The 115,343-nt window shown below is 58.0% G+C and carries 90 protein-coding genes and 2 tRNA genes (1 of these 92 only partly in view); 37 read left to right on the forward strand and 55 right to left on the reverse strand.

Annotated elements, in window-relative coordinates; translation table 11 throughout:
* Together VH599_02170 and VH599_02175 are read right to left on the reverse strand one after the other, a co-directional pair.
* Nucleotides 1–206, reverse strand: the 5' end (the start) of a protein-coding gene (locus VH599_02170) for a carboxyl transferase domain-containing protein (GenBank protein ID HEY7347098.1). The gene continues 1,402 nt to the left of window position 1, outside the view; the window shows 206 of its 1,608 coding nt (coding positions 1–206); its start codon is at nt 204–206; the stop codon falls past the left edge of the window.
* Between the two features lie 2 nt (nt 207–208).
* On the reverse strand, nt 209–997 hold the full coding sequence (locus VH599_02175) for a BON domain-containing protein (protein HEY7347099.1): 789 nt from the start codon (nt 995–997) through the stop codon (nt 209–211).
* A gap of 295 nt (nt 998–1,292) precedes the next feature.
* Here VH599_02175 and VH599_02180 point away from each other — a divergent pair, with 295 nt between their 5' ends.
* Nucleotides 1,293–1,751, forward strand: coding sequence for a hypothetical protein (locus VH599_02180; protein HEY7347100.1), 459 nt, complete (start codon nt 1,293–1,295; stop codon nt 1,749–1,751).
* Between the two features lie 32 nt (nt 1,752–1,783).
* On the opposite strand, the gene VH599_02185 is transcribed toward VH599_02180, so the two are convergent.
* The 14 genes from VH599_02185 to VH599_02250 form a co-directional block, all read right to left on the reverse strand.
* Complete coding sequence (locus tag VH599_02185) at nt 1,784–3,052, reverse strand: site-2 protease family protein (GenBank protein ID HEY7347101.1); 1,269 nt, start codon at nt 3,050–3,052, stop codon at nt 1,784–1,786.
* A 196-nt stretch (nt 3,053–3,248) separates the two neighbouring features.
* A complete protein-coding gene (locus VH599_02190) occupies nt 3,249–4,979 on the reverse strand; it encodes a hypothetical protein (GenBank protein HEY7347102.1) in 1,731 nt (576 codons plus the stop codon).
* A gap of 108 nt (nt 4,980–5,087) precedes the next feature.
* Nucleotides 5,088–6,818 carry a DUF4388 domain-containing protein gene (locus VH599_02195; protein HEY7347103.1) on the reverse strand — a complete coding sequence of 577 codons (1,731 nt, stop codon included), beginning with the start codon at nt 6,816–6,818 and terminating at the stop codon, nt 5,088–5,090.
* 113 nt (nt 6,819–6,931) lie between these two features.
* A complete protein-coding gene (locus VH599_02200; protein HEY7347104.1) occupies nt 6,932–7,702 on the reverse strand; it encodes a prepilin peptidase in 771 nt (256 codons plus the stop codon).
* A 281-nt stretch (nt 7,703–7,983) separates the two neighbouring features.
* On the reverse strand, nt 7,984–8,667 hold the full coding sequence (locus tag VH599_02205; protein HEY7347105.1) for a 50S ribosomal protein L25: 684 nt from the start codon (nt 8,665–8,667) through the stop codon (nt 7,984–7,986).
* 27 nt (nt 8,668–8,694) lie between these two features.
* A complete protein-coding gene (locus VH599_02210) occupies nt 8,695–8,973 on the reverse strand; it encodes a YggT family protein (GenBank protein HEY7347106.1) in 279 nt (92 codons plus the stop codon).
* 35 nt (nt 8,974–9,008) lie between these two features.
* Nucleotides 9,009–9,503 carry a DUF6391 domain-containing protein gene (locus tag VH599_02215; protein ID HEY7347107.1) on the reverse strand — a complete coding sequence of 165 codons (495 nt, stop codon included), beginning with the start codon at nt 9,501–9,503 and terminating at the stop codon, nt 9,009–9,011.
* Nucleotides 9,504–9,641: 138 nt separating this feature from the next.
* The gene (locus VH599_02220; protein HEY7347108.1) at nt 9,642–10,343 is read right to left on the reverse strand and encodes a YggS family pyridoxal phosphate-dependent enzyme; all 702 of its coding nucleotides are present in this window, start codon (nt 10,341–10,343) and stop codon (nt 9,642–9,644) included.
* Between the two features lie 6 nt (nt 10,344–10,349).
* Nucleotides 10,350–11,180, reverse strand: a complete 831-nt coding sequence (pgeF, locus tag VH599_02225; protein HEY7347109.1) for a peptidoglycan editing factor PgeF — start codon at nt 11,178–11,180, stop codon at nt 10,350–10,352.
* 70 nt (nt 11,181–11,250) lie between these two features.
* The gene (locus tag VH599_02230) at nt 11,251–13,653 is read right to left on the reverse strand and encodes an alpha-amylase family protein (protein ID HEY7347110.1); all 2,403 of its coding nucleotides are present in this window, start codon (nt 13,651–13,653) and stop codon (nt 11,251–11,253) included.
* A 62-nt stretch (nt 13,654–13,715) separates the two neighbouring features.
* Nucleotides 13,716–14,294 (reverse strand): hypoxanthine phosphoribosyltransferase, encoded by a 579-nt coding sequence (gene hpt / locus VH599_02235; protein ID HEY7347111.1) that lies wholly within the window; start codon nt 14,292–14,294, stop codon nt 13,716–13,718.
* A gap of 35 nt (nt 14,295–14,329) precedes the next feature.
* Entirely contained in the window at nt 14,330–15,796 is a 1,467-nt protein-coding gene (gene tilS / locus VH599_02240; GenBank protein HEY7347112.1) for a tRNA lysidine(34) synthetase TilS, read from the reverse strand.
* Between the two features lie 267 nt (nt 15,797–16,063).
* Nucleotides 16,064–18,847, reverse strand: a complete 2,784-nt coding sequence (gene ppdK / locus VH599_02245; GenBank protein HEY7347113.1) for a pyruvate, phosphate dikinase — start codon at nt 18,845–18,847, stop codon at nt 16,064–16,066.
* A gap of 187 nt (nt 18,848–19,034) precedes the next feature.
* On the reverse strand, nt 19,035–19,424 hold the full coding sequence (locus VH599_02250; protein ID HEY7347114.1) for a HEPN domain-containing protein: 390 nt from the start codon (nt 19,422–19,424) through the stop codon (nt 19,035–19,037).
* A gap of 1,103 nt (nt 19,425–20,527) precedes the next feature.
* Between VH599_02250 and VH599_02255 the strand changes: the two genes are divergently transcribed.
* From VH599_02255 to VH599_02265, 3 genes are all read left to right on the forward strand, one after another.
* The gene (locus tag VH599_02255; protein ID HEY7347115.1) at nt 20,528–22,375 is read left to right on the forward strand and encodes a PrsW family glutamic-type intramembrane protease; all 1,848 of its coding nucleotides are present in this window, start codon (nt 20,528–20,530) and stop codon (nt 22,373–22,375) included.
* A gap of 289 nt (nt 22,376–22,664) precedes the next feature.
* Nucleotides 22,665–23,480, forward strand: a complete 816-nt coding sequence (locus VH599_02260) for a hypothetical protein (protein HEY7347116.1) — start codon at nt 22,665–22,667, stop codon at nt 23,478–23,480.
* Nucleotides 23,481–23,572: 92 nt separating this feature from the next.
* Nucleotides 23,573–24,211: a class F sortase gene (locus VH599_02265; GenBank protein HEY7347117.1), complete on the forward strand. Its 639-nt coding sequence runs from the start codon at nt 23,573–23,575 to the stop codon at nt 24,209–24,211.
* 103 nt (nt 24,212–24,314) lie between these two features.
* Here VH599_02265 and VH599_02270 read toward each other — a convergent pair whose 3' ends face one another.
* On the reverse strand, nt 24,315–25,478 hold the full coding sequence (locus tag VH599_02270; GenBank protein HEY7347118.1) for an acyl-CoA dehydrogenase family protein: 1,164 nt from the start codon (nt 25,476–25,478) through the stop codon (nt 24,315–24,317).
* A gap of 193 nt (nt 25,479–25,671) precedes the next feature.
* On the opposite strand from VH599_02270, the gene VH599_02275 reads away from it, so the two are divergent.
* The 3 genes from VH599_02275 to menC are packed head-to-tail and all read left to right on the forward strand — an operon-like array spanning nt 25,672 to nt 28,902.
* Nucleotides 25,672–26,883 (forward strand): D-alanine--D-alanine ligase family protein, encoded by a 1,212-nt coding sequence (locus VH599_02275; GenBank protein ID HEY7347119.1) that lies wholly within the window; start codon nt 25,672–25,674, stop codon nt 26,881–26,883.
* Between the two features lie 12 nt (nt 26,884–26,895).
* On the forward strand, nt 26,896–27,780 hold the full coding sequence (locus VH599_02280) for a hypothetical protein (GenBank protein HEY7347120.1): 885 nt from the start codon (nt 26,896–26,898) through the stop codon (nt 27,778–27,780).
* Nucleotides 27,781–27,789: 9 nt separating this feature from the next.
* Nucleotides 27,790–28,902 carry an o-succinylbenzoate synthase gene (gene menC, locus VH599_02285; protein HEY7347121.1) on the forward strand — a complete coding sequence of 371 codons (1,113 nt, stop codon included), beginning with the start codon at nt 27,790–27,792 and terminating at the stop codon, nt 28,900–28,902.
* On the opposite strand, the gene murF is transcribed toward menC, so the two are convergent.
* Both murF and VH599_02295 read right to left on the reverse strand, forming a co-directional pair.
* Nucleotides 28,903–30,594: a UDP-N-acetylmuramoyl-tripeptide--D-alanyl-D-alanine ligase gene (murF, locus tag VH599_02290; protein ID HEY7347122.1), complete on the reverse strand. Its 1,692-nt coding sequence runs from the start codon at nt 30,592–30,594 to the stop codon at nt 28,903–28,905.
* 13 nt (nt 30,595–30,607) lie between these two features.
* On the reverse strand, nt 30,608–31,444 hold the full coding sequence (locus tag VH599_02295) for an alpha/beta hydrolase (GenBank protein ID HEY7347123.1): 837 nt from the start codon (nt 31,442–31,444) through the stop codon (nt 30,608–30,610).
* Nucleotides 31,445–31,737: 293 nt separating this feature from the next.
* On the opposite strand from VH599_02295, the gene VH599_02300 reads away from it, so the two are divergent.
* Nucleotides 31,738–31,809 (forward strand) — tRNA-Val (locus VH599_02300).
* 8 nt (nt 31,810–31,817) lie between these two features.
* Here VH599_02300 and VH599_02305 read toward each other — a convergent pair.
* Nucleotides 31,818–31,961 (reverse strand): hypothetical protein, encoded by a 144-nt coding sequence (locus tag VH599_02305; protein HEY7347124.1) that lies wholly within the window; start codon nt 31,959–31,961, stop codon nt 31,818–31,820.
* A gap of 214 nt (nt 31,962–32,175) precedes the next feature.
* On the opposite strand from VH599_02305, the gene VH599_02310 reads away from it, so the two are divergent.
* Both VH599_02310 and VH599_02315 read left to right on the forward strand, forming a co-directional pair.
* Nucleotides 32,176–32,251 (forward strand) — tRNA-Phe (locus VH599_02310).
* Nucleotides 32,252–32,523: 272 nt separating this feature from the next.
* Nucleotides 32,524–34,836, forward strand: coding sequence for an ATP-binding protein (locus VH599_02315; GenBank protein HEY7347125.1), 2,313 nt, complete (start codon nt 32,524–32,526; stop codon nt 34,834–34,836).
* A 75-nt stretch (nt 34,837–34,911) separates the two neighbouring features.
* Here the strand turns inward: VH599_02315 and VH599_02320 are convergent, their stop codons facing one another.
* Entirely contained in the window at nt 34,912–35,316 is a 405-nt protein-coding gene (locus VH599_02320) for a VOC family protein (GenBank protein HEY7347126.1), read from the reverse strand.
* A 318-nt stretch (nt 35,317–35,634) separates the two neighbouring features.
* Here VH599_02320 and VH599_02325 point away from each other — a divergent pair, with 318 nt between their 5' ends.
* Together VH599_02325 and VH599_02330 are read left to right on the forward strand one after the other, a co-directional pair.
* Nucleotides 35,635–37,566, forward strand: coding sequence for a HAMP domain-containing sensor histidine kinase (locus tag VH599_02325; GenBank protein ID HEY7347127.1), 1,932 nt, complete (start codon nt 35,635–35,637; stop codon nt 37,564–37,566).
* 23 nt (nt 37,567–37,589) lie between these two features.
* A complete protein-coding gene (locus VH599_02330; GenBank protein ID HEY7347128.1) occupies nt 37,590–40,781 on the forward strand; it encodes a PAS domain S-box protein in 3,192 nt (1,063 codons plus the stop codon).
* A 101-nt stretch (nt 40,782–40,882) separates the two neighbouring features.
* Here VH599_02330 and VH599_02335 read toward each other — a convergent pair whose 3' ends face one another.
* Together VH599_02335 and VH599_02340 are read right to left on the reverse strand one after the other, a co-directional pair.
* Entirely contained in the window at nt 40,883–42,487 is a 1,605-nt protein-coding gene (locus VH599_02335; protein ID HEY7347129.1) for a HAMP domain-containing sensor histidine kinase, read from the reverse strand.
* 43 nt (nt 42,488–42,530) lie between these two features.
* Entirely contained in the window at nt 42,531–43,205 is a 675-nt protein-coding gene (locus tag VH599_02340; GenBank protein HEY7347130.1) for a response regulator transcription factor, read from the reverse strand.
* A 432-nt stretch (nt 43,206–43,637) separates the two neighbouring features.
* Between VH599_02340 and VH599_02345 the strand changes: the two genes are divergently transcribed.
* On the forward strand, nt 43,638–45,119 hold the full coding sequence (locus VH599_02345; GenBank protein HEY7347131.1) for a DUF4118 domain-containing protein: 1,482 nt from the start codon (nt 43,638–43,640) through the stop codon (nt 45,117–45,119).
* Nucleotides 45,120–45,232: 113 nt separating this feature from the next.
* Nucleotides 45,233–47,068, forward strand: a complete 1,836-nt coding sequence (locus VH599_02350) for a cation:proton antiporter (protein ID HEY7347132.1) — start codon at nt 45,233–45,235, stop codon at nt 47,066–47,068.
* A 50-nt stretch (nt 47,069–47,118) separates the two neighbouring features.
* On the opposite strand, the gene VH599_02355 is transcribed toward VH599_02350, so the two are convergent.
* Entirely contained in the window at nt 47,119–47,694 is a 576-nt protein-coding gene (locus VH599_02355) for an NUDIX domain-containing protein (GenBank protein HEY7347133.1), read from the reverse strand.
* 287 nt (nt 47,695–47,981) lie between these two features.
* Between VH599_02355 and VH599_02360 the strand changes: the two genes are divergently transcribed.
* The 3 genes from VH599_02360 (at nt 47,982) to VH599_02370 (ending at nt 51,933) form a co-directional block, all read left to right on the forward strand.
* Nucleotides 47,982–48,992, forward strand: a complete 1,011-nt coding sequence (locus VH599_02360; GenBank protein HEY7347134.1) for a Crp/Fnr family transcriptional regulator — start codon at nt 47,982–47,984, stop codon at nt 48,990–48,992.
* A 429-nt stretch (nt 48,993–49,421) separates the two neighbouring features.
* Nucleotides 49,422–50,435 (forward strand): Crp/Fnr family transcriptional regulator, encoded by a 1,014-nt coding sequence (locus tag VH599_02365; protein HEY7347135.1) that lies wholly within the window; start codon nt 49,422–49,424, stop codon nt 50,433–50,435.
* Nucleotides 50,436–50,745: 310 nt separating this feature from the next.
* Nucleotides 50,746–51,933 carry a glycoside hydrolase family 5 protein gene (locus VH599_02370; GenBank protein ID HEY7347136.1) on the forward strand — a complete coding sequence of 396 codons (1,188 nt, stop codon included), beginning with the start codon at nt 50,746–50,748 and terminating at the stop codon, nt 51,931–51,933.
* Between the two features lie 154 nt (nt 51,934–52,087).
* Here the strand turns inward: VH599_02370 and VH599_02375 are convergent, their stop codons facing one another.
* The 9 genes from VH599_02375 to VH599_02415 all read right to left on the reverse strand — a co-directional run bounded on the left by VH599_02375 (nt 52,088) and on the right by VH599_02415 (nt 65,401).
* The gene (locus VH599_02375) at nt 52,088–54,982 is read right to left on the reverse strand and encodes a Tn3 family transposase (protein ID HEY7347137.1); all 2,895 of its coding nucleotides are present in this window, start codon (nt 54,980–54,982) and stop codon (nt 52,088–52,090) included.
* Nucleotides 54,979–56,325 carry a glycosyltransferase gene (locus tag VH599_02380; protein HEY7347138.1) on the reverse strand — a complete coding sequence of 449 codons (1,347 nt, stop codon included), beginning with the start codon at nt 56,323–56,325 and terminating at the stop codon, nt 54,979–54,981. Before VH599_02380 ends, VH599_02375 begins: the two co-directional genes overlap by 4 nt.
* A 49-nt stretch (nt 56,326–56,374) precedes the next feature.
* Nucleotides 56,375–56,848 (reverse strand): hypothetical protein, encoded by a 474-nt coding sequence (locus VH599_02385; GenBank protein ID HEY7347139.1) that lies wholly within the window; start codon nt 56,846–56,848, stop codon nt 56,375–56,377.
* A gap of 138 nt (nt 56,849–56,986) precedes the next feature.
* Nucleotides 56,987–58,522 carry a PQQ-binding-like beta-propeller repeat protein gene (locus VH599_02390; GenBank protein HEY7347140.1) on the reverse strand — a complete coding sequence of 512 codons (1,536 nt, stop codon included), beginning with the start codon at nt 58,520–58,522 and terminating at the stop codon, nt 56,987–56,989.
* A gap of 41 nt (nt 58,523–58,563) precedes the next feature.
* On the reverse strand, nt 58,564–59,211 hold the full coding sequence (locus VH599_02395; GenBank protein ID HEY7347141.1) for a response regulator transcription factor: 648 nt from the start codon (nt 59,209–59,211) through the stop codon (nt 58,564–58,566).
* Between the two features lie 307 nt (nt 59,212–59,518).
* Nucleotides 59,519–59,968 carry a hypothetical protein gene (locus tag VH599_02400; protein HEY7347142.1) on the reverse strand — a complete coding sequence of 150 codons (450 nt, stop codon included), beginning with the start codon at nt 59,966–59,968 and terminating at the stop codon, nt 59,519–59,521.
* Between the two features lie 215 nt (nt 59,969–60,183).
* Nucleotides 60,184–62,235, reverse strand: coding sequence for a PP2C family serine/threonine-protein phosphatase (locus tag VH599_02405; GenBank protein HEY7347143.1), 2,052 nt, complete (start codon nt 62,233–62,235; stop codon nt 60,184–60,186).
* Between the two features lie 73 nt (nt 62,236–62,308).
* A complete protein-coding gene (locus tag VH599_02410; GenBank protein HEY7347144.1) occupies nt 62,309–63,673 on the reverse strand; it encodes a hypothetical protein in 1,365 nt (454 codons plus the stop codon).
* Nucleotides 63,674–63,718: 45 nt separating this feature from the next.
* On the reverse strand, nt 63,719–65,401 hold the full coding sequence (locus tag VH599_02415; GenBank protein ID HEY7347145.1) for a glycosyltransferase family 39 protein: 1,683 nt from the start codon (nt 65,399–65,401) through the stop codon (nt 63,719–63,721).
* Nucleotides 65,402–65,814: 413 nt separating this feature from the next.
* Between VH599_02415 and VH599_02420 the strand changes: the two genes are divergently transcribed.
* From VH599_02420 to VH599_02465, 10 genes are all read left to right on the forward strand, one after another.
* Nucleotides 65,815–66,912 carry a LacI family DNA-binding transcriptional regulator gene (locus tag VH599_02420; protein ID HEY7347146.1) on the forward strand — a complete coding sequence of 366 codons (1,098 nt, stop codon included), beginning with the start codon at nt 65,815–65,817 and terminating at the stop codon, nt 66,910–66,912.
* Between the two features lie 192 nt (nt 66,913–67,104).
* A complete protein-coding gene (locus VH599_02425) occupies nt 67,105–68,772 on the forward strand; it encodes an ABC transporter substrate-binding protein (GenBank protein ID HEY7347147.1) in 1,668 nt (555 codons plus the stop codon).
* A gap of 90 nt (nt 68,773–68,862) precedes the next feature.
* The gene (locus tag VH599_02430) at nt 68,863–69,846 is read left to right on the forward strand and encodes an ABC transporter permease (protein HEY7347148.1); all 984 of its coding nucleotides are present in this window, start codon (nt 68,863–68,865) and stop codon (nt 69,844–69,846) included.
* A 7-nt stretch (nt 69,847–69,853) separates the two neighbouring features.
* Entirely contained in the window at nt 69,854–70,813 is a 960-nt protein-coding gene (locus tag VH599_02435) for an ABC transporter permease (protein HEY7347149.1), read from the forward strand.
* A gap of 50 nt (nt 70,814–70,863) precedes the next feature.
* The gene (locus VH599_02440) at nt 70,864–71,994 is read left to right on the forward strand and encodes an ABC transporter ATP-binding protein (GenBank protein HEY7347150.1); all 1,131 of its coding nucleotides are present in this window, start codon (nt 70,864–70,866) and stop codon (nt 71,992–71,994) included.
* Nucleotides 71,969–73,111, forward strand: coding sequence for an ABC transporter ATP-binding protein (locus VH599_02445; GenBank protein ID HEY7347151.1), 1,143 nt, complete (start codon nt 71,969–71,971; stop codon nt 73,109–73,111). Before VH599_02440 ends, VH599_02445 begins: the two co-directional genes overlap by 26 nt.
* Nucleotides 73,108–74,559, forward strand: a complete 1,452-nt coding sequence (locus VH599_02450; GenBank protein ID HEY7347152.1) for a GH1 family beta-glucosidase — start codon at nt 73,108–73,110, stop codon at nt 74,557–74,559. The genes VH599_02445 and VH599_02450 overlap by 4 nt, the downstream gene beginning before the upstream one ends.
* A gap of 131 nt (nt 74,560–74,690) precedes the next feature.
* A complete protein-coding gene (locus VH599_02455) occupies nt 74,691–77,873 on the forward strand; it encodes an alpha-mannosidase (GenBank protein HEY7347153.1) in 3,183 nt (1,060 codons plus the stop codon).
* Nucleotides 77,874–78,154: 281 nt separating this feature from the next.
* On the forward strand, nt 78,155–78,931 hold the full coding sequence (locus VH599_02460) for a DUF4097 family beta strand repeat-containing protein (GenBank protein HEY7347154.1): 777 nt from the start codon (nt 78,155–78,157) through the stop codon (nt 78,929–78,931).
* Nucleotides 78,932–79,009: 78 nt separating this feature from the next.
* The gene (locus tag VH599_02465; protein HEY7347155.1) at nt 79,010–80,245 is read left to right on the forward strand and encodes a glycoside hydrolase family 5 protein; all 1,236 of its coding nucleotides are present in this window, start codon (nt 79,010–79,012) and stop codon (nt 80,243–80,245) included.
* Here VH599_02465 and VH599_02470 read toward each other — a convergent pair.
* A complete protein-coding gene (locus VH599_02470; GenBank protein ID HEY7347156.1) occupies nt 80,194–80,670 on the reverse strand; it encodes a response regulator in 477 nt (158 codons plus the stop codon). The two genes, VH599_02465 and VH599_02470, sit on opposite strands and share 52 nt — an antisense overlap.
* Nucleotides 80,671–80,947: 277 nt before the next feature.
* Between VH599_02470 and VH599_02475 the strand changes: the two genes are divergently transcribed.
* On the forward strand, nt 80,948–81,517 hold the full coding sequence (locus VH599_02475) for a GtrA family protein (protein HEY7347157.1): 570 nt from the start codon (nt 80,948–80,950) through the stop codon (nt 81,515–81,517).
* 27 nt (nt 81,518–81,544) lie between these two features.
* Nucleotides 81,545–82,768, forward strand: a complete 1,224-nt coding sequence (locus VH599_02480) for a protein phosphatase 2C domain-containing protein (protein HEY7347158.1) — start codon at nt 81,545–81,547, stop codon at nt 82,766–82,768.
* Between the two features lie 74 nt (nt 82,769–82,842).
* Here the strand turns inward: VH599_02480 and VH599_02485 are convergent, their stop codons facing one another.
* Both VH599_02485 and VH599_02490 read right to left on the reverse strand, forming a co-directional pair.
* Complete coding sequence (locus VH599_02485) at nt 82,843–84,114, reverse strand: PAS domain-containing sensor histidine kinase (protein HEY7347159.1); 1,272 nt, start codon at nt 84,112–84,114, stop codon at nt 82,843–82,845.
* A 122-nt stretch (nt 84,115–84,236) separates the two neighbouring features.
* Nucleotides 84,237–85,466: a glycoside hydrolase family 5 protein gene (locus VH599_02490; protein HEY7347160.1), complete on the reverse strand. Its 1,230-nt coding sequence runs from the start codon at nt 85,464–85,466 to the stop codon at nt 84,237–84,239.
* Nucleotides 85,467–85,792: 326 nt separating this feature from the next.
* On the opposite strand from VH599_02490, the gene VH599_02495 reads away from it, so the two are divergent.
* Nucleotides 85,793–86,770: an LLM class F420-dependent oxidoreductase gene (locus VH599_02495; protein ID HEY7347161.1), complete on the forward strand. Its 978-nt coding sequence runs from the start codon at nt 85,793–85,795 to the stop codon at nt 86,768–86,770.
* A 28-nt stretch (nt 86,771–86,798) separates the two neighbouring features.
* Here VH599_02495 and VH599_02500 read toward each other — a convergent pair whose 3' ends face one another.
* The 5 genes from VH599_02500 to VH599_02520 form a co-directional block, all read right to left on the reverse strand.
* The gene (locus VH599_02500; protein ID HEY7347162.1) at nt 86,799–87,521 is read right to left on the reverse strand and encodes an ABC transporter ATP-binding protein; all 723 of its coding nucleotides are present in this window, start codon (nt 87,519–87,521) and stop codon (nt 86,799–86,801) included.
* A gap of 21 nt (nt 87,522–87,542) precedes the next feature.
* Complete coding sequence (locus VH599_02505; protein HEY7347163.1) at nt 87,543–88,325, reverse strand: hypothetical protein; 783 nt, start codon at nt 88,323–88,325, stop codon at nt 87,543–87,545.
* Nucleotides 88,322–88,903: a sigma-70 family RNA polymerase sigma factor gene (locus VH599_02510; GenBank protein HEY7347164.1), complete on the reverse strand. Its 582-nt coding sequence runs from the start codon at nt 88,901–88,903 to the stop codon at nt 88,322–88,324. Before VH599_02510 ends, VH599_02505 begins: the two co-directional genes overlap by 4 nt.
* A 24-nt stretch (nt 88,904–88,927) precedes the next feature.
* Nucleotides 88,928–91,669 carry an FtsX-like permease family protein gene (locus tag VH599_02515; GenBank protein HEY7347165.1) on the reverse strand — a complete coding sequence of 914 codons (2,742 nt, stop codon included), beginning with the start codon at nt 91,667–91,669 and terminating at the stop codon, nt 88,928–88,930.
* 141 nt (nt 91,670–91,810) lie between these two features.
* Nucleotides 91,811–92,665 carry a sulfurtransferase gene (locus VH599_02520; protein HEY7347166.1) on the reverse strand — a complete coding sequence of 285 codons (855 nt, stop codon included), beginning with the start codon at nt 92,663–92,665 and terminating at the stop codon, nt 91,811–91,813.
* A 171-nt stretch (nt 92,666–92,836) separates the two neighbouring features.
* Between VH599_02520 and VH599_02525 the strand changes: the two genes are divergently transcribed.
* Nucleotides 92,837–93,892 (forward strand): C39 family peptidase, encoded by a 1,056-nt coding sequence (locus tag VH599_02525; GenBank protein HEY7347167.1) that lies wholly within the window; start codon nt 92,837–92,839, stop codon nt 93,890–93,892.
* A 97-nt stretch (nt 93,893–93,989) separates the two neighbouring features.
* On the opposite strand, the gene VH599_02530 is transcribed toward VH599_02525, so the two are convergent.
* The 4 genes from VH599_02530 to VH599_02545 form a co-directional block, all read right to left on the reverse strand.
* Nucleotides 93,990–94,949 (reverse strand): ABC transporter permease subunit, encoded by a 960-nt coding sequence (locus VH599_02530; protein ID HEY7347168.1) that lies wholly within the window; start codon nt 94,947–94,949, stop codon nt 93,990–93,992.
* A complete protein-coding gene (locus VH599_02535; GenBank protein HEY7347169.1) occupies nt 94,946–95,869 on the reverse strand; it encodes a sugar ABC transporter permease in 924 nt (307 codons plus the stop codon). The genes VH599_02530 and VH599_02535 overlap by 4 nt, the downstream gene beginning before the upstream one ends.
* A gap of 131 nt (nt 95,870–96,000) precedes the next feature.
* On the reverse strand, nt 96,001–97,251 hold the full coding sequence (locus tag VH599_02540) for an extracellular solute-binding protein (GenBank protein HEY7347170.1): 1,251 nt from the start codon (nt 97,249–97,251) through the stop codon (nt 96,001–96,003).
* 82 nt (nt 97,252–97,333) lie between these two features.
* Nucleotides 97,334–97,819 carry a MarR family transcriptional regulator gene (locus VH599_02545; GenBank protein ID HEY7347171.1) on the reverse strand — a complete coding sequence of 162 codons (486 nt, stop codon included), beginning with the start codon at nt 97,817–97,819 and terminating at the stop codon, nt 97,334–97,336.
* Between the two features lie 180 nt (nt 97,820–97,999).
* On the opposite strand from VH599_02545, the gene malZ reads away from it, so the two are divergent.
* Nucleotides 98,000–99,898: a maltodextrin glucosidase gene (gene malZ / locus VH599_02550; protein HEY7347172.1), complete on the forward strand. Its 1,899-nt coding sequence runs from the start codon at nt 98,000–98,002 to the stop codon at nt 99,896–99,898.
* Nucleotides 99,899–100,097: 199 nt separating this feature from the next.
* On the opposite strand, the gene VH599_02555 is transcribed toward malZ, so the two are convergent.
* From VH599_02555 to VH599_02575, 5 genes are read right to left on the reverse strand one after another with little or no spacing between them, the layout of a single operon-like run.
* Nucleotides 100,098–101,294 carry a Gfo/Idh/MocA family oxidoreductase gene (locus tag VH599_02555; GenBank protein ID HEY7347173.1) on the reverse strand — a complete coding sequence of 399 codons (1,197 nt, stop codon included), beginning with the start codon at nt 101,292–101,294 and terminating at the stop codon, nt 100,098–100,100.
* A gap of 45 nt (nt 101,295–101,339) precedes the next feature.
* Nucleotides 101,340–102,092, reverse strand: coding sequence for a sugar phosphate isomerase/epimerase (locus tag VH599_02560; GenBank protein ID HEY7347174.1), 753 nt, complete (start codon nt 102,090–102,092; stop codon nt 101,340–101,342).
* A 57-nt stretch (nt 102,093–102,149) separates the two neighbouring features.
* On the reverse strand, nt 102,150–103,316 hold the full coding sequence (locus VH599_02565) for a Gfo/Idh/MocA family oxidoreductase (protein HEY7347175.1): 1,167 nt from the start codon (nt 103,314–103,316) through the stop codon (nt 102,150–102,152).
* Nucleotides 103,317–103,347: 31 nt separating this feature from the next.
* Entirely contained in the window at nt 103,348–104,625 is a 1,278-nt protein-coding gene (locus VH599_02570) for an MFS transporter (protein ID HEY7347176.1), read from the reverse strand.
* A gap of 7 nt (nt 104,626–104,632) precedes the next feature.
* Nucleotides 104,633–105,472 (reverse strand): arsinothricin resistance N-acetyltransferase ArsN1 family A, encoded by an 840-nt coding sequence (locus tag VH599_02575; GenBank protein ID HEY7347177.1) that lies wholly within the window; start codon nt 105,470–105,472, stop codon nt 104,633–104,635.
* A gap of 410 nt (nt 105,473–105,882) precedes the next feature.
* Between VH599_02575 and VH599_02580 the strand changes: the two genes are divergently transcribed.
* Nucleotides 105,883–106,881: a sugar phosphate isomerase/epimerase family protein gene (locus VH599_02580; protein HEY7347178.1), complete on the forward strand. Its 999-nt coding sequence runs from the start codon at nt 105,883–105,885 to the stop codon at nt 106,879–106,881.
* 215 nt (nt 106,882–107,096) lie between these two features.
* Here VH599_02580 and VH599_02585 read toward each other — a convergent pair whose 3' ends face one another.
* Both VH599_02585 and VH599_02590 read right to left on the reverse strand, forming a co-directional pair.
* Nucleotides 107,097–108,233: an ArgE/DapE family deacylase gene (locus tag VH599_02585; protein ID HEY7347179.1), complete on the reverse strand. Its 1,137-nt coding sequence runs from the start codon at nt 108,231–108,233 to the stop codon at nt 107,097–107,099.
* Between the two features lie 17 nt (nt 108,234–108,250).
* Nucleotides 108,251–108,739, reverse strand: coding sequence for a heme-degrading domain-containing protein (locus VH599_02590; protein ID HEY7347180.1), 489 nt, complete (start codon nt 108,737–108,739; stop codon nt 108,251–108,253).
* Nucleotides 108,740–109,239: 500 nt separating this feature from the next.
* Between VH599_02590 and VH599_02595 the strand changes: the two genes are divergently transcribed.
* The gene (locus tag VH599_02595; GenBank protein HEY7347181.1) at nt 109,240–109,947 is read left to right on the forward strand and encodes a hypothetical protein; all 708 of its coding nucleotides are present in this window, start codon (nt 109,240–109,242) and stop codon (nt 109,945–109,947) included.
* Between the two features lie 130 nt (nt 109,948–110,077).
* Here the strand turns inward: VH599_02595 and VH599_02600 are convergent, their stop codons facing one another.
* Nucleotides 110,078–110,842: a PspA/IM30 family protein gene (locus VH599_02600; GenBank protein HEY7347182.1), complete on the reverse strand. Its 765-nt coding sequence runs from the start codon at nt 110,840–110,842 to the stop codon at nt 110,078–110,080.
* A gap of 166 nt (nt 110,843–111,008) precedes the next feature.
* On the opposite strand from VH599_02600, the gene VH599_02605 reads away from it, so the two are divergent.
* Nucleotides 111,009–111,995 (forward strand): MBL fold metallo-hydrolase, encoded by a 987-nt coding sequence (locus VH599_02605; GenBank protein ID HEY7347183.1) that lies wholly within the window; start codon nt 111,009–111,011, stop codon nt 111,993–111,995.
* A gap of 13 nt (nt 111,996–112,008) precedes the next feature.
* Here VH599_02605 and VH599_02610 read toward each other — a convergent pair whose 3' ends face one another.
* Entirely contained in the window at nt 112,009–113,259 is a 1,251-nt protein-coding gene (locus tag VH599_02610) for a GNAT family N-acetyltransferase (protein HEY7347184.1), read from the reverse strand.
* 59 nt (nt 113,260–113,318) lie between these two features.
* On the reverse strand, nt 113,319–114,005 hold the full coding sequence (locus VH599_02615; protein ID HEY7347185.1) for an SOS response-associated peptidase: 687 nt from the start codon (nt 114,003–114,005) through the stop codon (nt 113,319–113,321).
* 229 nt (nt 114,006–114,234) lie between these two features.
* On the opposite strand from VH599_02615, the gene VH599_02620 reads away from it, so the two are divergent.
* Complete coding sequence (locus VH599_02620; GenBank protein HEY7347186.1) at nt 114,235–114,456, forward strand: hypothetical protein; 222 nt, start codon at nt 114,235–114,237, stop codon at nt 114,454–114,456.
* Nucleotides 114,457–114,477: 21 nt separating this feature from the next.
* A complete protein-coding gene (locus VH599_02625) occupies nt 114,478–115,245 on the forward strand; it encodes a 3-hydroxyacyl-CoA dehydrogenase (GenBank protein ID HEY7347187.1) in 768 nt (255 codons plus the stop codon).
* Nucleotides 115,246–115,343 lie beyond the last annotated feature (98 nt).

The following is a 115,343-nucleotide window of genomic DNA, read 5'->3' on the forward strand; positions in this document are numbered from 1 at the left end:
GGCGTCTGGGGGTCGCAGAGCAGCGCAATCCGTTCGCGCGGCAGCAGCTTCTTGCGCTTGCGATGCCTCACAACAGCGGCATCCCCGCCGCCCTGCTCCACCAGCCGCGTGCGTTCACGCAGTTCGCGCGCCAGCGCCTCAAAGTGGGCCACGTTTTCCCGATATTCGGCACTCTGCGTATCAACATGCGATTCAAGTACAGCCATAGCTAGTCGCCTTCCACGCGCAGCGTATCCTCAATCCCGACCACACCAGGCACGTGCCAGATGTCCTGCTTGGCGGAATTGCGCAGCCGCGCCATCGGCAACCGCCCGCTCAGATAGGCAACCCCATCTTTCACCTCGATGCCCAGCCAGGAAAGATAGGGCTGAAGCGCAGGGTTCTCATTCAGGATCGCCCAGATACGCTCGCGGACCTGCCAATCATTCAGATACTCCACGCTGCTCGCCACCTGCGCCGGAAATGCGCTCAACACCAGTTCCCCATCCCCAGCGGCCATCGCCCAGGCTGGCGACAGCACCAGGCGTCGTCCGGCCACCGCCACCAGTGGCGCCAGCGGATCAGTTGGGCGCTCAACCTCTGCTTCAGGATGGGCGCGCACGCGCACCACCAGGCCATCGGCAAGGCCAGTCCTGGCAGCAACGGTCAGCCCCTCCAGGTTGCCCACTCGATAACGCGCCTTCTCATGATGTTCATCGGTACAAAATACCTGCATTTTGGCGCGCAATTCTACACAGCCCTCCCTCTTGGCTGGTTCAAGTGGCGCATCTGCCGAAAGGGGGGTAATATCCTCTTTTTTACTCAACAGATTCTTGCGAAACCGTACAGCCGCTGTCACCTGCGCACTCTGCGGCCACAGCCAGAGGCGCGTGATCTCAGCGCGCACACCGCTAAGTCGATCACGATACGGCGCGGGCATCCCCAGAACATGCTCGGCTCTGAAAAGCTTGCCTGGCTGAAGCAGCACCCGCGCATATTCGCTGACCTGTCTATCCACCTTTACCCCTCCTGCCTGCTGCGATGAAGGTATGAGCGTAGTCAAAGAAATCACCTCTTCGAGGAATGGTCACCCTATATCTTTGATAGATAGGGAAAGCGCCTTCCATCCTGCACACGCCGACACAAACGCGCAGAGCAGGGTCCGACAGTTCTATTCTACGCTTTCTCTGCCCCGGAAAGCAATGTTCTCCCCTCCTGGTTTGCTGGCAAACGCTCTTTCCAGTTTCCCGAAGTTGAGATAGAATGAAGCAGTAAGAGAAGATGGGCAGCGTTATTTCAAGGGAGGTGAAGGGATGAGGAAAAACACCTGGCTCAAAGAGCATCGTTGGCTGCTGGGTGGGCTGCTTCTTGCCTGTCTCGCGCTGGCAATCGTCCTTATCATCTGGGCAGTCGGAGCGCACCAGTATCAGCTTGCCCTGGCACACTACAACGCGACCTACCCACCACCCAAGCAAGCGGTTGACGTGCTTATCCCAAATCCCCCACCTCCCATAGACACTTCAGCCCCTGGCGCGTGGGGCTGGCCTGGCTGGACCATTCGGACACTCGCCGTTTTCCTGCCCGCTTTGCTTGGACTCTTCCTGCATTGGCGTGAACACCGCCCGCCCTATATGCGCATTCATAAAAAGCACCTGGACCACGCCACAAACAAACTTGCTGAAGCCATCGGCGTGAACCAGGAACTACCAGAAGGGGTTTTTGACGCTTACAGCAAGCTGCGCGAATTGGAAAAGCGGCGCCCGCCTGTCTGATCTCTTCTCAGATATGCTTCTCATCTCAGACTTTATGGGCCAAATCGTTCGTAATGATCGGGCGCATCAGGGGGCGCGGCGGGCGGGAACACAGGTGGCGTCGGCAGCGAATACGGTGGTTCTGGCGGCGCGCCAGCCTGCCTGCGCCGCATCAGCGGAAAGACACGGGCCATGCGCAGCATCTCTGCCTGCGAGACCACACCCAGGAAGCGATCCCCTTCCATCACCAGTACACTCCCTGCCGAATTTGCCGCCATGCGATCAAATGCCTCCTGCGCCGGAACGTGCGCATCAACCACATAGTCTGGCCCAAGAGGAGCCATCACATCGCTGGCCCGCTGGTACTCCCCATGTTTCCTGAGCGCCTGCTGCGCCAGCGCGCGCGTCACCACCCCTGCAAGCTTCTCACCCACGCGAACCGGATAGAGGCTGGCATCGTAGCGCCCGTAATATTCCTGCATCAAGAGTTCCAGACTGAGCTGCCCCGGTACCACTGGCGCGCCGGGTCGCACAAACTGCCCAACCTCATAACCTTGCAGCGCCTCGCGCACTGCCACCTGATTTGAGCCAGCTCGCGCCGCATTCAGCAGGAACAAGCCAAGCAGCAGCCACCAGATACCCATCCAATCCTGGTTAATCAGAGTGTATACCCCTAGAAACAGGAAGAGATAGGCTATGATTCGGCTCAGCCAGACAGCCACGCGCGTTGCCAGGCTATAATTATGGCTAACGCCCCAGATAAAGGCGCGCACGGCCCGCCCGCCATCCAGGGGAAAGCCGGGGATCATATTAAACAGAAACAAAAAGATGTTTTCCAGCGAGAGCCAGAATAATACGGCGGTTGCCGCAGAAACGCTGGACAAGAAATCAAGATGAAAATACGCCCGCACCAACACAATGCCGCCGGAGGCCAGGCACAGCGCCCCACACACCACGCCAATCACCAGGCTCGCCAGTGGCCCGGCCAGCGCCATCCAAAACTCCACCCAGGGATTGCGCGGCTCTCCCTCAAGCTGCGCCGCGCCGCCCAGAATGAAGAGCGCGATCCCCTTCACCTTTAGCCCATTCGTAATCGCCACCAGCGAATGCGCCAGTTCGTGCAGCAAGACCGAGACGAAAAAAAGCAGGATCGTCAGTGCCGCCAGAAGCATCGCCACATACGAATTTACCCCAGGGAGCAGGGGCTTAAAAAAGTTCTGCGTGACAGCATAAACGAAGATAACAAAGATCAAAATCCATGAAAAATCAATACGAATGGGGATACCAAACAGCCGGGCTATACGAATGGTTGGGCCAATCACTTGCTGCCCTCCTCACGCTCTGCTGAACACGCCGACGGCGCTTTGTACCCAGAGCATGATGTCGGCCAGCGCCGCTTTCTCAAGTGGCCCAGCCTCTGCGCGTAGAATCAAAGCGGTCTACCTCTGCGACTCAGTATCATCCAGCGCAGCATCACTGTCAAGCAGCAGCCAGTCTCAGACCAGCGCGCACACAACGTCACTTTACCCCGATCAAGAGCCGCACCAACTCAAGCACATCCTGGCTGATAGCCTCGCCGCTCTTAATATCTTGCAAGGCTGCCAGCAGCAGCGGCAAAGGCGTCGTCAGCAGAATCGCAGTGGTACGCCGCTCCACCGAGAAAGGCGCTTCCGGCGTTTCCCTGATCTCACCCATCGTTGTCTGATAATACTCGATCCAGCCCAGGTGATACTGAAGTTCGTGTAAATCTCCTCCAGCTTCTCCTTTCAGCGGCAAACGAGTGATCTCCTCTTCAGCCAGTCGCCGCGCAGAGCGCAGTTTCCTGAGATGCTTCAGGCGCCAATGATCTACCCCATAGCGATAGGGCAAATCAATAAACAACAGATAGGGGAGCAAAAAGGAGAATAAATACAGCACGGTCGAAACCGTCAGATGGAATGACCCAAACTGTAGCACCGTATAGTGCTGCAAGGTAAAGACCTGGCGTAAGATGATACTCACCGTCAGTGCACCGGCAATCTCAAAGGGGAGCAAGATCAACGAGAAGCGTAGGGGATAGCGGCGGGCCGGAATGTCCCAGTCTCGATGTCCAGCCAGATCGCGCGAAAGCAGCGTCTGGCTATACAGCACAAACGGCAGAAAAAAGAGATACGAAAGCGGGAGAATCAGCACCAGCAGCAAGCTCAACTGCCCTAAAGAATCGAGCAGCGCCTGACTGGCATTTCCTGGCGTTGCCAGGACGCTTCGTAACACGCCTAATATTGCGGCGGCTGCAAACCAGATCAGCGGCGCTGCCCCCAGGACCAGAGCAGACCATATCTCCAGCAAGCGCCGCATGCGGCGTCGCTGGGCTGCTGTAGGCACCACACTGACCCCATCATCAGTGAACGTCACCCGCTGGCGGGGCGCGAGCGCATAGCCGATCACCGCCAGCATGGGGGCCGATGCGCCACCAACCAGGCGCACAATATAATAACCTATCGCCAATACCAGGGCCAGCACAACCGCAGTCGTCAGCGGCGAAATCCCTTCCATGAAGGGGATACCCACCAGATAGACCAGAAAGACCAGGCTTGTTACGCCAATCGTCGCCCAGCGCAGCAGGCTGAGCGCCCAGAGTTCAAAAGATCGCAGCGCCGTCAGGCCATAGTAACCATGCATCCGAAAGAGGCCCTGGCCGGAGGTATGCGCGTCTCCCTGCCGATCCAGCGTCTGCTCCCAGGTGCTGATCGCCTGGCGATAGAACTTCGCGCGGCTCCGCCAGGAATAGGGGGGGCGTGGCGCAGACGCGCCTTTCGCCTGAAGCGCAGCCAGCGCCTCAGCGCAGCGTTGTTTACGTTCCTGAAGCCACTGATGCAGTTTCGTAATTTCCAGTTGATAGCCTGGCCCATTGACCACCTCAGTCAAACGCTCCTCCGCCAGCGCCTCCCAGGCGCCATCCATCACCGTCATATAGGCCCGCATCGCCTGGCGCACCGGGGTCTCATAATGCCCCGTCAATCCGGCGCGTTCAATATCATCAAGCGTCTCCAGAAAGAGCGGCGTCAGGCGATCAACGTCGGCGTGCAGCTTTTCGCTGTTCACATCAATCTGCAACTCGGCAGATTTTTTTGGTGGCATCAACCGCTCGCTCATCGCCGGTGTTGTAGGGGGGCTGGCAGGCGCAGAAGCTGTAGTCGGGTGTGGAGGATTATGCTCCTGATGGGTGCGCCCACCGTTTGGGGGTTCAGTAGGAGAAGGAGCAGGCACTGTCAACCTCCTGAATGGATGAGGGCAACGCATCAAACGATCAGCCATTTTCTGGCATTCTAGCGCGCCTCAGCTATAAAATCAAGAGGTCACTTTCGGCAATTCTACCTAAAGCCTTTGGAGGAGTGCAGCTTCGTTATTGCGCATCCTGACCCGACAGAGGCCAGGATTTCCTGATCGCTCCAGCACCGCCACATGAAAGACTCCCTTTTCTGCGCGGCCTAGACGGCGCAGCACCACTGAATGGGTGTTGCCGGTAATAATCGTATCTTCCAGATCACCCCACCCACCCATCAACAGCGTTCGCAAACTGGATTGCATCACATTCGCCATATGATAAGCAGGGCTGCCAAGGTCTTGATCCTGGCCGCGCTGCGCGTGATATTCCGCCAGCAGCGCCCCATCCGCGCGGATCAACGCCGTAGCAATACAGGCTGCCCCAACCTGCTCAGCAAATGTATGTAATACCTGGCGCAAGTGCTGTATCCTCTCGACGCTCCCTGTGGCCGAAGAGGGCGCTGCCAGGCCACTCGAAGCAGGCAGTGCGCCTACGGATGCAGACGTAGAAGATGACGGAGCAGAGAGCGCCGCTAATGTGTCGTTCTGCCTGGCAGATGCCCCATCAAGCAGGCGAGAGGAGGCTTGTGGCCCCGTCGGCGGTTCAACCAGCCGCGCCTCAGCCGCGTTATCCACCGATCTGTTAGTATCAGTGGATGCCCTTTCTGCGCTGCTGTTATTTCCAAATCCACCGTATGCCAGTTGCTCCAGAATGGAGAGGCTCGACATCTTGGGTTCACCTGGGGGCGCCGTTGGAACTGGGGGCGCGGGCGCTGTAGCAGGAACTGAGAGAGCCGGAGCGGCAGGCGCAGGCTTTATGGCTTGCTTTATCCCTGGCTCAGCTTCCCGCTGCGACTCTCGCGGGTGAGATTCATGTTTAGCTCCATAATCCCGCAAGCCTCCCTGCACGCTGGGCAGTGGAACCGTCGGCGGCTCACCCCCAGGCTCATCCGACGGGCGAGCGGCAGCCTGGCTCCCATTGGCAAGCGAGGGAAGTACAAACTTCCCATGAAGCGCAGAGAAGGGAACTATTGGTTCGGGAATATGAATATCCATCTCTTCCTGCAAGAGCGACGACGAGAGGGGTTGAGTTGAAGGAGGCTGAGGCGGCGCCAGCGGCTCCGTCTGCGCAGAATAAAAGGATGACGAAGGCCGACCTGGCCCCGCAGGAGGCGCTGCGCCAGAAACAGGTGGAATGATAGTCGTTGATTGAGCAGAAAATGCCTCCGACGCTGCATGAATCTGCTGTACCCACGACGGTGCCTGCTCATCCTCTGGCAGCGGTTCCTCTGGCTCCGGCGGTGATGGATTGACCAGGCGTGGCCGACTATTGGAACCATTGAAGCGGTCATGGGATGCCAGGGGCGCCGCTGATAACGGCGGTGATAGCTGAGATAAAGGAGCAGGTTGGATAGGTCGGCTGCGGTTATCACTTCCTGACGCTTGTGGCTCGTAATGATTGCCGTGCGTATCCCGGTATTCCACCGCCTGCATCACCAACCGGGCAAGCGGTTGGTTCACGTTACGCTCTCTGCGCCCATCCCAGGCATGTTCCTCGATGCTTCCGGTATGTTGAGCAGCCAGGGCTATAAATGCCTCTTCCCCACGCAGCGTCCCAAACTCAGCCCACAAAAGTTCTCCCTGAGAGAAGCGAAGAACCCCCAGACTCTGCGAGCCTGCGCGCACTACCAGTGAGAGATCTCGGCGCGCCATCTGAATGACCTGCGCCAGATCAAGCAGGTCGAATGAATCAAGGTTGGCAGATAAACCAGGCTGATGCACGTATTGACGCACTCCTCATATAGACATCGCTTGGTCAATGAACGCCGGGCAAGGTCTGCTCGCTCATTGCGCCAGAGTGTACCATGTTCAGCTTGCTCGCACAAGTGCTTTTTTCACCACAACAGCGGGGCCAGAAACAGCGCCAGATAGGCTCCCAGGCTTAATCCTGTGCCTAGAGGAATCATCGTCTGCCAATCTGCCTTTCGGGCGATCAGCAGCAGCATTCCTGCTGCCGCGCTCGCCAGGCAGCCATACATAAGGGCTTGAAAAATCTGCGGCCAGCCAATCAGCAAGCCCACCAGTGCCGCCAGCTTCACATCGCCCAAGCCCAGCGCGTCGGCATGATAGGCCAGATACGCCACCAGATAGAGACAGCCAAACAGGACGCCCGCGATTACAGCGCCTATCAGCATAAACACGAGGACGCGATGATTGACTAACAGACCAAGCGCCAGCAGCGCCGCCATTGATGGATAAGTCACTATATCCAGGATCAGGTGATGTTCAAGATCGATCACAAAAATGAGCAGCAGCGTCAGCGTCACCGCACCATACAAAGCAAATCGCGCTTCGGCTGATAACGTTTCGAGGTGGTCTGTCTCGACACGCCACAGAATGAGCAAAAGCGTCGTGGGCGCTGCCAGGTCCATCCAGAAATGCCGACGAGGCAAGCCCTCGCCGCATTGCGGGCATCGTCCCCGCAGCAGCAGAAAACCGATCACAGGAGCATAACGCCACGCGGGCGGCGCAGCCCCGCACTTCTGGCAACTCCCCAGCCGCCACCGCCACTGCTCGCGCGGCAGCACATCCGCCAGCAGATTAACCAGCACCGCGCCGACCACTCCCCCTGCCAGGGCTATCCCCACTCCCCAAAGAGCCAGCATGGTTGATTCTCCCGTCGTCTCATTACCAGTGTGCTTTCTCGATTGCTTCTCCTCATAGCTGCGCCATAGTATAGCATCAGGGAACCGCCTCAGGAGTTTAAGCACGACTTTTGGGCTACAGCGCCAGGCAGAAAAGACGAAAGAAGAAAGAAGGCACAGAAATAGGCAAGCAGCATAAAAAGCGGGACTGGCTTCGTCCAGCCAGTCCCGCTCAAGCACAGACTCAAGCACGCAAGGAACACGCTATGTTCACGTTATGTTATGGCTCGCGCTATAAAATACTATTCAGAAGTTTCTCCAGGTTCCGCGGCCTCTGCTTCAGCCGCAGGAGCCGCCGCTGCCTCCTCCGCTGCTGCCGCTGCCGTCGCTGCCTCTTCCGCCAGCACCGCGCGCGGCGCCACGACCTTGACAACTGGCTCATCCGTATCACTGAGCAGCTTCACGCCGCGAGGCAGGGTAACGTCGCGCACATAGAGGGTATCCTCAATCTTTTCCAGATTGCTAATATCCAGTTCAAGCGCCTCAGGTATATCCCCTGGTAGACTCTCGACTTCCAACGTATCCAGAATATGGAGCAGAACGCCCTTCTCCACTGTCACCGCCGGAGCTGTGCCATTCAGCGTCACCGGGACACGCAAGGTCACAGGCTCATTCATCGCCACGCGCAAGAAATCAACATGCAAGATTTTTCCAGAGCGTGGGCTGCGCGAGACATGACGCATCAAGGCATTGAACACCTCGCCCTTCCCCTTGCCTTTGCCACCATCCAGATGCAGATCGATCACGCGGGTGGCGTGGTGGCCTGCCAGAAAACGATCCAACGTATAGAGGTCCACCTGCAACGGCTGCGAGGGTTGACGCCGACCATAAAGGTTCGCGGGGATAACTCCCTTGCGCCGCAATTGCTTTACTTTCTTCCCAAGTGTCGTGCGTAACTCCACTTGTAACGTTGTTTTACCAGCCAAAACAAGCTCCTTTCAATCAAAGCAGCACTACCACCCAGGGGGCAGCGCCTGGGTCAGTAAAACGCCCATGATACTCAGCGCGGCCCAGGCGAAAAGCCATGATACATCAAAAAACCCCACTGGGGGAATACGCTTGCGAATCGGCGCAATAACAGGCTCTGTGCAGCGCACCAGAAACAGCATGATCGGATTGCTCTCGCTGAGGCGAATCCACGACAGAATCATGCGCACGAACATCAAAGCAATTAAGCAACCAAAGAATAGATTGATCACCACATGCAGAATATTATGTTGGAGCAGAAACATGTCTTCCTCCCCGGATCGCCAAGCGGGCAGTGCGCTTATCCCTGAGCGGTTTGCACCTCAACGGTGGACAGGCCAAAGTACGAGCGTCGTCTAATGTCACTGATACGCACGCCGCGCAGGTCAGGCAGCGTGGTCACATGCCGCTGAACCACCGCGCCAAACGGGCGGGCAAACACCATCGCGCCCAATACCCCCGCCGCTGCCGAGAGCAGCCGGGTTCGCGGGCGCATCAGCGTCAGGGCTAGCAGCCAGCTTACTATCGTCAACGAAAGACCTACGGCAACATTCGTCCCACAGTTCGGATGAATCGCCAGTTCTGCTTCACCCGCCTGGAGCCGCTCCAATGCTTCAGCAGCAGCCCCGCGAACTTTATCCAGATCGACTGTACCAAAAATGACAAAACCTTGTGGGCTGGATCGGGCGCTGACCCGTAGATTAGCGATCTTCCTCGTTAGAATCGTGACCGTCGCATGCTCCAGCGCGTGATTCTGGCGAATCCGCCGACCAAAGAACAAATCGCCTACGTTCATTGTCTGCTCCCCTCTCCCGGAGAAGGATCAATCAGGCTGCCGCGCCTTAGAATGCCTCACACAACCGACGGGTGGCCCCACCCCTGCCGCCTGGAAGGACGGCGCTACAACCCCGCCCCTGCTCGTGCGGAGGTTGTGTTAGGCGCCCTTAGCGGGCCGTTCGCCAAAGAGAGCGCGGCCAACGCGAACCATCGTCGCCCCTTCCTCAATCGCCACCAGAAAATCATTGCTCATCCCCATCGAAAGCGCATCCCACGAGCCGCGCGGAAAACGTTCGCGCAGATCATCCCGCAGTTCCCGCAGCCGCCGAAAGACGGGCCGCGCCTCTTCTGGCTGGGTCGTATAGGGCGCAATCGTCATCAGCCCCAGCACGCGCAGATGCGGCAAAAGCAGCGCCTCAGCCGCCAGCAGAGGAAGCTCCGTAGGGCTTATCCCCTCTTTGGAGGCTTCGCCAGACACATTCACCTGCAACAAGACGGAAACCATTCGCTCGCGCGCCGCAGCGCCGCGCTCCAACGCCTCCGCCAGATGCAGGCTATCCACGCTCTGAATCAGATCAAACAATTCCACAGCCCGCGCCACTTTATTTGTCTGAAGATGGCCGATCAAATGCCAGCGAATCAGCGGGTACTGCAACTCCCTGATCTTGGCGCGCGCCTCTTGCACGCGGTTCTCGCCAAACACTTTCAGGCCCACCTCATACGCCAGAGCAATACGTTCAACAGGGACCGTCTTGGTCACAGCGATAATCGTCACATCATCCGCGCTGCGCCCGCTGCGCGTCGCAGCTTGCGCTACTTGCAAGCGCACCTCTCGAATGCGCTCTACCAGATCGTCCATCGTTCGCTAGCCCACATTAAGACCCGCCAACACCGCAAAACGCCCGGTCTTGCCGTGTTCGCGTCGGTGCGAAAAAAACAGGTCCGTGCGGCACGCCGTACAAAAAGGCATGATCTCGATATGTTCTGGAGCTACCCCAGCCGCCAGCAACTGCTGCCGGTTGGTCTCCTTCAAGTCCAACATCCAGCGATCAGAGCGTCCATCTGCATGCGGCTGAAGCGCCGCCGATTGCCTGAGTTCAGCCGAACGCTCGAACGCCTCTAACACATCTGGCCCAACCTCATAGCAGCAAGGGCCAATGGCCGGAGCCAGGCCCACCAGCAGATCGGTAGGCCGTGAGCCAAAACGCTCGGCCAGCGCCCGCACAGTCTGACCAGCGATGCCAAGAGACGTGCCGCGCCAACCAGCGTGAGTGAGAGCGGCCACACGCCGCACCGGATCGAAATACAAAACAGGCAAACAATCCGCAAACGAGATGAGGAGAAATACTCCCGGCTCCCTCGTCACCAGGGCATCGGCTCGCCGACGAAACCCCGGATCGCCAAGCTGGTCGTGGTCAAGCTTCCACTCCGCGCCAACCTCAATGACCTCATCACCATGCACAATCCACGAAGTCGCTATCGGCCAATCAGGCCGCCCCAGCGCCTGGGAAAGCAAGCGCCGATTCGCATACACTGTCGGGCGCTCATCGCCAACACTTAAACCCGTATTCAGACTTTCATAGGGCGCGGCGCTCAGGCCACCCTGACGAGAGAAGACCGCGTGCGCCATAGCCGGATATTGGGAGAAATGGTCAAACTGAAAATAGGTACTGGCTCCTTGCTGCTGCTCAATCACGCGCGCCTATAAACCTCCGCGAAAAGTGTCACCCCCACTCTCCCTTCCATGTGCTATTGTAGCATACGATTCACGCGGGCATCATATGCAGCGCCAGCACATCATCCGCCGCCAGCAGCAGATTGAGTTTCCCAGCGCCGCTGCACTCAGCACGCGAATGCTTATAGCTATATAGTGTCTCCACGCGAACATCCGTCAACCCTTCCAGCGTCAGCTTCAACTCGCCACGCTGTTCGCCCAGCCGATTCAGCAGAAAGAGCAGCCAGCTTCCATCAGGCAAGCGCCTCCGCACAGTCTCAATCTCCAGATCGCTCCCTGCCTGGCGCTGAACCCCGGCGGCATCCATCAATTCCACCACAAAGCGGCGCAGCCCGGCACGTTCTTCAGGCGTCAGCCGATAGTAAACTGACGTGGCATACGCCCCGCCCGGGATTGTCCCCAGCACTGTACTGGTCCCCCGTCCCACCTCCACACGATAGCCCGCCACCCGCGACCCGGAGCGCAGGACGACCTGGTCTGGCGGAACACCAATTACTCGGCCTTCCAGAATGCCATTCGCGCTATCGATCAAGTACATTCCACCCTGTTGTGCCAGACCGAAAAAGCGGATCAGCCGATAATCGCCACGCACCGCCGCGCCGCCCGCCGAGGTCAGCCGCGCGCCGGGTAACTTGATCGCCTGGCCTACCAACAGCGGTTCGGCCAGATCGCTTAGGTGCATCGCGGTAGGCATCACGCGCGCCAGCCTCCGCCGATTCAGCAGGCGGTAACGAATCCCCCAGCCGTTCAGCAGCCCCAGCAGCATTTTTCCTGCCCCCAGCCACTGCGCGCTCTGCACAGTATAGGGATAGAGCACCCCGGCATCCGCCAACCACCGTCCATAAGCATCTCTGTAAATCGGGCCTGGCAGCGTGATAAGCTGCCCGCCCTGTTCCACATAGCGGCGCAGCTTCGCCAGGCTCTCCTCGTCAAGATAGCCCTTGGTCGGCAAGATGGCAACCCGACAGGTCGCCAATTGCTCATCCGGCGCCTGCTCCAGATCAAAGAAGCGCGGCTGATAGCCTGCGCTCAGCAACAGATCATAGAAGCCAAACGACCCCAGCGTCGCAAAAAACGGCAGCGGCCTCTGGACGCCCCACCTCGGCAGATACTCGTCTTTAGTCAAACGGCTGTAGGGCTGATAGTGCAGATAGGCGATAGCATCGCTGCTCTCGGTTGATTGCAATATCATTTGCTCGTGCTGGGCAAGAAACTGCTGCACGCCGCGCACCGCCTCATAGCGCGGCTGCTCGCGGCCCTCTTCATCCAGCAGCGTCTGAAAGTGATAGGGCGCGCCTTCCGGGTCTTTGCCATCATGGGCAATATACATGGCATAGCCGCGCGTGCCATGCGCCGCGCAGCCCAGCACCGCCTGCACCGTCGCCTCATGAGCAATCCGCGCCCGCATATCCCACCAGCCCGTCCCCAACTCCAGACAAGCAGACGGTCGCTCAGGCGTGGCATAGGCGCTAAAAAGCGCCGGGCCACGCGACGAGAGAAAAGGGAAATCAGCGGTTGCCATGGAGTTGGTACTTTTGGTGTAGAGATCAAAGCCGTAGACATCAGCGACCTTCGACTTACTGCCTGGATGAGACGGGCTGCGATAGGTTGTCGGCTCATTGATCACCAACGGCACTGGCACGCCAAGCTCCCCGGCAATCTTGCGCAGATACTTCAGATAGCTGACCAGCCAGTCTTCAAGAAAACGCTGCCAATCGATAGCCTCGCCGCGCCCCCATTTGCCGCGCGGGGGGAGAATCTGCCCAAAGGCGCGAAAGTTCGTACCCCAGGCAGCATTCAGGTCTTCAATCTCGCCGTAGGTATCGTGCAGAAAGATGCGATAGCGCCCCACTGTATCGGGGTTAAAATCAAACTTGCCCAGCGAGGCTCCATACATCAGGCCGGTTTCGTTATCAAGCTGGAAGCTGATGACGGGAGCGTCGAAATAGGCTCGCAGCGCCTCCACCACCGCCGCGTACCAGTGTTCCACTTTTGCCAGATAGGTTGCTTGCATCACCGCAAAGTTGAAGTAATGATCCCCGCGAATCAGCCGCCCATCGGGGCCGCGCATCACCGTATCAGGATACTTTTCACCTAACCAGCGTGGATGACCAAAGCCGCGATACTCAGCATAAATATACGGCCCAGGCCGCGCCATCAGCGGCAGCCCACTTTCGCGGCACGCCTCCAGAAAAGCCACAAGGTTCCGCTGCGGATGTGTTTGACCGTGAAAATCGAGCGCGCCTTCTTCCGGCTCGTGCCAGACCCAGGGAATATAGCTGGAGACAGCGTTAAAGCCTGCCGCCTTCAGCTTCTCCAACCCTGGCCGCCAGAGATCAGACCGAATACGAAAATACTGAAACTCGCCTGCTCGCCAAAACCAGGGCTGCCCATCCAGCAAGAAGACGCCGCCCTGCGCGCTTAACCGAGCCATACTGATTCCGCCATTCAACTAAGATGATCGAGATGAGAGCAAAAAGAAGAACCAGGAACGCTTCATCGTCCTTTACCCGAAGTATCAGCGCCGTCTATAGGCGCCTGATACACCTCTGGTTTGAGAACTCCAATGTAGGGCAGGTTCCGGTAATGCTGCGCATAATCAAGCCCATAGCCCACCACAAAGCGATCAGCGACCTGAAAACCAATATAATGCGGGGTAACGACTTTCGCGCGTTCCTTCACCTTATCAATCAGCGTGCAAACCCGCAGGCTGGCCGGGTTCCTCGTGCGCAGCACCTCCAGCAAATAGTGCAGCGTCAAGCCGCTGTCAACAATATCATCTACGAGCAGCACATGCTTGCCAGCGATAGGTTCTTCCAGGTCTTTCACAATACGGACCACTCCGCTCGACTCGGTGGCGCTGCCATAACTGGAAGTGACCATAAAATCCATCTCCAGCGGCAAATCAATCGCCCGCGCCAGATCGGCTACAAACATCAGCGCGCCCTTCAAGACACAGAGCAGCAGCAGCGGCGCTCGCCCCTTATAGTCGTGGCTGATATGCTGTCCCAACTCTGCCACCTTTTGCTGCAATTGCTGCTGGGTAATGATGACTTCTTCAATGTCGTTATGCACATATCCTCCTTCTTAATTCGATACCTGATTCGATGCTACAAAACAGCTTCCAATTCCAACGCCAGCACACGCCGCGTCGTCGGCGTCAGCTTCACCACATCGGCAACCTGATAGCCAGCCACCCAGAGGATACGATCATCAGCCCCACACACCAGCGGCAGCGCATCGCGCTCGGGGCGGGGGATTTTCGCGTCCACCATTACATCTTGCAGCTTCTTCTCACTGCGCAGGCCCAGCGTGCGAAAGCGATCACCGGCCCGCCGCGTGCGCACGTAGAGCGGTTGATACGCCTCTACCGCATCCAGGTCCATATACCCCCAGCGCCGCCCAGGCTCGCCACGCTCGTAGCCTGGTGGCGGACTGTTCTGCCCATCCAACACATGCCCTCGTACCAACCAGCGCGTGCCAGGCAATCTCGCTTCGCCTGGCACAGAGAATAGTACGCGCTCTTGATACTGCGGCAGCGCGCCAGAGGCTGTACTCTTGCGTGCAAGCTCTGATACATACCCCAGGGTGAACCGCTTATATACACGGCGCAGCCGCAGCCCGCCAGGCAGATGAAGCGCGCCAGAACCAGATGAGCCAAGCAGCAGGGCATCGCTCGCCTCCACATGGCGGTAGCCCAGACGAGCTTCGCCGCCCGAAATCCGCCATCCCGCGCGCAGCAGCAAGCGCCGACGCAGCGCCAGTGGCAAAAGCCGATAGGCTTCCACATCCCCTTCCAGGCAAGACACCTGCTCACTGACAATAACATCAGGCCAGCAGGCGTCAACCTGCGCCTCGATATAGGCATTCTCCTCTGCCAGCACTACAGCGTTGCGCAGCAGTGTCTCACGCAGATTCGGGTTATAGCGTTCCAGCACCGGCAGCAGATCGTGGCGGATACGATTGCGCAGGAAACGACGGTCCTGGTTGCTGGCATCCTCACGAGACGCGAGGCGATGCTGTTCGCAATAGCGGAGAATCTCCGCGCGGCGGATACGCAGCAGCGGGCGGATAATATCGCCCTCCAGCGCGCGCATCCCGGCCAGGCCCGCCAGCCCACTCCCCCGCAGCCAGTGCATCACCAGCGTTTCCACCTGATCATCAGCATGGTGGGCGACGGCAATCCGCGCCGCGCCAACATCAGCAGCAATCCGGCGCAGAAACGCATAGCGCGCGCGCCGGGCAGCGTCTTCCAGCGAGCGATGGGTCTTTTGTGCCTGTGCCTGAACATCCTCTCGCCCAGGCGTGAAGGGTAAGCCCCACTGCCTGGCGAGATCAGCCACAAATGCCGCGTCGGCTCGGCCAGCTTCGCCGCGCAGCCCATGATCGAGATGGGCCACATGTACCCTGATACCGGCATAAGGGCCTACAGGTCCACAGAGGTTCTTCAGAACATGCAGCAGGCAAACGGAATCTGGCCCACCTGATACCCCTACGACCACCACGCCGCCGTCGGGAAACAGGTGCTGCTCGTCAATAGCGGTTTGCACTCCCGCTAGCAAACTGGAATCAGTCAACGCATGCGCCATGAGTTTTATGGGCTTGAGGTATGGTATGAGGATGACGCCAGCAACAATTATGCCTTATAATAGCAGGCGGCCTGGCATTTGTCAATCTCCAATAGACCATTTAGCAGACGATCTAAAAAGTCGCGCCTCCAACCGAATCTTTCATACCATAATGAGAGACGGGGATAGCTTCCTGCTCTCAGGAGAACCATCCCCATCTTTCATTATCGCATATTATCTTGCGTTCAGGCGAACCCTGGCGGCATTTCGAGGGGCTTACTTATCGCGCTCGCTCTTCGCCAGCGCAGCCTGCGCCGCCGCCAGCCGCGCCACCGGCACGCGGAACGGTGAGCAGCTTACATAATCCAACCCCACCTCATGGCAGAAAGCCACGCTGTCCGGGTCGCCGCCATGCTCGCCACAGATGCCCACTTCCAGGTGGTCATTCACCGCGCGCCCCTCGTCTACCGCAATGTCTATCAGGCGGCCTACACCATCGCGGTCCAATGTCTGGAAGGGATTGGTCGGCAAAATCTTCACCGGCTGATCCAGCCCAGGCTCTTCCAAACCCTCTACATACTTCAGCAAGAACTTACCCTCGGCATCGTCGCGGCTCATGCCAAAGGTCGTTTGGGTCAGGTCGTTTGTGCCAAAGCTGAAGAAATCGGCCACTTTGGCGATCTGGCCGGCGGTCAGCGCCGCGCGCGGTAGCTCGATCATCGTCCCAAACTTATAGGCGATCTGCTGCCCGGCCCCAGACTCCCGCGCAACCGCCTGGGCCTCTGCCTCAAGCTGGCGGCGCACCTCGCGCAGTTCGTTCACATGCCCCACCAGCGGGATCATGATCTTCGGCTGAAGCTTCAGCCCCTCTTTTGCCAGCGCCGCGCAGGCTTCCAGAATCGCCCGCGTCTGCATGATGTTAATCTCAGGGAAGAGCAGGCCCAACCGACAGCCGCGCAAGCCGAGCATCGGGTTCGCTTCGCGCATGCTGGCAACGGCATCCAGCAACTTGCGCTTGTGTGCCAGTTCCTGCTTATCACCGTTGGTGGCCTCCAGGCGCGTCACCTCAACCAGCAATTCCTCGTAGGATGGCAAGAACTCGTGCAGCGGCGGGTCAATCAGGCGAATGACCACCGGATAGCCTTCGCCGGTCCTGGGATTGACCATCGCGCGGAAGATGCCGATAAAGTCCTCGCGCTGGAAGGGCAGCAGTTTATCCAGCGCCTTCTGGCGCTCCTCCTTGCTGGAGGCCAGGATCATCTGCTGCACAACGGGCAGGCGCTCCTGCTCCATAAACATATGTTCAGTCCGACACAGGCCGATGCCTTCCGCGCCAAACTCCACTGAGCGCGCGGCGTCGCGGGGGTAATCAGCGTTCGCCCAGACGCCCAGGCGGCGGAACTTGTCAGTCCAGCCCAGCAGTTCTTGCAGGTCTTTCTCTTCCTTGAAATTGGCTTCCACAGTTGGAATAGTGCCCTTGAAGACCTCGCCGGAAGTCCCATCAATCGAAATATCATCACCCTCGTGAACAACGGTATCCGTCCCGCGCACGCGGCACTGGCGCTGCTCATAATCCACCGCCAGCGCATCGCAGCCCACCACCGCAGGCAGCCCCAGGCCACGCGCCACCACCGCCGCATGGCTGCCTGTGCCGCCCCGGCTCGTCAGAATGCCCTTGGAAACCAGCATGCCATGCACATCATCCGGGCTGGTCTCCTGGCGCACCAGAATCACACGCTGCCCGGCTTTGCCCAACTCCTCGGCGCGGTCAGCGTCAAAGATCGCCTTACCATAGGCCGCGCCCGGCGAAGCGTTCACCCCTTTGGCGAGCATACGCCCTTCGCCGCGCACCTTCTCCTGCGCCTTCGGGTCAAAGCGCGGCAGCAAAAGCTGCACCACATGGTTAGGCTCGACCCGCTTTACCGCCTCTTCTTCGGCGATGATGCCCTCGCGCACCATGTCCACCGCCGTCTTCACCGCCGAAGCGCCTGTGCGCTTGGCTGAGCGCGTCTGGAGCATATAGAGCCGCCCGCGCTCAATCGTGAACTCCAGGTCTTGCACATCTTTGTAATGGCGCTCCAACCGCTCGGCAATTTCGTGGAACTGCTGATAGACCTGGGGCATCTCCTCTTGCAGATGCTCAACCGGCGACGTATTGCGTATTCCCGCCACGACATCTTCGCCCTGCGCGTTCACCAGATAGGAGCCATACAGCATCTTCTCGCCGGTACTGGGGTCACGAGTGAAGGCCACGCCAGTGCCGCTCTGGTCGCCCATGTTGCCGAAAACCATCGTCTGCACATTGACCGCCGTGCCCAGATCATGCGGAATCTTGTTGAAGTTGCGGTAGTCAATCGCGCGCTTATTGTTCCACGAGGAGAAAACGGCTTCAATCGCCTTCTTCAGTTGCTCGTAGACATCGGTTGGGAAGGGTTCTTTGCTCTGCTGCTCTGCCAGATGCTTGAAATCCTGGGTCATCTGCTTAAGCGCATTGGCCGGAATATCGGCATCCGTAGCCGCGCCAGTCTTCTCTTTGTACTGCTCGATCAGATGCTCGAACGGTTCGGCTCTTAGCCCCAGCACGATCTTGCTGAACATCTGCACAAAGCGGCGATAGGCGTCATAGGCAAACCGCTCATCGCCAGAGAGCGCAATAATCCCCTGCACCGTCTCATCGTTCAGGCCAAGATTCAACACTGTGTCCATCATGCCTGGCATTGAAAACTTCGCGCCCGAACGCACCGAAACGAGTAGGGGATTCTCACGATCCCCAAAGCCCTTGCCGGTCTGCTCTTCCACGTAACGCAGCGCCGCGATGGCCTGGTCCCACATCCCCGGCGGGAACTGCCCGCCCTCCGTGTAGTACTGGTTACAAGCCTCAGTCGTAATCGTAAAGCCAGGCGGAACAGGCAGACCAGCATTGGTCATTTCTGCTACTCCGGCGCCTTTGCCGCCCAGCAGATCGCGCATCTTTGCGTTGCCTTCACTAAATAGATAGACCCACTTGTGCGGCGACTGACGCACCGCCTCCTCAAATGTCGCGTAGGTAGTCTGCGCCACAGGTTCCTCCCTTATCTGGAGACGCTTTGTCTCCTGTTGTTATGCTGGATACGGCAACGATCTAAGCAATCCAGCAGTGGTCCGGCTAGGATACGTGTGCTGGCCTTGGGCTGCACGAAATAGACTCTCTGGAAATAGACCCTCTGAAACTAGACTCTCTGAAAATATGCTCTCAGAGAGTCTGTTTTCAGGGAGCTTCAACGACAACACTTCGCGCCCAGCGCAGCACACGCCTGGCTCGCTGCATCAAGACATGGGCTTCTTCGGCGCTGATGGTCTGGTCGGCTTCTTCCGGGGGGGTCTCGGCATAGTAGGCTTCAGGATGATAGGGCGAAAGCGCCGCAGCGTCCTCCAGAATCTCCGCAGGAGCGTCTACGGCTGCGCCCAGAGCGCGCAGATCATGGTCGTACATGATACGACGCCCCTCGCGCCGCACGCTGACCGCCTGGAAGGATTTCTCTGCTACCTGATTGCATATGTCGGCACAGGCAAAATGCCGCCCAATCGCCAATTCCAGCCCAGCCGAAGCCATATCCTGGGCCGCCTCCGCAAAGATGCTCAGGGCTTCCTCGTTCATCAGCTTCTATCGTTTCTTATGAGCAGTTCAGAACAGGGGTATGATAGCCCGATGGGAGGGAAAGTGTCAACAGGACACAAAGCCAGGGTTCTCCCAAATCTGAGGTGTTGGCAAGCGAGGCGTGTTACTGGTAGCGCCGCCTCCCTTCGGAGAGGGCCGCTTGCCTCGGCTGGGCCTGCGGCCTGGACCGCTTGCGGGAACTGGGTTCCCGCACTCTCCCTCGCTGCGCTCGGTCGCGCGGTCCAGCCTCGGCAGTCTCGCTCCCGTTGGTCGCTCGCGCGTCCCTTCTTGGCGGCCAGCGTTGGCCTGCTGGTCCGCTGGCCTGGCGGGCGAACGCGCGCCAGGGCGCAGCGTTGGCCGCCTGGAAGGCGGCGCTACAAGTGACCCCCGATAATTGGTGGAACCCAAAGCCAGAGGCGAGAAAGGAAGGCTCCCCTTCTCGCCTCTGGCAAAGGAAAATTATGAAGAAAACCGTGACGCGCTCCAGCAACGCACTACAACGCAATGCGCTACAAGGGACGCACTTAGCAAGACTACTGTACTACAGGGACGCCCTACACAACCAGCCTACGGAAACGCGCTCAGGAATCTACACTAGCAGGTATACATCCTACGATTCCACGCTACCATTACGCACTGATCAAATCCGCGCTACAACCACGCGCTTCAGGAACGCGCTACGAAGCTGAGCTACAGAACCGCACTACACATTCTTCTCTTTCATCTTGATTAACGGGTGATCTTCAGGTCAGTAACGCCAACTAAACGATCTTCGTCCACAAAAGAGGCAGGCGAGAGGCTGTACAGAACGGCAGAGATTACCGTATACTTAGGGTATAGCCAGGTCAGCAATAGCAGCCCAGTGGCTCCAGCCCAACACTTTGAGCAGAGGTTCTGGCGCCTTCCCCAACGCTTCACGGTCTGGTGGCCCTGACTATGCAATAAAGGTTCTTCTTTAGGATGCTTTAGGATGCGCTCAAAAGCAGCCAGGTGCGCCCGTCACTGGCATAATGCACAGGTTTCTGTTATAGTTGCAGGGGCATAAAAAGGGCCATGTTTCCATCAAAATACTTATGATATAGCTTCTCTTGCAGGGATTCGGTATGAGTTCGAGTTATGGTGTGCTGCGTGTGGTCCATGCCGAGGATGACGCCCGTAAGCGATCTGAAGCCAGCACAGAAAACACTGGATTAGGCGCCTGGGACTTGCCCGGTTATACAGGGAACGCGGCCAGTCTGCCAGACCCGCTTTATCTTCTCGCCGAATCCAGCACCAGCATTGGTCGTGGGCTGAATAATCATGTGGTCTTGATGGACCCCACTGTTTCGCGCGAACATGCCCGGCTCACCTGGCGTAATGGTACCTGGCTGATCGAAAATCTCAGCACACACAATCTGCTGCATGTGGATAAAGTCAATGTTCCTTCTGGTAACTCAAGAGAGATAGAGCCTGGCGCGATGCTGCTGCTGGGCCAGACAACACTGCAACTCCTGGCCCCGCGTACCGAGCAGCCCTCAAAACAGGCCAGGATGGATGAAAAGACAGCGCCATCTGCCGCGCTCCAACCATCTGAACCCTTCGCCTCAGAACACCAGCTTTTACCAAAGGTAAGCGCCAGGCATATGGATGAAGCTGTGCTGGCAATGGTTGCTAGAGGTGAGAAGAAATCCGGTGGACTCTTGAGCATGAGTCCGGGTGTCACCCTTCAATTTGCTGTGCGCCAGCGGTTCGACAGGGGTAGATTCTGGGCGTTGGGTACCGCTGCCGCTGTGTTATTTGGCTTTCTTTTCTTCATCGGCTGCGCGTATCTCACCTTCCTCAGAAACGCGCAGTTGAGCGCACAGGTCATCTCGCAAGGAGGGCTGCCCAACGTCCTGGCCGCTATAACTATTCCCGTCGTGCCGGCGCTGGGCATTGTCCTGCTTGTCAACATCATTGATCGCTATGAGCGGGAACCCTGGCTGCTTCGCTTAGGCGCATTCCTCTGGGGCGCTTTGATCGCCATCCCCCCGGCGCTTTTGATCGAGCATACCATTGTTGATGGCATTGCAACCATTCACTTCGGCTGGCTTTCGCGCACTGCCGCCGAAGTGATGAATTCGTTTCTACTGGGAGCCAACGCTGGCGTCACCGAAGAAGTCGTCAAGGGGGCCGGTCTGATCATCTTACTGATCGCCTTGCGCGATGAATTCGATAACGTGACCGACGGCATCATCTACGGCGCTCTCATCGGCGCTGGCTTCGCTATGGTGGAGAACTTCGTCTATTTCGCTCAGGACTCCAAACAATCGCTGCTTTTCCTGATTATTGGCCGCATCGTCCTCGGCTGGTTGGGGCATTCTACCTTTACGGCGTGCCTGGGGGCCGGGCTAGGGTACGCGCGCCAGACCAGGATCCCCTGGCAAAAATGGGCCATGCCCTTACTGGGTTTTGGAGTTGGCGTCCTGCTCCATACCCTCTTTGACTTCGTTGATTTCCAGGCCAGTGCTGCCATCCACGACGCGCCTAGCTCAGATCTGGTCGCAACGGTTGCCCTCATTGCTATCATTGCTGACTATATCCCGCCTTTTATCGCCCAGGGCGCTCTGCTCTATCTGCTGATGCGCTCACTCAACCACGAAGCCACTGTCGTCCGTGAATACCTGGCCGATGAGGTCATTCGTGGAACCATCACCCCGGATGAGTATCTCCTTCTCCAACGCTCATTCCGGCGTACCCGACTGGAACGGTTTTATTTCTTCAAGCGTGGCTGGCGCTCCTGGCTGACGGCCAAGGCGCTCTATCAGACCCAGATCGGCCTGGCGTTCCGCAAGTGGCACGTCAGTATGGGCGATAAGCCTAAAATCGGACGCAGGCAACCCGAAGACGCCTATCGAGAACGCATCAAGCGCCTGCGCGAAGATTTGATTGAGCAATCCCTTCCAACTGCCCTGCGGGCCTTCAGTAAATAGCCCATCCTGGCTACACTCGTCATCACCAGCATAGCGCGCTCTTGCCCGCTTGAATCGCCGTTTCGCCTCAGTAGAGCCTTTTTCTCCACTACAGCCAGAGGCTGTGCCGCAGGCGAGGCATCTTGACAACGACACGGGGCTGCGGCTATAGTAGCGACACCGCCGAGTTATCCAGGCCACGCGACAAACGAGCGCCCGATGTGTCTATGATGCAGCTATCAGGAACCGATAGCTCCGGCGGCGCAGCAGCCTCGCTATCGCATCACCAGAGCCGAGGAGAACCAGCCCCATGCGTGATTCGCAGCGCGAACCCGGAGCCTATCCCAGACGCAATCCCTCACGACCCATGTCTAACCAGCCCGCAGCCCGCAGCGCGAAACCCGATCCTGCGGGTCAACCCAGACCATCCGCGCGGCGCGCTGGCATGCCGGGGTCTGGTCAAGCGCCGCGCTCTCGCCCTTTCATCAATCCCAACGATCCCCCGCCAGGCCGCCCACGACTCCCCTCAGCCCAGGAAACCAGAGAAGCGCATTTCGAGCGCACCGAGCGCCTGCGCGCGCTGCGCCAGGATTTCCTCGACCACGCCCAGACTAGGGTCAAGCCCCAAAAGCCACGTAACGTCTGGCTCGCCGTCGCGCTCACTGGTGTCTTGCTGGTCCTCTGTATTGTCGGGGCCATTGCTTTCTTCCAACTGCGGCCAACACTCTTTAGCGATGGCGGGCAGATCGTCGCTACTCAATTCATGGACGCTATGAAGCAAAAAGAGTATAAAGCCGCCTATGCTCACTGCGCGAGCAATGTACAGGAAGCCTTTGAGGACCACAGCGGGGCGCTTTCCCAAGATGACTTTATTCAGCAGGCGCAAGCAGCCGATCAGGTAGGGATTATCACCAACTATACTCCGGCAGGCTCAACCTCCATTGATGCCAATCATAAACAATTCACCTTCAGCGTGACACGCAGCAAACAGCAGGCAGTAACCATCACCATCGGCGTCACCAAAGGCGATGACGGCTCGTGGAAAGTGAGCAGCATTGATGGCGCGCTCTTTCCCAGCTCCGACAACACTCCGCCTGACAATACAGACGCGACGCCAACGCCTTAGAGGAACCTGACGCCATTGGCACGCAATATGCCAGAAGAAGAATGCGCCATGGGTGCGCATGTGATACTCTATCTTCTTGGATGCTTGCGTGAATGTCTATGAAGTCGCCAGGGTTCTTGCTTTCTATCGCTCAACGCGTTCTGATGATCTACGGGCTGTTCTGCGCTCTGCTCACGCTCGCATCTTGCGGGCTGAACCTCTTTGCAGGTGGGGCAGCAAACCAGACCGCGCATCCGAACAGCGCCCCCAACCAGCCGAACAGGATACGCATCGCCCGGCTGGGGGTAGATTCGCCGATTATGCCCGTTGGCGAAGACCATTATGGAGCTATGGCTGCGCCCGGCGCCGGGCATCCGGCCAGCGACCCTATTTGGAACACCGCCTTCTGGTGGGAGCGTGGAGCGGCTCCCGGACAGCCAGGTAACGCCGTTCTGGCTGGTCATGTTGATCGGAGTGATGGCAGCCACGCCATCTTCTGGAATCTGCGCCAGATGCAGCCCGGCGACCACATCAGCATCACCAACCAGGCAGGGCAAACGTTCACCTTCCGGGTCACGAGCATTGAATCGTTCGACAATCCCGATGGCGGCCCCACCGACCCGGTAATTCAGCGGGTCTTTGGCCCCGCCCCCACCGCCAATCTCAACTTGATTAGCTGCTATGGCGCGTGGGTTGGCACCGAGTTTAATAGACGGCTTGTCGTCTTCTCCACCCTGATCACCGATGCGTAACCGTCTTCGTTGAAGTATGAGGGGCTGCTGGCGCTGTTCGCTGGCGGCTATACGCATCCGCATCGCCTACCCCTGCCCATGAAGCAGCCCAGATTTCCAGAGCCTACCGCCAGTTGAGCATATCCTCCGCCACCGCGCGAGCGATGATGAGCCGCTGCACCTGGCTGGTACCCTCGACAATCGTCAACTGCCGGGCATCACGATAGAAGCGCTCTGTCGCCGACTCCTGCATATACCCGATGCCGCCCATAATCTGGAGCGCCTTGTCCGCCGCCTCAACCGCTGTCTCCGTCGCAAAGCATTTTGCCATCGAAAGCCAGTGCGCGTGGTGCTTATCGGCTTTGCCCTCGTCAACCAGCGTGGCCGCCTGATAGGTCAACAGCCGCGACGCCTCGATACGCATCGCCACATCGGCAATCATCATCTGAATCGCCTGATGCTCAATCACCGGCTGGCCGAACGTATGGCGCTGCTTAGCGTACTCGATGGCATACTGAATCGCCCCTTCAGCCGTCCCCAGGCCACGCGCCGCCACAATAGGCCGCACCGAGTTCAGGTTCCACATAATCAGCTTGAACCCGTTGTTCTCCTGCCCCACGATCTGTGACGCGGGTACACGCGCATCCTCGAAGATTAACTCGCAGGTCGGCACGCCATGCACGCCCATCTTGCGATCAGACTTGCCCACGCGGAAGCCCGGCGTATCGCGGTCCACAATAAAGACGCTGAAGCCCTTCGAACCAGCCTTCACATCGGTCTTCGTGGCGACCAGAAAGAAATCGGCCACGCTCGCGCCGGAAATATAATGCTTCGTCCCGTTCAGAATATACTCATCGCCGCGCCGCTCAGCCCGTGTCTGGATATTCGCCGAATCGGAGCCAGCCCCCGGCTCTGTCAGCCCAAATGCGCCGCGTAGTTCACCCAGCGCCGTCCCCTGGCAGTATTTCTGCTTCTGCTCTTCAGTCCCATACTTGAGAATCGCCGAGGTCGAAAGCCTGGTCAGCAGCAGTATCAGCGAACAGGAGTTATCAACCTTGGCAACCTCTTCCACCGCCAGCCCCAGCCCCATCGTACCCGCGCCGCTGCCACCGTACTGCTCTGGGAATGTCAGGCCCAGCAAGCCAGCCTCTTTATAGACCTGAAAAATATCTTCGGGGTACTCACCCGTCTCATCAAGTTCAGCGGCGCGCGGCGCAATCACCTCATGGGCGATCCGCTTCGCCGTATCGCGGATCAGTTGTTGCTCTTCGGTCAGGCGAAAATCCATCGGTTACTCCTTATAGTCCTGCGGGGACTGCCCTCGCCAGCGAGGGGTAGTGCTGCCGCTATTATACCGCATCAGCCTTCCTCCGGCCATGCGCCGCGCCGTCGCGCCATTTGACGCCTGACGCCCATCCTGCTATACTGCGGACGCCAGAATAAGAGAAAAAGCTCTACAGAATGCTATAGAGGGGTCTTTGATGAAGCAAGGAAAAGTTCGCGTGGGTGTCGTCTTTGGCAGCCGATCAGTGGAGCATGAAGTCTCGGTCATCACCGGCCAGCAGGTCATCGCCGCGCTGGATAAAAGCCGCTATGACATTATCCCTATCTATATCACCAAAACTGGCGCCTGGTATACGGGAGACAAGTTGCTGGACGTTGCCAACTTTAAGGACGATACAGCGGTGCTGGTCGGCTGCGATCCCGTGTATCTCACGCCCGACCCAACTGTTGGCGGCCTGGTCGTGCGCCGCGAAGAAAAGGGCGGCCTCTTCAAGCGGGCGCGCGATCCCGAAGTCTTGTCGCTAGATGTTCTCTTCCCCACCATTCACGGTACCTACGGCGAAGACGGCACCCTTCAAGGACTCTTTGAACTGGCAGGCATCCCCTACGTTGGCTCTGGCGTCCTGGGTTCAGCCGTCGGCATGGATAAGATTCTTATGAAGTCTGTCTTCAGGGATTATGGGCTGCCCGTCGTCAAATACTACGCTGCCACGCGCCGCGCCTGGGAGAACACCCCCAACGAGACGCTCAACGCCATTGAGCAGGCGCTGGGCTATCCTGTCTTCGTCAAGCCCGCCAATCTCGGCTCCAGCGTCGGCATCTCTCAAGCGCAGAACCGCGAGGAACTGAGCCAGGCGCTGGAAGTGGCCGCGCATTATGATCGTCGGCTCTTGATCGAAGCCGCTGTGCAAAACGCCATCGAAATCAACTGCGCCGTCCTGGGCTTTCAGGAGCTTCAGGCGTCCGTCTGCGAACAGCCTTTCGCCTTGAAAGACTTCCTCAGCTATGAAGATAAATATATGCGCGGCGGCAAGAACAGCGGCATGAAGGGCCTGGCCCGCCAGATTCCCGCGCCTATCTCCGACGAACTGACGGGGCGCGTCCAGCAGCTTGCCATCCAATCCTTTGAGATGCTCGATTGCCGGGGCGTGGCGCGCATTGACTTTCTGCTGGATACCAGAACCGAAACGCTCTATATCAATGAAATCAATACCCTGCCCGGCTCCATCTCCTTCTATCTTTGGGAGCCGCTGGGCATGAACATCAGCGCCCTGGTAGATAAGTTGATTCAACTAGCTTTCGAGGCCCATCAAGAGCGCCAGCGCACCACCTATTCAGTTGACTCGCCCTTGCTGGCGCGCATGGGCGCGACTGGCAGTAAAACGCCTGCCACCGCGTCACAGGCATAAAGGAGGCGTCGTGTGGCAAGGGGCGGATTCACCATCAGGCGCCTTGAGGCCGATAAGGACTACAAAGCGGCAGAAGAGGTTCAGCGGCGAGCCTGGGGTCTCAGTGACCTGGACATCGCGCCGCTCCACATCCTGCTGACCATCCACAAAAGCGGCGGGCTGGTCCTGGGAGCCTTTGACGAGCAGACTGATACGCTGCTGGGCTTCCTGCTCGGCTTCTATGGTCGCGGCGAAGATGGCCGCTGGAAGCATTGCTCGCATATGATGGGTGTCTTGCCCGAAGCGCGAGATCGCGGCATCGGCCAGGCGCTCAAGCTGGAACAGCGGCGGCTCATCCTGGCCGAGAACCTGGACCACATCACCTGGACGTTTGACCCGCTTGAAGCCCGCAATGCCACGCTCAACTTCACCAGGCTAGGCGTCATCTGCAACCACTATATCCGCAACATCTACGGCGATACCCTGGGCGAACTCAACGCTGGCCTGCCCACTGACCGCCTCTCCGTTGATTGGTGGATTCGCAGCGCGCGGGTGCAGGCGCATGTAGACCCGACGCAAAGCGCATCGCCACAGCAGGCGTCAATCGCTTTGCTGGCCCAGGCGGCTCCAGTTGTAAGCGTTACCCACCGCCCTGATGGCCTGGTGGTTCCAGAAGAACATGATCTGACCGTCCATCAGCCAACGCTGGCGCTGGAGATCCCCAGCGACTTTCAAGCCCTCAAAGCCGCCGACAGCGCCCTGGCGCTGCGCTGGCGTCTTACAACGCAAGCCCTCTTCGAGCATTACTTTGAGGCTGGCTACACCGCCACCGAATGCGTCTTCGACCAAAGAGGCAGCTATCGGCGCAGCGTCTATATCCTCGAAACCGGCTTCGAGGCGCATGCACAAGGAGAATGAGGCCCACCCATGCCCACGATCACATTAGAAGCCGTTGAATTGATTCACGCGCGGCTGCCTCTGGTCAGCCCCTTCGAGACCAGCTTCGGACGCACCGATCAGCGTGAACTCATTCTTATCAAAGCCTTCGCCGAAGGGCTGGTAGGCTATGGCGAGTCAGTGCCGCTGGCCTTCTACAGCTATGAGACCATTCAGACCGCCTGGCACATCCTGCGCGACTACGCCGTTCCAGCCCTGCTGCGCGAACCCCTCAGCGCCCCCCAGGAGGCTGCTGAACGGATGCGCTTTGTGCGCGGTCACCCGATGGCGCGGGCTGGTCTGGAACTGGCCTGCTGGGATCTCTTTGCCAGGACGCAGAACATCTCACTGAGAGAACTGCTGGGCGGTGTGCGCGAGCGCGTGCCGGTGGGTGTCAGCATCGGCATCCAACCCACAATAGACGGGCTGGTCAAGGTCGTGGGCCAGCATGTCGCCTCTGGCTATCAGCGCATCAAAATCAAGATCAAGCCCGGCTACGACTTCGAGCCGCTGAGCGCCGTTCGTCAGGCGTTCCCAACCATTAAGATGATGGCCGACGCCAATTCCGCCTATCAGCTGGAGGACGCGCCCACGCTGAAAAAGCTGGACGCGCTCAACCTGATGATGATCGAGCAGCCGCTCGATTACGACGACATCTTCGACCACGCCCAGCTTCAGCGCCAACTCACCACGCCCATCTGCCTCGATGAGAGTATTCACAGCTTCCAGCACGCGCGCCACGCCCTGGAAATGGACAGCGGGCACATCATCAACATGAAGGTGGGGCGCGTCGGCGGCTACACGGAGGCAAAAGCCATTCACGATCTCTGCCTCAGCCGCAGCATTCCCGTCTGGTGCGGCGGTATGCTTGAATCGGGCGTTGGCCGCGCACATAACCTGGCGATCAGCAGCCTGCCCGGCTTCACCCTGCCCGGCGATGTCTCCGCTAGCGAACGCTACTATCACGAAGACATCGTAGACCCGCCTGCCGTTCTGGAATCTGATGGCACGATCAAGGTTCCACAGCATGGGCCAGGCATCGGCGTCACGCTGCGCGAGGACGTGCTGGCACGCTACACGCTGGCAACAGAACGGATGATATAGCTACTCTTCGTTATAGGTATCCGGTAGATCATTAGAGAAGAGAACCACTGCGCCGGGGGCAACCAGGCTCTTCATCCGCTCTGTTGCCTCGGTCAGCGAGCCGACGACAAAAAGCTGCTGCTCAGGGAAGCCCGCATCGCGCAGCCCGCGCGCAATCGGCTCTGTTCGCTTGCGGCCAACCAGGATCGCCACATCGCAGGCGCCTGCCGCGTGCTGGCCGAAGCGATAATTCTCCTCGGCTTCAATCGGTCCTAGCTCCACCATCCCTGGCGTCACCAGGATACGCTTGCCGTCGTTGAACTGCGCCAGCGTATCCAGCGCAGTGCGCACGCCCTCCGGGTTGGCGTTATAGGCATCATCAATCACCGTCACGCCACCTGCCCCTGCAATCAGTTGCAGGCGATGCTCCACCGGCTCAACCTCTTCCACCGCTCGCGCAATCTCCCCCAGGCGCATCCCACACTCCAGCGCCGCCGTCACCGCCGCCAGAATGTTGGAGACATTATGTTTCCCAAGCAGCTTGCTACGAAAAGCTGCGCGTTCCTCGCCCTGCGCGCCGCGATACGTTACGGTGAACGTCAGTCCTTGCCGCGTGATCTGCGCATCGCTGGCAATCACCTGGGCATCAGTATTCGTCGGCTCAAGGCCATACGAAAGCACCCGCACTCGCCCCTCATTCCGCATCTGCTGCATCAACTGCTGGCAATAGGGATTATCGCCGTTATAGATAGCGGGCGCGCCAGACGGCAGCGCCTCCATCAGTTCGTTCTTGCCGCGCATCACGTTTTCGATACTGCCAAAGCGTTCCAGGTGCTGCGGGCCAACCGCCGTGATAATCCCTAGCTCTGGATGCGCCAGGCGGCAGAGTTCGGCAATCTCGCCGCGCGTGTACGCGCCCATCTCCACAATAAATATCTCATGCTCCGGCAGCAGATCAGTATTTATCACGCGACAGACACCCATCGGTGTATTGAAGCTGCCCGGCGTCGCCAGCGTCTTATAGCGCGCCGAAAGGATGGTCTTGAGGATATGCTTGGTGCTGGTCTTGCCATAACTGCCAGTAATGCCAATAACCCTGGGGTGAATCCGCGCCAGCTTCGCCTTCGCCTGGCGCAGATAATACTGGCGCACCTGCGCCTCCACCGGAAACATCACCACATTTGCCAGGATGATCGCCAGGGCGATCACGCCGCGTTCAGTCAAGATGCCCATTCCCAGCGTAAAGGCCGCCCCCCAGGCAAACGTCAGGGACACAGGCTGCAATCCTATGGACGGCTGAAAGGCAAACCAGAGGCCAGCGCCTAATCCAGCCGCCAGCGCCAGCGAGATCACGATAGCCGTACTCAGCAGCCGTTTGGCACGCGCCGTATAGACCAGCGGCTTCTTCGCCTGTACTGCTTCGATGCGCAGCGCCAGCCCAACCGGCAGCGCCGCCGAAAGCACTGCCAGCGCCACAAACGCCCAGAACTGCGGGAACAGCGCCCAGGCTAGCAGCCAGAGCATAACCAGCGCCAGGCAAGTCAGCGCGTGGCAAGCATCAACGAATCGCGTCGGCGCAGCCCGCGCCCAGCGCCAGAAGCGCCCGTTCTGATATTCTTCAATTTGATGGATATTGAGCAGGCGCGTCAGTTGGCGCGCCACGTAGACCTGCCAGAGCAGCGCCAGCAGCAGCCCAGCCAGCAACAACAGCATACCGATCCTCAACTCATGACGATAAGAAACTGGAGATCACCGCGCAGAACTGCGGGAAGCAATCAAGATAGGAGAAATGCCCCGCGCCCTTCAAGACGACCAGCCCGGCGTCGGGAATCTCCTGCTCCATGATCTTGCCGTCGCTAACCGGTGTATCCTGATCGTTTTCGCCCCAGATCAGCAGCGCGGGCGCTTTGATAGATTTCAACACTGGGCGCAGGTCTTCGTTGACCAGTTTAATAAAAGTCCCCTGCATCACTCCTGGAGACACATTCCCATAATCCTCAGACCCCAGCAACTTCATCAACCGCTTGCGCAGCGCGGGCTGGTAGCGCCGGATGCCGGGCAGCGCAATCACTCGCTTGGCGACTTTATAGAAATAGACGCGCCGATAATAGCGAAAATTGCGCGGCGCGCGAATGCCTGCGCTGTCTACCAGAATTAGCCGCTTTACCCGCTCCGGGTGTTGCGCCGCCAACGTCAGCGAGACCCGCCCGCCATGTGAATGCCCGATGAAGGTCGCCCTGGGAATCTGTAAAGCATTCAGCCAATCCAGCGTTAGCTGCACATATTCGGCAACACTCCAGGGGACCGACGGCTGATCGCTGCCGCCGCAGCCAGGAAAATCGAGCGCATAGACGGCATAGTTGGGAGCCAGATACTCATAGATAGGCAGGACCGTCTGAATGGAACAGCCCCATCCATGCAGCAGCACGACGGCCTCTTTCGCAGGCGTTGGCTTACTCGCCTGTGCCTGCTGCGGCTGCTCCACCGATGGCTGTGGGGCCGCTGCATTGGAGCAATACGCGATCTTCAGATGTTGTAGCTCGATAGTCTTCAGCGCATCCACAACGTTGATTCCCTGGTGGTCTATAGCGTCTATGGTTCTAGCAAAAATGAGGTGTTGGCAAGCGAGGCATGGTACTTGTAGCGCCGCCTTCCAGGCGGCCACCGCTGCGCCAGGGCGAGCGTTTGCCCTGCGGGCCAACACACCAGCAGGCCAGCGTTGAGCCGCCAGGATGGCGGCGCTACAAGTGGCAACTCCCGATAATTGGTGGAACCGCGTCTATAAGAGCCATTGCGCCCGCAGAGGAAATATGCTACACTTCCTCTGGCATCAGCAGCCCGCTGAATAGTTTTTTTGGGCGGCTAGCTCAGTGGCAGAGCATCTGTTTTACACACAGAGGGTCACAGGTTCAAATCCTGTGCCGCCCACCCGGCCATCACTCCGCGCTATTGGCTTCCTCGCCTGCATTCTCACCAGCAGCCGCCGCGCCGCTAAGCTGCTTGTGGTTACGCCACTCAAAAATGACTAACCCCAGGGTCAACAGCACCGCGCCAGGCACAAAGACCCAGAAGACATTCATGGTATCTATCCTTTCAGCATGTCACCATCTGGCGAGAGAAGAGATCACTCACCAGCATTGTATCATCTCTCTCCAGACTGAAGCGAAAGCGCCGAGGGTATCAAGCCAGGAGTTTTTGCCACAAACTGAGAAATCTGGCCCCAATAGCCTTGCGCCCGCGCTCAAGGATATGGTATACTCTCCCTTGCAGTTTCGTTTCTCTTCTCTAGAACCTGCCAAGGTAGCTCAGTTGGTAGAGCACAGCACTGAAAATGCTGGTGTCGTCGGTTCGATTCCGACCCTTGGCACCACAGACACACCGAGCGCCTCACGAACTACTTGAACCGCCGCGTGAGGCGCTTTTGTTTTTCTCTCTATTGCTTGCTCCAGGCGTTGCTTTCAGCAACGTTAGCTGTCACCTTCTGTCGCGCAGCCACGCTGTTGTTGGATGGGGTGGGACTTTTGTATAATTTTTGTGTCCAGAACCGCATATAGGGCCTCTTCCGCTCCTTCTCTTACCTAACCCGTCATGGATGCGCAATGTGGATCGGGGCTGCACAGTGTAGACAGGAAGGGTAGCATAATGAACGCCGATTCGGGCCAGCCGCCCTATCCTCTCAATGGCGGCGCAAGGCCAGCCAATAATGAGGCAGAGATGCCCACCGATCTTCAGCCAGAAATGACGGAGGGAGCGAACGGCTGCTTGAAACGTCTGCGACGGTGGGCGCGAGTATCCTGGCTGGCGACGTGGCGCTGGTTCGCCACGAACTCCTTCGCCCCCGATTGGATGCCCAGGCCATTACGCCATCCTATCGTGAGTTATCTGCTCTCAATACTGCTGCCCATCGCCGTCGCCGCAGTAGAGGTACTTCTTGCCGAACGCTACCCGGAATTTACCCTTCAGCGCCTGCCGTTTGTCCTGGTAGTCGTGGTGATGGCGCTCTATTGGGGGTTAGGTCCGAGCCTGGTGGCGGGCTGCCTGGGTACATTTCTCATGTACTATGCTGTGCTGATCCCCCACTTCACCTGGGTGTTTGAAACCGCAGAAGATATTGCGGGAGTGTTTCTGCTCCTGCTTGTGTGCCTTGCTGTTGCGAACATCGCCAGTCGGAGAGAGATAGCGCGGCGCAAAGCTAAAGAACTGGCCGTTTCTCTTGGGCGGGAGCAGGCCAGAAGCGAATTGCAGCACCAGCGCCTGCGCGCGGTGCTGGACGTGCTTCCTACCGGCGTTGGCATTGCCGACGCGCAGGGGCGCATTCTTGAATTGAACGCGGCCTTCAAGGTGATCTGGGGCCAGGAGTCTCCAATGGTGACGGAACTGGTTCGCTATGACCTCTATAAAGGCTGGCGACCCGATACAGGAGAACCGATTTCCGCCGATGAATGGGCGCTGGCCCGCGCACTGAGGAGGGGTGAGGTCTATATCGGCGAGGAAGCGGAGATCGAAACCTTTGATGGGCAGCGCAAAGTGGTGCTCAACTCTGCCGCGCCCATCCGAGATGAGTCGGGAGCCATTGCCGGAGGGGTTGTAGCCATCGTAGACATCACGGAGCGCAAGCGCCTTGAACAGCATACCCAGGAAGCACTGGGCGCGTTACTGAAAATGGCGGAAACGCTTGTAGTGAGAGAGGGCGCCGTCACGGAGCAGGCGCTGCCACAGGGTATGCTGAGCGGCATGGTGCGGCGATTGGCAGAGTTAACGCGCAGCCTCCTGGGCTGCCAGCGCGTGAGCATCTTGTCATTAGAGCCAGGGACAGAGATCATTCATGTAATAATGACAGTGGGCCTCTCGTGGGAACAGGAGCAGCAATGGCTGACCAGCCTGCCACAAGGAATACGGCTGAGCGAGAGGGTCCAGCCTGAGTCAGCTGCTCGCTTGCGAGCAGGCGAAACAGTGCTGCTCGATCTGACGCATCCCTCTTGGGGCAGCCTGGCGAACCCCCTTGGAACACGCGCCCTTCTTCTGGCGCCAATGCTCTTAGGTGAGCAACTCGTGGGCTACCTATCGCTCGATCATGGGGATGCCGACCACGAGTATACTCCCCAGGAGCTTGTGCTGGCCGGGGCGGTGGCAAAACTTGCCGCGCTGGTGATTGAGCGGGAACGCCTGCTGCGTGAACGCGCGGATGCGCAGGCCAATATGCTGGCATTACGCGAGGCCAACCGACTCATGGATGAGTTTCTGGGTATCGCCAGCCACGAACTCAGGACACCACTCACTACCATCAAACTCCATTTCCAACTGGCCCAGCGCCGTATTAGTATGTTGCGCTCCCACGAGCCAGGCTCAGCCAGAGCGTTAGCAAGAGAGCTTGAGCAGCTTCAGGAGTTGTTCAAGCGCGGCCATATCCAGGCAGATCGGCTAGATCGCCTGGTAAACGATCTGCTGGATGTCTCGCGTATCCAGGCGGGCAGGCTGGAACTGCGCGAAGCGCCAGCCGACCTGGCAGAAATTACCCGCGAAGCCATTGAAGAGCAACTCCAGCTTGCGCCCAGTCGGATTGTCCACTTCCAGGCATCTCCTGAGCGGGGCGTGATTGTTTCCGTTGATGCGTTTCGTATCAGGCAGGTTTTGACAAATTACCTGACCAACGCGCTCAAATACTCCAGAGAAAGCCAGCCTGTGACGGTTAGATTGCAGGCAGATGGGCAGCAGGTGCGCGTCTGGGTGCATGATGAGGGGCCAGGGATCCCGCTCCAGGAGCAGGCGCACATCTGGGAGCGATTTCATCGCGTGCCGGGGATTGAGGTGCAAAGTGGCTCAGGTATCGGCTTAGGGCTTGGGCTGCATATCAGCCGGACGATTATCGAGTGGCACGGCGGGCAGGTGGGCCTGGAAAGCGCCCCCGGCGCGGGCGCTACCTTCTGGTTCTCGCTGCCGCTCTCTTCCTCTTAATCAGCAGGCAATCTGTATAAAAGGGAAAGCGCCAGTGCATGGCAGCAGCGAGAGCCGCGTTGCCCTGGGCAGAAGCTAACCACGCTCCCAGGCAAAGAACTCCAACAAATGACCATCGGGGTCTTCCACAAAGACCTGCGTGACCCCATCTCCCCTGGCCTGTGGCCCTCCGACAATTTCAATCCCATGAGCCGCGAGGTGGGCGAGGCACGCACCCAGATCAGCTACCTCGAAGGCCAGATGATGTCCCCGGCCTGTGCGCGCTGCATCACGCGGCACCCCAAAGCCAGAGGGGGCCGAGGTATCATGGGCATCAATCAAGTGTATCTGGAACCCCGCCCCCTGAAACCAGAGGCCCCCAAACGTGAAAGTACTTGGGCGCGGTATCTCTTTCAATCCCAGCATGGTTCCATAGAACCATTGCGACCGCTCGATATTTTTGACGATCAGCGTGCTGTGGTCCAATGTCAATAGTTGCATCCTTTTCCTCCCTTCTCGCTCGTTTGCAAGCTGTTGCTCCATCCCTGTTCACCAGGAGCATGATAGCACAAAACTATCTAACACCTTGCATTTATTGTTCGATATGGCTGTGTATTGCCAGCATCCTGTCGATTTATTATATAGTAGGCAGCCGTCTATCAAGTGATTGCTGTGTTTATCTATTCTTGACATTACAACTCCAAAGTGCTATAGTGCGCAACATATCTGCGGAGATGCAAGGGGTAGGTTCCCCTACCAGCCGTCTGTCGTCCTACGACTCCTCAGTCTTCACTCTGATCCCCTAGTAGGGAGCCTCTTATGACGTGTAAGAGCTGCCGAGCGAGGTCATCTGACCAGGCATACTGGCAGTCCAGCGATCCACTGCTCGTCACCTTACACTCAGGTTTCGTGAAGCCTCTCGGACGTGACACGCTCCTGCTCAGCGCCTTTCTAATCGTTGGCCTGCTGATAGCGTATCAACTGGGAGTAACGATACTCCAACCCTCCTGGAAAGGCCCTGCCACCGACTGGCTTCGTGCCTTCCTGGCCTGGCCGGGGCTGCTGGCGGTGATACTCACCAGCTTCTGGCTCACTCGCACGCGCCAACCTGAGTCGCTCGCATGGTGGATGCTCAGCGCCGGTTTTTTGGCCTATGCGATAGCACAGACGCTGTGGGGGATTTTCAATCAAGTGGTCTCCCCCAACAGGACTCCTGTCCCCTCGTGGCCGGATCTCTTTTATCTTCTCCAGTATCCGTGTTTCTTCCTGGCGCTCACTCTGTTGCCTCGCACGCTTCCCTGGGGCCAGTCAGCACTGGCCCGTGTGAAAGTGGTTCTGGATTGTCTGCTCGTGATGGCAGCCGCTGCTGCCTTTTCCTGGGCTTTCCTCATGGCGCCGCTCTACGGAAAAAGTGCGCAATCGCTGCTTGGCAGGATCACCAATCTGGCATACCCAATCGGGGATCTTGGAGTGCTGTTTGGTCTGGTATTGATGATTGCTTATCGCCGCCCAGTTGAACGCAGCGTGCTGATACTTCTCATAGGGGCTATCACCTTCCTGGCGTTTGCAGATTCCTGGTATCTTACCAGTAACCTCCATGCAAGCTTCCTCAGTGGGGAGGTTCCTGATCTGTTCTGGATGGGGTGCTATTTGCTCTTTCCCCTGGCCGGGCTGGCTCAGCTTCGACTGGCACAGCGCAAGGTCGTTGCACAGAAGGAGGGGAAATCGCCTGCACATCTGAACGCCCCCCCACGAGAGGGGGCGTTCATCGGCAGTGTTCGTTTTCTGTTCCCCTTTATGGCGGCGTTGCTGGCTGGTGGAGTGCTTGTGGTCCAGGCCACCGTGGAGCCAAGTAGCCCGAACAGCCCATACATCGCCTTCGCAGTGACTTTCTGCGTGCTCCTCCTCGTAATCATGCGCCAGGAACTCACCTTCCTCGAAGGCGAACGCTGGCGCCGCGAACGAGAAGTGGCCCAGGTCAACGAACTAGCGGCGCTCCAGGAGGCCAATAGGCAGATGGACACTTTCCTGGGAATGGCAAGCCACGAACTCAAAACGCCGCTCGCCAGCATGAAGCTTGGGCTGCAACTGCAAGCGCGGCGCTTCCAGCGCCAGGTCCAACGCGATACAGAGGCGCTGACCGAGTTCGAGCCAATCATAGAGGGCTTTGTTCGCGTCGAACATCAGGAGCAGCGCCTGGAGCGGCTGGTGGATGACCTGTTGGATGTTTCACGCATCCAGGCAGGCAAGTTGGAACTACGCTCAGAATGGGCTGATCTTGTGACCATCGCCCGCGAGGCGGTTGAGGAGCAGCGCCAGGCCGCGCCGACCCGTACCCTGCTTCTCCAGCTTCCGGCTGAACAGCCGGTACCGGTAGACGCCGACGCGGATCGGATTGGGCAGGTAGTGACCAACTATGTGACCAACGCCTTGAAATACTCGCCCGATGATCGCCCCGTCGAAGCAGGCATCAACGTGGAGGGCCAACAGGCATGTGTGTGGGTACGCGATGAGGGGCCGGGATTACCACCAGAGGAACACGAGCGTGTCTGGCAGCGATTCCATCGAGTCAAGGGTATTGAGATTCAGAGCGGCACAGGCATTGGGTTAGGACTGGGGTTATATCTCTGCCACGCGATTATCGAGCAGCATCAGGGGCGCGTAGGCGTGCAGAGCGCGCCGGGCCAAGGTTCTACATTCTGGTTCACGTTGCCGCTGGCATCCCAGCAGAACAAACAGAGGGCCGGATGATGCTTGTCGGACAGGAGCCATCTATGCAGGAAGAGCATCTTCCCTCCAACAATCAATCGAAAATCAGTACCACACACTGCACTGATGAGGCCCGGCGCGGCCCCGTTTCCGCGCGGGAGACGCCCGCCGCGCCAGATAAAAATAGGCTCTCGCGCTACCGCAAGGCCGAAAAATCCTGGCTTCCACTGCTTCGCTGGCTTCAAGTGAACAGCTTCTCGCCACGTTGGCTGCCGAGACCACTGCGCCATTCGGCTGCCAGGTATCTCGGCACGCTGCTGATCGAGGCGGTTGCTGTCTTTGGGAGCTTCCTCCTTATCCGCTGGTGTCCAGAATTTGCTTTTAAGGGCTTGCTGCCGGTGCTGACAGTGATACTGATAGCTCTGAGTTGGGGGGCTGTGCCTGGTCTGCTTGCTACGTTGTGGGGCGCTTTGCTGCTTGATTTCTTCATCTTGCCACCAGTGGTCTCCTGGAACTCTGGGGGGGGTAATGATCTGGTTAGCTTGCTCTTGTTCCTGCTGGTTGGGTTCATCATCAGCCTGGTTGCGGGGCAGAGCAGTTGGGCACGCCGTCGAGCCGAAGAAATGACTGGCTCGCTCAGAGAGGAGCAAGCCAGAACCGAACGGGAACGCCTCCGCCTGCGAACGCTGCTGGATGTCCTTCCGGCTCCGGTAGGAATGGTAGACGCTCAGGGGCGATTCCTGGAAAGAACCCCCGCGTGCAAGGCGCTCTGGGGTGAAGCAGCGCCAGCACCCCAGGAGATCGCCGACTATGCATCTGCGAAAGCCTGGTGGCCCGACAGCGGGAAGCCGCTGGCCGTCCAGGAGTGGGCGCTGGCTCGCGCACTGAGCAAGGGCGAGATCGTAACCAACAAAGAGGTAGCGATTGAAACCTTTGATGGACAGCGCAAAGTCATCCTGGACTCGGCCACCCCTATCCGCGATGAAACTGGAGCGATTATGGGCGCGGCAGGCATTCTTCAGGACATTACCGAGCACAAGCGCCTGGAGGAAGCGTTGCGCCAGGCTGAACGGGAAGCGGCAGCACGTGCCAGTCAGCTTGAAGCCGTTTTCGAGGCGATGGCCGATGCGGTTCTCGTCTTCGACAGCAAGGCACGGATCTTTCAGCGCAATGCCGCTGACCGCCAGATGTTTGTATTCGACTCTGAGCCAGAGACACTAGATGAACGCAGATCACTCATACGGCTCCGTGATGAAAATGGGCAACCACTTTCCGATGAGCGCCTGGTGACGCTCCATAATCTCCAAGAGGGGGTAATGAAGCGCCCAGCGCCCTATGTCATGGTTCGCACCACCAGGGGTGAGGATACGATGCTCGACGTGACCGCAGAGCCAATACGCGATGCGGAGGGACGCCTTATGGGTGGTGTGATGGTTCTACGCGATGTCACCGAGCCACGTCGGTTGGAGCGCGAAGTGGCCCGGCGCGCGAGTGAACTGGAAGTGATCTTCGAGACCATCGTTGATGGTATCTTCGTCTATGACACTGAGGGGCGGATCATGCGCACCAACTCGGCTGGCCGCCGTCTGCTCAATCTCGATGATCATCCTGAGTATCGCTCTATGCCGCTGCTTGAGCGCATTTCACACTATCATGTTTGCTATGAGCATAATGAGCATCTGTCACAAGAACGCTGGCCGCTTGCGCGCATGCTGCGCGGAGAGGTTCTTAGCGATCCAAACGCGGTTGATGTCAGCTATCAGATGCTGGATGGGCGCAACGTCGAGGGAAGCATTACCGGCGCGCCGCTGCGCGATGCTGACGGATGCATCATGGGCGCTGTCATGGTCCTGCGCGACCTGACCGAGCGACAGAGGCTGGAACGGCGCACTCAAGACGCGCTTCAGGCGCTGCTGGCGATGGCCGAGGCGCTTGTCCAGGCGCCTGATGAGCTTGCTTCCCCGGAACTGAGAATCGGATCGCCAGCCAGTCTGGCCGCTCATCGGTTGGCAGAATTGGCGAGCAATCTGTTGGAGTGTTCCAGTGTGAGCATCTCCACACTGGACCTGGAACATGGCGTCTCACAGCCATTGGCAGTGCTGGGGCTTTCGCCCGAACAGGAGCGACGCTGGTGGGCCGGAGAGCGCCGCTGCGCGCGCTGGATGGATGGCGCTCACACAGAGGTGCTCGCTCGCTTGCAACAGGGGGAGACGCTGGCGCTGGATATGACCAACCCGCTCCTGTGTGACGAGTCGAACCCATTCGATACTCAGTTCTTCCTTGCTGTTCCCATGCGTATCGGCGAACGGCTAGTCGGCCTCCTGATTCTTAACCCCAGGGGCGAGCCGCCTCGCTACACTGCCCAGCAGATCGCCCTGGCGGAAGCGACGGCCAAACTGGGGGCGCTGGTGATCGAGCGAGAACGCCTGCTGCGCGAGCGCGAGGCGGCAAAGGCGGGAGAACTGGCGCTGCTCCAGGCCAACCAGCAGATGGATGCCTTCCTGGGTATGGCAAGTCATGAACTTAAGACACCGTTGACGACCATCATCCTTGGCCTTCAGTGGGGCCAGCGTCACCTCCAGAGGATATTGCGCGAAGAACTCGCCGCAAGAAGCGCAAACGATGGAACGGGCAAAAAATGGGCGACTTTGGATGAACACCTCGCCCGCACAAGCCGCCAGGCTACCCGGCTGGACCGGCTGGTCAATGATCTCCTGGATGTCTCACGCATCCAGGGGGACAAATTGGCCTTCCATCTGGAATCTGCCGATCTGGCGATTATTCTCCGCGAGGTTGTCCAGGAGCAGCGTCAGGCCAACCCGCAGCGTTCCATTCAGGTATATCTGCCAGCGAATCAGAGCATGCCAATCTACGCAGACGCCGGACGCATCGAGCAGGTCGTGACAAATTATCTTACCAACGCGCTGAAATATTCCACCGAAGACGAACCTGTCGAGATCGGCGCAGCGCGCGAGGGAAGCCGTATGCGCCTCTGGGTACGAGATCACGGGCCAGGTATTCCCCTGGCCGAGCAGGAACACATCTGGGAGCGTTTCCATCGCACGCCGGGGGTCGAGGTACGCAGCGGCTCCGGTGTGGGCCTGGGATTAGGGCTATATATCAGCCGGGCTATCATCGAGCGCCATCATGGGCAGGTCGGCGTTGAGAGTCTTCCCTGCGAGGGCGCTACTTTCTGGTTTACGCTGCCGCTCTCTTTTCTCAAGGAAGACAGACCAGCAGACGAGAAGAATGGCTGACACCAACTCAGATTGAATATTCCGCAGCGCCTTCCAGGCGGTCAACGGCAGCCGCCTGGAAGGCGCTGCACGCGGCAGCCCCTCGCACGCAACAGAATGGGCTATGCCAGTGGAAGCCATATACTAAAGGTACTCCCCTGCCCAGGGGCGCTCTCAACGGTGATATGGCCGCCCAGTTGCTCCATCAGCTTCTGCGCGATGGAAAGGCCCAATCCTGTCCCATGCCGATCACGCACCGGGTCTGCCCGGTAGAAACGCTCGAAGATATGTGGCAGATCTGCTGGTTCGATTCCGATACCAGTATCACGCACCCCTAACACAGCCTGCCCATCTACTCGTTCCAGAGAGACGGTTACACGGCCTCTGCCCGGCTCATCGCTGGCAGGCGTATATTTGATAGCGTTATCGAGCAAAATGAGTATGACGCGGCGCAGCGCCTCCTCCTCCCCACGCACCCGCGTCGGCTCGATGCGGCCCACCTCTAGATGAAGCTGCGAACCCTCGGCGTTTAGCCGTCGGCGCAACTGGCGTACAAGCTGCAACAGCGCATGATCTAATTCCACTGGAGACGCTTGCGCAAGCGGTGGCAGTTCCTGCCCTGTGGCTTCAGATGGCGTGCCTGGCTGATCTGTGCTGGTATCGGCGCGCGCCAGAAGCAAGAGATCGTCAACCAGCCGCGCCAGCCGCAGTGTTTCTGTATAAGCATCAGCGAGCATAATACGACGCTCGTCGGGGGGTACTTCCTCCAGGTGTCGCTGCAAAAACGCCAGGTTGCCCTGCACTGTGGTGAGCGGAGCGCGTAATTCATGGGAAGCGTCGGCCACAAAACGCTGCTGGGTCTGGCTCGCCCGTTCCAGAGCCGCCAGCATCTCATTCAGCGTCTCCACCACCTGAGCCAGTTCGTCCTTCCCCCCAGAGCGAGGCACCCGCTGGCTCAGTGTCCCCAGCCGATGACCATCAGCAGTAGAGGCAACAATGGCTCGCGCGGTGGCGCCAATCTCACCCAGCGGGCGAAGCACACGTGCTGCAATCAGCCAGCCTCCTGCCAGCGCCCCCACCAGGATCGCCAGGCCACCAAGCAGCAGCAGCCTCCAAAGCAGATCAAAGGTTTTATCAACATCACTGAGAGATTTCGTGATCAGCAGCGCCCCAATCACTGGCCCTGAGCCGACAGGCGCTCCATCAGCATCTACCCCGCCACTCGGCCCATCACCGCTGCCTCCAGGGGAAGCGGCGTCTGGCGCACGAACGGGAACGACCTCAACCCGGATATGCTCTCCATTGGCCTGGGCGTCATACCAGCTTACCTGACCATCCAGCGCCGCCTGGATCGCGCCGGGATCAGCCGGGATCATCAGCGCGGCCCTGCTGCTCGACAAATAGCGAACCCCTCCCTGAGCGTCCTGAACCTCGACAATCACTCCAGGGTTATGGTAAATATCCACGATATTGAGCGTAAGTTGATCAGGCCAGTACGGCGGGGTGGGCAATAACTCCCGGCGCAGGTTCACCGTTGCCAGCCGGGCTTCTGCCCGCAGGGCGTTATCAACGCTTTGCCGGTTGGCATCCGCCGTGAGCAGCAGGATGAGCACGCTAAACACGGCGAGGGCAACCGTCAGCAGCGTCCCATACCACAGCGCCAGACGCAGGCGCAGGGAATGGCGGGGGGCGCTCTGGTCTCCAGGCACCTGTCTTCGCTTCCTCATCCGTGAAACTCCTCGACACTTGCGCCCGTCTCCCTACTTGCTCTTACTCTTTGAAGACATACCCAACTCCGCGAATGGTATGGATCAGTCGTGGCTCACCTTCAGACTCCAGCTTGGCGCGTAAATAGCCAACATAGACTTCCAGGATATTTGATGATCCCTCGAAATCAAGCCCCCAGATTCGGTCCATGATAATCTCGCGGGTCAGCACCTGGCGGGGACGGCGTAAAAAGAGAAACAGCAGCTCATATTCAGTAGGTGAAAGTTCGATCTCACGTGCGCCTCGGTGGGCCAGGCGAGTGCCGGTATCGAGTTCGACATCCGCATACCGCAGCACTTCATGTCGTTCTGCCTGGCTGCGCCGCAAGAGTGCTTTCACGCGCGCCACTAACTCTTCGGGCGCAAAGGGCTTGACCAGATAATCATCAGCCCCGACTGTCAACCCTTCGACCCGATTCGCCACCGCATCGCGGGCAGTCAGCATCAAGATAGGCACATTATCTCCTGCTTCTCGTAACCGCCGGGCCACCTCCAGTCCATCCAATCCTGGCAGCAAAATATCGAGAACGATGAGATCGGGTGGCCGTTCCAGCGTGCGGTCCAGGGCTTCATGACCACTGGTAGCAATGGCGACACTATACCCCTCATAGGCAAAAATGCGGCGTACTAAATCGGTAATGCGGGGATCATCGTCTACCACAAGCAAATGCGCTTTCATATACTGCCTATCCTGACTCAAAAGGGTACTTCACTTTCCATCAAACAATGTACCACCGGCATGTGAAGCGATGCTGAAACGCCCCTGAACTGAAGCTGAGAAACGGCACAGATCGGGGCGTCTGCCGCCTGCTGTCTCAGGTCTGATTCAGAAAAGCTTCAGCCTCATCTCACTTTGCACTGCTACACTACTCTGTGGTGGCTGATAGCCATCTGAATGGCTCGTTCCGTTCTCGGTAGTCTGGCGCGCTTCGGGCCATCAAGCACCCAGTTGATAAATAGCGTGGGGGCGATAATGAGTAGGAAGCACAAACACCAGGAAGGTATAACGCGGATACGTTCCCTGTGGCCTGGATACAGGCGGGCCATCCAACGCTGGCTTCTGGCGAACACGTTTGCGCCCTCCTGGTTGCCCAGAACGTGGCGCCCTCCCATGATAGGCTATCTGGTAGCAATCGCTCTGCAAGCAATTGTCGCTACTACCACCCTCCTGCTGCTGCAAACCTTTCCCACCTTCGCGTTTTCCGGTGTGCTGGAGGTGTTGGTCGTCGCTTTCGTAGCCTTGAACTGGGGGGCTGGCCCCAGCCTGATCGCAACCCTGGTAGGCGCGCTTCTTTTGGAGTTTGTGATCTTGCCGCCCCGTTTTACCTGGAACCTGACCGATGCTCAGCAAGTTGTCGAAACGCTCCTGTTCTTATTCGCCGGATTGATTATTAGTGTGGTTGCCAGCCAAAGCCAGCGGGCGCGGAAGAACGCCGAAGAGCTGACCATCTCATTGGCGGTCGAGCGGGCGCACTTGAACGCGATCATCGAGGCAATCCCGGATGTTGTCGCTATCTACGATCATCAAGGAACCATTATACGGCTCAACCACGCAGGGCAGCAGATGGTCAGCCTCACTGGCAGCAGCGCGACACAGGCGCCAGCCCTGCCAAATGACGCAGGGGCCGCCAGCGGTGAGGAGCAGTTCCCACTCGCTCTCTTTCCTCTTGAGCGAGTGCTGGAAGGTGAGACGCTGGAGGCTATTGAAGTGCAGACCTCCACTGCTCTAGGGGAGGAACGCTTTGTGTCGGTAAGTGCTGCTCCCCTGCGAGAACGACAAGGCCAGGGAGCCGGGGCTGTGAGCATCATGCGCGATATTACCACCCTCCGCCGGAATGAGCAGGCGGTACGTGAAGCCAACCGACAGATGAGCGACTTCCTTAGTCTCGCCAGCCATGAACTTCGCACACCTTTGACCGGCATCACCGGCCACCTTCAGCTAGCCCAGCGTCGCCTGGAGCGCCTCATTTCCAGTGAAGAGAGGCCCAAGACAATACACACCAGAGAAGAAACCAGCCGATTCGCGCTGATTCAGGAGCCACTTCAGCGGGCAGAACAGCAGGCCAGGCTCATGAACCGGCTGGTAGGCGACCTGTTGGATGCCTCGCGCATCCAGGCCGACCGACTCACGCTTCATCTCACCCTTTGTAATCTGACCACCATTGTTCAGCAGACAGTAGAAGAGCAGCAATACTCCTGGCCGAATCGCACCATTGCGCTCCACCTGCCGGATAATGCGCAGGCGCCGCTCCTGGCAGATGTCGACCGCATCGGGCAGGTGGTGACGAACTACCTGACCAATGCGCTCAAATATTCTCCAGAGGATAAGCGGGTCGAAGTGTGTCTCCGATTGGAGGGCCACCAGGCGCGAGTGCTGGTGCGCGACTACGGACCGGGATTGCCCGCCTCTGAGCAAGAGCGCATCTGGGAGCGATTTCATCGCGCGCCGGGGGTTGAAGTGCAGAGCGGCTCTGGAGTGGGTTGGGCCTGGGCTTGCACATCAGCCGCATCATTATCGAGCGGCATCAGGGGCAGGTTGGCGTTGAAAGCCTGCCAGGATACGGGGCTACTTTCTGGTTTACCCTCCCGCTGATCACGCCAGAACAACGGCTCCACAGCATATAATATACTGAGAGAACGTTGAGAACCCCCTCGGCTGAGGAAATGATCGTTACCAGGTGAAGAAGACGAGGAGGATCAACAGCCTTGCACACCCTACCCTTGCTGTTGCAGATGACAGTCGCCTTAAGCGCAGCCTTCTGCGGTGGGCTGATCGCTCGTCGCTTCGGGCTGCCTCCCATCGTGGGCTATCTGCTCGCAGGGGTCGTCATTGGTCCCTTTACCCCTGGATTCATCGGTGATGTCGAAACAATCAACGAGTTGGCCGAACTTGGGGTGATCTTCCTCCTGTTTGGGGTTGGACTTCATTTCTCGCTGCGTGATCTGTGGGCCGTCAGAAAAATTGCGATCCCTGGAGCTCTTGGGCAAATGGCCCTCGCCACCGCGGTGGGGTTCGCCCTGACACGAGCCTGGGGATGGTCTGGTGCTTCCGGCGTGGTGCTGGGGCTGGCTATTTCTATCGCCAGTACGGTTGTCCTCTTGCGTGGCCTGATGGACCAGGGATTGCTCAATACCCGACATGGGCAGGCTGCCGTAGGGTTGTCGGTATTCCAAGACCTGGCGACGGTGCTGATCCTGGTCTTGCTGCCGGTGTTGTCTCCAATCGGCCAGGGAAGCCTGTGGCAAACGACTGGCTTCGCCCTGCTAAAAGCAGGCATCTTTGCCGGGATTATGCTCCTCGTTGGAGCGCGCGTACTCCCCTGGCTCCTCTTGCGGATCGCGCATACCCGCTCGCGTGAATTATTTGTTGTAGCGGTGGTCGTGATCGCTCTGGGGATCGCGCTGGGAGCAGCAGACCTCTTTGGTATCTCCCTGGCGCTGGGCGCTTTCCTGGCAGGTGTGGTCATCAGTGAATCGGCAATCAGCCATCAGGTAGGCGCTCAGATGCTGCCATTTCGGGATACCTTTGCCGTCCTCTTCTTTGTCTCCGTCGGCATGCTCGTGAATCCAGGCTATCTGGTCTCCCACAGCGAACAAGTTCTCGCACTGACCGCGCTGATTGTCCTGGGCAAGCCGCTCCTGACAATCCTCCTGGGATTTCTGATACCCGTCTCAGCGCGAACGCTGCTGGTGGTGTCTGCCGGGCTGAGCCAGATCGGAGAGTTCTCCTTTATTATCGGGCAGGCGGCGGTTGCATTAGGTCTGCTCACTCTGGAGCAATATTCCTTGATTCTGACAGGGGCGCTCCTGTCCATCCTGGTCAATCCATTCCTGTTCAGGGCAATATCCCCAACAGAAGCTCTGCTGCGTCGGTGGCCCTGGCTGTGGAAGCGCCTGGATCGACAGGGGCCGACACCACCGCCGCCCAGCGAAGCCCTCAGCAATCATGTAGTGGTCGTAGGCTATGGAAGGGTCGGCCAGCATGTGGTCACGGTCCTGAAGCATCTGACAATCCCACAACTGGTGGTAGAGATGGATGTAGACCGGGTGAAAAAACTGGAGCAGGAGGACATTCCTACCTTGTTGGGTGATGCGGCGAACTCTGAAGTGCTTACGCATGCCCGATTGGAGCGCGCTCGCGCCCTGGTGGTCACGGTACCGGAGGAAGCCGCCGCAGAACTGATCGTGGCGACAGCACACGATCTCGCGCCCACGACACCCATCATCGCTCGCGCCTCGACACAGGTGGGGGTAAGCCGCCTGGCCGAGCTTGGAGCGCAGCAGGTCATCCATCCTGAACTGGAAGGAGGTCTGGAGATCGTTCGCCAGGCGCTGATTCGTCTCGGTTTCCCAGAACAAGAAGTGGACCAATACGCAGAAGCAGTTCGGCGGGATCGGTACGAGACGGGAATTGATACCACGACTGAACAACAGGCTTTGGAACAGCTCCTAAATGCTGTTTCGGGCGCAAAGAAGACTTTCGTGGTTGATGAGAAAGAGGAAGATGATAACATCACCCACTCTTCAAGACGCGCGCGCTGATAGTTTCCAATTTTGAGCAAACGATTGGTTGATTGGTACAGGCTGCGTTTTCAGCCAGCGCCTCCGACTGGGCTTACCTCTCCATACACCTGCATACATCGTAAACACACGTCCGCTTCATCCCCCAGCAGCGCCGTCACCTCCTCCGGCGCGACGTAGCGGAGTTCATCTATTTCAATGCCGTCTTCGCGTGGCGTGCCAGGTAATGCCGCTCGGTAGTAGAGCGTTAACTGATGGGTTCTTGGATGCTTCTCTGCGGAAAGGACTGGCCCCACCTGGACCAATACGCCCAACTCCTCATGTAGTTCGCGCTCCAGCCCTGCGGCTGGCTGCTCGCCGGAACCAATAAGCCCGCCAGGGAGTCCCCAGGGACGTGCCCGATAGGTATGATGCGCCAGCAGCACCCGCCCCCGACCATCCACAATCACCGCGCAGGCTCCCATCGTCACCTTGGGCGCAGCAATGCGTACAGCCAGATCCTGACACCAGGTTGGCAGCATCCGCCAGGTGTGATAGAATGCACGTCTCGCCCACACCTCCAGCCTGCACCCCGCCCGGCGCTGGTCTAACTCACGGATTCCAGGTTGGACCGCAAGCGGTTCTCGCAACCGTTGCTGCGAGTTCATTGATGTATTTGTTTCCTGCGCCATATTGCCTTCCAATTGGGACATTCATCCCCGAAACCTCAATGCTCATCAGCATTCTTCCAGTTGCTAGAGATATACCATAGCCCCCTACAAAGTTCTGTAGGAACTACTACCTAATTTCTCCTGGGCCAGCACCCGTCATTCTTTGTAGCGCCCACCACAGATAACGCAGCGCCGCGCGTGGTATCCCCTAAGACAAGACGGATAGTCGTTGCGCTTGGGTGGTTGTTCAGAGCCTCTAAGGGAACCTACGAAGGAGGCGTTCAATGCGTTTAGAGGTCTACCTCCCTCTCCAGTATTCTGACCAGTCAGAAGTGTTGGATCTCATCAAACGGGCCGAGCAGATCCCTGGGCTACAGGTGACTATCAGGTCTATTGGGTCTGGCGATCTTCGTAGCTTCTTCGTGGGAGCCGTACCCATCTATCTATTAGATGGACAACTTCTTGCCGCCGGGTATCCTCCACCTGAGTCCTTCCTGGCAGCCCTGCGCCAACGCGCCCAGGCGCCATCGTCGGCGTGGCTCCTCCCTGCGGGTTCTGCGTGGTCTCCCCAGGATAGCCCACACGCGGCAGCCTCGGCCTCAGACCAGGGAACGTCTCCCGTTCTCCTGCTGCTGGACGTGTTTCGTGATCTGACTCAGGAGGAACTGGCAGCCCTGAGTCCCACCCTACGCCTGAAACGCTATGCGAAGGGCCAGTGCGTCTACTGGCAAGGAGACGTTGCAGACACGATGTTCCTGCTGCGGCAGGGACGGATCGAACTCCATCACCTGACCCGACATGGGAAGCGGTTGAAGTTAGGAGTCATGCGGCCTGGCATGTTTTTTGGAGAGGTATGTGTCCTGGGCGAGAGTATTCGTTACGCCACCGCTGAAGTGGTCGAAACGTCTCAGGTAGCCATTATCGAGCGGGCCGAGGTTGTACGGCTCATTCGTGAAGAACCAGACTTTGCGCTCTATCTCGTGAAAGCACTCAGTCGGCGCTTGCAGTTGAGTGAAATGCGCATGGTAACTCTGGCCTATTATGATGTCTCGACTCGCCTGGCCGCCGAACTCTTACAGGTGAGCCAGGAGGAACAAGCGACGCTGCTGCCCATCACCCATCAGGAATTGGCAGACCGCAGCGGCCTGCTGCGAGAAACCGTGACAAAAACGCTCGACGCATTTCAGGAGGAAGGGCTGGTTGAACTCCACCGTGGACAGGTTCGCTTGCGAGATGTGCGGGGGCTGAGAACCTTGCTCGAACCACTGGATACCGAGAACATCCTCCAGGGCTAACCCGTTGACAAGAACGTCCTGAACTCTGCACAGCATGACATTATTCCTCTCTGGCAAGCTATCGCAGCACGCAGCTATCGGGCGTCATCTAGCAGCCAGCCGATTGGTTCAAGCATGCGCTGGAGATAGAGAGTTCAAGAAGCCATTCGTTTGCGTATGCAGACCCACATATCACTGTACAGTGGCGGTAGTTGCGTAGCAATGGCTACAGAACGTATCCGAACTACTGGTTATTGTTAGAGGAGTCAATATCCCGACATCTGTATCTTAGAACCCTGCCAGGATTCATAAGATAGTAGAGCGCCTGGAATGTCTGGAATATCTTTGGAATGTCTCATGCAGTATTTTTATGTAGCTCTATATGTCATTTTGCGCGCCCTTGGGAACCAGAATAGCTCCCGTCCTTCTAGAAAAGGGGATAGCTAGCACATGCGCCTGGAGATCTATAGTAGTAGCCAGAACAATGATTATCAGGAATCACTCCTCATCGCCGAGCAAGCGAGCCTGATTCCTGATCTTGATGTCGCTATTATTACAGTTGATGAGAGCGAGCAGCATTCGGCTCCCGTTCAAGAGTCGCCTTCGTACTTGCTTGATAGCCAGGTGATTTCGATGGAGCGGTCCTCCTGGGAAGGGTTCCTCAAACATCTCCGCTGGCAGGCGAGAGCAAATCTTGATGGGGATAGTTCACCGCATCGCTCGCAATTGCCACCCCCTCAGAAGCCAGCTTCATCCACCCCACACAGTTCATCGTTGCTCTCGATGGATCTTTTCTCCGATCTAAAGGAAGAGAGTATCGTTTCAATATACCGGCGCATGCCGCAGCGGAAATATGCGAAGGGGCAGCTTATCTACTTGCAAGATGAGCCATCTCAAGGGTTGTTTCTGCTGAGACAGGGCCGGGTGCAAGTCTATCGTTTGACTTCCAATGGCAAGCGATTAGAACTGGCAACGATCCATGCCGGGACGTTCTTCGGTGAAGTGCCACTATTGGGAGAGGCATTGCATCATGCCTCAGCCGAAGCAGGCGAAGACGCTATCGTTGGCATATTCAGTCGCCCACATCTGGAGCAGGTCATCCGCGAATGGCCGGTGGTTGGTCTACGCTTGATTGATGAACTCAGCCGACGCATAGACCTCGACGCATTCCGTCTCGAAGAATTCGCGTACCAGAGCGCACCCGCGCGCCTGGCAACAGCCCTCTTACGTTTGCGTCAGGAAAGTGGGGATCAAGTCATCACCATGACCCATCAAGAACTCGGCGACGTGACCGGCTTGCTGCGTGAAACGGTCACGAAGATGCTCAACGAATTCCGTGTCGCCGGGCTGGTGGAATTGCACCGGGGCCGCATTCTTCTGAGCGATGTCACTGGCCTTCAACGGTTGCTCAAAGAGTATGACCTGGTTGGCTCACGCCAGTTAACCAGGCTGGCGGCTAGTTGACACTCCTCCGGGCGTAACCGCCTGACCCTCAACCCACATATTCAGAAAGCGGCGCCACCTGGCAGGTGGCGCCGCTGCTGCGTCTCCATCTCCGTCGCACTCCCTCCTGCCACTCCTCATCTCCTGCTAAACAATGCCTCAGCAGCCTCGGCAACGCTTTCGCAGGCCCATCCTCGTTAGAAAAATAACGTCAATAAAGAACTTTTCCAATGCTTGACTTTGCGGCGCTCATGCATATACTGTCCTGGACATACATCAGGTTGTCATTGAGAGGGCAGAACCTGCTATTCCACTAGAGAGAGAGGGGTTAATGCCTCGTTCCCGCATTGTCAGCGGAGGGATTCTCTTAACTATCCTGGTAAGTTTTATCGTAGGGTGCAGCAACCCCTCAGCGAGTCTCCAGAAGCTCAGTTCCACTCCTGGTATGATCCAGGGACCATTACATACCAGTCATGGACAACTGATTGATGCCACGGGACGCGTAGTCCATCTCACCGGAGTAAATTGGTTTGGTTTTGAGACTGGTACCTTTGCGCCGCATGGCCTGCAAGTTCGCAATTGGCGTGATATGCTCGCTCAAATCGCCCATGCAGGCTTCAATACCATTCGCCTGCCCTACAGCAACCAGCTTTTCGACTCAACAAGCGTGCCTGAAGGGATTGATTATAAGCTGAACCCCGATCTCGTCGGCTTGAAAGGCGTGTCCCTGATGGATAAGTTCATCCAGGGCGCCGGGCAACTCGGACTGAAGATCATCCTCGATCAGCATCGGCCTAACGCGCAGGCGCAATCAAATCTCTGGTATACCGATCATCTGCCCGAATCTCGCTGGATCGGCGATTGGACGATGCTGGCGAAGCGTTATCAGGGCAATTCGACGGTTATTGGCGCCGACTTACATAACGAACCGCATGGGCAGGCAACCTGGGGCGATGGCAACCTAGCCACCGACTGGCGGCTCGCGGCAGAGCGGGCAGGCAATGCCATTCTGGCGGTCAACCCCGACTGGCTCATTCTCGTTGAGGGCATCGAAGCCTATCAAGGCGACTATTATTGGTGGGGAGGAAACCTTGAGGGCGCAGCCAAATATCCTGTGCGGCTCTCTCACCCCGACAAACTGGTCTATTCTGCCCATGACTACGGGCCAGAGGTCTGGCAGCAAACCTGGTTCCAGGCAAAGGACTTTCCCTACAACCTGCCCGCGCTTTGGAAGAAGCACTGGGCCTATCTCCAGCAGCAGGGGCAAACTCCGGTATTGCTGGGCGAATTTGGGGGCCAGTCTGTAGGGCTGAATCCAGAGGGTATCTGGATGCGCGCCCTTGTAGAGTTCTTGAAAGTGAACGGGATCAACTACACCTACTGGTCCTGGAATCCAGATTCGGGAGATACCGGCGGCTTGTTGAAGCCAGATTGGAAAACGCTTGACTCAGCCAAGATGGACATCCTCTCGGCCTATCAATGGCCGCTCCCAGGTGACTTCCATCCCCCAGGCTCATAAGCTCCCTGAGCAAACCGTTCTATAGGCATATGGTTAACTGAGGCCCTGGGCTAGACGCCCCTCAGCGCCAACGTCATCTGGCTGGCAAGCGGAGCCGAGAAACCCTGGCTCCGCTTGCCAGCCATCTGTAGATAGCTTCCCCGCCGATGCGTCCTTATGTACTCTGGCAACACTCAGGACCAGCTCTATTTCCTTGCGCTGTGTCGCTGATTACCCTATCGAAAAGATACTCCCCAACCAGATGAAGATGCTCCCACATAATCGGATGGAGATATTGCCACATATCCTCTGGCACAGGCTGACCACGCCTGGCAGATTCCTGAGCAGCGACTTCAAGATAGCGAGTATTCCATACAATGATCGCGTTGATGACCAGGCTTAACGCCAGGATGCGCCTGAACTGCGCTGCGGAGTCTCGATCACTCACGCGCCCCTGTTGGCCGAAAAAAATCGCCCGTGCCAGGGCATCAACCGATATACATCTATGCTGTCCTGCCAGCACTCTTTGACGCAGGGAAGCGTCTACAATAAAGTTCAGGATATAACGTGTCCTGGCAATACGGCCTACTTCCTGAAGCGACTGGCGCAGCGTATTTCCCTCATCCATATTCTGTAGCTTCGGGATGAGAAGAGAAGGGCGGATCAATCGGTCTTTTAATGACGCGGCAACCCGGTTCATTGTCTCCCATTGGGTAATAATCAACGGATCGCGGGTGGCATATAGCAAAAGGGGATCGAGTATCCCGTAGGAGGCTCCCTCTTGCGCTCGAATCATTATCTGGTCGGGCAGGTCATCCAGGGGCAGCGCCAGGCGATACCCCAGTAACTCGAAGAGACCATAGAGAAGATCGGTGCAGCCAGGGGTATCAGTAGCATGTTCCTGAATAGGGAGCAAATCCTGATAAACAAGGCCATCCAGAGTATAAGGCGCTTCCTGCGCCAGAGGACTCACAAGACCTATCCAATACTGGATCGCCTGATCAGAAACATGGCTATAGATGTTCACTTTTCGACCCAACGCATCGCCAGATGCGCGATAGCGCGCATACGGGCCTGAGACAAGCCGCGCAAATTCGCTCGCATTTGACGAAGAAACAGCGCCAGAGCCAAAAGCTCTGGTCAGGGGCAGGCTTTGATGAAAGGCAATCAAGACCTGGATGGCCTGTTGCAGCGTCTCTTCACGGAGGTACCAATCATAGACCCGTACAAGCTGACCATGTGGAATACCGGAGGCAGCGGCCATTGCTGTTAGTCCAATATTCGTAGCCTCAGCTACCAGCACCGCCAGAAGCGTAGATCGAATCGTTTCCTGATGCCTGGGGGTAGGCTCTCGTCTGGTGGTCAGGTGATCAAAAGCCGAGGTAAATCCAGTCCAGCTATCAACCTCTAAGAGAAGCTGGGGCAGACCAACCCTTGGCAACAAGGCCGTCAGTGAGCGGCGCATCGAAGCAGCGCCTGCGGGCGTCTGGAGGCGGTCCTGGGCGGTACGTATGAGTCGGCCATCTTTTATCTGAATGGAGGGATGATCCAACAAGAGTCCGGCTGCTCTGGTCGCCAGGGCATCTAGCTCCGTTCTGGCTTGCGCCAGGTAATCCTCTCCATTGTGTGGTAAGCCACTGGTCACGAACCAGGATATGCGCTCCTGACGCCATTCAGTGGGCGTATAGAGACCAGCAGACCAAGGGGCATAGTTACGACTTCCTTCTACCGAAAGTTCTCCAGATCGCAGTGCCTGGCGGACCTGGTAGAGCAGGCAAAGTTCCCAGGCGCGCCTATCTATGCCATTGGGGCCAACTACTGCCCTCATCCAGCGTTCCGGCACAAAGCCAAGCGGAGCATCTTTCGGCGCTTTTTTGCGATGCTCACGATCCATCGTATGCAAAGTCTCCAGTCCTGCCAGCACAGGACTATATGCGCCCGGCGAGCTAAAGCGCAGCATTTGCAGCAGCACGCGCGCAGGTTCTCGTACCTGGCTAAATCGCTGTTTGAGCAAAGCAAAAAGGCCCTCGACTTCATTCTCATCAAGGGACCGACTTCGGCTTACAAGCGTGCTCACCTGCTCACGAGAGACTTGCTGAAAGATACGATCTCGCACCCGATGCGTGGGAACCTGGGGATCAAGGAGAACCTGCGTAATACCGCGAAACAAGCGCGCGCTCGTGAGGTTAGCCTGAACCTGCTCCATTTGAGCCTCTCTTAGCTCAGCATTGGCCCGCGCAAACAAACGCCCTATCAGGGTATCGAACATCTCGACAATCACATCGGTGATCTCTGGGCCGCGCACGGTCAGGAAAGCCAGAAGCAGTGCGTACCGTTTGGCAGGTGGATAGCGTCGAAGGGCCTGAGCAGAAAGACGCCTTACAATAGCTGCCCATTGCCAGAGGCGCGGAGGTTGAATGCCTATCCAATCAATGGTGTCGGGGAGGGCTGCCCGAACCACCTCAAGCCGACGCCCTTCATCGCGGATCGCCTCAGTTGAGGCCGCATGTGGAGGAGTCACAAGCGTCGCCAGAATACTCCTTCCCTGGCATGTTCGGCAGAGTCCATCCAATTGATCTCGCTGCGCCTGGGTCAGTTGATGTGCAAGGTTCTGAAAGAGGGTCTCCTCGGTTTCACGGCGTACTTGATACACGATTCTCTGGATAACAGTCTTTGCAGCAGGCCGGAATATCTGCTGACTGGCTAGCCAGCCATAAGCTGCTTTGATGAGTTCAGTAGTATTGGCGGTTTGCAGAACCTGCGCAGCGAGGAAGGATCGCAGCAGCCCCGTATCTTCAGCAGTAAACGAGCGCAGGCGCAGATAGTCCTGCACCGCCTTCATATCTGTATTGTGGAGTACAGGGCAATTTTTGTATTGAATGACCGTCTCTGGTTGAATACCCAACTGGGCGCCGATGCAGGCGATAAGCGCTTCTGGCAGCAATGCAGGATGCGCAGCCGCTATCGGGTCGGTACGCGCCCAGATAAGCAGTAAGGCGCGCTCCAGCCGCTGGAGGTCGTTATGTACAGCATTCACCAGGGTGAGATCGCAGGAACTCAACCTTATCACGTCGCCCCTCGCTTCTGGGAGGGCATGTCAAGCGTTGATAGCCCCTGCCTGTGAGCGCCTACATGTTGAGTCTTCTCCCAGTTGTTGATGCCTCTTAACTGGCGCAGCGTAGCGCGCAGGGAAGCGTAGGAGAGAATCCATTGGTAAGGCAGATAGGCAAGAGCCATCACCACTGGTGTTTTCCAGGAAGGTTTCAGTTTGTGAGCATCGGTGAACTCATAGAGTCCGATGACTGAAAGAACGAAATGAGCTATAAGCAGATAAAAAGGCAGGTCCAGAATAATGGCAACACCGGCAGGTGTCTTGATGGTGAACATCATGATCAGCGAGGCAAGCACATACAGCCCCAGGAGCGCCTGAGCAGATGGGAAGGCAAGGGTATAGAATGCCAGCAGACGCTGACCAAAAGTAGGCAGATGTTTCCATTCCCCCTTTATCAAAGTCTGCAAGAAACCCTGGCTCCAGCGCGTCCGCTGGCGAATGAACTGCTCCAGGGTCGGGGGCGTCTCCTCGCGTGTGACATAGCGATCATCATAGACAACACGCACCGGCTCTTTGAGGCAGCTAATGCGAATACCTATATCAGCATCTTCGGTCAGGTTATATTCATCCCACCCACCTACGCGATTCAGTATGGCGCGGGTAAAAAATACCGTATTGCCACCAAGGGTAATGGACCCTCTGCGCGCATGATAATGCAGACGACTTTTAAACCAGAAGAAATACTCCAGCACGTTCAATGTAGAATACCAGCTTGACTGGAAATTCATGAGTTGCACGCCACATTGGATAACCGGGACATGCTCCTGTAACATCAGGGTGTTCACAATGTTAAAGATGTCCGGGTGGATGTCGTCCTCAGCGTCGAAGATCGTCACGACCTCATTGTGCGTGTTTCGCAAGCCCACATTCAATCCATGCGGCTTGTTGATAGGGCGATCATTGTAACTCACCCCACGCACGGTATGTATTCCCGCTGCCTGTAACTGGTTAATCTTCTGCTGAGCTTGCTTAATTGTTCCCACATCATCCGCCGAGCAGATAACAACTACTTCCAGCAGTGACAGCGGATAATGAGCACTTACCACCCGCTCGATAGTTGTCTGGATAACATCTTCCTCATGCCGGGCAGGCAGCATGACAGTAAAGGTTGTGCGCGGTGGGAGAAAGCGTGATGGTACCTGTCCCTTCTGGTGAGCCTCCCGTTGATCCCAGGTATACAGCATGAGATAGAGAGTATAGACAGACTGAAGGATGAGCAGAACAGATATAATAAGTGAGCCAGGAATGACAACACTGACCCACAAGTTTGCAGCAGGGAGAGAGGCCAAAACAACATTCATCGCAGCTTACCCCAGGTCCAGAAAAGATATATGGCACTATTCCAGTTCTTTACTTTGTCTTATCGCCTGGAAGATCAAGGTTCTGCACATCCTCAACACAGCCATCGGACTGTGTTCGCACAATGTAAATCCTCTCAGCCTGCCAACCATCAGGCCGCTGTGCAGTAACCAGATAGACGCGCATTTCACCTCCTTTGGCTTGCGGGTGGGCGCTAAGAAACTCCGTCGTGAAGGTGATGCCCTGGCCGACATCAAACGCGCTCTGCTCGGACGCCTGCTGACGAAGTTCTTCTATTGAGAGACGCGCCTGAAGTGTTGGACAAAGCTGATGCCACCCCAGCGCCCCGTCTCGTGTGACAACTGATTTCATAAAGAGATCAGCGCGAGTGGGAGGCACGCTATGAGCCGCGCCCGAAGAAGCAGCAGCAGCGAAAGCACCCGCGCCTAACAGCACAACCAGACCAGCCAGGAGCATCAGGGACACCAATGGCCTACGCAGTACCCTCGCTTCCACTCTCTTCATGATGGCTCCTCGAAGGCTGCGCCAGGCCATTCATTGTTCCCTTCTGATACCTTTTTGTTCCCGCATTCTAGTTTTATCGCTCCCGGAATTTTTTTTCTGTGTTTTCTACTACAAACCTTTCGGGTTTCTGCTCCCATCTCATGGAAGGCTATAAGCCATGAGCTTTGCGCTTTCATCTGTACAGTAGAGGCGGCTGCCTACTACAATAGGGCTTTCCCAATGGACGCCGCTGATGCTGCCGCCAGAGGCTGCGGCGGCGCTGCCCCACAGGCGATGGCCGGTACGCGGATCGAGAGCCACCACTTCTGTGTTCATGGTTTCCACAAAGAGGATGGCTCCTGCTATAACCGGCGAGGTTGCCCCCACGCCCACCGTCCAGGCCACGCGCAACCGGGAAACGCCTGAAGAAGAGGTAAATACCTGATAGCCACTGATCGCGCAATTGTTGCTGACAAAGACCCACAGGTTGCCGCCAATCTGGTCACTCCAGACAGCAGGCTGCGTCAAGACCGGACAATGATCTGGTGCGAACAACGTTTGCAGTTCGCCGCCAATATGCCCTTTACCACCTTGCCCACTCAAATCCTGCCGGTTCAACAGACGCAGCAGCCCCTCTTTATCTGCCTGTATCGCCAGATAAGGCGTCTTGCTACCTGTTATTTCAGGCAGCAGCACTGGCGCGGAACTGCCCAGATCAAGATCCTGCATAGAAAGCGAATCTGTCTCCGCAGGGGTATACGAATCCAGGATTTGCGTCCCATCTCCGGTCAATTCCAGTACACTCTCTCCCCATGCGTCGCCGCCTCGGTTGGCAGTATAGGGTCCGTTGCTTGTTGCGACAAAAATATGTCCTGTAACCGGATCAACATTCACGCCTCCACGCGCCCAGATGCCTGCGCCGTTCTCAGCGCATTCGCCAGGCTTGAGCAAATGGGTTCGAGCTGAACACAGGCTATTAAAAACATGACGTGTCCCCTGCGGTAGATCGATGACCACGACATGACCCTGATACGGAGGAGCGTCACCACCAAAGCTTGCGGTAGTGACATAGAGCCTGTTATTGGCAATATTGAGCGCAGAAGACACTTTCTCGCTTTTTGGCATGGTCGTAACGATTACCGGCCATCCAGCCCCACGCACCTCCTGCCCGGTAGCCGCCTGGTATTTATGCACCTTGCCATCCAGCCCGTAGCTGTAAATCACCAGCCGGGAAAGATCGGCCACTGGCGATGCGGTAGTGATCTTGTTGGGATCTGTACTCGTAGAGGCCGTCGCCCAAAGCTGAAGCCCTGTTGCCGCATCAATTGCCAGCAGCCTTCCATCTCTCGTGGTGAGGTAAAGTACATCGTGGCGCGTGCCGTCGGGCAGCGGTACGGAAGGAACCAGGATAGGGGCTGAATCAGCGACCTGGGGAAGCGCAACAGCCCATAGGCGATGCATCCGCCCCACATTCGCCGCCGTAATAGCGGTTTCGGCGGAATTGACCTCACTGCGAGCAGCATCAAACCCAAAAGTAGTCCAGGCGCTCCCGCAAGCAGGCGTATCTAAAAAAGCGGGTGGCAGCCACCCAAGACGGTTAGGGCAGGGCTGTGCGGCAGGATCATCACAGCCAACCATTCCAATGACCGCTGCGGCGAGAAACCCGATCCCCATGAGGCGCAGTGCGCTTCGCATTCTGGAGGTCCGTTGTGGTCTTGCTCTACTCATAGCCCTGGTCAGGAATCCTTAACCAGATTATGCTGTAAGGCCAGAATGACTGCCTCGGTTCGGTTCGATGCCCCCAACTTGGCGCGGATGCTGCCCACATGATATTTGACAGTCGTCGTGCTAAGCACGAGCCGCTCGGCAATTTGCTGGTTGGATAACCCTTCCGCCAGAAGGTTCAAAACCTCAATTTCCCTCTCTGTCAGGTCGTGGCCCAATTTAGGCCCGACCCTTACTGTCCGAGCTAACGCCTGACCCGCTGCTGGAGCCAGGGTCGGCTCCCCACGAGTGGCTAACCGAATAGCCTGGGCTAACTCAGCAAGGGTTACATCTTTGAGCAAATAACCGATGGCTCCTGCCTGGAGAGCCTGCTGCACCAGATTGCCCTCCTGAAAGTTGGTTAAAGCAAGCACCCGAATGCCTGGGAACGATGCGCTAAAAGCGCGCAGGGCATCAATGCCTCCCATACCAGGCATCACTAAATCCATCAGAATAACATCCGGTTGGATCTCAGAAGCCAGACCCAATGCCTCTTCCCCGCTGCTCGCTTCTCCGACCACCTCTATATCCTCAAAAGCCAGTAAGGAAGTCTTGATACCATTCCGGGCGATGGTGTGATCGTCAACGATCATGAGCCGAATTGGGCTGGTTTCAGTCATGGAAAGGCTCTTCTCCCTATGTCATCCTTCCAAATGACCGCGACTTGAGCGCCGTGACCCGATTGGCTCATTCCTAGAAGAGATGTATTGAGGGGGTGTTGCACTCTTTTCCCTATCCACGCCACGCGGTTTGCCAGATGCCAGAATGAAATGGCAAGCCTTGCTACACCTTACATACCTTACTGCTGCGGCAAAGTATGAACCCTGGTGCTGCAAGTTGTGAACCAACAAGTGCCATGAAAGGGTGGTTCTTTAGTTGATTGGAGGCGCTGCTTTCTATGCGCATGCGCTCCAACCTGATCCTCATTTACTGGGGTGGTGTGGCTGATTGGTAGCTATCGCTTCCTCCAGTCGGCAAATCCTCCTGAACCACGTTTGTAAATAGGAACGGGTAAGCAGTATCCTCTCGCTCCCTGTTTAGACCGATGAGCAGATGCTGCGGAGCAGGCGTAATTGGAGATTGGACAAGAGCCTGGACGAAATCCTGAATCCAGAGCGGCTCGATGAGCGCCAGGACCATAGGTTTCACCTTAATTTTGCCGCCCAGGTTTTTTGACACGACCGCCGCGGCCTTTACTTTGATACGCTTTGCCGCGTTCAGAGCCTTCAGTTCCTCAAGCGCCTCATGAGCTTGAGGATCATCATCAAACACAAGCCTGAGAAGCGTCATGCGCTCATGTGGCTGGCTCGCCATGTATGCCTCCTTAGCTACAACGCTCATCCCTGCGCATCTGACGGTGCGGCTCACCGTCGCCATCAACGCTCAATTTATCCAATGCTTCGAGGGCGCGAGAACCCCCTTTACTCTCTACCCTATCCCAAACCATATGTTCTAACCCCTCTCAAGATAGGCATCTTAGAGGAGAGTTTTTCACTCTCCAAAATGTGGATACAAGACTAGCCAAAAGATAGTCATCCCTTTTTCTGACTGGACTCTGGCAAGAGAAGCAATTTTCCAGACAAGCTGCCTGTTCAACAAAGAAGCGGCAGGGTTCTGGCTTTCAGCGGAAAAGCCTTGCAGAAAAACCTGAAAATATGAGGGCGTGATAGAGAAGTAGAACCAGCAGCGATGCTATCAATCCCCGATTGCTTAGGGGAGGGCGCATACTCTGTTAGCTTCATGACGATGGCGGTGATATGATCGAGGCCGCCGTGTGCCTTTGCCTGTCCAATCAGCTTATTGCTCGCCAGTGTTACATCCGAGTGCTGGCGCATTATCATTTCAAGGTCTGCATCAGAAAGTATCTCCCAAAGTCCGTCTGAGCAGAGAAGCAGTTGATCATCTGCGCCAATAGGCAGCCGAAAAGAATCAACCTGTACATCTGGATGCTGACCCAGGCTTCGGTACACCCGGCTTCGGCTCAGACCTGTGCAAACATCATCACATTGCATCTTTCCTGCGGCAACACGCATTTCAGCAATTGAATGGTCAGTCGTCACACGACGCAGGGAAACGTGGGAAAGCAGCAAATAGGCGCGGCAATTACCGACGTTGCAGATAGTTGCCTCATGGCAAGAAACCAGTGCTGCCGTCACGCTGCATCGGGCAGTAGAGCTTTCCCGTTGATTTCGCCAATAGAGCAGTTGGTTGGCGCCCTGGAGTGTGCTTTCCAAATGAGCAGACAAGTCTTCGCACGGAATATCTTCTTGAAGAAGACGAGGCGCTAGAGACCGAAAGATCGTGTCAATAGTCCTACGGCCCGCGCTCTGTCCATCGGCGAAGCGCCCTACACTATCAGCAAGGACCAGCAACGCAAACGGTTGAGGCTGTCCCTGCGCCCTTCGGGTACCCGTCACAGCCAGAAAACCATCTTCTTGCTCTCGGTCAGCCCGTATATATCCGCGATCTGTCCTTGAACTGACTTGTATTCCCGGTGTTGGGAGCCTGTGTTGGTTCTTTTTGAGCCAACGGCTAAACTCTGCCACCGAACCACGCGCCATGTTGTGGCGGTTGAGCGCCGCTGATCGCCTGGACCACCACTTCACAAGCCTCAGCCTGGGGAAACGCTCGGCTATCGAGAGCATCAGAACCAGGGCTATACACAGGATAAGCCAGACGACCAGAAGCCCCAGCACAATGGCGGTGGGATCAATGGTGAAAACGCGAAAGGCGTCCCCCGGATGCTCCTGCGCAGAAGCAGGAAATGGAAAAGGGGTACCACTGCCCCCGTTGACTGCCAACTCCCCAGTATCTGCAAAGCTGGCGTGCCCTGGTGATCGGGTAAGGAATGGAGCAACCTGCGCTCCTGGTTGCGGGGGTATGACGGTGAATTTTACGGACACGACCAATCCCGTTAACGTTCCCACAAAGAGCAGCGTATTGTCTCCGGTCAGATCGCCAACGTCCCATGCCTGATTCATCGCAAACTGGCCGCTGTTGTCTGCTCGCGCCTGAGCAACTGGCGTGGTGTGTTGATCGTTGAGATAGACCTGTACAGGTTCGTTCGGAGCAAAAGCCTGCCCACGGAAGCCCAGCAGATCATGTGGGTGCGGCGCATAGTTGTCCAGAACCACCCAGGGGGTGAAAGCCTGAAGTGTAATATCCACAATGACAGGCTCGCTGCATTGCGGGTCCATAAAATACAGGTGATAGACACCTGGGGAGACCAGCGGAATATGCGCGCGGCCCGCCAGGTTGCCCCCGGTATTGGTATGAACCGTCGTCAGCAGTGTGCCTTTCTGGCCTGTGGGATCGTTTTTCTGGTTGCCCAGGCGCACATCAATCTCTTCGTTGGGTTGAAAGTTCATACCCGTAAAGCCAACATCATGGATAGGATGGAAACTATAGCTATCCAGGCCAACCAGCGGAGGCGGCTTCTCGCTCTCGGAGCAGGGACAGCCAGGGCTACATTGATCGTTTCCGGCGCTGGGAGACGGCTGCGCAGTGGGCGTCCGGGCAGAAGGATGCGCTACACTCTGGTGGCTGGCCCCCACCTGGGCAGGGCCGAAACAGCCAGCGAGCAGAGTAGCAGCCACCAGGACCAAAGCGCAGCAGCGAGCTATTTGCGTGGCCGTATGCTCCATAGAGAACCTCCATCAGTAGACAGATATACAGTATTCTTTCAGCTATACGTTCTGGCCTGGAGCCAGAAAGGCATCACTTTCCATCAAGTGGGCAGGTAAAGGGCGGTTGTGGCTGAACCTCTACAGGCGTATCGGCAGGCGCCACGGTGATCGTGGCTACAGCCGTACCTCCACTTTTGCTGCCCGTCAGAGTGAACGCCAATTTACCCTTCTGGACATTACTGGGAATAGTATAAGAACCTGCCGCTCCGACGTTGCCGTGCCCATCAACCTGGAAACAACTGATCATCTTCTCTGGATTGCCTGTGTAGACATGGACGACCTCATTCCGCGCAAAACCTTTGGCATAGAAACTGATCGTCGTTCCAGGGCTTCCTCCGTAGGTGCTTGGCTGGACAACCGGGTTATAGGGGGCAACCGTAAAAGCGACTGAGGCTGGCGCCCGGCTTTGGCTTCCCATGAAGAGGAGCGTCTGTTTTCCTTTCAAGCCAAACGGGATCAGGAAGCCTGGCGCATTGGCGAAGGTTCCTTGCGCATTCGTCTGCACAATGGCGAGTGGTTGCCCAACAGCGCGATTGACAAAGACCAGCACTGTCTCATTGGGGCCAAAGCCTTTTCCCGAATAGCTCAAAACGTTATCCGCCCTGATCGAGTAACTGGAGAGTTTCACCGTCGGGTACAGCTTCAACATGAAGAAGGTATTTGTAACCGGCGTTTGGCTCTTTACCCCCATGAAGATAAAGTAGTTATTTCCCTCCGCGCCGAAGGGAACCTGGAGCGGCGCCTGGCCTATGCCCCCGCCTTCGTCGGTCGTAAGTGTAGCGATGGGATCGGTTGACATACTGTCCCAGTAGACATTGACCTTCTCATGGGGCGCAAAACCTTTGGCAGTGACTTTTAGCGTATCGCCAACCTTCCCAACCAGGGAACTCAGCTTCACGGTGGCAATGCTCCCGTTCTGAATGAAGCCCATAGATTGCGCAATCTTATCGCTGTTGCGCTGATGAGCCTGGATGATGAAGTTCCCGAAAGGTTGTGAAGCGGGCAGCGTAATCGCTACATTGCTAAAAGAGCCTGTCGCGTCTGTTTGTATGGAGTTAATGACCTTCCCTGGATCGTTTGCCTTCTGCTTAATTCGGAAATCTATGAAGACCTTGGGGTCAAACTCGCTGCCAAGGACGTTGATGACGGATCCCTGGTGAACCACTCCTGGTGTGAACAGGATAAACGGCGTATTGTTGCCGCCAGCCGGCCCCCCGGTAGGCACAATCGGAGTAGACGTGGGAATCTGTCCAGGGGCAGAAGGGGTAGCAGCACTGGTGCCGGTGGTATCCACTGCTGTGCCTGAAGGGCTGAAAGATCGCAGAAAGATACTGGATACTAAAGCAACGAGCAAAAGGATAACCACCCCCCAGAGCAAGACCTTGCGACGGCTCATAGAACTCCCCTTTCTACTGGACTGATATAGCTACCCGGATACCGATTACTTTTCCACTTGATAAATCTGGAGTTCGATGCCTCCTCGTGGCATATCCCAGATACGTTGGGAATGTTGGAGGGCCTCCAAAATATAGTTCTCGCCGCCATCCCCGTTGTTAAGTTCCATAGCTTGCAGCATCTTATTGGACATCACGATATAGTCAATGTTTTGCCAATTTTTGGCAAAGAGTTTATCCCGCACATCAGGATCAGCCGCCGCTTTCCAGTGAGAATGCGCCCACTTGTAATAAGGCGCCACATCATGGAGGTCCACCCAAAGCTCATCATCTATAATGACCCTGGCATTAGCAGGGATATGCTGGCGGATAAAAGCCAGTTGGTCGGTTTGCATATAGGTGACATTGAGTTTGTAGAGGTCGTGAGGCACTGTCCTACCATGTTCATCATGGACAAAAAAGTAGCCTGCTGATGGCGAGAGGAGCATGGCCCATAAGGTGACAATGGCGACCCCCTGCATTGAAGTGGAGAGGGCAGCGGGACGCAGCCGGGCCAGAGGCCGAAGCAGAATTGCTCCAAGGATTCCAAGATTCATTGCCAGGAAGGGCAACAGAGGGACAACATAGAACTCCAGCATCTGGCTGCCGCGAATAAGATACAGGGCATAGCTGGCTGCCAGAAGGGAAGCTACAATATATCCCCGGTTACGTGGCCGCGAACTCCAGCCAATGATCAAATTACAAATCAAAGCCACACAGCCTAAAATCAGGATGAGCTTATCCCTGGGGAACCAGATGCCAAGGCCAAATCTCCAGAAGTCGCTGTTTACATCGAAAATGCTGCCTTGCCCACGATGTAACTGCCACCAGATGGTGTACAAAAGGGAAACGTGATCAGCCGGTGGATTATTCAGATCAAAATCGAAATGGCTCGGCAAGAGTTCGTTTTTCAACGTGGCGTACAGGAAATAGAGCGAGATGACTGAACAGGAGGCGTAGAACCAGCTCCCCAGCGCAAAGCGATAATTCTCTTGCTTATGCACCTGGGTATAAAGCAGATACACAAAAACAGGCGCGAAGAAGATCGTGTTTTCCTTTGTAAGAACGCCTATCCCGAACGCCAGACCACTCAGCACCGAGGTAATAAGCCTCCCGTCATCCCGCGTGACCAGATAGAGGCTGAGCAATATCCAGAAAACCATGATGTTATCTAACAGCACCTGGCGCTGGTAATAGACGGCCAGCGGTGAGAAATTGAAGAAAAAACAGGCAATCGTAGCAGCACTCAGACGCCCCGAAAACCGATAGGTGAGCTGAAACAGGAGAAAGATGCTGGCTATATGAATAAGCAGCATCAACACCCTACCAGTATTGATAGCATTGCCAAACGTCTGAAACTGGAAGGGCAAAATGCTCACCCACCCGCTAATCAACAGCCATCCTGCCGGAGCATGGTCATAGAAATAGGTATAAGGTTCAAGCCTGGCCTCGCGCAGCACCGACCAGGCTTGCTCCATATAGATGCCCTCATCGGTGATATAGAGCGGATACTGAAACAGATGGTAGCCATGAGTAAGCGTGCCTGTTATCAGAGAGAAAGCCAACAACACCTGCCCATACAAACCTGGCTTTGTGTGAGCGCCTGCCAGTGTGCCTGGTTTGCTCGCTGTAATATCTACCGAGTGCTGAGCAGGGGGAGCCTGAAGATATGGCGCTTCCTGATGACTCACGAGGCAATCTCACTTTCCAAACTGGAGAAGGTAGCTACCTTGAATTTGGCGGGCGAAAAGCTGATAGAAGCCCATGTTTCCGGCTTTCACCCGTAACTATTCGCACTGGCTAATCACACTAGCAATGTAGAAGGTTCCAAAACAAGTTTCTGTAGCAGCAACTACATTGCTGCGGACCCAGCCATTCCTGCTATTCCTGCCATCTCCTCTATAGCAAAAGCCATAGGATGTTTTCGCCAGAAAACTAAAAGGAATACTCATCATATTCCCTTGATATATCCAGTTGACAAAAGATACATTTCTACGTACACTCTCCAGAGCCAGTTCCGGTAGCGGTTTCGGGAACGGTTCCGAAAGGGAGCGGAGTTTTCCCAAATGGACACACCCCCTTTGGGCAGGGAAGAGAGGCTACTATGTCAGAAAGGCTGACGATACAAGACATTGCCCGGTTAGCTGGCGTTTCCAAGGCGACTGTATCTCGCGTATTGAACCATAAGCCTGATGTAGACGCGCTCACGCGGCAGCGCGTCATGCGCATCATGGATGAGTACGCTTTTGTTCCCAGTATTACTGCCTCCGGGCTGGCTGGGGGCCGCCGGGGTATGATTGGCGTTCTGGTACCCGCTTTGACCTGGCACTTCATTCCCGAAGTGGTGCAGGGTGTTGCGGAGGTCGTCGAACGGAGCGCCTACGAACTCCTGCTCTACAGCATCTCTCAGCAAGAGAATCGCAAGGCGGTTCTTGACCGTATTCTGGATACCAAGTTGACGGCTGGCCTGCTCGCTGTAGAGCCTGGATCATTTGTAGAGCGCCTGACCCAGTGGGCCGAAGGAAATTTTCCGGTTGTCCTGATTGATGACCAGCACGTGCCTGCAAACACTCCCTGGGTCGGTGTTGATAACCGTATGGGCGCCGCTGCTGCCGTCCGTCACTTGATTGGCCTGGGCCATCGGCGGATTGCTCACATCCGAGGGCCGCTTCAGTATCAATGCTCTCAGGAACGCTATCAGGGCTACCAGCAGGCGATGGTCGAAGCTGGCCTGGCGCTCGATCCGGCCTTCGTCCTGCAAGGGGATTTTCAGGTTGCCAGCGGACACGCCTGCGCGAGCACATTGCTCACACTGGCCGAGCGGCCTTCGGCGATCTTTGCCGCCAACGATCACATGGCCTGGGGAGTTCTAGAGTTTGCGGGGGCGCATGGGCTGCGTGTTCCCGAAGATATAGCTGTCGTCGGTTTTGATGACACGCCCCCCTCGCAGTACAAACATCCACCACTGACAACAGTGCGCCAACCTTTTCAGGAAATGGGGCAGCGCGCTGCCGAACTTTTATTGTGGTTGATAGACCTGCCTCACAATGGAGGCGAAGAGCGACGTAAAACGCTCCTCTCACTAGAGCCGCCTCTGCCCTTTCCAGGGTACAACGCGCCTCTGCACATTCAGTTGAAAACATCCCTTATCATTCGGCAATCATGCGGCGCTCAGCAGCTAGCTTCAATCGCTGGCGTGTAAGCAGCAGCGCACCAGCCGAACTATCAACGGCCCAAGGCTTCGTAGTGAGAAATCATCTTAGGCGTCATCCCAATCGTTCGATGTTACACAAGATGAGGTGGAAAGCTTCTACAGCTCTCAACACCTGGCATCTCTGTGGTTTTCATCAGTCTATTCAATAGTTTGTTTCGCCCCTTGTGAGGAGGTATATCTATGAAACCCTGGCATCGCCGGGTGATGGCTCCAGCCCTGCTGTTGCTCGTTGCCCTCAGCATGATTCTATCTGGCTGTGGCGAGAGCAGCGGGAGCGGGAGCAAATATGGTGGCTCAGTAACCATCGTCCCCGCTCCCAATGGCGTGTTCACAAAGAACTTTAATCCGTTCCTTGCCAACAGTTCCCGCACCGGCACGCAGGGGATGATCTATGAAACTCTGCTCTTATTCAACCGGCTCAATGGCAATTCCACCCCCTGGCTTGCCTCAAGCTATAGCTGGTCGAAGGACGCCACCAGTGTCACTTTCCATCTGCGCCAGGGCGTCAGGTGGTCGGATGGGCAGCCATTTACCAGTGATGATGTGATCTTCACGTTGAAGCTGATGCAGCGCTTCCCCGCGCTTGATGGGAACTCGCTGTGGAGCACGATCCAGAACGTCAGCAATCCTGACCCAAGCACAGTCACAGTGGCGTTCAAGCAGCCAGCAGTGACCATGCTCTGGTATCTCGGCGGGCAGACATTTATTGTTCCCCAGCATATCTGGGCGAAGATCAGCGATCCGGCGACAGAGACGAACCCCAATCCGATTGGCACAGGGCCGTTTTTGCTGAAGTCCTTTAATCCGCAGCTCTACGTCCTCGGCAAGAATACACATTACTGGCAGGCCGGAAAGCCCTACGTGAATGAACTGCGCTATCCGGCGTATAACTCAAACACCAGCGCCGACCTGCTCCTATCACAAGGCGCGGTAGACTGGACAGGGCTTTTTACCCCCGATGTCGAAAAAACCTTTGTTTCTCGTGACCCGGAACACAATCACTACTGGTTCCCCTCAAGTGATGTAGTGATGCTGTATCTCAACACGGCCAAGGCTCCGTTCGATAATCTTATGGTCCGGCAAGCCCTCAGCGCAGTCATTGACCGCGAGAAAATCTCCAAGGTGGCTGAAAATGGCTACGATCCTATAGCAAGCCCAACCGGGCTGGTCTTGCCCAGCAACCAGAAATACCTGGACCCGAAGTACTCCAGCCTCTCATTCAGCATGGATGCCGCCAAAGCAACCTCGCTGTTGGAGCGCGCGGGCTTCAAGAAGGGCGCTGATGGTATTTACGTTGATCACAGCGGCAAGCGCCTCGCCTTCAAGATTGATGTGGTTGCTGGCTGGACCGATTGGCTGACAGCTTCTCAGATTATGGCGAGCAACTTCAAGGCCATCGGGATTGACGCCAGCGTCAACGTCGCAACCTTTAACGACTACATCAGCGCGCTCGCCCAGGGCGACTTCGACACCGCCATTTCCTGGACCAGCCCAGGACCGACACCGTACTTCCTGTACAACTCCATGCTGAACAGTAAGAATACGGCGGCTATTGGGCAAAAGGCAACCTCCAACTGGGCGCGGTGGAATGACCACGCGACAGATGAACTGCTGAACAAATACGACAGTTCCACAGATGAGGCGGCCCAGCAGGAAGCGATAGCTGGGCTCCAGAAAATCATGGTTGATCAGCTGCCGAGTATCCCGCTGATGTATGGCCCAACCTGGTACGAATACAACACGACTCGTTTTGTAGGCTGGCCGGATCAGGACAATCCTTACGCGATGCCTGCGCCGTACAGCGCCCCGGACGCCGAACTCGTAGCACTTACTATCCATCAGCGGTAGCAGCCTCTATCCAAAGGCAGCAGCAAGGAGCTTGAGGGGCCACCAAGCGGTCTTCACAGCACCCTGCTGCTGCCCTTGAAGGGACCGTCTATGCATTACCTCCTGCGTCGGTTCATCTTTTATCTCGCGGCTCTCTGGGCTGCGCTGACGTTGAACTTTCTCATTCCGCGACTGATGCCAGGCGATCCGGTTCTGTTACTGGTAGCGCGGCTTCAGGGGCAAGTTGACCCGCGTGCTGTCCAGGCGCTGCGCCTTCAGTTTGGATTGAATACCAACGCCAGCTTGTGGTCGCAGTACATCGAGTATCTGGGCAATCTGGTTCATGGCAACCTGGGTACTTCCATCGCCTATTTTCCCTCCTCTGTCGCTGAAGTAATCGGGCTTGGCTTGAAATGGACACTGATGCTGGTAGGCATTTCCGCCATATTGAGCTTTTTCATCGGCACACTCATGGGGACAGTAGCGGCCTGGCGACGAGGATCATGGTTCGATACCGTACTTTCGCCTCTGCTCACCTTTTTCTCCGCCATTCCCTATTTCTGGCTCGCGCTGATTGTTCTCTATCTCCTCGGCTTTATCCTGAAGTGGTTCCCGCTGACGGGCGCATACAGCCTGGAACTTGAACCAGCCTTCAGTGGCCCGTTCTTCCTGAGCGCGATCTATCACGGGACTCTGCCCGCCGCAACCATCGTCATCAGTTCTATGGCTGGTTGGATGCTTGGAATGCGCAACGCCATGCTGACAACACTCTCAGAGGATTATGTCTTGATGGCGCAGGCCAAAGGGCTTTCTGAGCGGCGTGTCATGATCACCTACGCCGCTCGCAACGCGATCTTACCCAATATTACCGGCTTCGCACTGTCGCTTGGCTTTGTGGTTGGCGGGGCGCTCCTGACGGAGATTGTCTTTTCGTATCCAGGGTTAGGCTACATCTTGCTCCAGGCAGTGCAGTCTGATGATTTTCCGCTGATGCAGGGGATTTTCCTGATGATTGCTATTGCCGTACTTGGCGCTAACTTCCTGGCTGACGTGTGTTACGTGGTTCTCGATCCGCGCGTTCGGCAAGAAAGGTGAGTGAGAGATGGCCGTAAGGCAAGACGACGCTCAATCTTTGCTTCAAGAGCAGCAAAACACTAGCGCGCCGCAGGAGCAGCCTGGTAAAGGGGCAGAGTTGACCGGCAAGCTCCTGAAGAAGCGCCGCATAAATCTAGCGATCTTTCGCCCGGTAAAGATTCGCATTGGCCTGAGCATCCTTAGCTTCTTCATCTTGCTGGCGATCTTTGGGCCTTTATTGATTCACCAGGATCCACAAGCGTTCAGCGCGGACGTATTATCCGCTCCATCAGCAGCGCACTGGATGGGTACCACACAGACCGGACAGGATGTTTTTGCCCAAGTCATCAATGGAACCCGTATGACCTTGCTGGTGGGTTTCTCGGTTGGGGCGCTGGCAACGCTGCTCTCCGTTGTCATCGGCCTCACCGCCGGCTACTTTGGCGGCGTGATTGACGAGTGTATCTCGCTGCTCATCAATATCTTCCTGGTAATCCCGGCACTGCCGCTGACCATTGTACTGGCAGGGTATGTTCCTGTGCGCGGACCTTTGCCGGTAGCTATTGTCATCAGCCTCACAGGCTGGGCCTGGGGCGCGCGGGTGCTGCGGGCGCAGACACTTTCTCTACGTCAGCGCGAGTTTGTCGAGGCCGCGCGCGCCAGCGGCGAAAGTACGTTCCGCATCATTTTCGCTGAGATTCTGCCAAATGAGCTGGCGATTGTCGCGTCAAGTCTGATCTTCACGATCATCTACGCGATCTTTTCTGAAGTTGGGCTGGAGTTCCTGGGTTTGAGCGATGTTACCGTCACCAGTTGGGGCAATATGCTCTTCTGGGCAACAAACAACCAGGCGCTGCTGTTGGGCGCGTGGTGGTGGATCGTGCCGCCAGGGCTGTGTATCGCGCTTTTGGGTGCGGGGCTGGCCTTTACGAACTTCGGAATTGATGAACTCACCAATCCGCGTTTGCGCGATGCCTCGCGTGGTTAAAACAACGCCTGTATTTCTGTATCACTCCCCTTTAGGGAAAGGTGAAAGAGATGATGACTGATCCGGTGCTGGAAGTGAAGCGCCTGAGTGTTGATTATGCAAGCGCGTCGGGAGCAGTTCACGCCGTTGATGATGTGAGTTTCACACTGCGTCGTGGGCAAATCTTTGGCCTGGCAGGCGAGAGCGGCAGCGGGAAATCAACGCTGGCCTATGCGATTGCGCGCCTGCTGCGCCCTCCCGCTGTGGTGACGCAAGGAGAGGTCTGGTTCTACCCACGACCTGGCACAGAGAGCCAGAACAACGAATCGCTTTTAGCGCCAATCAACGTGCTTCACCTCACGCCAGCGGGACTTCGCGCCTTTCGCTGGCGCAGGCTCTCCATCGTCTTCCAAAGCGCGATGAATGCGCTCAACCCGGTACTCGACATCAGCACACAGATTACCGATGTGCTGCGGGCGCACGAGCCTGGTATGTCGCGCAAAGCGCAGCAGGAGCGCGCGCTGGAATTGCTTCGATTGGTCGGCATTGCCCCGGATCGACTCCACAGCTATCCACACGAATTGAGCGGTGGCATGCGCCAGCGGGCGATCATTGCAATTGCGCTGGCGCTGAACCCCGACATTATCATCATGGATGAACCCACCACCGCGCTAGATGTAGTGGTACAGCGCGAGATTCTCGCCGAAATCAAAGGCTTGCGCGAGCGGTTGGGCTTTTCCGTAATCTTCATCACCCATGATCTTTCGCTGCTGCTGGAGATGAGCGATCAGCTAGCGATCATGTACGCTGGCCGTCTCGTGGAAACGGCCACACAACGCCAACTCAATCGCCAGCCGCGTCATCCCTACACCTATGGACTCCTGCACTCTTTTCCAAAATTGCGTGGTCCCCGACAAAGTATGACTGGCATTCCTGGCTCTCCGCCCGATCTGAGAGCCGCGCCATCAGGTTGCGCCTTTCATCCCCGCTGCTCGTTCGCGTTTGAGGCGTGCCATACAGCCATCCCTGGACTCTTAACTCCCTGCCCTGACGAGCCAACCCAGCAGGTTGCCTGCCACCTTTACAACGCCAGTATGCAGCCGCCTGGCCTCCCCAGCGAGTTTTCCCCCTCAAATGGTACACCATCTGACCCCGAGCTACAAAAGGAACCCACTCATGAGCATTCTTCGCCCCTCTACTAATCCCCCTGCTCACAGGGGAGGATCACATAGTACAGTCGAGTCTTCAACCTGTTCGGTTGAAGAGAACCTGCCAGTATTAGAGGCCGTTCATATACGCAAAGAGTTTCCGCTGCGTCGGCTGAGGCTCTTTGGTCCCAGGCGCGGAGTGAAAGCAGTGGAAGATGTTTCGCTCTCATTGCGCCCCGGCCATTCGCTCGCTGTGGTAGGAGAAAGCGGGAGCGGCAAAACCACCGTAGCCCGTTTACTGGCGCAGCTCTATCCGCCAACGAGTGGCAGCATCCGCTTTCGTGGCGCTTCCGTTGGACGAATAAGAGGGAGAAAGGTCAGGGCCTATCGCCGCCATGTGCAACTGATCTTTCAAGACCCGTTCTCTTCGCTCAATCCCATGCACACCATCAGGTATCATCTGAATCGTCCTCTGCGCTTGTATAGACATGCCCGCTCGGCTGCTGAAGAAGAGCAGCAGGTCAAAACCCTGCTGGAACGAGTCAACCTTGTGCCTGCCGAGCAGTTTATCAATAAGTTTCCCCACCAGTTGAGCGGCGGTCAGCGCCAGCGAGTAGCGATTGCTCGCGCGTTGGCAGCGCAGCCAGAGGTTCTGCTGGCCGACGAGCCGGTTTCCATGCTCGATGTATCAATCCGGCTGGACATCCTGAACCTTTTGCTGCGGCTGAAAGCAGAAGACCGGCTGGCCCTGCTGTATATCACACATGATATTGCCAGCGCCCGCTACTTTGCCGATGAAACGCTGGTGATGTATGCCGGTCAGATGATTGAAGGCGGGCCAAGTGAGCAGGTCATCCAGCAGCCAAAGCACCCCTATACACAACTTCTGCTTCTTTCCGCGCCCGACCCTGAGCAGGGTGAAGCAGCGCGCGCGGCAGATTCGCCGTTACTGGCGACGCGCGGCGACCCTCCCAGCCTTATTAATCCTCCGAAGGGGTGCCGCTTTCACCCGCGCTGCCCATTCGCCATGCCCATCTGCCGTGAACAGGTTCCGCCGCGCACCGATCTTGGGGGCGGCCACTGGACGCACTGTTTTCTCTATGGGGGAAACGATGAGGACGTTCATGTCAACACATCACCAGAGACATATTCATCAGAGGATGATTCATGAGTAAGACCAACAAACCGATACCTGTCCCTTCAAGCAAGCACGCCGCACAGAGGCCCCAGTCTTTTCCGGCAAATTTTCTCTGGGGCGCCGCGACATCCGCCTATCAGATCGAAGGCGCAGCCCACGAAGATGGGCGCGGGCCTTCGATCTGGGATCGCTTTGCAGCCACCCCCGGCGCGACTTATCAGGGGCATACAGGCGAGATGGCCGCTGATCACTATCACCGTATGCACGACGACGTGGCCTTGATGGCTGAACTCGGCCTGGGAGCCTATCGTTTCTCCATTGCCTGGCCGCGCGTGCTTCCTGAAGGGACCGGGGCCATCAACCGGTGTGGCCTGGACTTTTATGATCGCCTGGTTGATGCGCTGCTGGCGCGAGGCATCACCCCTATGGCAACTCTCTACCATTGGGATTTGCCCCTGGCGCTGGAGCAGCAGGGAGGCTGGCTCAACCGCGAGACTGCGTTCGCCTTTGCCGACTATGCCGAAATTGTCGCCCGGCGACTAGGTGATCGGATTGACTGGTGGCTGACGCACAACGAACCCTGGTGCGCCGCCTTCCTGGGCTATGGGATCGGCATCCATGCGCCGGGGCTGCGCGATTTACACGCGGCGGCAGTTGCAGGTCATCACCTCTTGCTCGCGCATGGGCTGGCGCTGCCACGCCTTCGAGCGCATACGCGCCCGTCAGCGCAAGCAGGCATCACTCTCAACCTTGGCCCTATCTATCCAGAGGATAACGCCCCAGAAACAGCGCGAGCCTGCGAACGAGCGGATGCCTTTGTGAATCGCTGGTTTCTCGACCCCCTGTTCTTTGGCAGGTATCCCGAATCCTTCTTTGCCAACCTGGCGGTTCCCCCGCCATCCATTGAACCGGATGATTTTGCGATCATTCAGACGCCCATTGACTTTCTCGGCGTGAATTACTATTCACGTAAGCTAGTACGCGCGCCCAAAGAACCGGATTCAGACGAACCCGGCGCTTCACTGGGCTTCGAGGAAGTCTCTCAGGCGCCAGGAGCCAGCTACACACAAATGGGTGCTGGCTGGGAAATCTACCCTGCCGGGCTGACTGATTTGCTGGTCCGGCTGAAACGCGATTACGCGCCGCGCGCGATTGTGGTCACTGAGAATGGGGCCGCGTTCCATGATCGCTGGGACGGCGGCAGAAAAATTGATGATACACAGCGTCTCGCTTATGTCCGTGACCACATTCAGGCGCTTGGGCGGGCGCTGGCACAGGGTGTGCCGCTGCGTGGGTATTTTCTCTGGTCCTTGCTCGACAACTTTGAGTGGGGCGAGGGCTATAGCAAACGCTTTGGTATGATCTATGTAGATTATCCGACCCAGCGCCGGATTGTGAAGGCAAGTGGCCGCTGGTATGCAGACTTTATCGCTGCGCAATACGAAAGCCAGGCATGGCCGACCCTCTTCGTGACCGCGTGAGCGTATAATATCAATCCTGTTGAATCGTTATTGCTTGTAGCGCCTCCGTCCTGGCAGCGAACCGCTCGCCAGCACAGAGGTGCAGCCATGCAGGCTGCGTTCAGCAGGATTTGATATGAGGGAGGGATATAATGAAATTTACTGCCGAAATGATCGCGGCGCGCCTTCCAGCCCTGCTTGCGGCAGCGCGGCGCGAGCGGCTTCCTTTGGGTCCGGCCCGCATCGCTTCTGCCCCACAGAGCGAAGCTTACCAGCCCTACTACGACGATGCCCATTGGGATCAGATCACCGTCGGAGATCGCTGGGGCGGCGCGGGGCAGACGTGCTGGTTCCGTATTCCCTTGCAACTGCCGGACGCCTGGGCAGGCCAGAAAGCCGTCGCTCATATCGCCCTGGGAAGCTACGAACACATCACCGGACCGGAAGCCCTGGCCTATCTCGATGGCATCCCAGCACAAGGCATTGACTTTTATCACCGCGAGATTTTGCTAGATCGCCTGCATCCAGGCGAAAGCCACGTACTCGCGCTGGAGGCGTTTAGTTCGCTTGCGCAGGGGCCACAAACCTTGCAAGCGTTGGAGCTTGTACACCTCGACCCAGAGGCCGAGGCGCTCTATCATGATATGCGCGTCCTGCATGGGGCGCTGCTGACCATGCCGCCTGAGTCCGTAGAGCGAGCGCGTTTGGTGCAAGCACTTGAGCATGCCTACAACGTTCTGGACCTGCGACACCCCCGATCAGATGACTACTTACGCTCGTTACCCCGCGCCCGCGAGATACTGCAACAAGAAGCCTACCAGTACAGTCCGGCGACAGAGCGCCCGCGTATCGTAGCGGTTGGGCATGCTCACATTGACCTTGCCTGGCTCTGGCCTGTAGCCCAGACCCGCCGCAAAGGCGCGCGCACCTTCAGCACTGTCCTCCGGCTGATGGAGCAATACCCGGCCTATCACTTTGTCGCCAGCCAGCCCGCCCTTTATCGAATGGTGCAGCAAGACGAGCCTGGACTCTTTCAGCAGATCAAAGCGCGCATCAGGGAGGGACGCTGGGAGCCAACCGGAGCGACATGGGTAGAGATGGATTGCAACTTGAGCGGTGGCGAAGCCCTGATACGCCAGTTTCTCCTGGGCAAGCGCTTTTTCCGCGAAGAGTTGGGCGTCGATCCCCGCCTGCTCTGGCTGCCCGACGCCTTTGGCTACTGCGCGGCTTTACCCCAGATCATGAAGGGCTGTGGCGTGGACTATTTCATGACAACGAAACTTTCGTGGAACGAATACAATCGCCTGCCCTATGATACCTTCCGCTGGCGTGGCCTTGATGGTACAGAGGTGCTTACGCACATGGTCACAGCGCCAATTGATCTTGCCCTGGACCCCTGGCCGGGAGCCAGGCCCTCCATGTATACCTATAACGCGAAGTTTACCCCCTTCGATGTCGCTGGCAGTTGGAAAGCCTATCGCCACAAAGCTATCAATCATGAACTGCTCTATCTCTTCGGTCATGGAGACGGCGGCGGTGGTCCCACTGCCGCCATGCAAGAAACCGCTTCGCGCACAGCGAACCTGCCTGGTTTCCCCCAGGTCGAGCAAAGTTCAGCCGAAGCGTTCTTCCGCCGTCTGGAAGAACGTGTTTGGGGTGATCCCAACCTCCCAACCTGGGTTGGCGAACTCTATCTGGAGCTTCATCGCGGCACATATACCAGTCAGGGCTGGATCAAGCGAGCCAACCGTCGCGCCGAACTGCTCTACCGTGAGGCCGAACTCTGGTTGGCAATGGCTGATCTCCTGGGGCGCCCTTCGCAGCCGAAGACTCGCCAGTCCGAACTCAACCAGGGGTGGGAGTCGCTCCTCTTCAATCAATTTCATGATATTCTGCCTGGCTCTTCGATCTCTCAGGTGTATACCGACGCGCGTGCTGACTATGAGAAAATATTTGCCCTGGGAGAACGCCTGCGCGACGAAGCGATTGATACCCTGGCCGCCGCTTCTCCAGCGCGTCAAACGCTCCTCGTTATGAATCCCGCCCCGTTTCCACGCGAAGACCCCTGCGAGTTGGTAATTACCGGCAGCGAACCGCTCCCCCCACTGCTCGATGAGGGGGCAAATCCCCTGTTGATGCAGGAGATCAAACGGGATGAGACAGAGCGACATGTGCTTGTGAGCGCCTCTGCGCCTCCGCTTGGCTATCGAACGCTCAGCCTCGGAAAGCCTGCAACGCGAGAAGTAGATGCTCACAGTGATATGTACATTTCACGGGAAGCCCTGGAGAACCGCTTCTTCCTGCTGCGCCTGGATGAACGTGGGCAGATCGCCTCCCTCTATGACAAACGAGCAAATCGAGAGGTAATAGCGCCGGGCGAAGTCGGTAATAGACTCCTCGCTTTCGAGGATCGCCCTCTTGATTTCGACGCCTGGGACATCAGCATCTACTACAACGACAAACCCTACCCCATAGACGACGTAACCTCCTGGCAGGTTGTCGAAACCGGACCATTGCGCGGCGGCGTAGAGATCGTCCGGCGCTACGGTGAAAGCGTCATCACGCAGCCTATCCTTCTTCACGCCGAAGTCCCCAGGATTGACTTTCCGACACACATTGATTGGCACGAGCGGCAAACCCTGCTCAAAGTGGCTTTTCCCGTAACTATCAACAGCCCACGCGCAACTTTTGACGTGCAGTGGGGCAATGTCGAACGCCCCACCCACTGGAATACAAGCTGGGACTGGGCGCGCTTCGAGAACTACGCCCATAAATGGGCTGATCTCTCTGAGGGCGACTATGGTGTCTCTCTCCTCAACGATTGCAAGTATGGCTATGACGTGAAAGGGAACACGCTGCGCCTGACGCTGCTCAAGAGCGCCGCCTGGCCTGATCCTGAAGCAGATAGGGGAACACACGAGTTCTCCTACGCGCTCTTACCCCACCAGGGAGACTGGCGAACAGGCGAGACGGTGCGCCACGCCTATCTCTTCAATATGCCCGCCTCCGCCCGTCTTGTGCCTGAGCAGCAGCGGGTGGCAGCAGCGAAGATGGCGCCGCCAGCCGCTTCATTTGTTACCACCGACCGGCCAGGGCTGGTAATTGAGACAGTGAAGCCTGCGGAGAATGGCGATGGCGTGATCGTGCGCCTCTACGATGCCCACAATACGCGCGGCCCAGCCATACTCACCTTTGCGCGCGACATCATCTCCGCAGAGGAAACCAATTTGCTAGAGGAGCACATTGGTCCGGCGGAGTTCGACGGGCGCGAATTACGCCTGAATGTGCGCCCCTACGGCATCGAGACCTTCCGTATACGCCTGAGCAGCGATTGAGGCTTTTGTGTAGTTCACACTCCAGACACGCCCTCCATCTCGTGATAGCTTCGTCAGTGATGAACCATCAGGAGCCACCAGTTCACGACCCAAAAAACGACGCGCCCAGACGACCACAGGGGCAGAGTGGGTTTTCCCAGCAGTTGCTACCACTGCGAAACATATGGCGGCGCCGCTGGCGCTGGATAGTAGCAGGGCTGCTTCTGCTGGGTCTCTTAGTGTTCTTCGTTGCCAGGCCATCAGGTTCTCCTGTCGGGCCGCAGCGGATAGCGCCAGACACCATGAGTTTCCCTATCAACAGCCAGCCGGAACTGGTATTTGCCCATTCCATTGGCAATGTCCATATCACCAGGGGTACAGATGGGCAGGTTACCATTAAAGAGAAGAAAAACGGCTTTCCTGACGCCATTCAGATTCACTACAAACAGAGCGGCGACAAGATCACCATCACAAGCGATATACAAAGTGATCTGTTTGAGGATACCTGGGTGGATTTCGATGTAAGCGTCCCCAGCCAGACCGGCGTTCACGCCAGCCTGGCAAACGGTGGCACCCTGGAGGCCGATGGCCTCAGCGGTCAGATCGCCTTAAGTAATACCAATGGGTCTATCTGGGCCACTCACCTCAATGGCGCTCTGGCGCTCAAGAGCGCGAGCGGCTCGCTCAACGCCAATCACGTCAACGGCCAGATGACCCTCAGCACTCAGAACGGGACGATTACCACCAGCGATGCCCATCTGCGAGGACACTCAACAGTCCAGGCTGCCAGCGGAACGATTAACTTTCACGGATCGCTCGACCCCAAGGGGAGCTACCTCTTTGCGGGCGGCAACGGCGCAGTTGGCCTCACGTTGCCACGTGGCGCAGCCTTTCATGTGGATGCCAGAACGACCAGCGGGGCCATAGAGACCAATTTTCCAGGCATTGCTATCCACCACCAGAATAGGGGCGGCGCGGCCAGCAGCAGTTTTGCCAGCGGCAGCGTTGGCGCCCCGCCGCTGGCAAAACTGACCATCCAGACGAGCAGCGGCCCAATTCACCTCTTCCAGGGGAGATAGGCCATGCCAGCCGTTCCGGGGAAGCGCATACCTCATTGTCAAACAACAGGCAGCCCGGCACAAGATGGGCGCAGGGCTGTGGGAGGTTCCCATTTTTTCAGCCTGCGGATGACGATGCTCTTTCTCCTGACGGTTCTCATCGTGGTGGTCATTCTTCCCCAGTGTTTGCAGCGGCCACTCTGTACGCCAGAAAATGAAGGAGGGTTCTTGCGGGCAGTACACGGCTATCTGGTGAATGCAGCCTGCCAGGAAGTGCAATTGACCGGGGTCAACTGGTCGGGAATGGAGACAGGAGCCTTTGCCCCCGGCGGGCTGGAGGTGCGTAACTGGCAGGATATGCTCAACCAGATGGTCCAGGCGGGCTTCAACACCATCCGCCTGCCTTTCAGCGACCAGTTGTTTGACCCCACCAGTCTGCCCCAGGGTATCAATTACCAGAAAAACCCTGATTTGAGAGGCTTGTATGGTTTGAGCCTGATGGATCGCCTGATAGAAGGGGCGCGCCAGCGCGGCTTGAAGATCATCCTCGACAGGCACCGACCCTCCGCTGATGCGCAAGCAGACCTCTGGTACACCTATACAGTACCGGAGTCACGCTGGATTGCCGATTGGGTCATGCTCGCCAGACACTATCGTGGCAATGACACGGTGATAGGCGCTGACCTCAACAACGAGCCGCGTGGCGCTGCCACCTGGGGCAGCGGCGACCCCTACACCGACTGGCGGCTGGCCGCAGAACGAGCGGGCAATGCCATCCTGAAAGTCAACCCGGACTGGCTGATTATCGTCCAGGGCATCGAGCAGTACCGGGGAGACTACTACTGGTGGGGCGGAAATCTGAAGGGCGCCGCCCAGTTTCCTGTGCGCCTGCTCCGACCAGATAAGCTCGTGTATTCCGCGCATGACTATGGGCCAGAGGTTTATCCTCAATCCTGGTTTTGGGCAGAGGACTTTCCGCAGAATCTGGCCCGTCTCTGGCAGCGGCACTGGGCCTACCTCCAACTGAGCGGGCAGGCTCCGGTGCTGGTAGGAGAGTTTGGGGGCCGCTCAGTCGAGCAGGGGAAAGAGGGCATCTGGCTGAGCCAGTTGGTGGCCTTCATGAAGCTGTACGGCTTCAGTTATACCTATTGGGCCTGGAACCCCGATTCAGGAGACACAGGCGGGTTGCTTCAGGACGACTGGGAAACGCTCGATCAGGCCAAACTAGCGAGGTTATCTTCCTATCAGTGTCCACTGCCGAATCAGGCAATGTCTCTGCTCTATCAGCAGTGTTCAGAGACCAGCATATTATCTTTGATCTCTGCGGAAAGGTGACGCCTGGAATGATTCCGTTTTGCCTCAAGCCGGTGCGCCAATCGGCTAATTCGTTTCAATACACTTCTGAGATCCTGCGGGTGCGTGATTATTGGCACTTTCAGGGTAGAGACAAGCGCCTCTAGTGACGGAGATAGACAGGGCGCGACGCTGAGCAGCAGATAAGCATGGTATCTCGCCAGAGGAGGATCAGCCAGAACAGCACTGAGAACCGTCAGGCCGTCCCTCTCTGGAAAGGTTTGCGCGAATATCACGACGAGCCGATAGGGGCTTGTCCACATCAACCTCAGCGCGGTACGCCCATCCGAGGCTTCCAGCACCTCATAACCCTGCTCCTGAAGGATCTGGCGAAACAGGGCGCGAAACTGCTCATCTTCATCCACAATGCAGATATGAGTGAGCCGGGGGCTTTCTGGCGGTAGCATGTGAGTACTCCTTTCCCCTGTGAGAAACTCGCCTGTTCACAGCTACAAGCAATGTATACGCTCTTGATAAAACAAGTACCGCCGATGAGAAGAACAGGTCTGTAGCATCCACCACACTACTGCCGCTCAGCCACACTCCACAGTTGAGTGGATAGCGCGGCTGCTCCTGATCCACCACACCATGTAGGAATGGCTACAGTACTCTCGCCCATTTGCAGGTAGTCTTATGTGCAGGATAGACAAAAAACGTGGACCTGCCAGAAACAGGAGCATCCTCATGAGGCATATCAATCCTCAAGCAACGGATCTCCCCGAAGACGGCAGCGGAGACAGGAGGACGCCTGCAAGTACGACCAATCACGGAGCCAATCATGGAACGCATCCTGATCGCTTTCGAGGCAGGGCACGAGCAGCACGCCGCCTGCTGACCAATCTCACTCCCGCCAGGCAGCATTTCCCCGCTGGCTTTCGCTGGTTCCCCAGGCTGAGCAAATTTCTGGTGGTCGGCGGGGCTGGCGTGCTGGTAAATAGTGGCGCGCTGGTGCTGTTGCACCAACTCTTGTCCCTGCCCCTTGTCATCGCTTCCATGCTGGCAGTCGAACTCTCGATTGCCCATAACTTTGTCTGGAATGATCTCTGGACGTTTGGAAAACGCTGGCTCTCTTGGCGGCGTTTCCTTAAGTTCAACCTCATTTCATTGGGCGGTCTGGTCATAACCACAGCAACACTATGGGCGCTGGTGACTGGCCTGCATAGCCCATACCTGCTGGCGAATCTGCTGGGCATCCTGCTCGCTACAGGGTGGAACTTTATCATCAATGTGCTGTGGACCTGGAGGAAAGCGTAATAACATCGCGCTCAAGGAGACCCATCCATGAGGACTATGCTCGTTGACCTCTCCCTGCTGAATCCATTGAGTATGGCGCTCCTCGTACTGGCTGTGTGGGTGGCGCTGTGTCTCTTGCTCGTTCTACCACTGGTCGTTTCACCTTTCTTCCATTGGTGGCAGGCGCGGGGGCAGGCGAGAAAAAGCGTCTCCGGCGCCAGAAGCCAGAGCGCCAGCGATCAGAGAGAAATGTGGTCTCCCTTCCCGGCGAGAGCAGACGCACTCCCGGTATTGCTGCCTGCCTGGTCGCAGCCTGATAAGCTCTCTACGCGGCAGCCTGCTCCCAAGACCCCTCAGCCCACCTGGTCAAACGCTTATACAACCCATCGGCGTCAGGATACACTGCCCACCGATGCGCAGCCCCTGCGCTCGTCAGGCATGGAGGTCAGCGCACTCACAGAAGGTGGGCGCATTCAGACTACACAGGAAAACGAGGATAGCTTTCTGACCATCACCGGCGCAAGAAGCGAGGCTGGTCAGCTTCACCCTTTTGGCCTCTTTGTGGTCGCTGATGGTGTCAGCGGCTATGCCACAGGTCGTGAGGCCAGCGGCGCAACCATTAGCGCCATCGTTCAGCGATTCGTTCCAGTGCTGACTCAGCAAGAGCTTCCCGACGAAGACTTGCCGCTGCTGCTGGCAGCATCCATCCAGAGCGCGAACACCATATTGTATCAACACAACCAGCGCCATCTCCACCCGTTCGGCTGTACAGTTACCGCCGCGCTGGTCAGTGACCAGAAAGCTGCTATCTGCAATGTCGGCAAGAACCGGGCGTATCTCCTGACCAGGCAGGCGCCTCTTCGGCGCGTTACCGTTGACCACTCGATTGTTGAGAGCCTGGTCGTGGCAGGATTTATCCAGCGCGATGAGGTCTATACGCATCCCCGAAAGAACCGAATCTACCGATGCCTGGGGCAAGGGCCGCAAGTGGAAATTGATACCGTGCATCTGCCAGCGGCTCATGGAGATCAACTGCTGTTCTGCTCTGATGGCCTCTGGGAGTTGGTGCGTGACCCCGATATGGAGCGGGTGCTGCGCCAGTCTCCCGACACGCGCCAGGCAAGCAGCAAGCTTGTAGCGTTGGCGAAGGAACATGGTGGCCTGGATGACATCACAGCCATTCTTGTGAAGCTCAGCGCGGCTCCTGAACCCGCCCCCCGGCGACCTGGGATTATCCATATTGATTCCAACGTGGGGGAGCTGGCTTTATAAAACCCAGGCTGCTTGGATGTTTGCGGCTAGCATCTATAGCGCCGCATTCCAGGCGGCCAGGCGACTCAACAAGATTAGCTCCCTGCGAACTCGGACCAGATGACCAGAATCTCAGTACCCTGCCCCGGCTGACTGATGAGTTCGAACCTGGCCCCAATACTCAGCGCGCGCTCGCGCATAATATTCACCCCCATCTGATCTGGCCGAATGGCGTCGGGATCAAAGCCGCATCCGTTATCGCTCACACGAACACTCACATCCCCTGACTGGCATTCCAGCTTCACCGCGAGATGGCTTGCTTTCGCGTGTTTAATGATATTATTGAGGGCTTCTTGCGCAATGCGGTAGAGGACAATTTGCGCCTCCGCCGGTAAAATCCGGTCATTCTCAACCGAAAACGTGATCGACACCTGAGCCTGGCTGGCAACAGTCTCGGTTAACTGCTTCAGGAGTTCTCCTAATTTTTTCTCAGTTATTGCTGCCGGGCGCAGTTCCATCAGCAGGGTACGCATCTCGGCCAGCGCACCCTGTATCAAGCGATGGAGTTCCTCCAGAGAACGCTGTCCCTCTTCCGGGCGGCGTTCCCAGATACGGGGCAGAGCTTCAGCAAGCAGCTTCGCTGAAAAGATGGTCTGCGTTACCGCGTCATGCAGATCGCGGGCTAAGCGATGCCGCTCATCAACCACAGCCGTCTGCTTCACCTGTTCGTTCACCGCAATAGCCTCGCGCAAGGCTTGCTCTAGCTCTTTGCGTTCGGTAATTTCTTCGTGCGCCACGACCAGGCGCAATGAGCCATTACCAGCAAAGCGCGTCACCCGGCCAACAAACCATCGTTGTTTCCTGGTCGTATCCCAGCGATATTCCATTGAGAAACCATCGTGGGCGCCGCTCATCACCGCGCGGATGCCAGCCGCAAACGCCTGCGCGTCTTGAGCCTCTGTGCCGGTGGCCTGCTCGCACACTGCCAGGTAGTTTGCTCCCTCACCAGCATTGAGCGGCGCGAGGGGATTTGCCTCGCCAAAATCACGCCAGGCTTCGTTGACAGCTACAATCACGCCTCTTTCATCCAGAACGCAGATTCCCTCCGCAAGCGCCTCAACACCAGAGCCGACAAACCGCTCCGATTCAAGCGCAGCCTCTTCCTGGCTATCCGCTGCTTGTTGTGCGCCGAAAGCAAGCGAATCATCGCCCTTATAGAGCGTTTCATCCGGCTGATATTCGACTGGATAAGATTGAAAAGGGCGTTTACGCTCCTGTTTTTCCTCTGAACGGAAGAGACGCCCTATCCCTGAATTGCTCCTGGCTGCGCTGCGCCGCCTGGCTCGATACCTGCGCGATTGGTGCATAGAGTTGTTTAGAACGGGTGAAGCATCCTTGGTGAAGAAGGACAAAACTGCCCGTACTGCTGCAAGTTGCGTGCAAAGGTGAGATACAGAGAGCCGTTGCCAGGGGCCATCCTCTTAACAGATCAGCTTGTCGGCGTTGGCGACGGCTGAGGAGGCTTGGGCCTGATCCGGGGAACGTCCAGAAGTGGCGTCTGATAGGTTTCCAGAATACTCAGTTTCTGCTGATCGAGCGTTGTCCAATCTTGCAAAAGAAGTCCTCCCGTATCTGCTGAGTCTGGATTCCACGCCCAATAGGTATAACTGAAGCCATGCGCTTTGAGAAAAGCCATAAGGCTCCGCAGCCAGGTTCCCTCTGTCTCGCTCACAGAACTGGCCCCAAACTCGCCCATCAATACCGGAGTCTGTCCGCTTAGTTGGAGATAGGCCCAATGCTGCTGCCAGATAGAGGCGAGGTTCTGCGGAAAGTTTGCGGCGTGAAACCACGCCTGCGGGTACACATCCGGCCCGTAGTCATGCGCCGAATAGACCAGCTTGTCTGGCCGCGACAATCGAACCGGATATTTCCCGGCCCCTTGCAGGTTGCCGCCCCACCAGTACAGTCCTCCTTTGTATTGCTCAATCCCTTCCACAATAATCAGCCAGTCCGGGTTGGCTTTCAGGATGGCATTGCCCGCTCGTTCTGCGGCCAGCCGCCAGTCGGTGTAGGGGTCGCCGTTGCCCCAGGTAGCCGGACCATGTGGCTCGCCGTGTAAGTCAGCGCCTATCACCGTATCATTGCCGCGATAGTGTTTGGCGAGCATGACCCAATCGGCAATCCAGCGCGACTCCGGTACCTGATCGGTGTACCAGAGAGCGGTTTGATCGTCGGCAGTTGGCCGATGGCGGTCAAGAATGACCTTGAGGCCACGCAGCCGCGCCCCCTCAACCAGACGATCAAGCAGGCCAAGTCCACGCAAGCCCTGCAGATCAGGATTCTTCTCATAATTAATATCCCTGGGCAGACTCTCGGGATCGTCGAGAAATTGGCTGCTGAAGGGGAAGCGGATCGTATTGAAACCAGCCTGAACGATCTCATTCAGTATATTTTGCCAATTGCGAACAGCCAGCCCTCCTGGGGCAAAGAACCCTGTCTCCATCCCAAACCAGTTGATGCCGGTGAGATGGACCTCGTGACCGGAGGCATCCACCAGTTTGCTTTTCATCGTATGCAAGGGACCAGGGGTAATCTTCGCGGCGGAAGAGGGGCCAGAGTCAGGCTGAGGGCCTATACAGGTAGCCAGGATAGTCGCCAGAAGGAGGAGAGACAGCAGGCAAGTCCGATAATTGGCCCGTCCACGAGCAGTTTTCCTCATATTGATGGTATCCATGATATGCATATTCACAATATTTTCACTATATCTACACCAGACCAGGCAGCGCCGCCTGGGTCGGTTGTTACTCCTTCCACGAAGGGGAGCAGCGCCAGGTTCACTCCCCTTCTCTTGGAGAGACTAACACCAGAACCCTGCCTACTTCTGTAGTAAACGATACATTCAGGATGTGCGGATCAGAGAGCGCCTCATTGGGAGCGGCTGGCAATATTCTGCTGACCTGGACCCCCTTGCCAGCAGCTATCGGGGTTGATACACTGTGAGCGCCACATCACAACACAGCATGCCCGCTTTCAGGAGGACTTTTAATGATCCAATTTGGCGTCTTTGTGCCGCAGGGGTGGCGTATGGACCTGGCTGAAATTACCGATCCAGTGGAACAGTACGAGGCAATGACCCGTGTAGCCCAGGTGGTTGATCGCCTTGAGGCGTATGACTCGATCTGGGTCTACGACCATTTTCATCCGATTCCTGTTCCGGTGCAGCAAACGGTCTTCGAATGCTGGACCATCACCGCAGCCCTGGCGCGAGATACGAAGCGGGTGAATGTAGGGCAGATGGTCACATGCGCTGGCTATCGCAATCCCGCTCTGCTGGCTAAGATGGCCTCAACAGTAGATGTGTTAAGTCATGGGCGGCTCTACTGCGGCCTGGGCGCAGGCTGGTATGAGCATGAGTGGCAAGCCTATGGCTATGGCTTTCCCGAAACACCCACGCGCATGCGGGCCTTTGCAGAAGCCTGCGAAATCGTTGTGCGCATGTGGACCGAAGACACGCCCGTAGTCGCTGGCTCGACGTACAGCATTAGCAGCCCGATCAACCAACCCAAAGGGGTGCGTCAGCCGCATCCAGAGCTTTGGATTGGAGGCGGGGGCGAGCGTGTGACTCTCAAGTTGGTGGCGCGCTGGGCCGATGCCTGCAACGTAGGGGGAGAGCCAGAAATGCTGCGCCATAAGTTTGCCGTCCTGCGTGATCATTGCGGCGCCTTGGGGCGCGATTACGAGACAATTACCCGCTCAACAAGTTTGGAAGATCTGGTCTTGCTCAAGCCTGGGCAGAACCCTGAGACGTCGACCGAAGCTGCGCGCCGGACAACCGGCGTCAGCTTTGCCGACTTTGCCAGAAACGCGATCATCGGCGACCCTGAACAGATCGCCAGGCGTATTCAGGCGTTGATCGATGTCGGCGTCAACTACGTACTCGTTTCTTTTCCGCGCGTGGCCTACGATCACGAACCGCTCTATCGCTTTGCCGAAGAAGTGATCCCACGCTTGCGGAACGTATGAGGCTCAGACCGAGGCAAAGCGGGCTGTCTCATTGGCTCGATTGTTCCAGGTGCATCTGCCGGTCTGCCAGGGCTGCAAGCTGCGGGTCGTGCGTCACCATCAGCAGCGTCTGGTGTCTCGTGCGCTGCAAGTCGCGCAGCGTCTCCAGCACCTCCAGCCCGGTGGCCGGGTCCAGGTTGCCCGTCGGCTCATCGGCCAGCACCAGCTTTGGCCGATTGATCAGCGCCCGCGCAATCGCCACCCGCTGCTGCTCGCCGCCAGAGAGCCGCGCAGGCGGATGCCCCAGCCGATCTCCCAGCCCCACCCGCTCCAGCAGGTCTGCCGCGCGATCCTTCAGGTTGAAGCTGAGCTTGCGGCGATAGGGCAGCAGCGGCGCCATCACATTCTCCAACGCCGTCAGATTCGGCAGCAGATAAAACAACTGGAAGACGAACCCGATCTGCTCGCGCCGGAAATCGGCTGCTGCCGGGCCGCGCAGCCGATGGACAGCAATCTCCTCCAGCCAGATGTCCCCGCTGTCCGGCCTTTCCAGCGCCCCCAGCAGCGAGAGCAGCGTCGTCTTGCCAGAGCCGGATGGCCCGGTGATCGCCACAAACTCGCCCGGCTGCACCGCAAAGGCCATCTCCTGAAGAATCTGAAGCCTGCCCGCTGGCAGCGGATAGCTCTTGCTCAATTGGTCCACACGCAGCAGCGGCAGATGCTCTCCGTTCTGCTGCGCGTCGGGGGTTTCAGTAGCTGGCTTGTGTTCCATAGACGATACGCCTTCCCTCCCTTAACGAAACAAATCCCAGTTCTTGATAGGCTGAAAGTCCCTGGCAAGCGCCACCAGCCGCTCAACCGGCAGTGTGCTGGTCAGTTGACACTCCATCCCATCCTGATACCATTGCAGGGCGTGATTGCCGCTCTCATCCACGAACACCTGTCCCTGAAGCGCGCCTATTGGCACGGTCTGCGCCGCCGAGGACGTGAGCGGAAAGCCAGTTGGCTGCTCATAGAGCGACACGTCCTGCCCGGCCATGCGCCAGGTCGCCACAAACACCTTCAGCAGATTCGGGTCACGCGCGTCAGTAATCACCCCATAGGCGCTGCCCTGGGTATCCCCTGGCAGCGCGGTGGGCAGCAGCGGCAAGGGGTGCAAGCCGGGATGCGGGCGCTCAAGCTGGGCAAGAGAAATGCCCTGCACCTGCTGGAGCGAGGTCGCTGCGTGCCAGACCTGCTGGGCCGCGCCCCACCCACCCCTCAGCGCCCCCGCGCCCAGCGTCCCACTCGCCAGGACGACCAGCAGCAGCAGCGCCAGCAGCAGCGCAAAACGCACGCGCCTGTGCTGGTTCCTGGCGGCTCGCGCCTGCTGCGTGGCGTGCAACCGCCCCAGGAGGCGCACACGCCGCTGTTCTGCGGCCTGATTCAGCGTTCGCAGCGGCGTCAGCCCGCTGCTCAGCCGCTGCGCCAGTTGGAGCAGTTCGTCCTCACTGGCAGCAGGGCTGTCCTGCCCGGCAATGATGGCGTCCAGGTCGTCAAGCCATGCCGGTGTCGGCTGCTCTTCTCCCGGCTTCATCCTGCGCCTCCTTTCTCGTTAAATGCTGTCCGCAGCCGCCGCAGCGCCCGGTACAGTGTCGAGCTAACCGTCCCTTCCGGTATCTGGAGGACGCGCGCGATCTCCCGATTGGTCAGTTGCGCCACAAACTTTAGCCCAATGACTTCGCGCTCGCGCCCCGGTAGGCGCTCAAGATGCGCCAGCAGCACTCGCGCTTCCTCGCGGGCAATGGCCCCCTCTTCCACCGCCTCGGCCTGGGGATGCTCCACTGGCAGCAGGCGGTCCAGCGAGACGGTGGGCTTCGCCCGTCGGAAATAATCTGCCGCCGCGTGGCGCGCTATGCGAAAAAGCCAGGCGGTGGCGCTCTCTGGCGCGCGCACCTCCTCGAAATGAGCCAGCGCCTTCTCGAAGACCAGCGCCGTCAGGTCTTCGGCCACTTCCGGCGAGCCAACGAGCAGGCGCAAAAACCCCAGCACCGCCGGATACGTGCGCTGATAGAGCAGCGCAAAGCGCGCCTCCTGGTCGCTGGCCGCCGAGGCGCTGCGCTCCTCCTCGTTCCCAAACCAGGCCCAGGCAGTGGAGATGGCTCGCTCTCTCATACCGTTGGATTCCTTCCTGGCGCGCTATTCAGCACGCAGTACCTCCGCCACCGGCATCCGGCTCACCGCTCGCAGCGCCGGAATCGTCGCCAGCCCGGCCACCAGCGCCAGCAGAATGATCGCGCCTAGCCCGACCAGTGGCAAGACCGCGTTCTGAATGCTCTGCTGTGCCGCGAGAATCCCTTCCGCTGCCAGCGCGCCTGGCACAGCCCCGACCAGCGCCAGCAGCAGCCCTTCCCTGACAAACATCCCTTGCACCAGACGCGGACGCCAGCCCACCGCCTGCAACACCCCGATCTCCTGTTGGCGCTCGCGCACCTGCAAGAGCAGCAGGTCCGCCACGCTCAGAAACGTCAGCAGCAGCGCAAACACGCTCCCGGCAATCTGCGGAGCCGCCGTCTGCACCAGCACAAAGTTCCCCAGCAGGGTGCCGATCAGCGTCTGGCGCAGGGCCAGGATGCTGCTCACCATCAAGACCAGCAGCGCCGCCGACAGGAACAGGCTCCCTATCGTAATCAACGTGCGGGGACGCGCGCGCGTCAGATTGCGCAGCACCAGGCTGTTGATCGGCGAAATCCACAGCGGCAGCCGCCATCCCCTGGCGCGCGGCGGCGTGACGCCCGCGCCCGTCCGCAAGATTTCGGCAGGCTGCATGCGCCAGATGCGCCAGAGCGGATAGAGCGAACACACCAGCGCCAGGGAGAGCATGGCGGGCAGCGTCCAGATGACCACCAGCCAGATGGGGATGGCCTCCAGCAGCGTCGTGATCAGCAAGGCCGCTCCTACCCCCACGATACCACCTCCCAGCGCGAAGAGCAGCGCCTGCATCAAGAACAGCCGGGCGTGCTGCCAGGGCGGCCAGCCCAGCGCCGAGAGCAGCGCAAACTCCTTGCGCTGAGCGGTGAGCAGCGCGCTAAACGCCACCACCAGATTGCCCAGGCAGACCGCCAGCACCGCCAGCAGCAGGAGCAGACGGGTTGCGCCCAACTGCGCCAGGTAGAGGACCGACGCGCCAACCGAAATCCAGCGTTCCTCAACCCAGCCGGTGAGCGCAATCGCTGGATTCTTCCCAAACTGCCCCGCTTTCGCCCCAGGCACATAGACCAGCGTCGGGCTGGGCGATGAGCCAAGTGTAATCACGACAGTCAGGCCGGTGCGCTGGTGAATCAGCCCCGCCACCCGTTGAATCTGCTTCCAACTATTCTGGTTGGCCTGACTGACTCCAGCCACCCGCACCCGTATGGCGCTGATGAGATTGTCGCCCACCAGTTGGCGCGCCGCGTCCAGGGTCGTCAGCGCCAGCGGCGGCTGCAAGAGATAGCCCGCGTGATTGGTCGTCGGCAAGAGCATTGTCGGCGCGACTGGATGCCCCGCCGCATCGTAGCGCAGCATCACGGGCGGCGCAGTATACGTGTTCTCAGGCAGCCAGTTGAGCGGATTGGCAAACTGCGACGCAATGCTCTGATCGCTAAACTGGCCGTCCTCCTCAAAGGTGTAGAGCGCATCCACATGCTGCTTCTTGAGCGTCTTTAAGGGTGTGAGCGGGCGGAACGTGACTTCTGGCCCCTCAGTCCCCGTTGGCACAAGCGTATAGCCCGCGCTGCCATCCGGCGCAGTTGTGGGCTGATAGGTCAAACTCGCTGGCTTTGTCGCGCCATACAAATCCAAATCGTAGCTCTCAATAGCGTTGCCTTCCTTGTTGAAGTCGAGCGGAAGCGGCTGCCAGGAGTGTCCATCCCAGGCCAGGGAGGCGTTGGCGAAGCGGTCTGGATTGCTCTGCACCAGCGGGACCGATCCGCTGAAAATATTCTGCTGGCCGGGAAGTTGGGCCACAAAGCGAGGATCGTTCAGCTTTGGCAGATCGTCGGGAGGGAGACTGCCCAACGTGAGCTGGGTAAATTGCGTGCTGAGGCCAATTTGCCCCGGCAGGTTCTGATGAATGAGCATGGGTACCGCTTCGATGGGAATCTCTTTACAATCCCCGGTTGTTACATCGGTATTACAAGCGTGGTAATGGTGAGCATAGCGCTCATCTTTATGGATGGTATCCTGCTCAGTGAGCATACGCCCACTCGTAATGCTCTGATTCAGATGCACCAGTTGACTTTCTGCTGTTGGATCAACCGCTGCCAGGAGAAAACCCCCGACATCAGGGGTTCTCAGGTCTAAAATGGGATGAGATACCCTTGCAATGTTAGGAGGGAGGCACGTCTGCTCCTGATAGCTTTGGGCCTGAAACTCTGGATGTTGTAATACCAGATCAAGTGGAAAAACATTGTAGCCAATGCCGCAGGATTGAATATAATAGATCTTGCTTTCCTGGTATTCAACGAGCTGCTTTTGCCCGTTGAAAGCGGTCAGCGTCCAGTTCACCTGATAGAAGCCTAGGGCAAAGTCCCGATTTGGGAAGGCGATACGCGGCGTGGGCAAGGACATATAGCCGATGTAGGCAATGGGCGCGGCCACCTCCACCCCTGCCAAGCGTTTGATGGCCGCGTACTGCTGCATACTGATGCCGCCGCCATAGCCCTCCAGATAATCGGCGGGCACCACCTGCCCAGGTGGCAGCTTCACGTTGGCGGGCAGCACCACCAGATCATAGGTAGGCCGCCAACTCTGGCTGATAATCTGATTGGCCTGCACCACCGTTGTTTGCGTCGTCGCGCTCAACAGGACCAGCGCGCAGGCGGCCACCAGAAAGCCCCCGCTCGCCAGCGCGCTTTTCCCACGCTGCCGACGCAGCATCCGCAAGACGTAGGTCCACATCGGCTCACCTCTTCCTTGCTCGCATACAGCATCTCAGTAGACTTGCAAGGTCTTCTATAGAAGAGACGCTATGAGCAGAAAAAGTATTGCAGAAATGGCGCGGGCGTCCGATGTTTCACGTGAAACACCGACATGCGCTCATCAGGTTGCCCCTGTGGCGGTCGGACGATGCGGATCGGTAATCCACTCACTCCACGATCCCGCGTACAAACGCCCATCACCCAGGCCAGCGTGCGCTAACGCCAGCAGTTCATGCGCCGAAGTGACTCCCGAACCGCAGTAGAAGATCGCCTGCTCAGGCGGAACCCCACCCAGCAGCGCCTGAAAGCGCGCTCGTAATGCTTCCGGCGACAAAAAGCGACCATCATCACCCAGCATATCAGCGAACGGGGCATTGATCGCCCCTGGAATATGCCCGGCCACCGGGTCAATAGGTTCTTTCTCGCCCCGATACCGCTCCCCGCTGCGCACATCCAACAAACGAGCGTTGGGATCGCGCAGGTTTGCTAACACGGCATCAGCCGAGACCGCTAACTCGCCGCGCACCTGGGGAATAAAGGCACGCGGGGCGCGGCGCTCCACGCCTGCCGCCACCGGATACCCTGCTTTCTGCCACTGCCGCCAGCCTCCGTCTAAGACCGCCGCCGCCTCATGCCCCATCCAGCGCAGCATCCACCAGAGCCGGGCAGCCGCCATCGAGCCATCGCTCTCGTCATAGGCGACCACCTGCACAGAGCCATCAATTCCCCAGTTCGATAACACCTGGGCAAAGGTCTCTATGGAAGGGAGCGGATGCCGACCAGTTTTGCCGGGCGCGATGGGACCGGATAAATCTTCGTTCAGGTGCGCGTAGACGGCTCCGGGGATATGCGCCTGGACGTAATCACTGCGCCCGCGCTCACTATCACCCAACGAAAACCGGCAATCAACAATCGCCCAATCGGGCGCAGAGAGCTTCTGGGCAAGCTCAGAAGCGGTAATCAGCGTTTGGTACATGATAATGTCTCCTTTTCATACGTTCGCTCAGGGGAAACGACGCTCATTTCTTAGTACTTTTCGGCCAAACCTACCCGTTATACAAGACAGACAGGTAGGACATCCGTTAAAGTATCCCACGGGAAACTGTTGTACTGATGGCCCATAGAGGCCCTGGAATGGGATACTTGCATGTCCCGTCGTCCTGGCGACCCGCATACTCTGTCTGAAACCCTGGAATGGAACCCATCCCCCCATCACCATCCTGCATTTGCTTCACCAGACGCTGCTCAGCGTTTTACAACACATCCTTTTCTTCCCGTTGTCGAATCGTCTCAGACGGCTCAACAGCCCTCCAGAACTCAACCGCTGCCTGCTGCTGACCGCTCAGGCATCCATCAGCAACCCACCCTGCTGCGGCTTCCCGCGCTCAAACCAGAGGAACTCCCGGCGCCGCCGTCTGCCGATCTTCAACTAATTCCCGCGCCCACGCATTCTGTTGGAAGAGTTGGCGCGAAACGTTTCCGCATCCAGAACCTTCCCCCGTCGCGCCTCAACCTGCTGAAGTTCGCAGTTATGGGGGCCGTCCTTTTAGCCGTACTGACCGCCACCTTTGCCATTGCCGGGGGCGGAAGGAGCGACCACCCCTCCTTCACAGGCGCCTCCAGTGTCGCGCCTGTCTCACCTACTGCCGTCAAGGACATGCAGATCGCGCAGAACGTTCACCCCATCATTCAAGCCGACAGAAACGCTGGCTATACCTCGTCACGTCAGCATGACCTCTTCTGGAATTCGTCATGCAGCGCGGCCAGCTTTACCGAAGTCATGCGCGCCTGGGGCCGGACGAATGTTACTATTGGGCAGGTCATTGACGAGATGAGCGCCCACAGCCCGCCCTACATCACCACCTGGGGAGGTTTGATGAGTCAGAACGCCTGGGGCTACACGGCTGAACTACATCACTTCCACGCTGACGTTCAATTTCAGCAGGCGCTCAGTTATGAAGAAATAGTGCGCGTGACCACGCAGCAGGGCCTTCCGGTGATTGTGGGGATACGGGATAACGTTGGCCGCTATTATCCTGCCCTTGGTGGAGGCCATTTCGTGGTCGTTGTCGGCGGGAACAGCGATGGCTTGAAGATCGTTGACTCCTCGCTCTACCGCATTAGCTACCTTTCCCACGACAAGTTCATCTATCTCTGGAGTCGTGGAAGAGGCTTGACCGTTCTCCTCACTCCGGCCCCCTGAAGCTGATGGCTATCCATCCTGATGTTCAGGTAGACAGCCCAGAGATGGTTCTGCGTGCGGCACTGCCTCTGGCAGTGCCGCACGCAGAACCATTCAATTAGCCTTTGACGCTTCCAATCGTCAAGCCGGACTTAAAGAACCGCTGCAAGTAGAAGAACAGGATCATAATCGGAACGGCAACCATCACCGAAGCTGCGGCGAAATAGCCCCACGGCACGCGGAAATTGCTTGTCAGGCTGTAGATTCCGACTGGAAAGGTGATATTGGTCCCCAGGCTCTCTCCTCCCAGGCCGTTCGAGTTCAGCAGGATATTTGCGAGGGCAAACTCATTCCAGCCCAGGATAAACGCAAAGAGCGCCGTGGTTGCCAGCGCCGGAGCCGCCAGCGGGAGGGTGACACGCCAAAACGCCTGGGTAGGGGTTGCCCCATCCACCAGCGCCGCCTGCTCCAGTTCCACAGGCAGCGTATCAAAATAGCCCTTCATATTCCACGCCCCAAACACCACCGACTGCGCCGCGTAGACTAACGCCAGCCCCTCCAGCGTATTAATCAGGTGCAGCGACTGCAAAAGCAGGTAGTAGGCCATCAGAGCAAGCAGGCTCGGAAACGCATAGATGCCCAGCAGAACCACCAGCGTAAGCTGCCGACCCCGAAAGCGGAAGCGAGCCAGCGCATACGCCGCAGTAGTCGAACAGAACAGGCCAATCAGCGTCGCCAGGCCGCAGACATAGATCGAGTTCCACACCCAGTTCAGGAAAGGAAGCTGAGTGAGAACAAACCTATAGTTATCCAGGGTTGGTTTCGTCGGAAAGAGTTGAAGATCAGTAGTATAGAGGGTCTGATTGCCGCGCAGCGATGCCTGGAGGACAAAATAAATGGGGAACAGCGCAAAGATGGTCATAACCACGAGAAACACGTAGATCAAGAAAGTCCAGGGGCTTGCCCTGCGCCGCCGACTCAGGCTCATGGCTCTCGCTTCCTCGCGTTCGCCCACCCTGCTCGCTATCCCGGCCTTTGGCAGCGCGCCGGCGCTCGCCTTCAACGTCTGGTCACTCATGCCTGGGCCTCCTTGGTCAGATTCGTGGCGCGCAGCGAAATAATCGTCATCAGCAGCAGGATCACAAAGATCAACACGGCCACCGCCCCCATAGCGCCATATTTGGGATTACCGCCGGTATCCCCAAAGAGCTTGTTGTACATGTAGATCATCACATACGAGGTAAAACCAGGCTTGAGCGCGCTGGTGATTGGCCCGCCTCGGTTCACCAGCCAGACCGTATTGAACATCTGGAAAGTGGTGATAGCACTCAAGATGGTTGCGGGCGTGATGGCTGGGCGGAGCAGCGGCAAAGTGACATAGCGGAAACGCTTCCAGGCATTCGCGCCATCCACGCTGGCCGCCTCGTGCAATTCCTGGGGTACGCTTTGCAAAGCGCCCAGAATCACCACCGTGAAAAAGGGATAAGAAAGCCAGAGATTGATAATAACCACCGCAGCAAAGGTTCCCCACGAAGTCGTCAGCCAGGGAACCCCGGCCTCCGGCCCAAATGCCACCCGCAGCAGCTTGTTAATCGGGCCAAAGTCATAATGAAACATGAACTTCCAGACGAGCGCCGTGATGGGACTGGGTACCGCCCAGGGCAAGATCAACGCCATCCGCCAGAAAGGCAGCCCTTTGATCCTGGGGTTGTTCAACGCCAGCGCCGTCAACATCCCGAAGATCAGAAAGAGCGCGACACAGACAAATACATACAGGAAAGTGAGCAGGACGACATACAAAAAATCGCTTTGCAAGCTGCCCAACGCCTGCTGATAATTTTGTAAGCCAACAAAGTGATAATCATCGAGATGAAACAGGCTCTTGTTGGTAAACGAGATGGTAACCATGTACAGAATCGGGTAGAGATTGATGATGGCAACTGCGGTAAAAAGCGGCAGCAAATACATGGCAATCGTTCTACGCTTTACCGTCAGCATATGGCGCCTCCTCTTACCAGAGCGTAGCAGTATGTGAGCGCAGTATACAGGAAGGGTGGAGAACCGCGATCCTGGCCTCCACCCTTCCTATTTTCCAATCAGCGCATCAGTTCATCCGGCGCTTCACGTGCCTACGAGTTGAGTTGTTGGATGTTATGCTCAGCCGCTTGCTGCGCATCTGCCAGCGCGGCTTCAGGTGTCTGCGCTCCGGTCCAGATAGCGGTCAGCGCGTCAGCCACCGGCTTCCACAACTGCGACATATACGGCGTATTCGGCAGGGCCGTTCCCAGGGTTGCTTGAAGCGCAAAGCCGCCCACCGATGCCAGCGCCTTCACGCTCGCGTCATTATCGGCGGCCAGGTTCGCCGGAATCTCGCCGTTGGCCTTCGCCATCGCAATCTGATTCTCAGCGTTCGTGTAGAACGTCATCAGGTCAGCATCCAGGGCCGGATTCTTGGACAGCTTCGTCACCCACAGCGACTTCACCCCTACGAACGGCTGAGCAGCCTTGCTGCTGGAAGATACCACCGGCAGCATCGCAAAACCGACGTTATCGTTCGTGCTTTTAGAGTAGTCGTTGTAGTTCCAGGGGCCATCAATGACCGCCGCCGCTTTGCCTTCCTTAAAGAGCGAACTGGCAACACCGCCATCAATCTGGCTTGGCAGATAGGGCTTAAAGGAATCCAGGAACTTGCCCGCCGAAATCCCAGCCGGGGTATTCAGGCCAACTTTGCCGTCCTCATGCACATAGAACGCGCCAGCGCCATAGAACCACCCGGCGTTATAATAGGCGTCCTCAGTAGGCCAGACTATACCATAGCTCCCAGGGTGCTGCGCCTGGTAGTTCTGTGCGAACGTCAGCATATCGTCGGTGGTCTTGGGCAGTTGGTCGGCGGATATGAGCGACTTGTTGTACATGATCGTCACCGCTTCGACTGCCTCCGGCACGCCCCACACATGATTGTTGAACTCCACACCCTGCGCCGCTGCCTTATTATAGGTTTTATCAACGAAACTCTTGCTGATGTAGTCGTCCAGCGGAATCACGATCCGGCTTTGCGCCAGCGTACCCAGCGAATCATCCGCCCAGGCGATTATATCCGGGCCAGAGCCAGCGTTGATCGCCGTAACGGACTTTTGCACCACATCTTCCTGGTGAACCAGCGTAATGGTTACATTCGGGTGCATCTTATGATAGGCATCAAAAATGGCCTGCTTCTCTGCCAGATAGCTGCCCTCCCAGCCATGCCAGATGACGATATTACCGCTGTAATCAATGTTCTTGCTGGCAGGGCCACCAGGGCTAGAACCACAGGCAGCCAGGAAAAATGCGCTGATGAGTGCGAGCGGAAGAAGGTACGCGCCGACACGCTTGATAGACATGGATCAACCCTCCTCGATGAGCGTATGGGGGACCGCATTGGCCGTTATCCCCCCTGGAAAAAATGGCGCAAAACTGCGCAACCTATCCTGGCAGAGCGAGCGGAGGATTATCAGCCTGCTCCAGATAGCTCTCCAGGTTATCGCTGATCGTCGTCAGATGATCCAGCAGAGTGTGTAAATGGCCCTCGTTGACGACACCAATCAGCTCACGAATACGCGCTTCATGCTCCTTGCAGACGAAATCACGCAAGCGACGACCTTCGGGGGTCAGCGTAATGAGAAAGACGCGGCGATCACGCGCGTCAGGGGTGCGCCGGGCCAGAGAAGCTCGCTCCAGCCGATCTACAATGGCAGTGACATTACTTTTATCGGTCAGCAAGACCCGACTCAGGTCAACCATTGAACGTCCCTGCTGTTCATCGAGATGCTGTAAGGCCCAGAACTGGCGGGAGCTAAGGCCATAGGTGGTGAAGAAGTGGCGGTCACAGTCATCAAGTAAGAGAAACGCCTTTTTCAGCATCTGATAGACCTCCTGGGTGACATCCTTTTCTTCTTCGCCTCGACTCATAGCGCCCGCTTTCTGTAATAGTTATGAGTTCAACAGTTGACTTACAGAATGTATAATACAAAACAGTTGAAAAGTCAACTGTTTTTAGGACGTGTTTTTTGATCCCAGCGAACACTGGGATGAGCCGCGCGCGTTATCATCTGGCGCTGCTCTCGTGCAGAAACAGAGGAAGCGGATATAATGAGCGCACATCTTAAACAAGAAGGACGCACAACTGATATGCACTGGACGACAAGCCTGCACCACGATGGGTCTCCGCGTTATGTCACCGCGCGCGCGTATACGCTCGGTGAGCGCGTGTCAATCAGGCTGCGTACCGGCCTGAATGCGCCGGTTGAGCGCGTATTCCTGCGCATCTCTCCCGACGGTAACCAGTCACTGCTTGAGATGCGCCTTACTCAGACCGACGCGACGTGCCGCTGGTGGGAAGTGGAGTTCCCCCTGACCATGCCGCGCAACAACTACCGCTTCTGGCTGCTGACGCCAGAAGGAGAATGGTGGCTCACGGCTCTAGGAGCGATGCGCCATACCCCCACCGACGCGCACGACTTCGTACTCCTCGCCGACTACCAGGCGCCTTCCTGGGTGCAGGATGCCGTCTTCTACCAGATTTTTCCTGATCGTTTCGCTGACGGCGACCCCACTAATAACGTTCGCAGCGGGGAATATCTGTACCACGGAAAGCCCGTCATTGCCCGGCGCTGGGAAGAAGCGCCTGCCTCCCATGACCGAACCGGCGCGCGCGAGTTCTTCGGCGGCGACCTCCAGGGCATTCTCCAGAAGCTGGATTATCTGGAGGAACTGGGCATTTCGGCGCTCTACCTCACCCCTATCTTTACTTCCCCAAGCAACCATAAGTATGATGTCGAAGATTATCTACACGTTGACCCCCATTTTGGCGGGGAAGCCGCGCTCATCGCGCTCCGCCAGGCGTTACAGGCGCGCGGCATTCGGCTGGTGCTGGACATGATACCCAACCACTGCGGGGCCACCCATCCCTGGTTTCTCAAAGCGCAGGCCAATCCGACAGCCCCGGAGGCCGAGTTCTTTACCTTTGATCGCGGGCGCAACGAATACACCACCTGGCTGGGGATACACAGCCTGCCCAAACTGAACTATCGCAGCCAGCGGCTCCGCGAGATCATGTACGCGAATAAAGACGCGATCACACGTTACTGGCTGCGCCCGCCGTTCTCCATTGATGGCTGGCGGATTGATGTAGCCAATATGCTGGCGCGCCAGGGAGAAAGCCAGCTTGGGCATAAGATTGGTCGCGGCATGCGGCGCGCCAGCAAAGAAGAAACGCCTCACGCCTATCTGCTTGGCGAACTCTTTTTTGATGGCACGTCCCACCTCCAGGGCGATGAACTTGACGCTGGCATGAATTACCAGGGATTTATGCTGCCGTTGCAACAATGGCTCGCCCCATCTGGCCTCTATCAGCACTGGCGCGCTCCCTGGGCCAGACGCCATCCCTTGCCAACGGAGGCGCTGGTTGATCAATGGCGCGCGTTTTTGGCCGCGATCCCCTGGCAGATTGCCATGCAGCAGTTGAACTTGCTGGACAGCCACGACACCCCGCGCATCTCCGGCATTCTCGGCGGTGAAGAAGATCGTGTTCGCCTCGCTGCCACACTTCTCTTCACCTATCCGGGCGTGCCATGTGTCTATTATGGCGACGAAATTGGGCTGGACGGCGGCGGTGATCCTGATAACCGGCGCTGCATGCCCTGGCAGCCTCAGAAGTGGAACCATGAACTCCGCGCTTTGTATCAGACGCTCATTCGGCTGCGCAGAACCTCGCCCGCGCTGCGCTGGGGAGGCATCCAATTCGTCTATGCCGCCAACGAGACGCTGGCCTATCTGCGCGAGGCTCCAGAGGAAAGATTACTGGTTGTGGCAAGAAGATCAAGCGATGGGGTTCGAGCTTTGCCAGTAAGCCACGTCGGGCTGGAAGAAGGAACCCGGCTGCGGAATGTGCTGACCGGAACCGAGGCACGTATCGTCGGGGGCATGCTGCCCCTGGACAGCTTGCCCTCGCTTGGCGCGCAAGTCTGGCAGGTTCTGAGGGACGGTTAAACACATCAACCCATTGAACAACACCCAATCAGCCTGTAGCGCCGACCTCTGCGTGTACCGCCGCCGTCCCTGGCGGCGAGACGCTGCGCCAGCGTAAACGCTGGCTCTCTATCGCTGCGTTCGCTCTCAGCGTTGAGCCGTCTGGAAGGCGGCTCAACAGGTGAGGACCACTGCTCTGCCAGAAGGTTGCAAGGCGCGCTCAGTACGTGATAGCCACGCGCTGGCCGCTGCGCGCCGATTCCACAATGGCGTCGGCCACCACCGAGGCGCGATAGCCGTCCTCGAAATTAGCGCCCTCCGGGGCAACCGGCTTCCCGCTGGTAACAGCATCGAAGAAGTGTTTGATCTCATGCACAAACGTATGCTCCCAGCCGATGATATGCCCTTGCGGCCACCAGGCGTCATAGAACGGGTGCGTACTTTCGGTGACAAGCACCTGCCGGAAGCCCTGCCCGTCGCGGGAAGTCTCTTCTTCGGGCAAATAGACTTCCAGTTCGTTCAGGCGCTCCATATTGAAGGCCAGCGAACCTTTCTCACCGTTGATCTCTAATGCTTGATGATTTCTGCGACCGCGCGCAAAACGGGTCGCTTCCAGCGTGCCTATCGCTCCATTGGCAAAGGTCAGTGTAGCGGCAAACGCATCATCCACCGTGACCCGCCCGGTGCCACCTTCTGCGGTTGGCCGCTCAGGAATAAACGTCGCGGTATTCGCGCTGATCGTCGCTGGCTCGCCAACCAGAAAACGCGCGATGTCAATGATATGCGTACCCAGATCGCCGATAGCCCCTGTTCCTGCCGTCTCCGCATCCATTCGCCAGACCATTGGAAAGGCCGGATCGGTAATCCACTCTTGCAAATAGCGCGCGCGGAAATGATAGATCCGGCCCAGCCGACCCGCCTGGATGATCTCCCGCGCCAGGCGAATAGCCGGAACGAAGCGATAATTGAAGGCGCACATATGCACAATGCCAGCCTGCCGCGCCGCCTCCCACATCTGCTTCGCCTCGGCGGCGGTACGGCCCAGCGGTTTCTCGCAGATGATATGCTTGCCAGCCCGCGCAGCGGCAATACAGGGTTCGGCGTGCAAATGATTGGGCGCGCCATTATCAAACACCTGAATGTCGGGATCATTCACCAGCGCCCGCCAGTCGGTAACAGCCTTCTCGTATCCATACCGGCGCGCCGCAGCCTCCACACGCGCTTGATTGCTGCCCGCAATAGCAACCAATCTGGCCCGCGCAGGCGGAGGAGTATAAATGTAGTTCAGCTTCTTGTAGGCGTTAGTGTGCGCTTTGCCCATAAAAGCATAGCCCAGCATGCCCACGCCAAGCGTCGGTATCTCAGCAGACGCCTGGCCGCCCTCGCCCATCGTCAAAAATCCGACACGATCTGACATACAACCCTCCTCTTGTGGCTACATGAACAAGCTGATCACAGGCATTTAGATCGCTTGCAAGATACCCCGCAGCTTTTCCAACGAGCGGCGCGCGCTCTCCAGCGAAGGGATACGGGGCTGATCATTCTCCACAATATACCAGCGCGCGCCCTGCTCGTGCGCTGCCCGGCAAATGCCCACCATGTCTAGCGTCCCATCGCCTACCTCGGTAAAGCTCCGGTCAGCCGCCATATCCTTGACATGAATCAGCAGCGCGCGGCCAGCGCGCTTGCGCAGATAGGCCGCCGGATCGACACCGGCATAGGCCGCCCAGTAGACATCAAGCTCCAGGGCAACCACCAGCGGGTCTGTGTTTTCAAGCAGCGCGTCGAGGAGCATCGCCCCCTCGCTCTGAGCAAACTCAAAATCATGGTTATGGTAGCCAAACGCGATGCCGCGCTCGTGGCAGCGGCGGCCAATCTCATTGAGGCGCTCGGCAAGCGCGCGCAGGTCGTCCGCGCCGCGCTGCTCAGGCGGCAGCCAGGGCAGAACCAGCGCGGAGCAGTTAATCGTCTGGCAATAATCAAGCTCGCGGCCAAGATTGCTCTCCAGGGCCGCCAGACCGATATGCGTTGACGCAGCGCGCAAGCCATGCTCTGTTAATAGCTCTGCCATCTGGTCCGCTGCGAGTCCGCCATAGCCCGCAAACTCAACGGCGCGATAGCCAAGCTGCGCCACTTGCCGAAGCGTCCCTGCAAAGTCACGCGCGGTCTCGTCGCGCACCGTATAGAGTTGCAGCGCAATGGGTGGCCGGTCCATGTATTTCTCCTTCTTGTCTGGAAACCCGCTTTATATGTAGGCGGGATGATGCTCCCATTATGCCCTGAGCGTTTCCTCTTCCACCTCGCCCAGCGGCAGCGGCGCTGGGCGCTCGCACATGCTGCTAATCTCGATATGGCTGCCTTGCTCCGAAGCTTCCTCAAACGCCAGCATCAGATCGAGAACATGATACCCTAATGCTCCGTTGGCGCGATGCGAGCGGCCCAGGCGCAGCGCATAGGCCATCTCGGCCACGCCAATGCCCCGGCTATTTTCGCTGTAGCCGTGTGTCAGCGGCGTCTCACCCCACTCCTGCGCTCCAGCGCGCCGCACCCGTACCGGCCCGCCAAATATATTGGGGTCTGGCACACTGAGCGAGCCGCGCGTCCCGTAAATCTCTATGCTCGGCAGGCTGCTCTCCCACACATCAAAGCTGGTGATAATCGTCCCGACAACGCCGCTGGCAAAGTCGAACACCCCGGCAATATGCGTCGGCGTCTGCACGGGAATCATCTCGCCATAGTGGGGCGCGCTGGTAATCGTGCGCTCAGGGAACGTGATCCTGGCCGAGCCGGTGACGCGCCGAACCGGACCCAGCAGCGAGACCAGCGCCGTCAGATAATACGGACCCATATCCAGCATCGGACCAGCCCCACGCTGATAGAAGAAAGCCGGATCAGGGTGCCAGCGTTCCGGCCCACGCCCCATCATTGACGCGACGGCGGCGACAGGCTCACCAATCCAGCCATCATCAATGAGTTTGCGGCACGTCTGCAACCCTCCGCCGAGAAACGTATCGGGCGCGTTGCCCACCAGCAAGCCGCGCTCCCCAGCCGTGTCCAATATCTGGCGCGCATCGGCGCGGCTGATGGCAAGCGGTTTCTCATTATAAACGTGCTTGCCCGCCTCCAGCGCAGCCAGCGCCACCTCGGCATGCGCCGCCGGAATGGTCAGATTGAGAATCAGCTCGATCTCTGGATCAGCGAGCAGCGCCTCAACGCTGCAAGCGCGCGGCACATCAAACTCTGCCGCCCGCGCCTGCGCTCGTTCAAGAAACAAATCGGCGCAGGCCAGCGTCTCCAGAATCTTCAAGTGTTTGAGGGTCTCCAGATATCGGCTGCTGATCGTGCCACAGCCGATAACCCCAACGTTCACAGGTTGGAGTGGCTGAATGGTTCTGGCGGGTTGAGTCGCTGTTGCTGGCTGAATTGATCTATCGTTCACACCCTGGCTCCTGCTGTTGAGTTTTCGCATGTCAGGCTTCTATAGTACCACGAAAAACCGCTTTGTTGTAATCTACCAGCAGAATAGCCCCCGCCGCCAGCGCAGAGAGCAAGGCCAGCGCCCAGAAGATGGGTGGGTATGCTCCCAGGAGATCGTAGAGCAGGCCCACGCCAACAGGCGCGATCCCCCGCGCTCCGGTAATAAACAGCCCCAGGACGCTGTTAATTTTCGCGTAGTGCATCGAGCCGTAATGATCGGCGACCAATGCCGCCCGCGCAGGCGTAATCGCCCCAAAGCCAGCGCCAAACAGCAGGACAAAGCCAACCACGCCGACGACGCCAGGCGTCAGCAGCAACACGAGCAGCGCAATAGCCTGGAGCAAGAAGATCAGAGCCGTCACCAGACGGCGCGGCAGGCGCTCTCCCAACGGCGTGAAGACCAGACGCCCCGGAAGGGCCATGATGCCAATCAGACCAACCATACTGGCGGCAAAGCTGGCGGTATAGCCATGATCAATCAAATAGGGAACCAGATGTACCGTGATCGCCGCAGCCGCCAGCGTCGTAAGCGCGAAGGCTGCGGCCATCCACCAGAACGTGGTTTCGTGGAGCGCAATCTGTACAGAGACGCCCGGCCTTTCAGCCATCTGCGCGGGCGGTATGGATGCCGACATAGCAATCCCATCAGGCGTCAGGCCCATATCTTCCGGTCGGCGGCGCAAGATGAGCCCGTGCAAGGGAATGGTAAACAGCGCCAGGCACAGCGCCAGCGTGACCAGCGCCACGCGCCACCCCTGAAGCTGGACCAGCCACGCCGCCAGCGGCACAAAGATCACACTGGCAAAACCAGCAATGAAGGTTAGAATCGTCAGGGCGCGGGTACGCCGCCGATGAAACCAGGTCGCCACCAGGGCAAAGGCAGGATCGTAGAGAACAGCCGCCATGACGATGCCAATGCCGATCCAGATCAGATAGAACAGGGCCAGATTTCCCACCGCCGCCCAGGCCAGCAGCAGCAGCGTGGCAGCGCACGACCCGCAGGTCATCAGCCAGCGCGTCCCATGACGATCAATCCAGCGGCCAACCGGAATGGCGGCCACGGCGCTACAGAGCAGCGCCAGGGAGAAGGCTCCGGTTAGTTCAGACGTGGACCAGCCCAGCGCGGCGTGCATTGGCCTCACGAACACGGTGAAGGTGTAATACAGCACTCCCCACGACGTCATTTCAGTAAACGAAACGCCGAGGAGCATGACCCAGCCATAGTACACGCCCTGCGGGCGCTGCTTCTGATGGCTCGCGTGTTCTCTCATCGTCGTCTCAAGGTAACATCTTCTCCATCACGATGACATCCACCCACTGCTCATCGAGCAAGCCCTGTTCGTGATAGATACCGACGGTCTGGAAGCCGTGACGCTCATATAAACGCATCCCTGGCGCGTTGGTCGGAAAGGCCGCCAGCACCATCTTGTGATAGCCGAGCAAGCGCGCCCGCTTCTCCAGCGCGCCCAGCAGCGCATCGCCAATACCCCGTCCACGCTGCTCGCGCGCGACGTAGACGGAGAAATCCGCAACGTGATCATAGACCGGGCGCGGGTTGAAGGGATTGAGCGAACCCCAGCCCACAACCATCCCTGAACGCTCCACTGCGACAAGTACCGGGTGGCGAGGCCCGCGCGCGGCAAGCCATTCGGCCCGCTCTTCCGGCGTGCGTAGCTGCGTCTCTAGCGTGGCTGCCCGATCCTCGATCCCCTGATTATATATGTGGGCAATAGCGGCTGCATCATCGCGGCTGGCCTCTCGAATCTCCAAATGCTCCTCCTCTCTTGCGCTGACCAGCCCGGCCCAGGAACGCGCCTGTTGTCCCAACCCGCTGAGATAGGCCGCGAGGAATTCGATAATCTCCGGGTCCAGGCAGTAATAGCGGTTCGGCCCATCGCTGCTTGCCTGCACAATGCCCGCTTCGCGCAAGAGGGTCAGATGGTCAAAGAGGCTGGACTGTGCCAGCGGCAGCGCCTCAGTAAGCTGCACAGCCGTACAGTCCTTGCGCTCGGCAAGCAGCGCCACAATGCGAAAGCGCGCCGGATTCGCCAGCGCGCGCAGCACACGCAGCACACGGGCTTCAATCGCTGTCGGGGCCAATTCACCCGTTTTCATCATGGCCTCCTCTCACCTGCTTGTTCCGGTTTTTTCCGATTATCCGATTATAAGTACCCCTCTCCTCCATGTCAACAATTACCAGGCTCATCGGTTCCACCACCTATCACGGACACCACTTGTAGCGCCGCCATCTTGGCGGCTCAACGCTGGCCTGTTGGTACGTTGGACCGCAGGGCGAACGCCACTTGTAGCGCCGCCATCTTGGCGGCTCAACGCTGGCCTGTTGGTACGTTGGACCGGAGGGCGAACGCTCGCTCTAGCGAATCCTTGGCCGCCAAGATGGCGGCGCTACAAGTCACACGCCGCGCTTGCCAAGACCTCATGTGTGGCGGAACCAGCTATCTGGCTTGTGGAAATCGGCGCAGAAAGCTATGATGGCATCATCATTTCAGCATCACAAGGAGAGGGAGATGACACGACCAATCACGCTGTTTACCGGACAATGGGCTGACCTGCCGCTGGAGACGCTGGCAGAGAAAGTCAGCCAGTGGGGGTTTGACGGCCTTGAATTGGCCTGCTGGGGCGATCACTTCGATGTGCGCCGCGCGCTGGCGGAGCCGCGCTATGCGCAATCACAGCGGGATATACTCAACCGCCGCAACCTGCAATGCTTTGCCATCAGCAATCATCTTGTCGGCCAGGCCGTCTGCGACCCCATAGACGCCCGCCACAAAGATATTCTGCCTGCCCACATCTGGGGCGATGGCGACCCGGAAGGCGTGCGCCAGCGCGCCGCCCAGGAAATGATGGACACCGCGCGCGCCGCCGCCGCGTTTGGCGTGCAGCAGGTGAATGGCTTCGCCGGGTCGGCCATCTGGCATCTGCTCTATTCTTTTCCCCCCAACAACTTTGCAGACATCGAGCGCGGCTACGAAGATTTTGCGCGGCGCTGGAATCCCATCATCAATGTGTTTGATCAGGAGGGCGTGCGCTTCGGCCTGGAGGTTCACCCAACCGAAATTGCTTACGACTTCGTGACCACCCGCAAAACGCTTGACGCCATCGGCAACCGACCTGGCTTTGGGCTGAACTTCGACCCCAGCCATTTCATCCCGCAATTCCTCGATCCGGCTGCTTTCATCGAAGAGTTCGCTGACCGCATCTATCACATCCATGTGAAAGACTCGAAGCGCCGCCTGGATGGCCGCAGAAGCATCCTGGGTTCCCACCTCAACTTTGGCGAAGCTATGCGCGGCTGGGACTTCGTTTCCCCAGGGCATGGCGATGTGGACTTTGAGGCGCTGTTCCGGGCGCTCAACCGCATTGGTTATCAAGGGCCGCTCTCCGTTGAGTGGGAGGACGTGGGCATGGACCGCGAATGGGGCGCGCAAGACACCCTCGCCTTCATCCGGCGCACCGATTTCACCCCATCCTCGGTAGCCTTCGACGCGGCCTTCCGGGGGAAATAGCAGCGCGTCTACTTGTAGCCATGAGTCATCCCAGATTGAACCAGGAGCGCGGGGGCTGCTGGTGAGCGGCTCCAGCAGCCCAGACGCCGCGCAGCACCGTGCGGAGCGCCGCCGTCTCGGCGGCTCAACGCTGGCCTGCCGAGATGTTGGATCGGAGGGCAAACGCTCGCCCTGGCGAATCGTTGGCCGCCGAGACGGCGGCGCTACAAGTGGTGTCAGCCGCAGAAGTTGGTGGCGGCCCTCACCAGCACTTCCACACAGCGTTCCACATCATCCAGGTTCACCCACTCTACCGCCGCGTGCGCGCCTTCGCCGCTGGGGCCGAAGATCACGGTCGGAATACCGCTGGCCGCGAGGATAGCCGAATCCATCCACCAGGCCGCCCCAAAGACCGCCGGTTCCCGGCCAAGCACAGCGTTGGCCGCGCCGCGCACTGCCTGGACAATCGGCGCATCTGCCGGAACCTCAAAGGCAGCGCGGGCCAGCGTGGTCCTGACGACAGCCTGAAGCGCGGGATCAGCCGCCGCTAACTGGTCAATGATGCGCTGAAGTTCCGCCTCAACTTGCTCCGGCGTCTCTTCAGGCAGCGTGCGACGTTCTACGCTCAACAGGCAGTGCTCAGGATAGCTGGAAAGTTCCTGGCCCCCGGTGATAAGCGAGGCGTGCAGCGAGCCATGCCCAAGCAGCGGGTGGGCTGGCTGCGCTGCGAGCGCGCTTTCCAGATGCTCCAGTCCGGTGAGAATCTTGCCCATCTTCACGATAGCATCAACGCCCACATTGGGTAGCGAACCATGCGCGGCTCTGCCAGTCACCTCCACCTCCAGCCAGGTGAAGCCCTTATGCGCCAGACAGAGATCAAGCGCCGTCGCCTCAGTCACGATAGCCGCATCGGCGCGCCAGCGCCTGACCACCGAAGCCGTACCGATGCTGGCATACTCCTCATCGGCCACAGCGGTCACAATCACATCGCCGCGCAGCCCGCGCTGCTTTGCCTGCGCCGCCGCCAGCATGATCGCCGCCAGGCCGCCTTTCATATCATACGCTCCGCGCCCATAGAGGCGGTTGCCTTCGACCCCCGGCTCATGGGGATGCTCCATGCCGACCACGCCAACCGTATCCATATGCGCATTGAGCAGCAGCGACCGCCCACCTCCCGAACCGCGCGCAATCCCTACGACGCTGGGGCGTCCGGCCACCGGCTCATCCAGCGTCACCTCTAATCCCGCTTCCTGAAGCCAGTTCGCCACAAACTGCGCAATAGCCGCCTCGCCCGCGCCTCCCGGCACAAGATCGGGGTTAATAGAGTCTATAGCAACCAGCTTTCGCAGCAGCGTCTCAACCGCCTGCGGCATGTGCGCGCTCCTTCTTGTTACACAGCCTGTTCCAGCTTCACCCCTAAATACTCCGCCAGCGCCTGAACCACCAGTTCATGATCTTCGTGTTGGGGCAGCCCCGATACCGTAATCGTCCCGACCACGCCGACCTGTTTGACGATAATGGGAAACGCGCCCCCATGTGGCGCAAACTCGCGGGGATCGAGCAGGGCGCTGTCCTGAATCGTCGTGTTTTTGCTCTTATACAGGATGCCCATGTAATAGGAGCTATGCCCAAAATGATTGACCACGCGATTCTTGCGCTTGATCCATGCATCATTATCGGCAGAGGTACCCGTCAGCGCGCAATGAAAGAGCTGCTGACCATTTCTGCAAATATCCGCTGTGATCGTTTTATGGTTCTGCTGGGCGGTTTCGACCAACCGGTTGCCCACTTCCCATGCGATCTCGTTGGTGAACTCGCTAAATTGCAGAACCTCTTCCTGGTGAAGCAATGTGCGCAAGAGTCCCTGGTAGTTTTCCATCGAAACCTCTCTTTACTGGAGACGGCTTTGCCCTGCCGTAGAGTACCACAATCTCACCAGACCAACCATCAGGTTGTTTTGAGCAAACCATTCACCGATGAGGTAGGACTGTGAACAAGCGCACACTTTCAGAGTGACATAGCTCACATCTCTTCGCGCAGAGCAGGCGCATCCTGGCTTTATAGCAAGAGGTCAGTGATGCGAGCGAGGCCAGACAGCACCCCCAAAATTGTAGGGAAACACGTGTTTTTTGGCTCTCTCACTATGGAAGGTTTCTGCGGAAAGGTTCTAAGGGGGCCTCACACAACCTCCGCACGAGCAGGGGCGGGGTTGTAGCGCCGTCCTTCCAGGCGGCAGGGGTGGGGCCAACCGTCGGTTGTGTGAGGCATTCTAAAGAAGGATGCTCAAAGAAGGATGCTCAAGTAGGGTTGTAGCGCGTGTGGTATTCAGAGAACTTTTATAGACCATCACTAATGCTCTGTTCAAGAAAGGACAAAATCATGAAAGGGAAGCTCTTTTCCCCATTTCCAGCCGCTCAGGCGGCAGCGAGGCATCAGCGCCATTTCCTCGGCGCGGCAGGGCTGTTTGCCGTCGCAACGCTCGTGCTGTTTCTTACGGCCTGCGCCGGGCCGGGCCAATCTGGCGCAGCCAACACAACAGCCGCAGCGACTAACCAGGCCGACATCGTGCCAGTCACCACCGTAAGCGAACAAAATGAACTCGCGCCACAGACCAGCAGCGCGAAAAGCTACCTCATCAAAGTCTACTTTTCCAGGTTTGATGCGCCGGATTACGGCGCGGTCTTCGCGGTGAACCGCTACTCGCCAACCCTGGGGGTGGCAACCTTCGCCATTCAATCGCTGATTGCCGGGCCTACTCTCTCAGAGAGCGATGCGGGCTACTACACGGAGTTGAACAGTTCTTTCTCTGGCCCGGCCTCTTGCACCAGCGCACAGTCGAACGGACGGCCAGACTTCAGGGACTTCAGGCTCAGCCTGAATAAGAAGGGCAAGGTCGCTGAGCAGGGAACCGCTACCGTACAATTCTGCCGACCCTTCAGCAGCGCGGGTATCGGGGTGGATGCCCGTGTCACCGCAGAGATCACCGCGACGCTGAAACAATTCTCCAACATCAAGAAAGTCGTCATTCTCTCTCAAACCGGGCACTGCATCGGTGACGAGAGCGGGATGGACCTCTGCTTGAAGTAGCAGCGAAAAGGCCCACTTGTAGCGCCGCCATCCTGGCGGCCAACGATTCGCCAGCGCGAGCGTTCGCCCTTCAGGCCAACGGACCGGCAGGCCAGCGTTGAGCCGCCTGGAAGGCGGCGCTACAAGTCCCCTACTCCTTACTTTCCCCGCCGGGGAGCCGGGGCGGCTCCTGGGGCGCGGGGCCAGCGCCCAGTTGAAGTTGCTGTTTCATCGCCGCCAGTTGAGCGTCAACCTGGGATTGGCTGCTGATCTGGTTCAACTGGCGATCAAGATTGTCGCCGCCAGGGCCAATCATCGCGGTGTCCTGAAGCGTACCTTCCTCGATCAACTGGTCCATCGCCTGGGCGCGCGCCTGCATCGTCAGCACCTTATCCTGGGCGCGCTCGACAGCCAGGTTCACATCGGCCATCTCCTCAGAAATGCCCGTCGCCGATTCGCTGATCTTGACCTGCGCCTGGGCCGCGCCATACTGCGCCTTGACCATCTCCTTCTGCGTGCGGAACGCCTCCACCCGCGCCGAGAGGCGTTGTTCCATCTGCGCGAACTTGTCTTGCTGCGCCTTCATCTGCTCAATCTGCTGCTGATAACCCGTAAGCTGCGTTTCCAGGTTCTGGCGGCGCTCCAGCGCCATGCGCGCCAGGTCTTCGCGGTTGGCGGCTAATGCCTGCCGCGCCTGGTCCTCATACCTGGCGATCTGCGTCTGCGCCTGGGTCTGTTGCAGTTCCAGCCGCTTCTCATTAGTCACAATGTCGGCAATCGCGCGGCGCAGGTTCGTCAATTGCTCAAGCTGCTGCTGGTACGAATAGTCCAGGGTTTGACCAGGGTCTTCTGCTTTATCCAATGCCGAACTAAAGACCGTTTTAATATACGTTGTAAATCGGGAGATCAGCCCCATGACAGCTCCTCCTTCTTTCCTCTGAGCGCCGCTTTTGATGGCCCTGGCTTTCGCAGGTCCGCTTCTATAGGGTACACTATATCGAGACAGGTATAGTATACGCATCAACCTCTCCCCTGATAAAGAGGCAGAGCGCGTTATTACGGATAGCCCAGGAGCAGAGCATATGGCAATTGCAGAAGCGGTATCTTCCCATATTTATCGTATCATCTCGCCGCTGCCGTTTCCTCCAGTCACCGTCAATCTCTATCTGTTGCAGCATCGAGACGGCTTCGCCCTGGTGGATTGCGGCCTGAACAGCCGCGATGCGTGGGATGTGCTGGAGCAGGGATTGGCAGAACTCGGCATCAAGCCAGCAGACCTGACACACCTGCTGCTCACGCACGTCCACCCCGACCACATGGGCGCGGCGGGCCGACTGAAGGAAGCCAGTGGAGCGCCGGTATTTGTCCATCGCCTGGAAGAACCGTTTATCGCCAGCCGCTACCGGGCCGTAGCCCCCCTGCTGGCCGAGGTCGAGGTGTGGCTGCGCCATCACGGCGCGTCTCCGGCGGAGGCGGAAGCCCTCTCGAAAGTCTCGCTCCAGATGCTCAACAGCGTGCAGCCAACCGAAGTGGACATCGTGTTGGAGGGCGACGAAACCCTGGAGATCGGGGGGATCGAACTGCGCACGTTCTGGACACCCGGCCACTCGCCAGGCCATCTCTGCTACTATGACACCAGGCAGCGTATCTTATTGGCCGGAGACCACCTGCTTCCTGGCACGACGCCCAACATCTCGCAGCACCCCCAATCCTCACCCAGCCCGCTGGATGACTTTTACGCGGCGCTCCACGCCGTTGAGCAGGTAGACGTGGCGCTGACGCTCCCTGGTCATGGCGACCCCATCCACGACCACCGGGCGCGCATTGCCGAGATGCTGGCGCACCACGAACGCCGCAAGAATCAGATGATAGACCTGCTTACCACCGGGCCGCTCAGCGGCTGGGACATCTCCAAAACGATCTACAAGCGCGTGCAGGGCGAACCCTTTCAGCAGCGCCTGGCGTTGATGGAGACGCTGGCCCATCTTCAGGCGCTGGCCCACGCCGGGCGCATCCGCAAACTGATGGGCGACGACGGCGCGGTCCTGTGGGAACGTGCCGCATCATAGCGCGGGTACGGCCCTAAAAAGCCGTCAGGCAGATGGGCTTATCAGGGACATGGAAGAGGCGGTTGAGCGTTTCGAGATAGCCAGGGTCGGAGAGGTCCGCCAGGTGATAGAGATACAGGCTGCGAAAGCGCACCAGCCCCAGCAGCAGCGAAGAGAACTCCGCCACTTCCAGCCGCATCTCTACGTCGTGGGCATCCTCTTTGCTCACTGATGGCCTGCCATCCCTGAAATGCACGACCAGGCTGCCCGCGTTCGCCGGATAGAAGCTGTCGTTCAGCGTCATCTTGACCCGGCAGTTCTGGCCCCCAAAGTCATGCTCGCGCAGCCGCTCGAAGATGCCGGGCAGATCGATCACGCGATACATCAGGCCCACGCCCTGCACATTGCTGGGATGATAGACCGATGGCAGCAGCGCCTCTGAATCAGAGCGCGGGTCCAGCAGCAGGTGATGAAACTCCTCGTCCTGGGTCCGAATCACCACAAAACGAATCTGGTCGGCCTGGCTATGCAGGAAAGTGAACAGTGCAGCGAGCGCCTCGCGCGTCTCGTAGAGCAGTTCATCTACATGCAGGTCGTTGATGAGAAAGTTGCCCTGGTCATGTCGGCGGAAGGTGAAGACCAGGTAGCCCAGCACCTGGCCGTCGCGCTTATACCCAACCACCCGCCTGTCGGCAGCCGTAAAGAAGCGCGCGACATCCGCCTCAGACCGCTGGATCAGGCCATGCGTGCGCGCCTGGCAGCGTTGATAACAACCCAGCACTAATGGCGTATCGGCCTGTGAAAGCCAGGCGATATGCTGCTTCGATGGCCCCTTCGGCAAACTCGCCGGATGCACCCGATATTCGTTCAGCTTCGTTCCATAGCCAAAGCCCATCTGCTTATAGAAATCGGGGCGAAAGGGATAGAGGAGGGCCAGCGCGGCCCCCTTATCCCTGGAGTAATCGAGAAAGAAACGGATTAAATCGCGGGCGGCATGTTCCTTCTTATGCAGCAGGTCAACCGCGACGGCGCCCACGCCTTCAACCGGAACCTGAGCGCCGTGTACGTTCATGGTGTAATCGTAGAGGATCATCCCGCCCAGCAGCGTCTCTGCCTCGAACAGACCATAGAAGGGCCGCGCCGGATCGGCGTCCTGTTCGCGGAAGCGCCCGGCCATGCGCTGGCGCTCCTCCTCCGTGTGAATAGGAAAGGCCGGGTAGGCGTTCGCTGAAATCCTGGCAAAATCCAAAAACTCGTCGCCAGAGAGCCGCCGAATCTCGCGCAAGGGCGCTGCCTCCTCTTGTACACAGCCAGCGGTGGGCTGGCGCTGAAAAGCACGACGGTTTACTGAAGCGGCTGGCGCAGGGTTGGCCCCTCATTGCGCACATTGTTCACCGCGCGAGATACCGCTGCGGCTTGCATCATTTCCGCCGGATAGGGCTTGAGCAGCGGCAGGAGACGTTCGGCTTCCGTCTCATCAGGGTTGAGCCACGACTCCTCCTCTTCCCGGCGCAAAATGGCTGGCATCCGGTTGTGAATCGCGGCCATCAGCGCGTTCGGCGCGGTGGTAATGATCGTATAAGAGTATACATCCTGCCCCTGCTCGTCTGTCCAGTGATCATAGAGGCCGGCGAAGGCGAACAGCCGCTCATCTTTCAGCGAGATATAATGAGGAACCTTCCCCGAACCCGTCTGCTGCCATTCGTAAAAGCCGCTGGCCGGGACCAGACAGCGCCGAGACGAAAGGAGTTGGCGAAACGTGCGCTTTTGCGCCAGCGTCTCCGCGCGGGCGTTAATCAACGCAGACTCGGCCTTGCCCTCCCTGGCCCAGGACGGCTGCAACCCCCAGCGCATCAGCACAAGCTGATTGGGGCTGTGCTTCACGATCACCGGCATGGTTTGCGTCGGCGCTACATTATAACGCGCCGCGACGGGCGGCAGTTGCGCCTCGACATTGAAGCGCCCGGCCAGCGCCTCGATTTCAGCCAGGACATAGCGGCCACACATGGGTTCCGCTCCTTTCTGCTGCATGATGGAACATCTCTTGAGAGACAGATTACTTCACACGCTCTGCTCTTATCAAGAGATTCTTTCTTTCCTGCGGTATAATGGAAAGAGAAGCGTGAGAACCTGCCTGCCCATTCAGGCGAGTATGCGCGAAAACACCTTCCCACATCGTTCTCATCTCTTGGAGCAGTGATGAGCCAGTGGCTACCCCCTGGAAGGGCAGCAGATTCCAGCTTTCAGAAAGAGGGCGTCCATGACGCAACGCAAGGAGTGGTTTTATTGCCCGCATTGGGAGCGTTTCCTGATACGCGGCTCCCAGGATTGCCTGCTCTGTGAACCGCCGCGCCAGATGCAGACGCCCCAACCCGTTCAGGCGCTCCAGCCGGGCAGGCGCTCGTCGCTGCGGGCGATCTTTCCTATCCTCGATGATCACGGCGATGCCTTGTCAGATGACCGACGCCCGCTCGTCAGTTAATGAGAAGGGATGATCAGGCGAATGAAACTCCAGAATACGGGAGTCCTTGTCACAGGAGGCGCTTCGGGGCTGGGGGCTGCCTGCGCGCAGCGATTGAGCGCGGCGGGGGCGAAGGTCGTTATTGCCGACCTGAATGGCGAGGCGGGCGCGGCGCTGGCGCAGCACATCGGCGCGGCGGCGCTGTTCGTCAAGGCCAACGTGACCGAAGAGGACTCGATGCAGGCGGCGGTGCGGGCAGCCGTCGAGCACTGCGGCGGGCTGCATGTCCTGCTCAACTGCGCCGGTATCGGGGTGGCTGAAAAAGTCCTGGGCAAGAGTGGGCCGAGCAGCCTGGCTTCCTTCAACAGGGTGATCGCTGTCAACCTCATTGGTACCTTCAACGCCATTCGCCTGGCGGCAGCCGTCATGGCCGACAATACCCCAGGCGAGGGCGGAGAGCGCGGCGTAATCATCAATACCGCGTCGGTGGCCGCCTTTGATGGGCAGATTGGGCAGGCGGCCTATTCGGCGTCGAAAGGCGGCATTGTCGGCATGACGCTGCCCATCGCCCGCGAACTGGCCCGCTATGGCATTCGTGTCATGACGATTGCGCCGGGCATTTTCGATACCCCTTTGCTGGCGGGCTTACCGGAACCCGCGCGCCTGTCCCTGGGCCAGCAGGTGCCTTTCCCTCCGCGCCTGGGCCGACCAGACGAGTATGCCGCGCTGGCCGTCCATATCATCGAGAACGAGATGCTCAACGGCGAGGTGATTCGCCTGGATGGCGCGCTGCGCATGCAGGCGCGCTGACCGGCGGCCTGCTGGCGGCTGAAGGCCGCGCCTGGAGGGCTATCGCCCACCAAGCCTGCCGACGCAGGCTCCCCCCGCCCGTGTGGGCGGGGCCTTCG

This window comes from Ktedonobacterales bacterium (assembly GCA_036557285.1).
Classification (GTDB): domain Bacteria; phylum Chloroflexota; class Ktedonobacteria; order Ktedonobacterales; family DATBGS01; genus DATBHW01.

Coding starts and splice junctions, on each gene's coding strand:
- VH599_02180 (HEY7347100.1), top strand. CDS start 1,293: ATGAGGAAAAACACCTGGCTCAAAGAGCATCGTTGGCTGCTGGGTGGG.
- VH599_02200 (HEY7347104.1), bottom strand. CDS start 7,702: ATGCTGGCTCTTTGGGGAGTGGGGATAGCCCTGGCAGGGGGAGTGGTC.
- VH599_02210 (HEY7347106.1), bottom strand. CDS start 8,973: ATGTTTCTGCTCCAACATAATATTCTGCATGTGGTGATCAATCTATTC.
- VH599_02215 (HEY7347107.1), bottom strand. CDS start 9,503: ATGAACGTAGGCGATTTGTTCTTTGGTCGGCGGATTCGCCAGAATCAC.
- VH599_02220 (HEY7347108.1), bottom strand. CDS start 10,343: ATGGACGATCTGGTAGAGCGCATTCGAGAGGTGCGCTTGCAAGTAGCG.
- VH599_02230 (HEY7347110.1), bottom strand. CDS start 13,653: ATGGCTCGGTTAAGCGCGCAGGGCGGCGTCTTCTTGCTGGATGGGCAG.
- VH599_02250 (HEY7347114.1), bottom strand. CDS start 19,424: ATGAACGAGGAAGCCCTGAGCATCTTTGCGGAGGCGGCCCAGGATATG.
- VH599_02255 (HEY7347115.1), top strand. CDS start 20,528: ATGAGTTCGAGTTATGGTGTGCTGCGTGTGGTCCATGCCGAGGATGAC.
- VH599_02260 (HEY7347116.1), top strand. CDS start 22,665: ATGCGTGATTCGCAGCGCGAACCCGGAGCCTATCCCAGACGCAATCCC.
- VH599_02265 (HEY7347117.1), top strand. CDS start 23,573: ATGTCTATGAAGTCGCCAGGGTTCTTGCTTTCTATCGCTCAACGCGTT.
- VH599_02270 (HEY7347118.1), bottom strand. CDS start 25,478: ATGGATTTTCGCCTGACCGAAGAGCAACAACTGATCCGCGATACGGCG.
- VH599_02275 (HEY7347119.1), top strand. CDS start 25,672: ATGAAGCAAGGAAAAGTTCGCGTGGGTGTCGTCTTTGGCAGCCGATCA.
- menC (HEY7347121.1), top strand. CDS start 27,790: ATGCCCACGATCACATTAGAAGCCGTTGAATTGATTCACGCGCGGCTG.
- murF (HEY7347122.1), bottom strand. CDS start 30,594: ATGCTGTTGTTGCTGGCTGGGCTGCTGCTGGCGCTGCTCTGGCAGGTC.
- VH599_02305 (HEY7347124.1), bottom strand. CDS start 31,961: ATGAATGTCTTCTGGGTCTTTGTGCCTGGCGCGGTGCTGTTGACCCTG.
- VH599_02315 (HEY7347125.1), top strand. CDS start 32,524: ATGAACGCCGATTCGGGCCAGCCGCCCTATCCTCTCAATGGCGGCGCA.
- VH599_02320 (HEY7347126.1), bottom strand. CDS start 35,316: ATGCAACTATTGACATTGGACCACAGCACGCTGATCGTCAAAAATATC.
- VH599_02325 (HEY7347127.1), top strand. CDS start 35,635: ATGACGTGTAAGAGCTGCCGAGCGAGGTCATCTGACCAGGCATACTGG.
- VH599_02330 (HEY7347128.1), top strand. CDS start 37,590: ATGCAGGAAGAGCATCTTCCCTCCAACAATCAATCGAAAATCAGTACC.
- VH599_02335 (HEY7347129.1), bottom strand. CDS start 42,487: ATGAGGAAGCGAAGACAGGTGCCTGGAGACCAGAGCGCCCCCCGCCAT.
- VH599_02340 (HEY7347130.1), bottom strand. CDS start 43,205: ATGAAAGCGCATTTGCTTGTGGTAGACGATGATCCCCGCATTACCGAT.
- VH599_02345 (HEY7347131.1), top strand. CDS start 43,638: ATGATAGGCTATCTGGTAGCAATCGCTCTGCAAGCAATTGTCGCTACT.
- VH599_02355 (HEY7347133.1), bottom strand. CDS start 47,694: ATGAACTCGCAGCAACGGTTGCGAGAACCGCTTGCGGTCCAACCTGGA.
- VH599_02360 (HEY7347134.1), top strand. CDS start 47,982: ATGCGTTTAGAGGTCTACCTCCCTCTCCAGTATTCTGACCAGTCAGAA.
- VH599_02365 (HEY7347135.1), top strand. CDS start 49,422: ATGCGCCTGGAGATCTATAGTAGTAGCCAGAACAATGATTATCAGGAA.
- VH599_02370 (HEY7347136.1), top strand. CDS start 50,746: ATGCCTCGTTCCCGCATTGTCAGCGGAGGGATTCTCTTAACTATCCTG.
- VH599_02380 (HEY7347138.1), bottom strand. CDS start 56,325: ATGAATGTTGTTTTGGCCTCTCTCCCTGCTGCAAACTTGTGGGTCAGT.
- VH599_02385 (HEY7347139.1), bottom strand. CDS start 56,848: ATGAAGAGAGTGGAAGCGAGGGTACTGCGTAGGCCATTGGTGTCCCTG.
- VH599_02390 (HEY7347140.1), bottom strand. CDS start 58,522: ATGCGAAGCGCACTGCGCCTCATGGGGATCGGGTTTCTCGCCGCAGCG.
- VH599_02395 (HEY7347141.1), bottom strand. CDS start 59,211: ATGACTGAAACCAGCCCAATTCGGCTCATGATCGTTGACGATCACACC.
- VH599_02400 (HEY7347142.1), bottom strand. CDS start 59,968: ATGGCGACGGTGAGCCGCACCGTCAGATGCGCAGGGATGAGCGTTGTA.
- VH599_02405 (HEY7347143.1), bottom strand. CDS start 62,235: ATGGAGCATACGGCCACGCAAATAGCTCGCTGCTGCGCTTTGGTCCTG.
- VH599_02410 (HEY7347144.1), bottom strand. CDS start 63,673: ATGAGCCGTCGCAAGGTCTTGCTCTGGGGGGTGGTTATCCTTTTGCTC.
- VH599_02420 (HEY7347146.1), top strand. CDS start 65,815: ATGTCAGAAAGGCTGACGATACAAGACATTGCCCGGTTAGCTGGCGTT.
- VH599_02425 (HEY7347147.1), top strand. CDS start 67,105: ATGAAACCCTGGCATCGCCGGGTGATGGCTCCAGCCCTGCTGTTGCTC.
- VH599_02430 (HEY7347148.1), top strand. CDS start 68,863: ATGCATTACCTCCTGCGTCGGTTCATCTTTTATCTCGCGGCTCTCTGG.
- VH599_02435 (HEY7347149.1), top strand. CDS start 69,854: ATGGCCGTAAGGCAAGACGACGCTCAATCTTTGCTTCAAGAGCAGCAA.
- VH599_02440 (HEY7347150.1), top strand. CDS start 70,864: ATGATGACTGATCCGGTGCTGGAAGTGAAGCGCCTGAGTGTTGATTAT.
- VH599_02445 (HEY7347151.1), top strand. CDS start 71,969: ATGAGCATTCTTCGCCCCTCTACTAATCCCCCTGCTCACAGGGGAGGA.
- VH599_02450 (HEY7347152.1), top strand. CDS start 73,108: ATGAGTAAGACCAACAAACCGATACCTGTCCCTTCAAGCAAGCACGCC.
- VH599_02455 (HEY7347153.1), top strand. CDS start 74,691: ATGAAATTTACTGCCGAAATGATCGCGGCGCGCCTTCCAGCCCTGCTT.
- VH599_02460 (HEY7347154.1), top strand. CDS start 78,155: ATGAGTTTCCCTATCAACAGCCAGCCGGAACTGGTATTTGCCCATTCC.
- VH599_02470 (HEY7347156.1), bottom strand. CDS start 80,670: ATGCTACCGCCAGAAAGCCCCCGGCTCACTCATATCTGCATTGTGGAT.
- VH599_02475 (HEY7347157.1), top strand. CDS start 80,948: ATGAGGCATATCAATCCTCAAGCAACGGATCTCCCCGAAGACGGCAGC.
- VH599_02480 (HEY7347158.1), top strand. CDS start 81,545: ATGAGGACTATGCTCGTTGACCTCTCCCTGCTGAATCCATTGAGTATG.
- VH599_02485 (HEY7347159.1), bottom strand. CDS start 84,114: ATGCACCAATCGCGCAGGTATCGAGCCAGGCGGCGCAGCGCAGCCAGG.
- VH599_02490 (HEY7347160.1), bottom strand. CDS start 85,466: ATGAGGAAAACTGCTCGTGGACGGGCCAATTATCGGACTTGCCTGCTG.
- VH599_02495 (HEY7347161.1), top strand. CDS start 85,793: ATGATCCAATTTGGCGTCTTTGTGCCGCAGGGGTGGCGTATGGACCTG.
- VH599_02500 (HEY7347162.1), bottom strand. CDS start 87,521: ATGGAACACAAGCCAGCTACTGAAACCCCCGACGCGCAGCAGAACGGA.
- VH599_02505 (HEY7347163.1), bottom strand. CDS start 88,325: ATGAAGCCGGGAGAAGAGCAGCCGACACCGGCATGGCTTGACGACCTG.
- VH599_02510 (HEY7347164.1), bottom strand. CDS start 88,903: ATGAGAGAGCGAGCCATCTCCACTGCCTGGGCCTGGTTTGGGAACGAG.
- VH599_02515 (HEY7347165.1), bottom strand. CDS start 91,669: ATGTGGACCTACGTCTTGCGGATGCTGCGTCGGCAGCGTGGGAAAAGC.
- VH599_02520 (HEY7347166.1), bottom strand. CDS start 92,665: ATGTACCAAACGCTGATTACCGCTTCTGAGCTTGCCCAGAAGCTCTCT.
- VH599_02525 (HEY7347167.1), top strand. CDS start 92,837: ATGTCCCGTCGTCCTGGCGACCCGCATACTCTGTCTGAAACCCTGGAA.
- VH599_02530 (HEY7347168.1), bottom strand. CDS start 94,949: ATGAGTGACCAGACGTTGAAGGCGAGCGCCGGCGCGCTGCCAAAGGCC.
- VH599_02535 (HEY7347169.1), bottom strand. CDS start 95,869: ATGCTGACGGTAAAGCGTAGAACGATTGCCATGTATTTGCTGCCGCTT.
- VH599_02540 (HEY7347170.1), bottom strand. CDS start 97,251: ATGTCTATCAAGCGTGTCGGCGCGTACCTTCTTCCGCTCGCACTCATC.
- VH599_02545 (HEY7347171.1), bottom strand. CDS start 97,819: ATGAGTCGAGGCGAAGAAGAAAAGGATGTCACCCAGGAGGTCTATCAG.
- malZ (HEY7347172.1), top strand. CDS start 98,000: ATGAGCGCACATCTTAAACAAGAAGGACGCACAACTGATATGCACTGG.
- VH599_02555 (HEY7347173.1), bottom strand. CDS start 101,294: ATGTCAGATCGTGTCGGATTTTTGACGATGGGCGAGGGCGGCCAGGCG.
- VH599_02560 (HEY7347174.1), bottom strand. CDS start 102,092: ATGGACCGGCCACCCATTGCGCTGCAACTCTATACGGTGCGCGACGAG.
- VH599_02570 (HEY7347176.1), bottom strand. CDS start 104,625: ATGAGAGAACACGCGAGCCATCAGAAGCAGCGCCCGCAGGGCGTGTAC.
- VH599_02575 (HEY7347177.1), bottom strand. CDS start 105,472: ATGATGAAAACGGGTGAATTGGCCCCGACAGCGATTGAAGCCCGTGTG.
- VH599_02580 (HEY7347178.1), top strand. CDS start 105,883: ATGACACGACCAATCACGCTGTTTACCGGACAATGGGCTGACCTGCCG.
- VH599_02585 (HEY7347179.1), bottom strand. CDS start 108,233: ATGCCGCAGGCGGTTGAGACGCTGCTGCGAAAGCTGGTTGCTATAGAC.
- VH599_02590 (HEY7347180.1), bottom strand. CDS start 108,739: ATGGAAAACTACCAGGGACTCTTGCGCACATTGCTTCACCAGGAAGAG.
- VH599_02595 (HEY7347181.1), top strand. CDS start 109,240: ATGAAAGGGAAGCTCTTTTCCCCATTTCCAGCCGCTCAGGCGGCAGCG.
- VH599_02600 (HEY7347182.1), bottom strand. CDS start 110,842: ATGGGGCTGATCTCCCGATTTACAACGTATATTAAAACGGTCTTTAGT.
- VH599_02605 (HEY7347183.1), top strand. CDS start 111,009: ATGGCAATTGCAGAAGCGGTATCTTCCCATATTTATCGTATCATCTCG.
- VH599_02615 (HEY7347185.1), bottom strand. CDS start 114,005: ATGCAGCAGAAAGGAGCGGAACCCATGTGTGGCCGCTATGTCCTGGCT.
- VH599_02620 (HEY7347186.1), top strand. CDS start 114,235: ATGACGCAACGCAAGGAGTGGTTTTATTGCCCGCATTGGGAGCGTTTC.
- VH599_02625 (HEY7347187.1), top strand. CDS start 114,478: ATGAAACTCCAGAATACGGGAGTCCTTGTCACAGGAGGCGCTTCGGGG.